Origin of the sequence: Bacillus sp. B1-WWTP-T-0.5-Post-4 (assembly GCF_009183795.1) — a bacterium.
GTDB classification, from domain to species: Bacteria; Bacillota; Bacilli; order Bacillales; family Bacillaceae_G; genus Bacillus_A; species Bacillus_A cereus.
Window position 1 is genome coordinate 1 of record NZ_WEIJ01000006.1, and the last position, 115,343, is coordinate 115,343.

Below are 115,343 nucleotides of genomic sequence, written 5' to 3' on the forward strand. Positions count from 1 at the left end.
TAATTGGATAGGAGAGAATGTTATGGCAAATGTACTCGTAATAAATTTTCCTGGGGAAGGTCATATTAATCCGACTTTAGCTGTTGTAAGTGAGTTAATTCAGCGAGGGGAAAAAGTTGTTTCTTATTGTATTGAAGATTATAGAAAGAAGGTTGAAGCAACAGGTGCGGAATTCCGAGTGTTTGAGAATTTTCTCTCTCAAATTAATATTATGGAACGAGTAAATGAAGGTGGGAGCCCTTTGACGATGCTATCTCATATGATTGAAGCATCAGAGCGTATTGTTACTCAAATTGTAGAAGAAACAAAAGAGGAAAAATATGATTATTTAATATATGATAATCATTTTCCAGTAGGACGTATTATAGCGAATATTTTACAATTACCAAGCGTTTCATCCTGTACAACGTTTGCTGTTAATCAGTACATTAATTTTCATGATGGGCAAGAATCGAGACAAGTAGATGAAATGGATCCATTATATCAATCTTGTTTAGCGGGAATGGAAAGATGGAATAAGCAGTATGGAATGAAATGTAATAGTATGTATGATATTATGAACCATCCTGGTGATATTACGATTGTATATACTTCAAAAAAATATCAGCCACGTTCAGAGGTATTTGATGAATCGTATAAATTTGTAGGTCCATCAATTGCTACTCGAAAAGAAGTGGGGAGTTTTCCTACCGAAGATTTAAAAAATGAAAAAGTGATTTTCATTTCTATGGGAACAGTTTTTAATGAACAACCTGCTTTGTATGAAAAATGTTTTGGAGCGTTTAAAGATGTAGATGCGACAGTCGTATTAGTCGTTGGCAAGAAGATAAATATAAGTCGATTTGAAAATATCCCGAAAAACTTTAAATTGTATAATTATGTCCCGCAATTAGAAGTTTTACAGCATGCTGATGTATTCGTGACACACGGTGGTATGAATAGTTCGAGTGAAGCGTTATATTACGGTGTTCCATTAGTTGTAATTCCGGTAACAGGAGATCAGCCATTCGTTGCAAAACGATTGACTGAAGTAGGGGCAGGAATAAGACTTAATCGCAACGAGTTAACTTCTGAATTATTACGTGAGACTGTAAAGAAAGTAATGGATGATGTGACGTTTAAGGAGAATAGTCGTAAAGTGGGAGAGTCGCTTAGAAATGCCGGTGGATATCAAAGGGCAGTTGAGGAAATATTCAAATTAAAAATGAAGCCGTACGTAAAGATTAAATAGATGTTAAAAACACACTTACTTTTAATTTGTAAGTGTGTTTTTAGTATTACGCGTTACATGTGCTACATAAAAATAGCGATAAAGGAGAAACTTTTGTGTATATAAATCGATACCTTTGAATTAGTAGTAAAATTACGTTAAAATAATACTAAGAAAATATATAAGTTTTGGGGGTAATGAATGAAGAAAGTATTTGAATACGTATTATTAACAATTGGCTCAATTATAGTAGCAGGTTCATTAGAGCTTATTTTAGCACCTAATGGATTAGTAGATGGCGGGGTAACGGCTATTGCTATTATGGCAAATAAAGTTGCAGGATTGCCGCTTTATGGTGTGTTCTTAGGAATTAATATCCCAATTTTATTATTTACTGCAAAAGTAATGGGAAAGAAATTTTTTATCCGTACATCTTATGCGAATGTAGTTACAACACTCGGATTAATTTATTTAAAACCATTTCCAGCAATTACGACTTCTGAGTTATTAATTGTACTTTATGGTGGAGTACTGTTTGGAATTGGTGTTGGGATTGTTGTTAAAATGGGTGGAGCAATTGACGGTTCGGAAATGTTAGCAGTTTGGATGAATAAACACTTTAATGTACCGATTAGTACATTTTTACTTGCAGTAAATGCAGTTATTTTCATCTTTGTTGCCATTTTATTTTCAATCGAACAAGCGATGTTCTCATTAGCAATTTTCTATATTGTTACGAAGATGATTGATTTTATATTAGATGGTATTAATCAAGGTAAGAGCGTTATGATTATTTCTGGTAAGAATAAAGAAATAGGCGATTTACTTATGAAAGAATTGCAACTATCTGTTACGTATCTACATGGAGAAGGTGGTTTTTTAGGGGAGCATAAGAGAATCATTTATTGCATTACAAACCGATTCATTTATCCGAAAATGAAAGATCTCGTTCTCTCTGTAGATCCAGCCGCTATAATCGAAGCTTCCTATTCAACAGAAACGACTGGTGTGAAACGTCCGGGAAGGAAAGCTAGGTCAGGTGAATAACTAGAAGAAGGCTGTCCAAAAAGTTATTTTGGACAGCCTTCTTTTTTATTTTGTTGAATTGTTAACATGTTACAAGTTAAATCCACTGTTAACAAGTTTCCTTGCAACTAGGAAACCAAGCGTCTTTTAATAATGTAGCCAACGTTTCAATTTTATTTTCTGGAATACTACCAAAGCCGAGTAATACGTATGATTCCTTACGTAAATCATTCACGAAATCATATGGAGAAAGTGGGTATAATTTAACGCTTTGTTTTTTAGCGGATTCAATCAGTTCATTTTCATTCATACTGTTATGGACACATAAAACAATATGAAGTCCGGACTGTTCGCCAAGAATTTGAACATTAGCCCCCATTTCTTTCATAATGGATTTTACTAACGCATGATGTTTTCTTTTATATAGTGTACGACTCCGATTAAGGTGACGTTCCCAATTCCCGCTTTGTATAAAGTTAGCAAAAGCAAGTTGTTGTATTGTAGCGACTGTTTGTTTGAAAATTCCATGCAGTTCTTGATATGTTTTTAAAAGATGTGGTGGTAAAACAACATATCCCATTCGTAAAGAAGGTAAAAAAGATTTTGAGAAAGTTCCCATATAAATAACGCGTTCATTTGAATCAAGACTTTGTAAAGAAGGAATCGGCTTACCAGCGTAGCGAAACTCTCCGTCATAGTCATCTTCAATAATGTATCCGCTGCAATCATTAGCCCACTTTAACAATTCTAATCTTCTAGATAAAGGCATAATAATCCCGAGCGGAAATTGGTGTGATGGTGTAACGTATGCGACATTGGAATTTGTATTGTATAAACTAGAAATATCAATCCCTTTTTCATCCAATGGTATGGGATGAATTTGTCTATCACAGCTTTTAATGATTGCGTGTATACGGTGAAATCCAGGGTTTTCAATGCCGTATTCTTTTGTAGGGCCAAGCAGTTGAAGTAGTAGCCAGAGAAGTGGCTGCGTTCCGGCGCCAATCACAATTTGATCAGGTGAAGAATGGACACCGCGAGAATGATATAAATATGTTGATATATGCTCTCGAAGAGCGAATTCACCTTGAGGGTCTTCTTTGGCAAATAGTGCATTTTCGTATGTAAGTATGGATTCTTGTAATGCTCGTTTCCAATTTGTAATCGGAAATGTATTTTGATCAATAAGTCCTTGGCTACAATCATATTCAAATTTTTCGTCTATCAAATTGCTCGTCTTCTTTGCTGCATTTCGCTTTTTATTTGGGATAACGTCAATATCGAAATTTGCTACAAAAATACCACGTTTCGGTTTACTTTCTACATAACCTTCAGCTAATAATTGTTGATAAGCTGATTCAATAGTAATGCGGCTAATATTAAGTTGTGATGCTAAATTTCTGTGTGAGGGTAGACGTGTGCCGACAGAAATAGTCCCTTGTATAATTTCAGCTTTTATATATTCGTAAATTTGCAAGTAAATAGGTGTGTTACTTTGTAATTGCAATGGGATAGTAAAATCCATATAAAACTCTCCTTTAAAACTGGCCTTATAAAAAACACTTAAACTGTCACTTAAGTGAAGGGCAGTTACTTTCTATAATAATGATATAACATTTAGAAAATTAAATAAATAGTTAGAGGAGAGTTAAAAATGAATGTTAAAGAAGTAGTAACAGAAGAGCAATTACATGAAGTATTACCTGTTTTACAGCAATTACGAATGAAACTTTCAATAGAGGAAACAAGCTCTTTATTTCGAAATATGAAAGAAGAAAATTATAAACTATTTTCGCTGCGTAATGAGAATGATGAAGTTGTTAGCCTTGCAGGTGTAGCGATTTGTACGAACTTTTATAATAAGAAACACGTTTTCGTATATGACCTTGTAACAGCAGAAGCACATCGTTCAAAAGGACATGGGAAAGTATTACTTTCGTATATAGAGAACTGGGGAAAGGAAAACGGATGTGAGTCTATCGTCCTCACGTCAGCATTTTCAAGAATTGATGCTCATCGTTTTTATGAAAGAGAAGGGTATGATAAGGTGAGTTATTCTTTTTATAAAGAATTATAAAAAATAAGAAGAAGCTGTCCTGCAAAAGTTGGGAACAGCTTCTTCTTATTTTTTAAGTTATTATTGAACCGTAAATAGGTTGTAAGTTATGGTATATGTATTTGAAAAGGTTATATAGTGTATTTTGTCGAATTGTTTTAATTTAATAAAGAGGATGATTGGAGCGCTTATACTTGAAAAAAATAAAGAAACTATCAATCCCTAATGATGCTAGAGTTATTGTCATATCTGATATTCATGGAGAATTAAATCTTTTAAAAGAAGCACTACATAAAGTTAACTTTAAAGATGAAGATTATTTAATTATTAATGGAGATCTTTGCGAGAAAGGACGAGATAGCGTAGGCGTAGTAAACTACGTTATGAATCTTGTAAAGAACAATTCAAAGGTTCACGTTGTTGAAGGGAATTGTGAAGTTTTAGTTGATGCTCTTCTAAATGAAAATCCTGGTCTTATTAATTATTTATGTACGAGGAAGCATTCAATTTTTAATGAATGGCTAGAGCAATTGGGTTTTTCAGTTCATGAGGGCACTTCAATTCGTGAAGTGAAAGAAGCATTGTTAAGTGAATTTTCACAAGAACTATATTGGCTAACAGAGTTGCCAACGGCGATTGAAACAGAAGATTATATTTTTGTGCATGCCGGTCTAGAAGATAGAGTAGATTGGAAAGAAACTGAGCGCAAAAATGCGATAGCAATGCCGGAGTTTTTCAATCAATCACATAAAGCAAATAAGTATGTAATAGTCGGTCATTGGCCTGTCGTGAACTATTCTGAAGAAGCACCGTCTAATAATCCAGTTATTGATAAGGAGAAAAAAATTATTGCAATTGATGGAGGAAATGCAATTAAAGAAGCAGGGCAATTAAACGTATTTATTATTCAGAGGAAACAAACGGGCGATACGTTTTCTTATACATATGTAGACTATTTTCCAGAGTACGAAGTAATAGCGGATTTTAATGCGAATTCAGAAATGCAGGGCGGAGTGACATATCCGTATTATTACATAGAGCCTATCGAGAAGATGCAAGATTACACCGTATGTAAACAAAAGGAAACGAATAATGTGCTCACTGTAAAAAATGAATATATGAAACAACTTAAGTCAGGGGAATATACAGTGAAAACCGATATTTCTTGTGCGCAAATAAGCGTTAGGAAGGGAGATATCGTTTCTCTCATTGATGATAGCTGTTCAGGATATGATTTAATTAAAAAAGATGGCGTAGAGGGTTGGATAGAGAAAGGGATTTTAGTTGAGATAGAAAAAGTGAAAAATAAAACATTAAGCTGAAATAGGAGGGATATAACCTCCTATTTTTTTAAAGGAGTAGATTGCTTGCTGTCTTTAATAAGTAAATAAATCGTACTTGGCAGAATGATAAGCGTCATTCCTAAAAGAATTGCTAGTATAGCATAACCTCTATAGGGAGCAGAAACGATAAAAGGAAGTATCGCTAAAAAAATACCTGCTATCATCATTGAAATACTACTAATATTTGAAGCTCTTTTTTCAAGGTACTTATCATTCCATTCTAATGAAACGGTTGATTTAGTCGTATCAATTTTGGAACTGAAATAACCTATTAATATAAGTAAAAGCCCTAATGCTAAAAATATGAAATGATCAAGAGGAAGTGAAAAGCCAAGAGCGATGAGGGCGATGACAATATCGACAAAAAATAAGAATAGTAACATTGTGTTGCCGATCCAATGGAGAAATTTCTGGTTACTCGCTGCTTTAGATAAAGCTAAAAATACAAAGAATAAGAAGGAACATATAATTATATTTATGATTACAAAAGTGCTTTTATCCATTGTTGATGTAGGCGTTCCATTAAAGTCCCATTTCGTAACAATACTTAATGGTAAGAAGAAATAGAGAATAATATTTGTCATAATAATAGTAAGAAATAAAGCAATACTAAATCGTTTATTCATTGAATCACCAGCTTTCTAAATCAATAATTGGTACCTTATAACAAAATTATACAATATAATAAATGATATTTGTTTTGATTTTTCAGAAAAAATATTATAATTATATATGAAATAAAGAGGAGTGTAGGAGGAAATTATGAATAGCGTAATAGTAAAAGGGGATAAAGTAACAATTCGTACAATTGAAGAATCAGATATAAAAACATTATGGAATCTCGTGTTTAAAGAAGAAAATCCAGAATGGAAAAAATGGGATGCACCGTATTTTCCGTTTTCAATGCAAGAATACTCATCCTATAAGGAAAAGATGCAAACTCGTTTAAAAGAAGAACCGCTATCCAATTTAATTATAGAAAATAACGGTCAAATCATTGGGACAGTTGGGTTTTATTGGGAATACAAACCGACGCGTTGGTTAGAGATGGGGCTTGTGATTTATGACCCAACATACTGGAATGGTGGATACGGTACAGAAACATTGACATTATATAGAGATTTGCTATTTGAAAAAATGGAGATTGGTAGAGTAGGAATCACGACTTGGTCTGGCAATGAACGAATGATGAAAGTAGCGGAGAAAATAGGAATGAGCTTAGAAGGTAGAATGCGAAAGTGTCGTTATTATAACGGAACATACTATGATTCTATTCGAATGGGCATGATTCGTGAAGAATGGGAAGCGCTATGTGTAACGAAGGGGTGAGAAAGATTGTACGCTATTATTGCTACATTTGATCGTGTGTTTACTAATAAAATTACAGAACTGCAAAATGAATTAACAAATGTAATTGGAACAAATCAACTAGCTGGAGTAGAACCTCATATTACGTTAGCTGATTATAATGAGTTAGATGTTCATTTGTATACTGAGAAACTAGGGGAGTTTGTAGCTATTCAAGAAAATATGGATGCAGTAACTTTTCCTTCTGTTGGAATTTTTCCTACTAATGGAACGGTCTTTCTAGCGCCGACTGTTACCGATGAATTGTTAAAACTTCATCATTCTTATCATGATTATTTTAAAACTTTTCATGACAACCCAAATTCATATTACGTACCGGGAAAATGGGTACCGCATTGTACAATTGCAAATAGATTACATACAAAGCAGTTTTTAAGTGTAATGGAATATATTTATGAGAAATTTGATTTTGTAACAGCTTCAATTGAGAAATTAAAATTAATTAAGGTGAATTATGAAAATGGTTCTGCCATTTCTTCTAGTATATTAGCAGAATATAATTTAAAGAGAATGGAGACATCGAGATGACATATATAATTAGAGAAATGAAGCAAGAAGATATTCATGCTGTACAATCAGTAGCAAAAATAGCTTGGCATGATACATATGAAGGCATTATTCCGAGAGAAATTCAAGATAGTTTTTTAGACGAGGCATATTCTGATGAAAAAATGAAATATCGTCTTAAAAATACACATTTATTCGTTGCGGAAGAAGAGGGTGAAGTAATAGGGTTTGCGAACTTTTCACCTGTTAGACTACAAAACGAAGCGGAATTAGGTGCGATTTATCTGTTACCAAATCAGCAAGGAAAAGGGATCGGAAGTGCTTTATTACAAAAAGGAATTAAAGCATTAAATGGGATACGGAAATTGTACATACATGTAGAGGCAGCAAATGAAAAAGGAAAACGCTTTTATGAAGCGAAAGGTTTTGCTGAATTAGAGCAATTTGAAGAAGACTTTGAAGGACATATGATGCAGACAGTAAGGATGGTTTTATACGTATAAGGAGGACTAGTAATGAAAATTTTTGATTTTAGTGAAAAAGTAGGAAAGCACCTATCAGTATTTCAATCTAATTTCATCATGTCGAAAATATTAAACCATCGAGGGAATATACATATCGGTGCTATGCATTTACACGAGAATGGAATCATCGGTAATCATGAAGCAGTTGTATCTCAACTGCTTCTTATTGTGAAAGGAGCAGGATATGTATGTGGGGTAAATAAAGAAAAGATAAAGATAGAGGCGGGACAAGCTGTGTTTTGGGAAAAGGGAGAGCTCCATGAAACAAGTACAGAACACGGATTAACAGCAATTGTTATGGAAGCGGAGAATCTTGAACAAGCGATAGTAATGCCTATTATTCAAGGGGAGTTGTGAAAAATGATAATTAAGGCGAATCAAGAAGATACCAAAGAAATATTAAAATATTCGGCTCAATCGCTTTTTGAAGGGACGAGAGGGAATTGTCAATTAAGTACCGAGAAAGCAATTGAGATTACAAAGCCGATTGTAGAAAAAGGAGCATACTATTTAATCGTTAAAGAAAAAAATAAAGTAATGGGATGGATATTAATAGGGGAAAATACAGACTATTTTTCTCGTGAAAAACTTGGATTTATATATGAATTGTACGTTTTCCCAGAATATCGCGGGAGAGGATTATCGCGAGAACTGATGGAAGCTGGTATTAAGGAATTAAAGGAGAAGTATTCAGAAATTCGGTTGAATGTATTTGCTGGGAATTTTGCAAAAGAGATGTACGAAGAGTTTGGGTTTGTTGAAAGGCAGGTAATTATGACTTTGAAGTGAGTAGAATAGTCTGAATGAGAGAAGAGAAAATAATGATTTAGTGGCTACTTTATCGCTGGAATTTAAAGCGAATAAGTATAAAATAGATGGTTTGCCTTTATTTTATAGTAGATTTATAGAGTGTGCTTAAAAACAAATAAATTAGTATTATACAATATATCGTTATTATAGTAAAAGAGAAATTTTGGAAAAATATCATTTTTTTGTTTAGAAATTTTTAAATTATTGATATAATCAATTTGTAGAATTGATTATTGGTTAATTTTACTATTTTTTAATTTTAAGGGGGATTTAATAATGGCAGGACAAATTCGTATGTCACCAGAGGAGCTTAAATCGAAAGCGACTCGATATGGACAAGGTGCAAATCAAATTGAGGACATTTTACGTCAACTACAAAACTTACAAAATGAATTAAGAGGAGAATGGGAAGGTCGTGCTTTCGAAGGTTTTGACCAACAGTTCAATCAATTAAAGCCAAAAGTACAAAACTTTGCACAGCTATTACAAGAAATTAATATGCAGCTTAATAAAACTGCAGAAGCTGTTGCTAGACATGACGAAGATCTTTCTCGTAATTTCGGTCTACAATAAGACAGATAAAAAGAAATATATAATTTAGCCATGCAACCATACGTTGTATGGCTAAATTACTTTAAAACTAGAGTAAGATACGAGGTCTTTCATTAGATAGACTCGCAGTCGCAGGAGTGATAAGTAGTGAAAAAGTTCAAATGGAGCATCTTGTTGTTTATTATTTTAGCTCTTGTACTATCAACAGGGGTCTCCTATTTAGCATTAAATCAAAATGTTAAGAAAGCTAATGAGAATACTACACCAAAAATGACAGTTGCGTTGGTAAATGAAGATCAGGGCACTGTATTTGAGGGCAATAAAATAGCGTTTGGAGATCAATTTGTTAAAAATGTAAATAAAAATACGAAACAAGAATGGTACGTAGTTAGCCGCGGGGTAGCAGAAAATGGATTGAAAAATAATAATTACAATATGATGATTGTTATTCCAAATGATTTTTCTAGGAAGGCAGTTGCGATTGATTCAGAGATTCCAGAGAAATTAACGTTAAACTACAAAGTAAATGCAACTGGGAATAAGGATTTGAAAGCTGAGGCAGAAAATACAGCTTCTGTTATTTTAGAAGATTTCAATAAGCAAATAATCGACGTTTATTTTGCGAGTATTATCGGTAAGCTACAAGGTGCACAAGATAATATAGGTAAAATAATTGAAAAAGGAAACGTTCAAACAACTATGTATAAAAAAGATATACATAGTCCGTTAGCAAATTACACAAATCAATTTAAAACAGTACAAGATTATACAGGTGTTTCTGTTAATAGTTTCAAAGGATTTCAGGATGTTTTAAAAGGTTTCGGTCAAGCGTTAGATGAAGGGAATAAATCTAACAGTACGTACTTAGATGGTTTTAATAACTTTCAAAAAATGCAAACTGATAACAATTTGTTAGCGAATAATTTCACAAATCAATTCAATCAATATATGAATGATATGAATACAGGCGATGCTTTAAAGCAATTAAGTGCATTGGAATCCGCTAATAAAATTATTTCAAATCAATTTACGTTTTCAGAGAAAGAACCGAATATTTTAACTGATGCTGCAGCGATTCAAAAATATTTAGTAGATGTAAAAAAACAAGTATCTGAATATGATACAGAACTTGCAGGAAAGTTAGAAAGTGATATTCAAGAGACGGTAATTAAGAAGTTAAAGCAATCTATGTCGAATGATGGAAAGCAAGAAATCTTCATAAATACATTAATGAAACAACCAGATGCTCGAATAAAGAAACAAATCGAGAATTTAATTGCGAAATTACCTAGTTTAAACATGGAAGAAATCGGTCAAAGTGATTTGCCAGATACAACGAAATTACAACTGCAAAATGTAATTCAATTTACAAAAAAATATAATAAAGAAAATAATTTTTATTATGATCCTGTAAATAAAATATCTTTAGGAAACGCTATTAAAGAAGTAAAGGATAGACTTTATACAGAGGGAATTACATTTAGTGATACTGCGAAAGTAATTAAAATGGAATCTGCACAAACTTTGAAGATAAGTATTCCGGAAGAGTTTGAACTATATGGAAGTACAGAAGCTTTGAAGATTGATGATGTGGATTACACAAGTATGTTTCTGGAGAAAAACGGAGAAATCACTATACCTCCTCGTAATGAAGGGGATATAAAAATTAATCTGAATGTGAAGTTAAAAGATCCAAACATCAATATAGATGTTTTCTCTCCTGTAATGTGGCAGTGGGAATTGAGTGGGACTCATACAAAAGAAACTAGTCCTGAAAAAGAAAAACCTAACAAAGAAGATAAAGGAACACAAACGGAAAATAGCAAGGTGGAAAATGTGGTTCATAAATCACAGTATGGCATAATGCCGTTAGTACACAATGCTAAAACGCCTATTATTCAAAAAACAGAACAGAGTAATAATGGTGACAGTGTAAAGCCTGATACAGGAGGAAAACCTGATGCAGGAGGAAAACCTGATGCAGGAGGAAAACCTGATGCAGGAGGAAAACCTGATGCAGGAGGAAATCCAGACACAGGAGGAAAACCTGATACGGGAGGAAAACCTGATACAGGAGGAAAACCTGATACGGGAGGAAATCCAGACACAGGAGGAAAACCTGATACGGGAGGAAATCCAGACACAGGAGGAAAACCTGATACGGGAGGAAAACCTGATACAGGAGGAAATCCAGACACAGGAGGGAAACCTGATACAGGAGGAAATCCAGACACAGGAGGAAAACCTGATACAGGAGGAAATCCAGACACAGGAGGGAAACCTGATACAGGAGGAAATCCAGACACGGGAGGAAAACCTGACACAGGCGAGAAGCCAGACACTGGGACAGATAACGGTAGCAATTCAAAAACTATTGAAAGTACAACGAATCAAGTTGTACATCAAAAAGCAGAAGTATTAACAAAAAATATATCTAGTGTATTAATTAAAGAAGCAGTAGATACAGTCGAAAGTTATCAAGGTTTAATGAGCCTTTACGAAATGTATTATGGGATTGATTTAAGAACGAAAGATGTAGGTCCTAAGTTAGAAGAAGGAAGTTTAGATGCAATTGCGACGGATCAATCTTTGTACTACGTATTAAATAAACAAAGCTTAATTGATTTAATTTCAAATCTTGTTTCATCAAGTATTACTACAGAAATAAAACAAGATATGTCAGGTTTAAAACAAAAAATAAACTCTTATCAACAATCTATTACTAGTGCGGATCAAAATTCTATGCTACTAGCGGAGAAATTAAATGGAACGACGCAACAAGCAACTAGTATGAATGAAAATTTAGGAGAGTATTTAAAAGGTTTAGCGAAATGGCGTGAGAATAGCTTAAAGCTAGTTGAAGAGCAGCAAGTATTAACAACAAATCATGCTGGTGAGCAAACAGCTATTTTATCGTTAGATTCTGGTATTAAATCATTAATGATGCAAAGTCAGTCATTGGTCGAAAGTTCGAAGCATAGTTTAGCAACTTCAGACGATGTATATAAAACATTTGATCAAATTAATGGACAAGCAAAAGAAATTCAAGACAGCGGAACGACAATTGTTTCAAAAGCTGATTTATTATTAAATGACTTTACGAAGAAAATGGAAGATGATAAATCATTCTCCAAAAACTTTACGAAAATTTTAGCGAATAGCCGTATTGGAGATCGTCAAAATGAGATGCTATATGACTTTTTAGCTAGTCCAGTTCAAAAGCAAAATGATGGAGTAATTGTAGCAGGAAATGCTTTTACACCATACTTAATTGTATTAACTTGTTTCATTGTTGCATTATTTACAGCATACGCAATTGCGAATCAAGAAAAGAAACGAATGCAATCAGATCATTTTGAAGAGAAATTCTCATTAATTGATATGAATGCACCAACTACAGTAGTAGCTTTCGGTATATCAATTGTGGAAGGGATTTGTATAGGTATCATTTCTGGGCGTCTTTTAAAGTTTGGTCAGGATCAAAGTTTACTATGGATTGCGTTCATCACATTTATTATGATGGCGTTTGTATTAGTCTCAACCTACTTATTACGACAAATAAAAATGGTAGGAATGTTTATACTATTAGTATTTTTAAGCATGTACCTGTTTTTAACTGAGGCAGTTGGAAGTAAAGTAGATCAAATGTCGTCTGTCGGAAAGATACGTCAATTCTCACCGCTTCAGTATATAGAAAGTTTTCTAAATGATTTTATTAGTGGTAAAGATACTGGGAAAGTTATTTTTGTCGTATTGTTTGTAATTGCCATTATTGGATTGGTTAGTAATCTATTTGTATGGCATAAGAAATGGGAGGAAAAAGAAGTAAATGATCAAACAATGGAGCATAGTGGCTAAGTTATCATTTCTCTCTATCCTTTTACTGTTTGTCGCGCTACCGATAAGGAGCGCGGCTGACAGTTATCTTGGTGATGATGGGAAGATTAAGTTTAAAGTGGATCGACTTGAAGAAAGCGACCAAGAAAAAAATAAAAAGGAACATAAGGAAACAGAATTAGATAAAGCATCGATTGAATTATTTAACAAAGATATAGAAGAAGAAATTGAGAAAAAGAAAAAGAAAGAACAAAAAGATATGGAAGCTTTGCGAGATTCTCTTTTTATAAAACAAAAAGAGAATAATAGTGTTAAAGATACGAAAAATAGTTTGTTTAGCAGTGAATACATTGTCAGAAAAAGTGCAGATGAAGTAGCAAGTAATGAAACAATGAATGAAGAGCCAATTAGTATAACAATAATATTATTATTTGGCGGTGGCATTCTACTTATTTGCATCGGTATTTATACGGTTCTTCGTAAAAGTTGGAGGTAAAGCGATGGCAATACAAACACATATCAATGTGACAGTAGATTTTAGTAAATGGAATGGAAATACATATGATTTGCGTATTCCGAATCATCAATCTATTAAATATTTATTGAAAAACTTATTAGATACGCTAAAGATTGATAATCATGAAGGTTCACATTTTGTAATTAAAGTGAAAAATAAGTCAATTGTTTTAACAGATAATGATCGTTTAATTGATCACCAAATAACAGATGGAGATATTTTGCAAGTTTTATAAAGAATATTTTTTACTTTTAGTTATTTGAAAATAAGTTATTACGGGTTATAAAGAAAAGGAGAAGAGGATAAACATGACGGAAAAAATAATTCAAATTGATGCAATGAACTATCAATTTCAAATAGAAAAAGAAAATTGGAAATTGGAGATGACCAAATCTCAAACACGTATAAAAGACTTCCGTCAATTCGATATAATTACGGGCGAATCATCTGAATTTGTACCATTAACAATAGAAAAAACGGATGATATGTTTACGTTTCTATATCAAGTAGATAAAAAATTATATAAGTGGGACGATCTTAGCCGTTTTGGAAGAAATGAGAAATTAAGACTACTTCGGAATGTTGCGCAGTTTCGTAAATATTTAAATAAACGAATCACGTTCTTTTTACATCCAGACAATATAGTTTTTAATGCTAATTTAATACCAAGTATTATACATAGAGGAATTCGAGATATTGTTCCGCCAACCCCATTATTAGAAGAGCAATTTTTAACACAATATAAGTGTCTAATTATTGCTTTATTCTCCCAAAAACATAACTTTGATGATTTGTATGCTGGGTTACTAAAAGATGCAAAAGAAACAACATTTGAACAGACCGTTGCTCAAATGGAAAGCTTAGATGCATTACTGCAGTTTCTTGATGACAGCTTTGAGAAGGAACAAACAAAAACAGAAAAAAATATGCAGTTAGTACCTAAAAAAAGCTATAAATCATTTAAATACTTAGCTTTTTCCTTCATAGCGGCGACAGTTATTTTAGCTGCTCCTTTAATATATTTCACTTTTATAAAATTTCCTTATCAAAATAAATTGTTAGAAGCAAATGCAAGTTTCATAGCAACTGATTATGACAAAGTCATTACGCAATTGAATGAGGAGGAGTTTGAATCATTACCGATTGCATCTAAATATGAGTTAGCATTTGCATACATTACAGCTGAAAAACTAGGTGAAGCTCAAAAGAAATCGATTATGAAAAACATTAGTTTGAAAAGTGATGAAAAGTATTTGCTGTATTGGATGTATAACGGAAAAGGTAATTTTGATAAATCATTAGATTTAGCTAAGACACTTGATGATCCTCAGCTTATTATGTACGGCCTTGTTAAACAAATTGAATCACTGAAAAATAATCCGGATTTATCAGGGGAAGAACGTGATCAAAAGTTAAAAACATATGAGCAACAATTAGATGAATATAAAAAGAAATATGGCAATTCATCAAGCGATAAAAATTTGTCGGACACAGAGAAAAAAGAGTAAGCACTTGATGAGACAGTTGAAAAGGAGCAGTGAACACGGATGGAGCAACTATTAGTATTGACTTATGGAGACAAAATATATAAGTGCACATTACATCCAAATGAGCAATCAATAGTGTCGATTGGAAAAGAGTGGACAAATGATATTACGAATCCAAGTTTAGAACAAGAAGTAGAGTTAAAGTGGAATAATGAAGTAAATGCTTGGATGGTACAGGATCAATTAATAGAATTTAATAAGGAAACTGAGATTGGGAAAACAAGAGATGTGAGCTTGAAAATCTTTATATCTATTGTTGGCACAACTAGAGTGTTTGATATCGGAACGAAACATTCTCTTACAGTGAGTCAAAACGATTACGATGATATTTCTATTACCGGGACTAGTGTCGATTTAATGCTATCTCGCGAAACGTTGTACGATTCTTTTAAAGTGAACGTGTATGGCGGGGATGTATTTCATAATTATACGAAGTTAAAAGATAGCGTTATATTGGAATCAGGAGACGTATTATATTTTGATGGTATTTTATTGGAGATTGGTAGTGAAGACATTCAAGTACTTTCTTCAGAAGATAAAGTGAAATCTGAGTTACCTATTTTAGTAGAATCAGAAACAAATTATCAAAGTGGTTATCCAGACTATCATCGTTCACCACGTATTATTTACCGTGAACCAGAAGAGAAAATGACAATTGCAAAGCCTTCAAGTATGCCATCAAAACCAACGGAGCATTTAGCAAGAATCATTGCACCTTCACTTGTCATGATTGTCGTAACCGTATTACTTGCTATTTTCATGAAATATGGAATGTTTATTATCGCATCGATTGCGATGACATTAGTAACAATCATTGTTTCTGTCACATCGTATATAAAAAATTTAAAGCAATATAAAGTCGATATTGTTGAACGAGATAAAAGCTATAGAGAGTATATAAAACAAAAAACGAAAGATTTACATGCAGAAAGTGAAAAACAGCGTCACGCATTACATTATCACAATCCAAATGTAGAAGTAATACGTAATATGGCAGTTCAAGTAAATCCTCGAATTTATGAAAAAACAATGTTACATCATGATTTCTTAACATTTAGCGTTGGAACAGGACAAGCTAATACGAGTTTTGAAATTCAATTTAATGAAGAAGAATTTAGTCAAACGAAAGATGAATTAATTGATATAGCACGTGAACTAAGACAGCGTTATCTATCGTTGGAAGATGTACCAGTTGTAACAGATTTAATGAATGGACCAGTCGGTTATATTGGTCAACGCTCTTTAGTGTTAGAGCAATTACAATTATTAGTTGCACAAACGGCTTTATTCCATAGTTATTATGACTTGCAGTTTATTACTATTTTTCCGGAAGAAGAAAAAGAAAAATGGGATTGGATGCGCTGGTTACCTCATGGAAGTGTTCGCGATATAAATGTACGTGGATTTGTATACCATGATCGTAGCCGTGATCAAGTGTTAAATAGTTTGTATCAAATATTGAAAGAACGAAAATTAAAACTAGATGAAAAAAGTTCTACTAATGAAAAAATGTACTTTGCACCGCACTATGTCGTTCTCATTACAGATGAAAAACTAATATTAGACCATGTTGTTATGGAATTCTTTAATGATGATCCGAGTCAATTAGGTGTATCACTTGTATTTGTACAAGATGTTATGCAAAGTTTACCGGAGCATGTGAAAACGGTAATAGATATAAGAGATGCAAAACAAGGGAACATCATCTTAGAGCAAGGAGAACTTGTTAACCGTCAATTTAAACTAAATCATGTGCCAAAAGGATTCAATTTAGAAGATATTTCACGGGCATTAGCACCATTAAATCATTTGCAAAACTTAAAAAATAGTATTCCAGAAAGCGTAACATTTTTAGAAATGTACGGCGTTGAAAAAGTAAAAGAACTGAATATCACAAGTCGTTGGGAGAAAAATGCAGCGCATAAATCTTTAGCTGTACCACTTGGATTACGTGGTAAAGAAGATATCGTAAACTTAAACTTACACGAAAAAGCACACGGACCACACGGATTAATAGCAGGTACAACAGGTTCAGGTAAATCGGAAATTATACAATCGTATATTTTATCTCTAGCAGTCAATTTCCACCCGTACGAAGTAGCCTTTTTACTAATTGACTATAAAGGCGGCGGAATGGCGAATTTATTCAAAAACTTACCGCATTTATTAGGAACAATTACGAACTTAGATGGAGCACAAAGTATGAGAGCGCTCGCATCAATTAAAGCTGAATTACAGAAAAGACAACGATTATTTGGTGAAAATGATGTAAACCATATTAATCAGTATCAAAAACTGTATAAAGAAGGCTTAGTAAGTGAGCCGATGCCGCATCTATTTTTAATTAGTGATGAATTCGCGGAACTGAAGTCAGAACAACCAGAGTTTATGAAAGAGTTAGTTTCAACAGCGCGTATCGGTCGTTCGCTCGGAATCCATTTAATATTAGCTACGCAAAAACCGAGTGGTGTTGTAGATGATCAAATTTGGAGTAACTCGAAATTCAAACTAGCATTAAAAGTTCAAAATACGTCAGATAGTAATGAAATTTTAAAAACACCAGATGCTGCTGAAATTACATTACCAGGACGTGCTTACTTACAAGTTGGGAATAATGAAATTTATGAACTATTCCAATCAGCCTGGAGCGGAGCAGACTATGTAGAAAACAAAGAGGATAAAGAACATTTAGACGCAACAATCTATGCAATAAATGATCTAGGACAATATGAAATATTAAGTGAAGATTTAAGTGGACTTGGTAGCAGTAAAGAAGTAATAAGCGTACCGTCTGAACTGGATGCTGTTATTGACTACATTCACGATTACGCAGAAATAAATGAAATTGAAGCATTAGCAAGACCGTGGTTACCACCACTTCCAGAAAGCGTATATTTACAAGACTTACATGCTATTCAGTTCAAAGAAGCATGGACGAAAGAAAAGAAACCATTACAAGCAACAGTTGGTCTACTAGATCAGCCTGAATTACAATCACAAACACCATTAACATTAGATATTAGTAAAGACGGACACGTAGCGGTCTTCTCAAGCCCAGGCTACGGAAAATCAACATTCTTACAATCAGTCATTATGGATGTAGCTCGTCAGCATAGTCCGGAGCATTTGCATGTGTATTTAGTGGACCTTGGAACAAATGGTCTTCTACCTTTGAAAGGATTACCTCATGTAGCGGATACGATTACGATTGATGAATCTGAAAAATGTTTAAAGTTTGTTGAAAGATTAACTCAAGAAATGAAAAATCGTAAACGATTATTAAGTGAATATGACGTTGCAAATATTGAAATGTATGAAAAGGCAAGCGGGAAAGAAATACCACATATTATTATTGCAATCGACAATTATGATGCAGTAAAAGAAGCGAAGTTCTATGAAAGCTTTGAAATGCTAATTATGCAAATTGTCCGAGATGGTGCAAGTTTAGGAATTCATACCTTAATTAGTGCAGGGCGACAAAATGCACTTAGAATTCAATTGTACAATAATATTAAAATCCAAACTTGCCTATATATGATTGATCAAAGTGAAGTAGCTAGTATTGTAGGGAGATCTGATATAAAAGTGGAAGAAACAGCAGGAAGAGCGTTAATAAAACTAGAATCTCCTACATTATTCCAGGTTGCATTACCTACGAAAGCAGAAGATGAATTACAGCAAATTCAATTATTACAACAAGAAGCAAATGATATGGATCGAGAATGGGATGGAGAACGTCCGAAGGCAATTCCAATGATGCCAGAAGTGATTGATATTGCTACTTATCGTAAAAATAAAGACATTACAAAAGCTCTACAAGCAGCAAGAATTCCAATGGGGCTTGATTTTGCAAACGTAGAAGTTGTAGCTCATGATATTGCAGTGAATGATCATTTAATGATTTATAGTGTAGATGATAGTATGAGAAAACAAATTGTATCTAGCATCCTATCTCAATTGAATAAAGATTATTTTGAAAGTGTGACGTTGGTGGATACAGCAGAGTATAGTTTCGTTCAATATAAAGACGATGTGACGCACTACATTGTAGACGAAAATGAAATCAATATGCATGCGAAGTATTGGATGGAAGTAATTCGTGAACGAGCTTTTGAATTAGCACAAGCAAGACAAGAAGGTAGAGAAATTCCCGCATTCACAAAACAACTCATTATCATGACAAATGTTGAAGAGTTTAGTAAATTTGTTTATTTAGAAATGGAGGATGCAGCGACTTTAATTGATTTATCTCGTACAGTAGGTATTTACTTTGTATTAGCAGGTCACCACGACTACATGGACCGAAATCGTGAAGCTCTACCTATGAAAATGAGAAGTAAACTAACAGCAGCAATTATCGCAATGCCATTAAATGATCAAAGTATCTTCAATATAAAATATATAAGCAACGAAGCACCATTAGGTAAAGATGAAGTGTATTACTATCAAAAAGGGAACATAATGAAACTAAAAATGCCTAGAGTAACTAACGAGGTGACAGTATGAAATTAAAGAAGAAAGCTAAGGTGATGATAGTCGTGTCAATAATGGCAAGTTTATTAAGTGGATGTGGTTTTGGAGAGACAAAGATAGAGTATGAGAGATTAGTAAAGGCGTTGGATGAAGGGGATATGAAGACGGTTATGTCTGCGAGTGATGATGGGTATGCGTATGTGAAAGAAGAGGTTAGGGATAGTACGTTTTGGGCGGAAAATGATAAACGCATTAACGTCGTATATCAAACGACAGGAGCGGTATACAATATCAAAGAAAAAAGGTTCTATGGGACAACTTTACAAGAAATTGCTAGTTCATTAAATAATGAGCAAAAAAAAGAAGAAACTATATATAGAACTAGTATTAAATATGAAGATAATCAATTGAAAAGTCCAGATCAAAGTTTGGATGTTTCGAATGTTCATTTTATATTTGATAGATTGAAGGGAATAGATAGTTTAAAACCCAAAAAAGATAAAAAAAGATTTAGTGAACCATCCAAGGTAACATATTACTTAACTGAATCGGAATTTCAAGAAATAATTAATGATAAGTTAAAGGTGGACTATGATAAATTTGATGAAGCAATATTATTATTGGAATTTAATTCGGCAAAAGATACAAAAGAAAATCCTATGGAATTCACTACGATAAGCATAACGATAGGGTATGAAAAAAAGAATAAAGAAGGTCAATTAATAAGACATGATCAAAAAATAGCAATCTATTTAAATACTAAAGAAGATAATAATGAAAATTCTAAAAACAAATATGAGGAGTATGAAAGACAATATATGAATAATAGGTAATGTATAAAATAGGAGGGAATAAGTGTGGGGAATAGTACAAATGATCTCCAAAGATTTAAAATAAACAGTGATGTAGGAAAATTAAGATTAGCAGCAGCTGATATTTATGCTTTTAATGAAAAAGAAGATGATTATAGTAATCCAGACCCAGGAAAAAATAAGAAAAGACTAGAAGATAACTTTGATGCCGAACTAATAGCAGAGGATGATCAACATCCTCAGACTGGTTTTGGGGCATACGCTCTAAAAGACAACCATACAGGTGAAATTTTTATAGTTTACGTTGGAACGCAACCGAGTCAAATAGGCGATTTAGCAACTGATGGAGCAATTGGACTGCATAATTTAACTAATTCACCTATATTTGGGTCATTAGCGGAGTTTCAGTATAGTCAAGCGGAAAGATTTTATGAAAAAGTCAAAGCGGATAATAAAGGAAAGAAGATAACTTTACTAGGGCACTCTTTAGGTGGCGGAGCAGCGAATACAGTTGCATTAAGACATCAAGAAGATAATATAAACGTATTAGCTTTAAATCCTGCGCCTGTTTTAAATAAAGATGTGGTTAAGTACGGATACGGGACCAATATGAAAAATTGCCGCAGTCTTATAAATGAATATGATCCTTTGTATGGCGCCATTAAAGCCGCAGATTTTGTAATACCTGGACAGGTTTATAAAATGGAAAATGGGGAAGGGCATTCTTTTTTATATGATCCAAAATTTTATTCTGGGAATGGGAATGTAGCAATAGATAAATTGAAAAAGGTTAGCGAAACAGGATTTGATTGGAAATTTGGTTTTTTAGAAATATCAGAATCTGCTGGGGACCTATATAAAGGAATCACTGGAAAAAAAAAATTAAGTACAACAGAAGAAGTTGTAGTGGATTTAGTAGTAAATGGAACCCCAGTCAGTGCAATTCTAGTTGCAATAACAGTAGTAGGAGATACTAGTGCTCTAGCAACAAAAATAGCAAGTATAGGTGTAGAAACAGGAAAAAAAGCTTTGAAATTTAGTAAGGAAGTTATACTAGAAGTTAGAAATCAGGTAAATGCGGCTGTGGATTGGATAGAGAATAAATTAGCAAAATGTAAGGAAAAGGTACTTGAAGTGTTAGAATCAGTATTTAACGCAGCTGTAGATTTTTTAGTAGGATGCATTATTCTTTATTTATCACGTGATGAAATTATAACAATTGCAAAAGAAGTAGCATCTTCCCTTGTTCAAGATATTTTAGATGTATTTAAAGGTGACTTTGAAATTGATACAAATATTGCTTCAATTGCTGGAGATTATGTAAGAAGCCATCGCCAATCATTATTAAACTATTTTATGAATGATGGTAGTAGAGGGGTAAATCGTTCATTATTAGTAGAGATTTCCAGAGATGTGAACGAACTTTCAAATGATTTAAAAGAGTTAAGTCAAGATGTTACAGATGCGGTAATTTCTATGATAGCAAAAGATGAAGAGTTAGCTTCAGTTTCCTATTATTGATAAATGTTAAGGGAGGGGGAATGAAGATGGATTTACATATGATAATGTCGAGGGTTCATAGTACATTTCCGGACAGTGGTGGGCGAGATCAAATTATTAACGTTGTTATGCAACTTGAAAAAGCAGCTGTATCTTTGACAGGAGATATTAGAAGATTAGAAAGTAGTATTGATAATAGTTTGCAAGGTAAAACACGTGATGCTTTTATTGATCGTATCCGCCAATTAGAAAAAAGGCGACAAAAAATAGAAGAGAAAATTATCGTGTTAAAAGGATCGGTGAATTAATATGAAAGATTATATGGAGAAAGTTTTGCCTTTAGGAAGTGTAGTGAGGTTGAGTACTGAGGAAGAAAAAGATGTAGAGTATGTAATTACTACAAGAGGAATACTTCTCGATGAAGACACTTTCTATGATTATGGTGGGGTATTACACCCAGTAGGTTTGACGGCAGAGACATATAAATTATTCAATGACTTTGATATTTTAGAAGTGAAATTTGAAGGGTATAAAAATTCTATTGAAGGAAAATTTTCTCATAATTTTAAAATATGGCGAAATGAATTTGTAAAAACGATAAAGAACAAGGCTGAAAATAATAAGTAACAATTATTAATAAAACAAGGGCTATAATATATTTAGAAATAAATAGACTTTCCTCTTCCTACATGGAAAGAGGAAAGTCTATTTTTGATTGAATAAGAATCTAAATATCTAGTATTACGTGGGAACAACATGAAAAAGAACGTCAAGAATTTATAGCGAATAGAAAAAGAATAAAATAAAAGTTGAAATAACATTTGTAAATAATAGTCATAGACTGTTTTTTATGGTGGAAATCTATTTGTGAAGAAATGAATCATTTTATCCTATATGATAAAAATGGTATATTTTGGTATTTTTATAGTTAGGAAAATGTTATTCTAAAAGGAGTATGTTGGGTGAATCATAGACATAAGAAAAAGAAATCGAAACAAATAAGAAAAGAAGCTGTTCAGATAAAACCGATAGTAGAAGAAAAACCACTAAAGAAGAGTAGCAAAAAGTTAGTTGATATTCTTCTAGGTATTCTTCTTTTCCCAATTTTTATATGGGCTGTCTTGGAAGGTTCTACAACACAAGTAAGCAAAGGGAAGACTTTCCTTATTATCGTTTTCTTTCTCTTAATTGCAATAGGGCTATCTATGATAGGAAACAAATAAGGGGGAGTGCAGATGTTTAAGAAGAAGGAGAAAAAAAACATTTACGTTAGATTGGTAAACACACAAGGGGAAATCATTCGAGAGTTTAATTGTACAGAAAAAGACTTGCGAAAAGTAAAAGAAAATGGTACTGAAATTCGTTTGGTTGGAGATAACTCATATGAGATGGTAGCACCGATGAGCAACTAGAAAAACTAGCAAGAGCTGAAGCAGAAATCGAAGCGGAAATTAAGGCATGGGAAGATGCTTTAAATGAGAGTTTGGATGAACGCGAAGAAAGAGAAGCGAGACAGAAGGAATTGAAAGAAAAGAATAAATGGAGTACAAAGAAGAAAGTAATCGTATTTGGACTGATATTCTTTGTATTTATTGGATTACCTATTATCGAAGGGTATCAAAATAGTAAACTAGTTGAAGAAGGTACATCATTACATGCAGAAATTGTAGGTAGGCATGTAGAGAAGGAATTCATGTTTACACACCCCACATTAGTAGTTGAGATAGACGGTAAAAAGCATAATGTATGGGTAAGTGAAGAGACATATAACGGAGCAGAGTGGTTAGGTAGACTAAAAGTCATCAAAACAAAAGATGGTAAAGTTGAGAAAGACCCTAGATATGAGGGGGAAGACTTAATTACGAGTTATTAAGCAGTATGTTTTTAATATTCGCTGCTCAAATTAAATAACATTATTATTTGCAAAAATCGAATCCATTAAAATAAAAAACAAATTTTAAATAACTGTAATAACCTCCTAGCATATTGTTGATGGGAGGTTATCACCTTTCTGAAGATAAAATTAAAGAGCTATATTATCTCGATACAATTGTGATGACAGTAATGTTTTTACTAAGTGAGTGCAGTTTCGGGGAAACAAAAATAGAGTATGAGGGATATGCTTAAGTGAAAGAGAGAAGAATATTTAGAGCTTTTGAGGAGAAAGAAGGCTATTTGAACTATCAAAAGCATTCTGATTATGTACGGTAATTATACATAAAAGGTTATCTAAATTTAGTTACACAAAGATGAATGTACTTAAAAAGTTAGATTACATATAGTATATGTAGGTTTCTTATTTATAGGAGCAGTGATTGTTCATATTGTGACAACGATTGATACGTTTAATCAGGCAAGTGAAGGTGCATTTAGCATGAATGAAAGATCCGCTTCCTTTTTTAGTAAAACAAAAGGAACTATGATGAAAGTAACTTCAATATACGCATTAATCCTACTTATTTTGATTTATTTTCATAATGATTATGCGATTGATACTTTTATTGGATATGTAATAGGTACTGTTTTACTGTACAAAGTAGCCGTTGGTGCAGCGAAATTCCAGTTATTGGTGTACTGTAGATTCAAATTTAAATCATTTAATATTACGTGGGAAGAGAATGAGAGAATGCATGGGAGAATTCGAAAGCAAAATAAAAAATCCAAATCGAAAAGTAAATAAGAGTGAAATAGAATTGATGTGAATGAAAATTATTTAAACTGTATAGAAGGTGAAAAACTGAATGTGGAATATAAAAGAAAAAGATTTAGATGAATTTAAAATAACATGTAGAAACCGTTTAAGTCCTGAAGCTGCTGTAGGTTTTATGCTAGGCTCAATCATATACACCTCATTAATCATGTTAGGTGTAATTTATGGTTTGGTGAAATTTGGTTGGTCAGTATATCCTAGTTTACTAGAGGAAACAATTATTAAAATAGAGTTATGTTTGTATAGCTTACAAATCATTTTTCTTATTGTATATTTATTTCCCAAAGCCCGTTTTAGATTTCAAAAGTTACAAGCTATTGTTATATTGTTATATTGTTATATGCACTTCAACTTGCGACTATAGGATTTGTAACAGTAGTTGTTTCGAGTATTTTCGGTTATTCAAATGATCGTGTTACATTGACTTATGTAGCTTTATTATTGTTAGGAGCTTTTATTATTCACATTTTTACAACAATTAATACCTTTAAGCAAGCTAGCAAAGGCGCATTTAGTAAGTGGGAAAATTCAGTTTCATTTTTTAGTAAGACAAAAGATTTATTAATGATTGCCTCTATACTATATGTATTAACTCTCTTAATCTTAATTTATATTAATAATGATTATACGATAGAGCAAATAGGTTGGTATGCCGTATTGACCCTTATACTATATTCGGTAGCCATAGGGGCAGCAGAGTTCCAATTATTAGCCTATTGTAGATTTAAATTTCCATCATTTTATATTTCATGGGAGCAACACGAAAGGGAACGTCAGAAAAGACTAAAGCTTTATGAAGAAAAGGAAAAAAAGCAAGCTAAAGAAATAAAATAAGTTTTGCTTTCTGAAAATTCGAACGGAATATATAAACAATTAAGGATTGTATAAAAATCGATGCTATTAAAAATTAAAGTATCTTCAACATAATCTGTATGAGTTAATAAATACCGGTAAGTAAAGGTGAACTATATTACTATCAAAATGGGAATGTAATGAACCTAAAAATGCCTAGAGAAATCAACGGGGTGTCAGTATGAAGTTAAAGAAGAAAGCTAGGATGATGATAGTTCTGTTAATAGTATCAAGTTTATTAAGTGGATGTGGTTTTGGGGAGACGAAGATAGAATATGAGCCATTTGTCAAAGCTTTGGATGAAGGTGACATGAAAAAGGTTATGTCCGCTAGTGATGATGGATATGCGTATGTGAAACAAAGAGGTATATATAGTACATATGAACAAAAGGAAGATGGAGAGCATAGAAAAACAATCTATCAAACTTCGGAAGGGATATATAATACGAAAGATAAAAGTTTATATGGAAGTACAACACAAGCGGTTACTTCAGCAGTAGACAGCAAAGATAATAAAGAAGAAGTTGTTTATCGTACCAATATTATGTATAAAAATGGACAGGTACAAAGTCCGGAATCGAATCTGGATGTTTCATATGTGAACTTAATTGTAGATCGTTTAAAAGGGATAGGGAAACTAAAGATGAAGCCCGGGGATGATATAAAAAAGTTTGATCAGCCTAGTACTGTTGGATACAAACTAACTGAATTAGAGTTTCAGAGTATCATTAATGATAAGTTGAAAATACAATATGATGAATATGATGGTGGATCAATCGCATTGCATATTGATTCTAAAAATGGTTCAAAGCAGATATTGGAAGTAAGTATTGTAATAAATTATAAGAAAAGAAATGATGAAGGCAAGTTAGTAAAATACATATCACAAATACATACATCTTTTGATAGTCACCAAGGTAATAACCAAGATGCGAAACAGGAATATATTGATTTTAAAGCAAAGTATAATAAGACGCAGTAATATTTAGAAGGGCATTTGTACGTAAAGATAATAGCGACATAAGTGTGATAAATGTTTCATAAATATAGTGGAAAGAATTTGAGGATAAACGCCCCAATTGCTGGAGTAGATGCAACAACTGGGGCGTTTATCTGTCTAAATTTAGCTTGAATACATGACATGTTTTAGTTAGGGGCACGGCTTTACAAGTAGTTTCTCCATCTTCATAATAACGGTGTGAGTTATTTTGTAATTTGCTTGTATTACTAAGTTACGACTATTTCCTCTTATAGAGTTACTTCTTATTATCGATACATCGTCCACATTCCAATGTCTTTAAATCCTAGTCGTTTATAAATTCGTCCAGCAACTGGATTGTTATAAAATAAACAAAGTGTTCGGCTTTCTTTCGTAAAGTCTTGAATCATTTTTTGTAATATGAGTGAAGCAAATCCATTTCCACGATAATTCGGGTGTGTACATACACCAACTACCATAGCGGATAATGAATTTTCAGCGGAAGTAGAGGTGGATGCGATGATCACGCCGTCTTTTTCAATATAGTATGTGCGTCCTGTATTCGTTTCGATAGCCTGCCTTAATATTTTCTCTGATTCATTGGTAGTCGGAAATTCAGCAATGTCACTTCGTAATTTCATAATTCGTTCTATATCATCGAGTGACGCAAGTTTAATCGTTTCATGAATAGGCGTGTCAGGTAAGTTGTTGTCATTTAGACATTCACAAAAATACATTTCATTTTTGACGCCTAATTGTAGACTTGGAGCAGTTTCAAACTTTTCTACAATGGTTGACTTACCAGAGAGTTTAAGTGGCTTATATGCGGAAAGAAGTGCCTCATAATCAGTGGTAACAAAGTCTTCTTTACTATATGGTATAAATGAATCGTGGAATCGGAGTAAAATTGATTTTAATGTTCCATTCTCTTTAAATACTCCCCATAGTTCTTGAAAATCTGTGTCATAACCGAAAGCTTCAATATCTCCAATAATAAACAAGTTAAGGGCTGCTTCTTCTTTTAGATAAGCGAATACTTGTTCATGATCTTTCTTTGTTAATTTTCGCATCATAACGAATCGACCTCTTTTTTTATTTTTCTAAATATTACAACTTAAGTTTTTTGAAATCAATATAAAATTTTATGTTTAGTTCACAAACTTTCGGAAAAACTAGGAAAGATATGACAAAGGAGGTTATGAACGGTGGATCATCCAATTCAAGGGTTAATGAAAGCAGCAATGGAAAATTTAAAAGAAATGGTTGATGTAAATACGATTGTTGGAGAGCCTGTTCAAACGGCTGACGGTGGTGTGGTGTTAACGGTTTCTAAAGTAGCGTTCGGTTTTGGAGCAGGAGGTTCTGATTTCAAAACGAATGATGGACAAAGAGCAAACGGTAACGCTGCATTTGGTGGCGGTAGCGCGGGTGGTGTTTCTATTACACCAGTAGCATTTCTTGTGGTGAATAAAGATGGAGTAAATATTCTTCATTTACAAAATGCGACACATTTAGCAGAAAAAATGATTGAATTAGCTCCACAAACAATTGATAAAATTCAATCGATGTTCCAAAAAGAAGAAAAGAAAGAGGGAAATCATCATCCTCAAAACCCTGATGAAATCCTTTAAAAACGCCTGCTTATGAGCAGGCGTTTTTTCTTGTAATCACTATGTAATAAAACACATGAAATTGTAAATAGTTTTTGAAGTTTTTTCTATGTTTCTAAAATTTTTCATGTTAAAATATGCTATAGAATTGAAACATATAAAACGAAGGTGGCTAGGTGCTTTGTCTGGAGGATCTGACCAAGTAAAGAATATGATATATATTAATGGTAATCGTCGAGGTCATTGTTTTATTACATCAGGAATTACGTTTAAAGAGTTTGCGAGTAACATCCCTTCACCGCTTCATCAAGTGTTGCTTTTGAAGCACAACTTTGAATGGACGGATTTTCATTATCATACTTTATTTGAATATGTTGAGGAAGAAAATATACATAAGTTAATTCAAGCAGAGATTGATGAATTTGATGAATTTTGTTGGGTAGATTTTGATGATGCAAGCGATTTAGATGAATTAGAGCCGAAAGAAATTGCAGAATTATTATATTTGGCTCACAAAAAAGAACCACTTGCAAGAACATTCTTTCCGCTGTTGAAAAATAGATTTGTTTATTTTTCACATGATGACGGATGGTACAACAAAGTGTATTATCGTAGAATTGCTGATTTTGTAGGAATGTTAAGTAAAGTCATTCCGTATAAACTCGGTGCTTTCGGTAAGAAACGTTTTTCTTTCTTCCAAAAATCAAAAATTTTCCCAGCGATTTCAAAAGAATTGATTATGGGACTTATTCCACTAATGGAAGATGGTCTTTACATAGATTTAGCAGGGAAGATTGAGTCAAGAAGAGGTCTTGAAATTCCGGTATATGTAGTTGGTTCGTATGAAAGTACGGATGAGGTGTTAGATAATATCGATGAATTGAAAGAGGAAGCAACAGAAACAGGTTGGCTCATTTTTGATAAGAAAGAACAAGAGTGGCAATGGGTTGTTGACTAAGAAAACTTGGCGTATGAAGTCAAGTTTTCTTGTCATTTGAAAGGAGTACAAATGAAGAAATATTATACAATTGTGGGTATTATAAGTATTATTCTCGTGGCAATATTACTTATAACTTGTCCGAAAGAATCAGATTTTAAAGTGTATGTACAGGATAAGTATGCGTTGAATTGTAATGAGAGTAGTTTTGAATGCACGCAAAATGTAGATGGTAAAAAAGAAAAACTACAATTTGAAAGTACAGATGCACGAAATGGTGTATTCTTTATGACTGTAAAGCAAACATTTAAAACAGAAGCTGGTGTTTCAAAAGAATATAGCGGAGTAGGAATGTTTGGTACATTTCTTTTTGTTTCAGAGAAGACTTTCTAGTAATAGAAGGTCTTTTTTTTATGCTTATGTTCATATAGATGAAGTAAGACAAGCATAGGAGGGGTATTGATGAAGAACACATGTATTGTTTGTGGCGGTGAGGAGTTTTTTTCCTCAACGTTATATGCACGTACGAAACAAGATTGGGCATATGCACCAAACATGTATCGATTTGAAAAAGTATTTATTGAGCATCGAGACGAAGAAAATTATCCAGTGTTTCAAGAAATTACAGCGAAACATTGTTGTGGATGCGGCCATATTATGTTGTATCATGAATGAACACACCAAGCATAACTTGGTGTGTTTTTTTAAAACGCTGACAAAGCAAGCGGATAAAATAAAGTGAATAAAACAGAAAAACTACCAAAACCAATTGCTGTATATCCAAGTGTTCTTGCTCCGAAATTGACAGCTAATAGGCCAACTAAAATTGCTAGGGAGCCGAGCGTAACTGGATAAAAAGCAATGGAGAATAACGAAAGAAATAAAGCGACATAGCCTACCATTGCACCGGTATTTGTACCTTCTATCTCATTTGCAATTTCTTTACGCTTATGTCTAATTGGAATGCCAGCTGGTGATATTTCAGCTGCATACTCTTCGTTTTTTTCACCACTTTTAAAATGATGATTTCTCTTTCTTCGCATGTACATCCCTCTCTTTCAATTGGGTGTATCTATAGTATCTTTCAAAATGAGAAGAGCATGAGTATGAGTTAAACCCAAGTAAAGCAAAAAATGGAGAATACGTATTCCATCGTTAACATATCCATCTCCTATTGAAGATAAAGTGAGGGATTTTTTCCATCACGACTGATTATCAGCCAGCAACAATTGGATTTTTATGAGCAGTTCTCTCCCATTAACTGGTCCGCATCCATTGAATTTTGAGGTAGGTGTCTTACTGCAAGCGGGATAAAACAGGAATTTTGGAAAATGATGTAGAATGAAATGAGTGATAAAGCGTGAAGGTAGGGGAATGTATGACGAAATTTAATTGGCATGAATCAGCAGAAAAGAAATGGGATAGTAGCGCAGAGTTTTGGAATCAAAATAGTCAAGAGATGTGGGACAGTGGTAGCAGAAGTACAATTATTCCGTTTTTTGAACAATACGTGAAGAAAGAAGCACAAGTGCTCGATGTTGGTTGTGGTGATGGGTACGGTACATATAAATTAAGTAGCGCAGGCTATAAAGCAGTGGGAGTAGATTTATCGGAAGTGATGATTCAAAAAGGTAAGGAGCGCGGAGAAGGACCGAATTTATCTTTTATAAAAGGAGATCTTTCTGCATTACCATTTGAAAATGAGCGATTTGAATCAATTATGGCAATTAATTCTTTAGAATGGACGGAAGAGCCATTACGAGCGTTAAATGAAATAAAGCGTGTGTTAAAGAAAGATGGATATGCATGTATTGCAATTTTAGGACCGACAGCAAAGCCACGAGAGAACAGTTATCCTCGCTTGTATGGAAAAGACGTTGTTTGTAATACGATGATGCCTTGGGAATTTGAACAGTTAGCGAAAGAACAAGGTTTTAAAGTTATAGATGGCATCGGCGTATATAAGCGCGGAGTAAATGAGAAGATGTTAGGTCAACTACCTACAGAGTTACAACAATCGTTAACATTCTTATGGGTATTTATGTTAAAAAACGTATAAAGAAATGAAAGAATTTTTAGGAGGTAAATAAGTGCAGAAAATACAAAAAACTGATACAATATCATCAGAACCAATTAAAGGGGGACTAGGGTATATGACAACTACTACAACAGTGAAATCCGATATTGAAATCGCACAAGAAGCGAGTATGAAGAAGATTCAAGAAATTGCAGCTGATTTAAATATTTTAGAAGATGAATTAGAGCCATACGGGCATTATAAAGGTAAGTTATCTCTTGATATTTTTAAGCGCTTACAAGATGAGAAAGACGGTAAAGTTGTTTTAGTAACAGCGATTAACCCAACTCCAGCTGGAGAAGGTAAATCAACAGTAACAGTTGGTTTAGGTCAAGCTTTTAACAAAATTGGTAAGAAAACAGTAATTGCACTTCGTGAACCATCTCTTGGACCGACGATGGGATTAAAAGGTGGAGCAGCAGGTGGCGGTTTTTCACAAGTCGTACCAATGGAAGACATTAACCTTCACTTTACTGGAGATATCCATGCGATCACAACTGCCAATAACGCATTAGCAGCGTTTATTGATAATCATATCCAACAAGGAAACACACTTGGAATTGATACGCGTAAAATTGTTTGGAAACGCTGTGTTGACTTAAATGATCGTGCCCTTCGTAACGTAGTAATTGGTCTTGGTGGACCTGTACAAGGTGTACCACGTGAAGACGGTTTTGACATTACAGTCGCATCTGAAATTATGGCCGTATTCTGCCTTGCAACAGATATTCAAGACTTAAAAGCGCGTCTATCTCGCATCGTAGTTGCTTATAACTTTACAAATCAACCTGTAACGGTTAAAGATTTAGGTGTAGAAGGTGCGTTAACACTATTATTAAAAGACGCATTAAAGCCGAACTTAGTACAAACGTTAGAAAATACACCAGCTATCATTCATGGCGGACCATTTGCGAATATCGCTCACGGTTGTAACAGTGTTATCGCTACAACAATGGCAGCAAAATTAGGTGATTATGTTATTACAGAAGCTGGATTCGGTGCTGATTTAGGCGCTGAGAAGTTTTTAGATATTAAAGCTCGTGCAGCTGGCATTAAACCAGAAGCAGTTGTTATTGTTGCGACGATTCGTGCGCTTAAAATGCATGGCGGCGTTGCAAAAGATCAATTAAAAGAAGAAAATGTAGATGCATTAGCAAAAGGTATGGAAAACTTACAGAAGCATGTTGAAACAATTCAAAGCTTCGGTGTGCCTTTCGTAATTGCAATTAATAAATTCATTACAGATACAGATGCAGAAGTTACATACTTACAAGAGTGGTGTAATGAGCGTGGCTATGCAGTATCCTTAACAGAAGTTTGGGAGAAAGGTGGCCAAGGCGGAGTTGACCTTGCTGAAAAAGTACTAAAAGAAATCGAAAAAGGTGAAAACAACTACGCACCACTTTATGAATTAGAATTACCATTAGAAGAAAAAATTCGTACAATTGCTCAAAAAGTATATGGCGCAAAAGATATTGAATTTGCTCCGAAAGCACGTAAGCAATTAGCTCAATATGAAGGAGAAGGTTGGAGTAATCTACCAGTTTGTATGGCGAAAACACAATACTCTCTTTCTGACGATGCAACAAAATTAGGTCGTCCATCTGACTTTATCGTTACAATTCGTGAGTTAAAACCATCTATCGGTGCAGGCTTTATCGTTGCGTTAACAGGTACAATGTTAACAATGCCAGGTCTTCCAAAACAGCCAGCAGCACTTCAAATGGATGTAAATGAAGATGGAAAAGCAGTAGGTTTATTCTAAAAGGTTGTAATTCATCTCGTTTATCTGTAAACTATATATACATCAAGTGGCGCCTTTCCATCGAAAGGCGCCTGTTTTTTGGAGGAAATTATGTTTGATCCAACTGCTTTTGACAATTTAAAAGTAATCGTAGAAGGTGCTGTGTATGATTTTGATCTACATGGAGATATTCTTGTAACAGATCGAAAAGATATGATGGATCTTGCTTCATTAAGTCGTATATATCATATCTCATTTCAATTAACAGAACCGTTTGAACCATTAGTAGAAGCAACATTTTCATTATCTGTGGATGCAAAGAACTTGTCTGGTGAAATACTAGAAGTGCCTCAGTTTACACCAGGTTGTGAAATGAAGCTAGCATTTTCATTCCTGTTAGAACAACCAGAAGTAAAATGCGAAGAAATTGAAACATTAATGCGTTCTATATGGGGAAAAGAAAGAATGATTATGCAGAAAGTTTCATACGAATATAATAAGCAAGCGATTTCATATCATAATAAGGTAGAGGTTCTATTTCAAAAAGCGATTACAGAAGACCATGTTGATGATTTAATAGCTGTTATTTCACACATGATAGAAACGGTGCGAACAATACAGCATTTTCTTCAAAAATAGAGATAAAGGAGAAAAACAAATGATAAAAGATATGCAACCATTTTTACAACAAGCTTGGGAGAAGGCTGGTTTTAAAGAGTTAACTGAAATTCAAAAACAAGCGATTCCAACTATTTTAGAAGGACAAGACGTTATAGCTGAATCTCCAACTGGAACAGGAAAAACATTAGCGTACTTATTACCACTTTTACATAAAATTAATCCTGAAGTAAAACAGCCACAAGTTGTTGTTTTAGCGCCAACACGTGAACTTGTAATGCAAATTCATGAAGAGGTTCAAAAGTTTACAGCAGGAACTGAAATTTCAGGTGCATCTTTAATTGGTGGTGCAGATATTAAGCGCCAAGTTGAAAAATTAAAGAAACACCCAAGAGTAATTGTCGGTTCACCAGGCCGTATTTTAGAATTAATTCGTATGAAAAAGCTAAAAATGCATGAAGTAAAAACAATTGTATTTGATGAGTTTGATCAAATTGTAAAGCAAAAAATGATGGGCGCAGTGCAAGATGTAATTAAATCAACGATGCGCGATCGTCAATTAGTATTCTTCTCGGCGACAATGACAAAAGCGGCAGAAGATGCGGCACGTGATTTAGCAGTGGAACCACAATTAGTACGTGTAACACGTGCAGAATCAAAAAGCTTAGTTGAGCATACGTATATCATTTGTGAGCGACGCGAAAAAAATGATTACGTAAGAAGAATTATGCATATGGGCGATGTAAAAGCAGTTGCGTTCTTAAACGACCCATTCCGTTTAGATGAAATTACTGAGAAATTGAAATTCCGTAAAATGAAAGCAGCAGCTCTTCATGCAGAAGCAAGTAAACAAGAGCGTGAAGCGACAATGCGTGCTTTCCGCGGAGGGAAATTAGAAATTCTACTTGCTACTGATATTGCAGCACGCGGTATCGATATTGACGATTTAACACACGTAATTCATTTAGAGTTACCAGACACAGTAGACCAATATATTCACCGCTCAGGACGTACGGGACGTATGGGTAAAGAAGGAACTGTCGTGTCTCTTGTAACACCACAAGAAGAGCGTAAATTACTGCAATTTGCGAAAAAACTAGGCATCGTATTTACGAAGCAAGAAATGTTCAAAGGATCATTCGTAGAAACGAAACCGAAAGCACCAAAGAAAAAGAAACCAGCATTTACTGGGAAGAAAAAGCCTAGATAAATGATGGAGAAGGCGTAACTATTTGTAGTTACGTCTTTTTTGTTTGTAAACAAGTGATAATGGGAATTGTATTAGTGTTTTTAATGTGCCTATCATATATATGCTTCTACTGGGAGTATCGAAAAAAGGGTAGTTTATTTATTTGGTTTATACGAGGAAATAATATAAAAAAGTCGAATATTAAACTGACACGAAATAATAAAAAGAAGGTACACATATGGATAGGAAATTAGGAATGTTTTTGAATACGAAATATATTGAAGTAAACGAAGGAATAAAAAAGGCGAGAGAATGGGAGTTAGAATATATTCAATTGTATGCTATGAATCCGACTTTCAACTTAGCTAACATCTCAAAGATACAATGGAATACATTAAAAGAAAACTTATCTTTTAATGAGATTCAAGTCCCATCATTAGCAATTAGCTTCGGAGAAAATGGAATAATAGGAACTGAAGCTGAATGTGTAATAGAGAGTTTTAAATATATTACTGATAAAGGGTTAAGGTTAGGAGCTAACATAGTAACAGCTCATATTGGGAAAGTTCCAGATGATGAAAAAAGTGCCTACTATGATAAAATGGTACGGGTTTGTTATGAGATAGGGGAATTAGCGTTCAAATTTGGGGGATTCTTTGCTATTGAGACGGGATCTGAAAAAGCAATAGTATTAAAACGATTTTTAGAAACTGCAAACTCGAAAGGACTAGCTGTTAACTTTGACCCAGCAAATTTAATAAGTGATGTAAATGAAAATCCGGGAGAAGGTTTATTACTATTAAAAGATTATATAGTACAAACTCATATTAAAGATTGTAAAGAAGTGAAAAGTGATCGTTCAACTAAGTATATAGAAGTAGCAGCAGGAAATGGTGAAGTGGATTTCGATATATTCTTCAAAGTATTAGATGAAATCGGATTCGATGGATATAACATGATTGAAAGAAATGATTATTTTGACGAACTGGATGGGATGAGTCAGTCGATAAATTTTGCAAAGAAGTACATACCAACTCAAAAGGAATAACGATAGCATCTATAGAAAGTTACATAGAATATAAAAACAATAGGAGGAATACAAATGATTCATAAGGTCGGACAAATTATGTTATATGTAAATAATCAAGATGAGGCAGTAAATTTTTGGACGGAGAAGGTAGGGTTTCATGTAGTTGCAGAGGAAGATAATAAGCAAGGAATGAGATGGATTGAAATCGCTCCGAAAAGCGGTGCGGAAACGAGCATTATATTACATAATAAAGAAGTTATTTCGAAAATGAGCCCAGAATTGAATTTTGGTACACCGTCCTTAATGTTCTTCTCAGAAAATCTTGATCAATTATATACAGATTTAACAAATAAAAATGTTACTGTTGGAGAAATGGTAACTATGCCTTCTAGTAAAGTATTTAACTTTGCTGATAGCGAAGGGAATTATTTTGCAGTTATGGAGAAGAACCAATAATAATATTGCTATGTGAAAATCCCCCTCAAATATATTTGAGGGGGATTACATTTTTGAAGTGGATTTTTCATTAGAGAGTTGTTTAATAAAAAATACTCCTTTTTCAATAGCTGTCTCAATATAGCCAATGATTTGGTCAAACGTAAATACTTGTAAGTCTTCATGCAAATGTTGCTTTGGATATAACATATCTTCAAAAAGATACTTTCGAAATTCTAAAACGTTTTCTTTAGAAACCTCTTCAATATCCACAATGTGAGCCTCTCGATTGAGAAGAGAGAAAAGCTGTTGTTCTTGATCGTAATGATGAAGCAACTTTGCATTTAACAATTTAAAATCGTTATAGTACAGGGGTGCGATCGTTTCGTCATTCTCTATTCTATTTTTTAGCCAAGGTAGAAAAAATCCACTTAGCCAATTATCATCGGCAATGAGGTGGGTATAATAGCCTAAAATAAATGGGGAATCTATATGTGATTCATATTTATGAAAAAATGAATCATAATCTATTCTTCTCGTATAGTTCTTCGTTGTACCGGCATAAAAATGTGAGGCTCCTTTTTCTTTTTTTGAATGAACAGCATCAGGGGCTACAGCTCCAAGTAAGAAAGAAGTCTTATCGTGAATAGATAGTTTCTCAGCAATACCGTTAGCGATAATAACATGCATAATTCGTGATCCCATGAATGCCACCTCTGTTTCCAGTATTCATTTCAGGAAGAGGACTAAACAGTTAGTATTACTTTCCCTGTACTTTTTCTACTTTCGACCCATTCATGTGCTTTCCCTGCATCTTGAAGTGGAAAAGATTTCGTAGCCTTAATTTGTAAACGTCCGTCACGCAAATAACGGAAAACTTCATTTGCAGTTTCTTGGAGCAGTTCAGGACGCTTTTTTCGTGTGGTTCCAAAGCTAAAACCGAGTATAGAGCGGCAACTTGCATGTAAATCTTTCGTTTGAAAGTTACCAATTTCACCGCTAGCATTACCGAAATGAACGAGGCGACCGTAAAAAGCAAGGCAGTTTAAACTTCTTTCAGAAACAGTTCCAGAAATAGAGTCCAAAATAATATTCACTCCTTCTCCGTTTGTCAGCTCATTGACTTTCTCTACAAAATCTTCAGTTTGATGACAAATAACATAATCAGCTCCAGCATCTAAAGCGATTTTTCTTTTCGTTTCACTTCCGATAGTACCGATAACTGTTCTAGCCCCTAATAGTTTTGCAAATTGAATTGCGGTAGTACCAATCCCGCCAGCAGCTGCATGAATGAGTACAGATTCACCTTTTTGAATCCTTGCAACATTTGCGAGTAAATTATAGCTTGTAAAAGATACGATCGGACAAGCGGCTGCAGTGTGAAAGTCAACTTCATGGGGTAATACGAAAGTAAGATTTTCATTTGCAACAACGTATTCTGCGTAAGATCCATTTTGAGGAAAAGCAATGACACGTTGTCTAGGGTGAATATTTTTCACATGAGAACCGACACGTTCTACAATACCAGTGGCATCTATACCTGGAATAAAAGGTAGTGCTTTATTTCCTTTTTTACCATAACGTGATTTAATATCAGCGAAATTTACACTAGTAGCAACTACGCGAATTAAAACTTGATCTTCTGAAATAGCCGGTATATCAAAATCTGTATATTTCATCACTTCAGGACCACCGAACGACGTTACAACGATAGCTTTCATTATATGTCCTCCTAAATTTGACTATATAAATTATTTTAAATCTTTATCAGAAATTGGAAAATTATATAATAGTTATGTGTGGTTATAAGTGAAGCTTATGAACTCAGTGGATCATTATATTAATTTATATAAAAAACTTTTTCGGAAAAATCGAACGAAATATGAATTACCTGCCAATATATAGTGTAAGACAAAGGAGGGCTGGAATATGAAGGATGAAATAGATTACGCACATTTAATTCAATTAACTTTATCAGGCAATAAAGAAGCGTATAGCGAATTGTATGATGTAACGATTCAAGAAGTATATAAAACAGCACATTTTTTAATTGAAGATAAAACGGATGTAGATGATGTCGTTCAAGAAGTATACATACAGCTATATGAATCGCTTCGTAAATATGATAGCGAGAAGCCATTTCGCCCTTGGCTAATTGGGCTTGCGATTAAACAAATTCATTCTTATAGAAGAAAGAGGTGGATGCGACTACGAATTATAAAAAAAGCAGAAGAGCAAAGAAAGCCAGTGCAAATTGATTTTTCTAACGATGTTGTAAGTAAAATATCAAACCAAAAACTAATCGAACTCATTCATAAATTACCGTATAAATTGAAACAAGTTATTATCTTAAGATACTTACACGATTATTCACAAGAAGAAGTAGCACAAATATTACATATTCCAATCGGTACAGTGAAATCTAGAATTCATGCGGCATTAAAGAAACTACGTCAAAAAGAGCAAGTAGAAGAAATTTTTTTAGGAGAGGTAGGGAATGTGAAATGAGTTTAGATTGTAGAGTTAGGGAATCTATACAAGAAGAAGCAAAGGGTATTGTTGCCCCGCCGGATTTAAAAGAAAAAGTAATCGTGCAAATAAAAATGAAGCACGGCGAGAGTAAGAGGAAGAAACGCCTTATCGCAGGAGTACTTGCAGCAGCTCTTTTAATCCCGACGACAGGTTTTGCGTATCAATCTATTATGGCGGATGGTATATATGGATCTTTTGAGAATTTAAAAAAACATGCCGGAGCAATGACATTAGAAACGTATATGCGTTTTAATGCAAAATTATCAGAAGCGAAAGATGAAATGGGTGCAAAGGAATATGAAGAGTTTACAAAAGAACTGAAAAAATTAACTAATGCAAAGCTTGCGTACGGAGATTCAAACGGTAATATTGATTATGATGAATTATCACCAGGAAAAAGAGCAGAAATGAAAAAGGTAAGTATGAGCCTTCAACCATACTTTGATAAACTAAATGGTCATAAATCTAGTAAAGAGATATTAACAAAAGAAGAGTTTGATCGCTATGTGGAAGCTTTAATGACATATGAAATAGTACAAGTGAAGACAAAATCAACTGGTGGAATGAAAGTAGAAGAAGTACCTGAGGCGTACAAAGAAAGATTTATTAAAGCAGAGCAGTTTATGGAGTATGTAAATGAAAAGGTGCGATAAGTAAAAAGCTCAAAGCTTTAGCTTCGAGCTTTTTTTATTGAAAGAAAATAAAGTATTCAATTATATTTTTTCATCGTTGCATGATCCTTTTGTATAAAACAATCTAAAAGGGAATAACCAGCTATTAAACTAATAATCGTAACAAAAGTTGTATTTATTAGAATAATATTAACTAAATAAGGTAGGTATTCGGCAAGTGGTGAAAAGAGTAGTGCTGGGGAAAAGGAAATGAATAGTGTAGGCACTGTAATAGCAATAAATTTATCCGGTTGAAAGCTCCAGTTTTGTTTACTCGTTTCGCGATTAATAGATTGAAGGAATCGTAATAAAATGCCAACTATAAGAGGGAAGAGTGTAAAGTAGAATAATCTTGGATAAACGTTAAAGTTCACTTGTGCATCTGTATCTAAATAAAATTGAATTTTTACTCCTACAAATAATAATAAGACGATAAATAATGTGAAGCAGAGGTATAGCATCAATTTTTGCATTATATTCCACCATCCTTTACTCAAAATATATTCAAAAAAAGAAGAGATATACAATAACTACTGTTGTATATCTCTTCTTTTACTGTTAGTTAATAGTGGAGTTTGCTTTTTCTTGCTTCGTGAAATAATCAATAATACCCATTGCGCTAATTTCTATATCTAAATGTAAAATATTATAAACGGAATGATCTGATGGAACGTTTAACTTTGTAAGATGAGAAGAGATTTTATCCATTAACAAAGTTTGTAAAGCTTTAGTCGCTTCATCGAAATCATTATACTTTTCAAAGACTTCCTTACCAGTCTGAACGAAAATAGGTAGCCAATGTTCCAGTTGATTATATACTTCTGTAACATTGGATGATGCACCATAATGCCCGAAATAAATAGTATCTACATCCATACTTTGAATGTGATTTTTAGAAGCAATCATCGCATCTGGTTGAAATTGTGAAGGGGACGTTGATGGTAGATACAGTTCTACACCAAGGTCTGCGAGTTCTCTATAATAAATTCCAATTGTATCGCCAGTAAAAATCCCGTTTGTTAATGAATCGTGAATGCTAATATGGTGCTTCGCATGTCCTGGTGTATCATAAAATGTAAGGGTGCGGTCTTTTGCAATTTTTAACGTATCACCATGTTGTACAATATGAACACGTTCTTCTTCAATTGGAAGAATTGGGTCAAAGAGTTTATCGAAATCTTCTTTGTAGACAGCTTTTGCACCTAAAATAAGTTTTGTTGGATCAATCATATGACGAGCACCACGAGAATGCACATATAACGTAGCATTTGGACACTGTTCCATCATTAAACCAGCTGCGCCAGCGTGATCTAAATGCACATGTGTAACGATAATGTTTTTAACATCGTTTAAATCAATATGTAATTGTTGTAAGCCGTCTAAAATATACGGAAGAGAAGGGGCTGCACAAGTTTCAATTAAAGTAATATCGTCACCTAATAAAACATACGTACCTGTTCGTTCATTATGCTGTAAATCGAAATCATCAATAAGATATAGGTGAGAAGATAATTGCTCTACTTTTTTCATATTTACCACTCCTTATATACTGCATGTTTTTATTATACGCTAAAATAGAAAAAAGGCAGAAAACGAAAGCTCGTCTTCTGCCTTTTTGTAATATTATTATTTCGTTTGTTGTTTATTAATAGACATAATGAACAGTCCAACAATCCCGCCTACTAATGGAAGCATAATTTCTCCTGCTAAATTAAAGTAGGAGCTTAAGAATAAACCATTTACATCGATTACCCAGCCAGTAACATACAATAACATCATATATAGTACGAAATAAAACTCGCGATTTGAAATCGTTTCATGTTGTGCAGTTTTCATAATGGACACCATCCTTTTCTTTTATAATGGAATATAAACTGTCACATTTTGTTCACATTTCAATTGTAAAACTTTCCATCATAAAAGTCTAGTGGTATGTGTCGAATTTTGAATGGAAATAAAGCGCTATCATTATATCTTATAAGTACGTAATAAGAGCTGTATATTCACGAATATAGTATAGTATAAACATAGAATGATAATGAAGAGAGGGGCAAAGACAATGACAGTTTATGATTTTTCAGCTAAAACAATTACAGGTGAAGAAAAATCGTTAAAAGATTACGAAGGAAAAGCACTTCTTATTGTCAATGTAGCTAGCAAATGTGGTTTTACACCACAATATAAAGGATTACAAGAGTTGTATGATAAATATAAAGACCAGGGACTCGAAATACTCGGATTCCCTTGTAACCAATTCGGGGGACAAGAACCAGGTACAGAAGCGGATATTACTAGTTTTTGTGAATTAAACTACGGTGTAAACTTCCCAATGTTTGCAAAGGTTGATGTGAAAGGTGATAAGGCTCATCCTTTATATACATACATGACAGAACAAGCACCAGGTTTACTCGGTATGAAAGCAGTAAAATGGAATTTTACGAAGTTTTTAATCGGAAAAGACGGGAAAGTAGTAGGGCGTTTTGCGCCGCAGACGAAGCCGGTAGATTTAGAAGTTGAGATTGAGAAGGTACTTGGAGAATAATTAGGAGTTTCACTTTATTAAAAAACGTCTCAAAGAACAATGTAGTTCTTTGAGACGTTTTCTTTAAACTCACATTTTCAAGATTAAATAACTGTATCAAAGCCATCTGATTTAGGTAGAGAAGCTGCTTTTTTCATAAGCACTTCCCATAAGTGTACAGATTTCTTCCATTCTTCTGCAGCCTGCCCATGTTTATATATAGCGTTCTCATAACTGGCAGTAAGTTGTTGCATATCGGCCGAGTTGTAAAGTGTATCGATATGGAGAGCGTATTCTCGGAATGTTTGACTTTCACTCCGTGGTATGCCAATTCTCGCAAATTGTTTTAAAAGTGCACCGTAAGCTTTTTGATAAACAGCATCATTTTTTCGGTATTTATAGAAATGAATAATAAGAAATGTCATCCATTTCATTCTAGTGGTGAAGAGAATGTATCCTATAATACTAATTAGTATCGTAGAGAGGAATACGTACCACCAAGAAAAACTAGTTTTAGAATTTGTGACCTTTTTAGTAGAAGCTTCTTCTATATTTTCTATTAAACTTTTAAGTTTTGTTTCATTATTTCGTTGTTGTATTTGCTCGTTATTAGAATTATTTGCTTCGCTATTTTGTGAAATAGGAGCAGGCGTATTATTTATAAAATTATAGGGATTGGTAAATCCTTTTGTTGGTTCGAATGGAATCCATCCGTATCCTGGGAAATATACTTCGACCCAAGAGTGTGCGTTATCGTTCGTGATTGTATAAACATCCGCACCTTCTGCAGAGGCAAGCGTATTGTCAAGAGTTCCTTCTGTATAGCCTTTTACCCAGCGAGCAGGAATCCCGGCAGAACGAAGTAGTACAATCATAGACGTCGAAAAATTATTACAGTAGCCGCTTTTTGTATCGAAAAGGAATTGATCTACATAATCTTGGCTTTTGGCAGGGAATAAGACATTCGTTGATTCGTATGTAAAAGAGTTGTCTGTGAAGTAATTTTCAATAGCTAATACTTTATCATATCGGTTGTCTTTATCATTTGTAAGATTGACAGCCAAGTCTTTTACGCGCTGTGGTAATGACTCGGGAAGTTGTGTGTACTTTGTCATAAAATAAGGGTTTGTTTCTTGACCTTCATTTGTTTTTACAGCTTTCAAGTTTTCTATGGAAAACTCAGGGATCTCATATGTTACTTTATACGAATGTAAAGTAGTAGAAGAGTCTCCATTCATTGTATAAATTTTTTCTGAAAACGGGTCAACACTGTATGATACATCAGAAGAAGCCTCAACTGATACTAATCCTGCTGGATAGGTAAGGTGAGGGTAACTTTTTTGCATGGTAATTGTTGCCTCAGTCGTTTCCGTTTTTGTATTTTGTTCGTACCAGCTTACGACGTCGTTTTTATTTTTAAAAGAAATCTTTTTCGGATTTTCAGAAATTTCCCAGCCTTTTCCTGTATAGAAATCTTTTGTTTCTACTCTCCAATATTGTTTGTTTTGCGTTCGTGCTGTGAAAACAATTGTAGGATCCGCCTTAAAAGGACCACCTAATCGCGAGTCATCTAAACCATACCCAATTGTAGAAACTTTTTGTTCTTTACTTGCTTCAGATGTGTTGAATTTTAAAAAATCCATTGGGTTTGGCCATTGAGGGCCAAATTTTGGAGCAAAGTATGCGATGGTTGCTAATAATACAATAAATATTGTAAGTGGTCTAAGTAATTTTGAGATTTCCCTAGCATAATTTTGTAAGTGTTCACGCTCTTTTATTCGTTCTACTTGAAGAAGACTAAGCATAAAAAATCCGATGACAACAGTTCGAATAATAGCGTAGTTTGCATTGTATAAATGTAAGTTATGAAAAGTTGCGATATAAATAATAGTCAATACAAGAAATAGAAACCCACGTTTTTTATGAATAATCCAAAATGAAGTGAAAGAACTCAAAAACCAAAATGAGAGAAAAAATAAAACCGTCGGAAAAACTGGAGAAATATCTAGTAAATTCCCTTGGAAAAATAGGGAGGAATTTCGAGACATATCAGAAAAGAATGTTGTTAGCCAAGATGGATTTATAAAAGCATTTTTATAATATAGGGAATGAATGATAAATAGGACTGTGACAATTTTTATTGGAATCTGCCACCTCGTTTGAAAAAAAGAGAGAGCGAAGCAAATTCCTATAAATGTTACGAAAATATCTAATCTACCTACATTTGTAATACCTATAAGAGGTCTTAGCCATTCTAGTAAAAGAAGAAATACACATGCATGCATAAAGAATCTGTTCGTATCCCACTTGTATTTTGTTTGTAATGTTATCATTTGCTCACCTCAAAAAACACGTTTGTATACCGGTTTTCATAAACCGTGTTTACAAATATTTGTCGTTTTTTTAGAGTTTCTAGTATACTGATTTCTCGGTGTGAAAGTTGATTCGCTTTTTCTTTCACGACAAAAACCATACATTTTCTATTTTTTATAGCAGCACAATCAGCCGCCTTTTGAATATCGGGAGAAAGATTACTGGTCACGAGTATAACCGTGACGGGCTCATAAATTTTTCTTAGTTCCATGTCTACACTCTGGGAGAGCGGGAATACACTGTCTGCTTGCACTTTTGCTAAATGACAAAGGATTTGTTGTAACTGCGTATCTCCATTGTCTAAAGGGAAAATAGTTTGTTCTTTTCCGATAGACACGAATGATGCTGGTGAATTTTGTTTCAAGACAGCCCTTACGATAGAGGCAGTAAATGTGACGACTGATTCGAATAGAGGAGACTCGGTTCTGTCTATGAATATCATGACATTATGGCTGCGCTGTTGTTCAAACTCTTTTGTCATAATATTGTTTGTTCGTGCAGTTGCTTTCCAATCAATCCATGAAAAGCGATCACCAGGTTTATAGTCTCTGACACCGACAGAGATTGTAGAGTCTTTTGCTGAATTTATATTTGCTGAAAGCGCTCCTTGTTCGAAATGATTTTCCAATTGTCGATATGCTATATCTACATACTGGGGATAGACTAAAAATGTATCTGGAACTGAAAAAGTTACTTCTTTCTCTATCATGCCGAATAAATCGCCAGTTTTGACACGAACGCTTGAAAAAGTGTGCTCGCCTCTAGGGATTGTGTCAATAACATATTGAAACGAAATATTTCGTTTCAATCCTGGGAAGAGTACTACCTTATTCATCTTTGTTTGTTTACAACTTATAAATTGTGGTGGCAGTTCATCTTCTATAACTAAATAAAGTAAGGGAAAAGGAAATTTTCTTTTTATTGTAATCGTGCTTACAAATTGTTCTCCTACTACATATCCATTCTGGTTTGTTATTCGCTTTACTTCAGCGTCCCGTAAAGCGTAGAAGGGGAGTAGTAGCGAATAAAGAGCAATGGGAATTATGCTGTAAAACAAAAACCAACTGACAAACCCGCCTTGAAACATAGCGTACATAAATGTTAAGACTAGGCATAAAGGGAGTAGCAATAACTTCATAACGTGATATAGCGCTCGCAGCATTCGTTTCATCAAGGGTTCATCGTCCTTTGAGTAGGCACGGTAGTTCGTGCAACGATTTTTGCGATAACTTGTTCGCCAGTTATTCCTTCAAATTTTGCTTCCATTTTTAGAATGAGTCTATGTGCTAAAACATAAGGAGCTAAAAATTTAACATCGTCTGGAATAACATAATTCCTGCCATGGATAAATGCATAAGCTTGTGAAGCTTTCATTAAAGCAATCGAGCCACGTGGACTTGCACCTAACTGTATAGAACTGTACGTACGAGTCTGATTAACAAGCTTTACAATGTAATGCTTAATTGCTTTGTCCATACTTACTACCTGTACGCTTTGTTGTAAATAAAGTAAATCTTCTATTGTAGTAATGGTTTGTAATTGAGAGAGTGGATTTGTTTTTTCCATCCGGTTTAAAATTTCAAATTCTTCCTCTGGTGTAGGATATCCCATTTTTAGTTTCAATAAGAAACGATCGAGCTGAGCTTCTGGTAGAGAATATGTTCCTTCATATTCGGCTGGATTTTGTGTAGCCATGACAAAGAACGGCTTTGGTAAAGGTCTTGTAATACCATCTATTGTAATATTGCCTTCTTCCATACATTCAAGTAAAGCAGATTGTGTCTTTGGAGATGTACGATTAATTTCATCAGCAAGTACAAAATTCCCCATAATTGGTCCAGGCTTGAACTCAAATTGGAGCTCTTTCGGATTATAAATAGAAACTCCTGTTACATCTGACGGCAATAAATCAGGTGTAAATTGAATTCGCTTATAATCAGCATCAATGGATTTAGAAAGAGCACGTACTAGCATTGTTTTCCCGACACCAGGAACATCTTCTAATAGCACATGACCTTCAGCTAAGAGAGCTGTCAAAGCTAAGATTGTTTCTTTTCGTTTTCCGACCATTATTTTTTCAATATTATTGATTATTTTTTCTACAGTGGGATGTAATGAATCAAGCTGGGGCATCGTAATCCTCCTAATGTTATTATCGTTTTCTAATCAATTTAGTGGACATATTTCTAATTCTATATGTAGATAGTAAAACTTCTACCTTGAATTCTGAGAATATTCAGATTATTTATTTCGATTACATCTAGTATAATTGTTTCCGTAACTAAGGGCAATACAGTAAATAATGATTTGTAGTTTTATGTAAAATAAGACTCGATATAAAATAATAACATTGGGAAAAATATTTTTACATACAATTTATACTCTTTTCCTTATGGCAGTTTTGAAATAATATCAAAACTCTTTTTCTTTTGCAAAATAGTCGATACCTCAAAATACCATTCTCCTAATAATTAAGATTAACCATAATCTTCACAACGGAACACAAGATTTTCTCACAAACTTATTTTCTACTGAATTTTTGACAATCTCTTGAACTGTGCGAAATGTCACATCTGTATTTTACAACCTCTCTTATAGTAAGGGTATGTAAGAGAGACGTATTAAAGGAGTGAACAGTATGAAGAAAAAAACTTCAGCACTAATGAGACGTTTAAAATATTTTTCACCAATAGATCGTTATAACGATAATCATACACAAGAAACATATGAAGATCGCGAATGGGAAAATGTGTACAGAAAGCGTTGGCAGCATGATAAAGTAATTCGTTCTACACACGGCGTGAACTGTACTGGTTCATGTAGCTGGAATATATATGTGAAAGATGGAATTGTAACTTGGGAAGGGCAGGAGCTTAACTATCCGACTACAGGTCCTGATATGCCAGATTTTGAACCGCGAGGATGCCCACGTGGAGCAAGTTTTTCTTGGTACATTTATAGTCCACTTCGTGTGAAATACCCGTATGTACGTGGTGTTCTTTGGAATATGTGGCAAGAAGAATTGCAAAATAACGAGTCACCATTAGAGGCTTGGAAAAGCATTGTGGAAAACCGTGAAAAGGCACGTACGTATAAGCAGGCGCGTGGTAAAGGGGGATTCATTCGTGCGAATTGGGATGAAGTGTTACAACTCGTTTCAGCTTCATTACTGTACACAGTAATGAAATACGGTCCAGACCGAAATGTTGGCTTTTCACCAATTCCAGCTATGTCGATGCTAAGTCATGCTGCTGGTAGTCGCTTTATGCAACTTATGGGTGGACCGATGCTTAGCTTCTATGATTGGTATGCGGATTTACCACCAGCTTCTCCTCAAATTTGGGGTGATCAAACAGATGTACCAGAAAGTAGTGACTGGTATAACTCTGGTTACATTATGACATGGGGTTCAAATGTACCAATGACGAGAACACCAGATGCACACTTTTTAGCAGAGGTTCGATATAAAGGAACGAAAGTTGTTTCTGTCAGTCCTGATTTCGCTGAATCAACAAAGTTTGCGGATGATTGGATTAGTGTGAAACAAGGTACAGACGGTGCACTTGCGATGGCAATGGGGCACGTAATCTTACAAGAATTTTACGTAGATAATCAAGTGGAATATTTCACAAAGTATGCGAAGCAATATACTGATTTTCCTTTCTTTGTCACATTGAAACAAAAAGGAGATCAATTCGTTGCTGATCGGTTCTTAAATGCTTCTGATATTGGACGAGAAACGAAGTTAGGGGAATGGAAACCTGTTCTTTGGAACGAGAATACGAATGATTTTGCAACACCTCACGGCACAATGGGGTCACGTTGGGATAATGAAAAGAAATGGAACTTGCGTTTAGAAGATGAAGAAACAGGTGAAAAGATTGATCCACGTCTTTCTTTACTTGGAATGGAAGAAGCGATTGGAACTGTACAAATTCCGTACTTCTCTGATGATGGAAACAAAGTATTAGAACGTACGATTCCAGTGAAAAAGGTTATGACAGAAGAGGGCGAAATGTTCGTTACAACTGTATACGACTTAACGTTAGCAAATTACGGTGTGAACAGAGGGCTTGGCGGACAAGAACCGAAAGACTTCAATGATGATATACCGTTTACACCTGCATGGCAAGAGAAAATGACAGGAGTAAAACGTGAGCTTATTATTCAAATCGCTCGTGAGTTCGCACAAAATGCTGTTGATACGAATGGTCGCTCAATGATAATTGTTGGAGCAGGTATTAACCATTGGTTTAACTCTGATACGATTTATCGCGCCGTTTTAAATCTTGTTCTTCTCGTTGGAGCACAAGGTGTAAACGGCGGTGGTTGGGCTCATTATGTTGGTCAAGAAAAATTAAGACCAGCAGAAGGATGGCAAACAATCGCGATGGCAAAAGATTGGCAAGGGCCGCCAAAATTACAAAATGGTACATCTTTCTTCTATTTCGTAACAGATCAATGGCGTTATGAAGATACACCTGTTGGACATTTAGCATCTCCAGTTGAAGGCAACTCTCGTTATCAACATCACGGTGATTACAACGTATTAGCTGCACGACTTGGCTGGTTACCTTCTTATCCAACATTCGAGAAAAATGGAATTGAATTATATAAAGAGGCTGTTGCTGCTGGTGCAACAAAGCAAGAAGAAATCGGAAAATATGTTGCACAAAAATTAAAAGAAAAAGAACTGAAATTTGCGATTGAAGATCCAGATAACAAAAACAACTTCCCGCGCAACTTATTCGTATGGCGTGCGAATTTAATTTCGAGTTCTGGTAAAGGACATGAATATTTCTTAAAACATTTATTAGGTACAACAAACGGGTTAATGAATGACGACAGTGATTCATTACGACCAGAAGAAATAAAGTGGCATGAAGAAGCGCCAGAAGGAAAGCTTGATTTACTCATTAATTTAGATTTCCGTATGGCTGGAACAGCACTGTATTCTGATATCGTCTTACCTGCTTCAACTTGGTACGAAAAACACGATTTGAGCAGTACAGATATGCATCCATTTGTACATCCATTTAATCCGGCAATCGGTTCACCGTGGGAAGCGCGCTCTGACTGGGATATTTTCACTTCACTTTCTAAAGCTGTGTCAGATTTAGCGAAGAAAATTGATCTTGAACCAATGAAAGAAGTTGTTGCAACACCACTTCTTCATGATACACCGCAAGAATTAGCGCAACCACTTGGCAAGATTAAAGATTGGAGTAAAGGTGAATGTGAACCAATCCCGGGTAAAACGATGCCACAAATTCACGTTGTTGAAAGGGATTATAAAACGATTTATGACAAAATGACTGCGCTTGGACCGAATGTCGGAAAACAACCGATTGGTACGAAAGGGATCTCTTGGTCTGCGGAAAAAGAATATGAGCAATTAAAGAGCAAATTAGGAGTTGTTCGAACGGATTCTATCGCGAAAGATTGCCCAGACATAAAAGAAGCAATCAATGCTGCTGAAGCGGTATTAACACTATCTTCTACAACAAACGGTCATATGGCAGTAAAAGCATGGGAAGCACTTGAAAAACAAACAGATCTAAAATTACGTGATTTAGCAGAAGAACGTGAAGAGGAATGCTTCACATTCGAACAAATTACAGCACAGCCGAAAACAGTAATTACTTCTCCAGCATTTACAGGTTCAGAAAAAGGTGGACGCCGTTACTCACCGTTTACAACAAATGTGGAACGTCTTATCCCTTGGAGAACGATAACTGGTCGACAATCTTTCTACTTAGACCATGACATGATGAAAGAATTTGGTGAAACGATGGCAACATTTAAACCAATTCTGCAACATAAACCGTTCCGTAAATCACGGCCCGAAGTAGAAGGGAAAGAGATTACACTAAACTATTTAACACCGCATAATAAGTGGTCGATTCATAGTATGTACTTCGATTCATTACCGATGTTAACGCTATTTAGAGGTGGTCCAACTGTTTGGATGAATAAAGAGGACGCTGCTGAAGCGGGTGTTGCAGATAATGATTGGATTGAGTGCTTTAATCGTAACGGTGTTGTTGTAGCGCGTGCTGTTGTAACGCATCGTATACCGAGAGGAATGGCATTTATGCACCATGCGCAAGATCGTCACATTAACGTACCTGGTACGAAATTAACAAGTAACCGCGGGGGAACGCATAATAGTCCAACTCGAATTCACGTAAAACCGACACATATGATTGGTGGATACGGTCAATTAAGTTATGGATTTAACTATTATGGTCCGACTGGGAACCAGCGCGATTTAAACGTTGTAATTCGCAAACTGAAGGAGGTAGATTGGCTTGAAGATTAAAGCACAAGTCGGAATGGTAATGAACCTAGATAAATGCATCGGCTGCCATACTTGTAGCGTAACGTGCAAAAACACCTGGACAAATCGTCCAGGTGCTGAATATATGTATTTCAATAACGTAGAAACAAAACCTGGAATTGGTTATCCGAAACAATGGGAAGATCAGGATAAATATAAAGGCGGCTGGGAATTGAAAAATGGTGAAATTCAGCTGAAATCTGGTTCGAAAATGAAGCGTCTTATGAACATTTTCCACAATCCAGATCAACCAACAATTGATGATTACTTTGAACCTTGGAATTATGATTATGAAACATTAACAAATAGCCCACAGCGTAAGCATCAACCAGTTGCTCGTCCGAAATCAGCAATTACAGGCGAATTTATCGACAAAATTGAATGGGGTCCAAACTGGGAGGACGATTTAGCAGGCGGACATATAACAGGATTGCAAGATCCGAACGTAAAGAAAATGGAAGAAGAAATTAAAACTGATTTTGAAAACGTCTTTATGATGTATTTACCACGCATATGCGAACATTGTATGAATCCATCGTGCGTATCATCTTGTCCATCTGGTGCAATGTATAAACGTGAAGAAGACGGGATTGTACTTGTGGATCAAAATGCATGTCGTGCTTGGAGATTCTGCGTATCATCTTGCCCATATAAAAAAGTGTATTTTAACTGGCAAACGAATAAAGCTGAAAAATGTACAATGTGCTTCCCACGTATTGAAGCTGGTATGCCAACAATTTGTTCAGAAACATGTGTAGGACGTATCAGGTATATTGGGGTAATGCTATATGACGCTGATAAAGTAAAAGAAGCAGCTTCTGTTGAAGACGAAAAAGATTTATATGAATCTCAGCTTACTGTTTTCCTAGATCCAAATGATCCAGAAATAGCAGCTGAGGCGAAAAAACAAGGCATTCCTGAAGAATGGATTAAAGCGGCACAACAGTCACCAATCTATAAAATGATTATCGATTGGAAAATTGCTCTGCCTCTTCATCCAGAGTATCGTACAATGCCGATGGTTTGGTATATTCCGCCGCTTAGCCCAATTATGAATATGGTGGAAGGGAAAGGCAGTAACTGGCAAGCAGAAGAGATTTTCCCTGCTATCGATAATATGCGTATTCCAATTCAATATTTAGCGAATTTACTCACTGCAGGAGATGAATCACACATTCGTCTTACATTGAAGAAAATGGCTGTTATGCGAACGCATATGAGAGCGCTGCAAATTAATAAAGAGCCAAATGAAGCTGTATTAAAAGAACTTGGTTTAACAAAACAGGATGTAGAAGATATGTATCGTCTTCTTGCTATTGCGAAATATAAAGATCGTTTTGTTATCCCGACGTCTCACCGAGAACAAGTTGCAGATTTATATAGTGAACAAGGAAGCTGTGGTTTATCATTCGCAGGTGGCCCAGGCTCTTGTATGACAATTTCTTAAATAAAGGGGGCAGCAAATTATGAAACAAAGTTTACGAACTGCTTTTTCTTGTTCTTCATTCCTTCTCTCCTACCCGGAACTCGGGTGGAGGGAAGCTTTAACTGAATTACTAGAAGAGATGGAAGCGATTGAACAGGACGATGTTAAAGCTTCACTTACAACATTTATAAAACAAGCGCTACATAAAACGAACGATCAACTTATTGATGGTTACGTATATACATTTGATTTTGGTAAAAAGACGAATATGTATTTAACGTATATGAACACTGGTGAACAAAGAGAAAGAGGGATTGAATTACTAGAGTTAAAGCAACATTATAAAAAATCGGGTTTTGAAGTAACAGATAAAGAACTACCTGATTATTTACCGCTATTACTCGAGTTTTTTGCAAATGCAAATGAGCAAGACAGTGAACCAATTATGAGTAAATACAAGGAGAATATACAAGCATTACACGTTCAGTTAAAAGAAGCAGGTAGTATGTATGAACCAATTCTTGCGGCTGTTCTACTCGCTATCGAAGCATGGGATGTACAGACAAATTAGAAAGGAGAGTTGTTAAAATGATGAATCAATTTCTATGGGTATTGTTTCCATATATCATTTTTGCAATCTTTATCGGTGGACATATTTTTAGATACAACTATGATCAATTTGGCTGGACATCAAAATCTAGTGAACTATTAGAAAAGAAAATGCTCCGAATCGGAAGTCTATTATTCCACTTTGGGATTATGTTCGTAATTGGCGGTCATGTTATGGGGATATTAATTCCAGAAGCTGTATACCGTTCGATAGGTATTTCTGAGCATACGTATCACATAATGGCAATTAGTTTCGGGCTCCCGGCAGGTGTTGCTTCTATCATCGGTTTAATTATATTAACGTACCGCCGCGTAACTGTAAAACGTATCATTGCAACGAGCACAAAGGGAGATTATATTGCGCTTATTTTATTACTTATCGTAATGTTAGCAGGACTTTCTTCAACATTTTTAAATATCGATTCAAAAGGATTTGATTATCGTACAACAATTGGCCCTTGGTTCCGAAGTCTCTTTATTTTCCAACCGAAAGTTGAATATATGACGGAAGTACCAGTATGGTTTAAAATTCATATTCTTGCAGGGATGGGTTTATTCGCAGTGTGGCCATTTACAAGACTAGTACATGTATTTAGTGCCCCAATTAAATATGTAAGCCGTAGTTATGTAATTTACAGAAGACGTATTCCTAATGAGTTGAAAAAATAATACTGCTGTAAACGGATAGGAGTTAGCAGCTAAAACGAAACGAGGTCTCATATGGCAGGCCTCGTTTTTGTTTACATAGGAAATAATCGTTAATAAGTAGTTTAAATTGAAAAAAGATTAGCATCTAAATAAGATGCTAATCAATGCTACAAACAGAAGCAGAGCAATCTTCACAAGCAATTTCACATTTTAAAAATTGTAAATCGTGGATTGTAATCTTTCCTTTATGAATCGAAATTGTACCTTGCTTTTTTAATTCATTTAACATTCGATTTACACTTTCACGTGAAGTTGCACAGAAATTAGCAAGTTCTTGATTTGTTAATGGTAAATCGATGAGAATCCCATTTTCTTTTAATACACCGTAACTATTTGTCATTCGTATAAGAGTAGAGTACAGGGCACCTTTTTTGCCGTGTAATACTAAATCTCGGAACTTCGTTTGCATTCTTCTTAAATGTTCACTAATCCATTTCATAAATTCAAATACAAGTGCTGGTTTTTGGAGTAATGCTTTTTCTAACGCTTCACGCTTTATAACTCCTACTTCAACATCTTCAAGGCATTTTGAATTTAATAAGTATTTCGCATTGTCCGTGAATAATGTTAGTTCTCCAATAATGTCATATTCCGAACAAATTCGAAGTGTCAATTCTTGTCCGTCAGCACTTAATTTACTAATTTGTACTTTTCCTGAGTGGATGATATAGAGCTCTGTTGCCTCCATACCTTCTTGAAAAATAAAACTACCTTTTTTAATTTGCATTTTATATTCAACAGATGCAAGTAATTCTTTTAAATCTTGAGATAATGTCATACTGTTTGCCACAGTGATCACCTTTCTTCTTATAAGCAATACATTTCCTATTTTGAGTGTAAGTATGATGAAAATGCAAGAGCTATTTTAAAAATAAATTGAAATTTCAATGACCGTAAGGGGAAGAAATCTTCAGTTTTTAGTTTGAAAAATTCAATAGACAAAGTGGATGAGATTAAAGATGTGAACAAAATTCGAACGGATTTGTGAAGAATTTTTGAATGGGGAAAGTAATGTGAGAAAAGTCACATTGAATATGTAGCTTCTTTTTTATAATGAAGGCAAATAAAAAAATTGAAAGCTTACTAAGGATTGCAGCAGAAAAGAAGGGATATAGATGCATGAGAACATGAAAGATTCTTTAGAACGGCCACTTCAAGATTTACGTATTTCAGTTATTGATCGTTGTAATTTTAGGTGTACATACTGTATGCCTGCTGAAGTGTTCGGACCTGATTACGCTTTTTTAAAGGAAGAGCTTTTATTAACGTTCGATGAAATAGAAAGATTAGCGAGATTATTTATAAGTATGGGAATCAATAAAATTAGGCTTACTGGCGGTGAACCTTTATTGCGTAAAGACTTACCGACGTTAATTGCAAGACTTGCAAAGCTAGAAGGCTTAAAAGATATTGGGCTCACAACAAACGGAATTCATTTAGCAAAACAAGCTAAGGCGCTAAAAGACGCAGGATTAAAGCGAGTAAATATTAGTTTAGATGCAATAGAGGATCATGTCTTCCAAAAAATTAATGGAAGAAATATAAGTACGAAACCTGTATTGAAAGGAGTTCAAGCAGCGAAGGCAGCTGGATTAGAAGTAAAGGTAAATATGGTCGTAAAAAAAGGGATGAATGATAGTCAAATTCTTCCTATGGCTCAGTATTTTAAAGAACAAGAAATACAGTTACGTTTCATTGAGTTTATGGATGTAGGCAGTACGAACGGATGGAACTTTGAACAAGTCGTTACGAAGGAACAATTAATAGAAAAAATTAATCGTGTATATCCAATTGAACTTGTTAAACCTCGTTACTTTGGAGAAGTTGCGAAATTGTATCGATATGTAGGAAGCGATGCCGAAGTTGGATTTATTACTTCAGTCTCTGATTCATTCTGTTCTTTTTGTACGAGAGCCCGTATTTCGGCAGACGGCAAGTTTTATACATGCTTATTTGGAGAAAAAGGAACGGATTTGCGAACGCTTCTTAGAGAAAATATTTCGGATGCCTCACTACTAAAAATTCTCCAACATACATGGCGATATAGAACAGATCGATATTCAGATGAAAGAACGGTGGAAAGTACAAATAAACGTCAAAAAGTTGAAATGTCGTATATTGGCGGGTAGTGAAAGGAGGATTCCTTATGCAAGAGCGATATTCAAGGCAAGTGTTGTTTTCTAGAATTGGTGAAATGGGACAAAGAAAAATAAGAAAGAAACATGTGCTCCTAATCGGTGCGGGTGCACTAGGAGCTGCGAATGCGGAAGCACTCGTTAGGATGGGAATTGGGAAATTGACAATTGCCGATCGTGACTATGTCGAATGGAGTAATTTACAGCGGCAACAGTTATATACAGAAGAAGATGCAAAACAATGCAAACCAAAAGCAATTGCAGCGGCAGAACATGTAAGAAAGATTAATTCTGAGGTGGAAATTGTACCAGTTGTAACGGATGTCACAATGAAAGAAATGGAAGAGTTAACGAAAGAAGTGGATCTCATATTAGATGCGACTGACAATTTTGATACGCGTCTACTTATAAATGATATTTCACAAAAAGAAAATATACCTTGGGTATACGGTGGATGCATTGGAAGTTACGGTGTAACGTACACAATTCTTCCAGGAAAAACACCATGTTTTCGATGCTTAATGGATCAACCTATGGGCGGTGCAACATGTGATACAGCGGGAGTTATTCAGCCAGCTGTACAGGTGGTTGTTGCTCACCAAGTGACAGAAGCAATGAAAATATTGGTGGATGATTTCGAGGCGCTAAGAGGAACAATGTTATCATTTGATATTTGGAACAATCAATTTCTCTCATTAAAAGTAAATAAACAGAAAAAAAGTACATGTCCATCTTGCGGAAATACACGTACGTATCCAAGTTTAACATTTGAAGCGCAGATGAAAACGGAAGTATTATGCGGACGGAATACAGTCCAAATCCGTCCAGGAATAAAGAGAGTTCTAAATTTAAACGAAATCAAAAAAAGATTACAAAAAATTGTACATGTCCAAAAAACGCCGTACTTACTAGCATTTCTAATTGATGAATATCGTTTCGTTTTATTTACAGACGGTAGGGCATTTATTCATGGGACAAATGATGTGAAAATAGCAAAACGATTGTACGCAAAATATATAGGCTGAATAGAAAGTGAGTTTCACTTTCCAAAAACGAGGTGAAAAAGAATGGTATTAAAACGTAATCCAATTCCAGTGGCAGAAGCAGTTGCACGAGTAATGGAATATGCTTATCAGGGTGAAATAGAAGAGGTTTCTCTTATAGAAAGCTACGGTAGAACGCTTGGAAAAGATGTTATTGCAGATCATGATGTCCCGCATTTTGATCGCTCTCCGTACGACGGGTTTGCGATTCGAGCAGAAGATACGAAAGAAGCAAGTAGTAGTAACCCTATTCAGTTTGAAGTGATTGGTGAAATTGGAGCAGGGGTTGTTTTTACAGAAGAAGTGAAAGCATTTCAAGCTGTCCGTATTATGACAGGAGCCGCAATTCCGAGAGGGTGTAATGCGGTTGTTATGTTAGAACTAACGGAAGGATTTGAAGAAAACGAAAAGATTTATATGGTATTAAAACGCTCTTTCTCTTCTGGCGATAACATTTCTTTTAAAGGAGAAGATGTAAACCAAAATAGCATTCTTGTGAAAAAAGGGACTGTTATTAATCCTGGAGTAGCAGCGCTTCTTGCTACGTTTGGTTATAGTTCCGTACATGTTATAAAACAGCCGGTTATTGGAATTGTAACGACAGGAAGCGAACTGCTTGAAGTACATGAACAATTAAAGCCAGGGAAGATTCGAAATAGTAACTCTTATATGATTGCTGCTCAAATTGAACGAGCCGGCGGAGTTGTACAGTATTATGGGCAATTCGCTGACGATTTAGAGACGTGTTATAACACTGTAAAAAAAGCGATGAAAGAAGTCGATATTTTAATTACAACTGGTGGCGTTTCAGTAGGGGACTATGATTATTTACCGGCTATTTATGAGAAATTACAAGCAAATGTACTTTTCAACAAAATAGCGATGCGACCAGGAAGTGTGACAACTGTAGCTGAGGTAGAAGGAAAACTACTATTTGGTTTATCTGGTAATCCTTCAGCTTGTTATGTCGGGTGTGAATTATATGTTCGACCAGTCATTGGAACATACTTGCATAGGAAAGATCCACACGTATATCGTACAGAGGCAATTTTACAGAAAGACTTCCCGAAAGCAAATCCGTTTACTCGATTTGTAAGAGGGCGAGTAGAAATTATAGATGGTCAATTACAAGTTACACCAGTTGGCTTAGATAAATCTAGCGCAATTTCTTCACTTGCAGAAGCGAATGCATTTATCGTTTTACCAGGGGGAACGAGAGGATTTGAAGCTGGAATTACTGTTTCGGTACTGTTATTAGAATCAAACAACGGAAGTGAGTGGCCGTGGGAAGAACCACTTCGATCATACAAATAATAGAAAAATAGATTACTAACTTATACAAAGATAAGAGGTGCAAAATGATACAAACGTATTATGAAGTAATTGATACACCTATTTCAATTGAGGAAGTTACAAACAAAGTAATTCGTCGTGAGTGTGGTGCAGTTACTACTTTTATTGGTACTGTTAGAGAATTTACGAAAGGGCGTCGTACGCTACATTTAGAGTATGTAGCTTATAAGACAATGGCGGAGAAACAGCTTGAGAGAATTAGCATTGAAGTAGGAGAGAAGTGGCCGGGGACATATGTCGCTATTACACATCGCATTGGTACATTACAAATTTCTGATCTTGCTGTCGTTGTCGCTGTGTCTACACCACATCGGAAAGCGGCCTATGAGGCGAATGAATATATTATGGAGCGTATAAAACAAATTGTTCCTATTTGGAAAAAAGAGTTTTGGGAAGATGGAGAGTCGTGGATAGGTGATCAGTTAGAGAAAACAGCATATGGTAATGGCGAGCCTGGAAAGGAGATGAGAATATGATTGAAGTACTATTATTTGCACATTTGCAAGAAGGAGCAAGTAAGCCGGCTTTGTATATAGACTATGAAAATATTATGGTTGCGGAATTAAAGGAAGTCCTCACTAAGAAATACAACATAGCAATTTCAAACGAGATTATGGTCGCGATAAATGAAGAATACGCAAATGAGGATGACATCATCCAAATTGGTGATGTCGTAGCAATGATTCCGCCAGTAAGTGGTGGTTGATTCTTTTCAGCCTAATGATGTTAGGACGTGATTGGGCTGGAGAGAATGAATTTAACTATGCATACATAGGAGGGAACAGGATGAAAAGTCCTAATTTTCAATTAAGTTTACAAACTTCTAATCTAATTATCGGTTTTATGGTATGGGTCATTTTATCATCATTAATGCCTTATATTAAAGCGGATATTCCATTAACTGCGGGACAAATTTCTATGGTCACAGCAGTACCTGTTATTTTAGGCTCTGTTCTTCGCATTCCAATTGGTTATTGGACAAATCGTTTCGGAGCAAGAAAATTATTCTATATTAGTTTTATTCTATTATTATTTCCTGTCTTTTATATTAGTGTTGCTAATTCTATGATGGATTTAATTATTGGTGGATTATTTGTAGGAATTGGTGGAGCTGTATTCTCTGTAGGAGTAACCTCTTTACCAAAATACTTTCCGAAAGAGAGTCACGGTTTTGTAAATGGTATTTACGGTGTCGGTAACGCCGGAACAGCAATTACTTCGTTTTTAGCACCTGTCATTGCAACTTCAGTTGGCTGGAGAACGACAGTACAATGTTATTTAGTTTTACTTGCAGCGTTTGCACTTATGAACTTTTTATTAGGTGATCGTAAAGAGAAAAAAGTGAGTACACCACTAATGGAACAAATAAAAGGTGTATATAAAAATGAGAAACTTTGGTTTTTATGTATCTTTTACTTTTTAACTTTCGGATCATTTGTCGCATTTACCGTATACTTACCAAACTTTTTAGTATCTCATTTCGGATTAGAGAAAGTAGATGCTGGTATGCGGACAGCCGGATTCATCGTACTCGCAACAATTATGCGTCCGATTGGTGGGTGGCTCGGTGATAAGTTTAATCCATTTAAAATATTAATCTTCGTATTTATCGGTTTAACACTATCAGGTATTATTTTATCATTTATGCCTAGTATGAACGTGTATACATTTGGTTGCTTACTAGTCGCATTTTGTGCAGGGATTGGTAATGGTACAATCTTCAAACTCGTTCCAATGTATTTCTCAGAACAAGCTGGTATTGTAAATGGTCTCGTATCAGCTTTAGGTGGACTAGGAGGATTCTTCCCACCGCTAATTTTAACATTACTATTCCAATTAACAGGTCATTATGCAATTGGATTTATGGCGCTATCAGAAGTCGCACTTGCTTGTTTAATCATTACAGTATGGATGTATAGCCAAGAGAAATTGTTAGTGATGTTAAAGAATCATTAATAAGGAAAAAGAACCATCCCAAAGTATATTGGGATGGTTCTTTTAGTAATAGGCTTCAACATGTTTTTATTGCTATCTCAACAAACGCTCGTTTTCTAAAAGAATGTGCTTTTAAAATGAAAAACAGAAGGTTTATGGAATTTCATTTTAAAATATAGAAGTCAAAAGTTATTCAATTAAAGGGTAGATTAGTGAAGGAAATCTTAAATATATTCTAAAGATCGAACTCATTTTTAGAATGCAAATATTTAATTGAATCGGGATGTTTAGATGAAAAAAATATAAGTCCACTCAAGATAAACAAGTATCAGGTGTGTTAGGTGGTTTAAGCGACAAGTATGGGATTGATGTAAGTATTGTTCGCATAGTAACTGCAGTATCAGATTTTTTTAGGGCCAAATTTTTTGGTAAGGCTAACGGATATTGTGAAAAAAGTACTACACTAAAGAATACAGTTTAGTTCGATAAGATAAAATTATGAATTTGTATAAATAATCCATAATTTTCTTTATGAGTTATATTTGATATGTTAAAGAAAAGAGAGGGAAATGAAATAAGAATTTTTGATGAGCATTTTCATATTATCGATTTCAGTTTTCTGATTATTGAGAACTAAGGGTGTTTTCCGATGAATGAAATGTGTCCACATTTAGTAAAGCGTTTAATCCAACTAAAATATATTTAGAATGAGGTTTTAAATGTTTGTATTTATTATATTAGACGTAATATTACCGATATTAATATTGATGCTAATTGGTGCAATTTTACAAAGAAAGTTCCAATTTAACTTAAAGCAGCTTTCTACACTTATTACTTATTGCTTAATGCCAGCGGCGGTATTTGTGAATATATATGATATTCGTATAGAAACAGGTTTGTTACTCCAGATAATATACTATTTAATGCTTTATAGTCTCAGTCTGATCATAGTAAGTCATTTCATTTCAAAAACATTAAAGTTAGAAAAAGGAGAAAGTGCAGCTCTAAAAAATAGCATTTCGTTAATGAATTCTGGTAATTATGGGTTACCAGTAAGTCAATTGATTTTCAGTCACAATCCAGTGGGGGTTTCCATTCAAATTTTTATTGTGATTTTCCAGAATCTTTTAACTTATTCATATGGGATATATAACTTACTATCAGCAACAAAAACAATCGGAGGTATTATTCAATCATTTCTAAGACTGCCTGTATTTCATGCGCTCGTATTAGGGGTTCTCTTTCAATCTTTTAAAATTCAAATACCTAATTCTATCTTGCTACCTCTTAATCAGCTTGCGAATGGTTTTGTTGCAATAGCACTCATATTGCTAGGGGCACAATTATCTAACATTAAACTTAATTTTTTCCATCGAGTCATAACATGGGCTTTAATTGGAAGGTTACTGATGGGACCATTATTAGCACTTGTCGTAATATACATACTAAACATCGATGGTATTGTTGCACAATCATTATTTATTGCAAGTTCTTTTCCTACTTCAAGAAATACATCAACCATTGCTATGGAATATCAAATAGAGCCTGAATTACATGCACAAATCGTTTTATTTTCAACACTTTTCAGCATTATTACAGTAACTGTCGTTATTTATTTGTCATATATTTTGTTTTGAATATACGTGTTAAAACGAATAGATTTGAGGCGGTAAATGATGGCGGAAATCCCATAGATATGAGAAGAAAACAGTCTATGATATATTGGGTATCGTTTACAATTGTACCATGTCTGATAATCAAGTAGCTTAATTCAAAAAAAGGAAACTCGTTGCGGGTGATTTCGTATGAAAATCTTTAAAGCATCTACATATAGACTTGCGAAAAAAGATACAATTTCGCTTATAATTGACGTTACATGAGCTTAGTTTGATAGCGGTGGGGTGGGAGTGTCAAGTAAGAATTTTTTCTTTATTGATTTTATGCGGTTTTTTCGCAAAATTGTAACTAAGGGGGATTCCAAGTTGAGTAAACAGAATATCAGCACAACAGTTTCAGGAGATATAATTGTTACCCATCTAGTTGGCAATATAAAAACAGATGATGTGTATGAATGGTTTAATGGTTTTGAGCAGGTTTGTCAGCAATTCATTTCTGAAGGGCGGAAATACAAATTGTTGGTGGATAGAAAAGGATACACGCCAAATCATTTTTCTGTTCAAAAAGTATGGAAAGAGAAGTTCTTCAATGAAATCATTTTGAATCACAGTAAGGCAATTGCATTTCTCCTTGAAGAGGGGGAGATAATGGATTATTTACAACAATCTAATACGAAAGAATCTGTGAGATTTTTTGATGATTATGAACAAGCGCTAATTTGGTTGAATGAATATCCAATATAAAACCTGTATTGAAGCAGTTGCTCTCAAGCAACTGCTTTTTTGTCCGTAATTGTTGCCGTTATTTTTCTTCACAGATTCTTGTCCAATTGTTTGTCTGATCCTAAAAAACGAAACTAAAGCAAAAAGAACAAACGTCCCCTAAAAAACGTTTGTCCAAAGGTAATTACTATTTTAACTAAGAAATAGATTACAATTTATGTGTACGAGAAATCTTTTTTATAAGTTTAGGCAATATAGATGTTAGTTCTTGCTTCAAACGCTTCGTAAATGATGGATCTTTACCAGAAGTTGAAATAGTGACAACATATTCATTATTTCTTATAACGCCAGGTGTGTGAAAAGATGATTCTGTACCATCACTTACAACGTTAACCCACTGGAAATCATGAGCGGCCTGTTTGACCATCATATTTACAGCGTGTTGATTTGTAGCTGCATAAATAAGGTGAGCATCTTTAATATCATCATTACTAAAAGCTTTTTGCTTCCAAGTAATATAAGAAAGTTCCTTCATTTCCTCGCAAATTTCTGGGCTGACAACAGTGACGAAAGCGCCTGTATCTTTTAATCCAGACGCTTTTCGATATGAAATTTTACCTCCACCAATGATAACAACGACTTTATTTTGTAGATTAAACATAAGAGGGTACATGTTATACATATATGCATTCCTCCATTCGTTCTAACAATGTTAGTTTCATATATGTATCAAACTGAAGACAGTTACAAGTCGTAACATGGTTATATTTTTTTGTATGCAATTCAATTTTTTGAAGTAATAATCCGGTAAAGAGAAGGTACGGCATGACATATACATGGGACGCAGTCGATGTTATATCCTTGAGCTCAACAGCGAAAGAGGGAGTTCCTTTCGTTAAAAAGGAACAGGATACTGGCATACCAAGTTTTCGTTCGACAGCTGCTCCGATTTGTTGTAATTCATGTATCGGTTGTGGATCACTACTGCCTCGCCCTACGAGTAAAATACTACTATTTTGCATTGGCATAGTTTCACGTATTCTTTTCACTACAAGTTCCACCATATGTGGATGTGTACTAAAAGGAGGTACAACTGAAAATGTTATTTGTGGATATTTCTTTTGTAGTTGTTCTATTTCAAAAGGAATATCACGTTTATAGTGAGCTGCTGCAAATAATAAAACAGGTACAATCATTATTTCAGTTACTCCCTCTATTATCGTTTCTGTAACTGCATCCGAAATAGTAGGTGTCGTTAGTTCTAGAAAAGCTATTTTTTGAATTCTTTCGTTTCGCTCTTTCATAACAGATTGAATAAATTGAATGAATTGTTCATTACCTTCTTGTAGCCGGCTCCCATGTCCAACATATACAATTCCTTTCATTGTCTCACCATGTCTTTCTTCATAAGAGTTTCTTGTAATTGATGATCTACGTTATGAAACCCAACTTTATTTGCATAGTGTAAAGTTGGAACGTCGGTATACGAGAATGGGAGAGTAAGAATATTGATAAAGCCAAGGCGTTTTATTTCTGCTAGAAACGTATCAATAGAAGCACGACCTTCAAATACAATGCTATCCCATGAGAATTCAGAAAGAATACGTGAATGAATTTCATCGAAGCGATGATCAATTGTGTACTCATGAGTCATCATATAGGAACCAGCACCAATTTTTTCTTGAATAACAGCAATTCGGTTAATGTTTCGTCCTAAATAAATCGTTGAATTCGAAGAAAATTGCGCAGGTTTACTGAACAATCCATATTGCATGAGCTTTTCTTGAATAGAAAGGTTCATATACTGAAGTTCTGCCTGTAAGGAACGAATATCTTTATGATATTTACTGCATGATTGCATTAAGATGTCTACACTGTCAGCGGAACAAAATACAAGACGATCAACGTTAAAAATCTTATTGATTTGTTCAGAGGTTAATGTGTATTCTTTCTTTTTGAAAGTTGGAATTTGATATATTTCTGCACCGGACTCTTGTAACTTTTGCTTTATTGCGCTTTTTTTATTTGTTGCAGCTGCAAATAAAACTTTCTTGCCGTGCAATGGTTTACGTTCTTTCCAAGAGATTTGATTCCGCAAAGTAACAACATCACCAACAATTGTCATAGAAGGATTAGAAATATTTTCGTTTTTGACAATAGAAACAATGGTAGACAGTGTCCCTGTGACAACGCGCTGTTTACCAGTTGTACCCCATTCAATGACTGCTACTGGCGTATCTTCTTTTTTTCCTGCTTGTAGTAAGTTTTTACAAATTATAGGTAAGTTTTTTATACCCATGTAGTAGGCAATCGTGTCGCTATTGTGAGATGAATTATATTTTCCATGATCGGTTAAGGGACCTTTTGCATGTCCGGTTAATAAAGTGACACTATTACTGTAGTCACGGTGAGTGAGGGGAATACCTGCATAGCTACTAGCGGCGATGCTAGATGTAATGCCTGGTACAATTTCATATGGAATATTTGCTGCTGCTAAAGTTTCTGCTTCTTCACCAACACGGCCAAAAATAGATGGATCTCCGCCTTTTAATCGGACAACAATTTTGCCCTCTTTCGCAAATTGAAGAAGGTGTGCGTTAATTATTTCTTGACGCATAATATGATTCTTTGGCATTTTTCCGCAATACATAAGTTCACATGTTTGTTTTGTATAGCTAAGAAAGAAAGGGTTTAGTAAACGGTCATATAAAACAATATCTGCACGTTTTAAACACTCTATCGCTTTTTTTGTAATAAGCCCTTCATCACCTGGTCCTGCACCAACTAAATATACATATCCGTTCATAATTGCACCTCATCAATTTTTATTTAAAAGGAAGCCAGAGGAGGCTTCCTTTCGAAAATTACATGTATAAATAAATGTCACCGTCAATAACTTCTACTTCGTATGTTTGAATACAGCCGTCATCAGGTTTTTGAACTTCACCTGTTAGTAGTGAGATTTTCCAATCATGCAGTGGACAAAAGACGAATTCTCCAGACACAATCCCTTCTGCTAACGGTCCGTTTTTATGAGGACAACGATTTTCTACAGCTCGAATATCGCCATTTGAAAGGCGGAATAGGGCGATAGACATACCTTTCATTTGCACTTCTTTACCGATTTGAATAGCAAGATCTTCCGCACGCATAACTTTTATTTTTTCTTTCGTTTGTATCATTTAGATCACAGCTCCTTATTTCACAGTTTCTACTTCATACATCGCTTTTAATGATTTCGTTTCTAGTGCTTGTCCCCATGCTTCCGTATATGTTCTACGAGCTGTTTGGAAACGTTCATTTAACGTAGTAACCATACTTGCATCTTGTAGTATTTCTTTTATATGATCGAAGCCTAAACGTTCTGTCCAGTAGGCGGTACGCTCTCCGTAAATACCAGTTTCACGATAATATTGCATGTAAGCTGCAGCGATGCGAAGGACATCATCTTCAGTAGGGACAATCATTACAAAATCAGCTTCACGTACTTCTGTACCACCATTTCCGCCAATATAAAGTTGATATCCATTTTCGACACAAACAACGCCAAAATCTTTCGTCAGTACTTCCGCACAGTTACGCGGACAACCGGTTACACCCATTTTCATTTTATGAGGTGTATCTACCATTTCTAATGATTGTTCAAGCAACATACCAAGTCCTAATGAATCTTTCGTACCGAAACGGCAAAAACGAGAGCCAACACATGATTTTACATTACGAAGAGACTTTGAATACGCATATCCAGAAGTCATATTTAAGTCAGCCCATACGTTAGGTAAATCTTGTTTCTTGACACCGTATAAGCCAATTCGGCTTGCACCGGTAATTTTCACAAGTGGAACATCATACTTTTTCGCAACTTCAGCAATTTTCATTAAATCATCAGCTGTTGTAACGCCTCCGTACATACGTGGAATAACAGAGAATGTACCATCGTGCTGGATGTTACCATTCATTCTTTCATTAACGAAACGGGACGATTTATCATCTTCATATTCTTCTGGAATCGCCATACGTAAATAGTAGTTTAAAGCAGGGCGGCATTTCGAACAGCCGTCTTCATGTGCAAAACCAAGAACATTTCGTACTTCTTTTGGAGATTTTAAGCCTTTCTCGTGAATGGCCGCTACGACTTCATCACGGGATAAAGGTGTACATCCACACATACCGGCAGATTGCGCTGAGGCATCAAAAGCATCTCCAAGTGTATGAGATAAAACTTGTTCCACAAGTGGACGACATTTACCACAAGAACCTGCGGCTTTCGTACAGCCTTTAACTTCTTCAAAAGTCGTTAACTCTTGTTCTAAAATGGCGTGAACGATTGTTCCTTTCGTAACACCATTACATCCGCAAATTGTGTCATTCGCACTCATAGTAGCAACGTCAAGTTCACATTCTTCACCAGCTTTGTGAAGAAGAGAAGCGGCTGTATATTCTTGTATATCTTCTTCTTTCTTTAACATGCTAAAGAGGCGTGTACCGTCAGCTGTATCACCGTATAAAACGATACCGACGACTTTATTATCACGAATTAATACTTTTTTATAGAAACGTTTACATTCATTAAAGATGGATATTGCTTTCGTTTGATCATCTTCATAAATTTGGCCAGCAGAGAATAAATCACAACCAGCAACTTTTAATTGTGTACCGACGATACTGCCCGAATATCCATCAGTTTGTAAATTTGTTATATGTTTTGCTAATATCGCACCTTGTTCATAAAGAGGAGCAACAAGTCCATATGCGATACCGTCATGCTCTGCACATTCTCCAACTGCATAAATGGACTCATCATTTGTTAGCATATAGTCATTGACTACAATACCGCGATTTACAATTAGACCAGCATCTTTTGCTATTTGCGTATTTGGGCGTATTCCGACAGCCATTACGATTAAATCACAATCTACAACTTCACCGTCTTCAAATTGAATGCCCTCAACATGGTCTGTACCAAGAATTTTTACAGTTTTCTTTTCCATTAAAAACTTCATGCCTTGTGCTTCTAAATCTTCACGCAGAAGAGCAGCTGCTTTCGTATCTAGTTGTTGCTCCATTAAGCTAGGCATTAAATGAACAACATGTACGTCCATTCCTAAATCAATTAGACCTCGTGCTGCTTCTAAACCGAGTAAACCGCCACCAATAACAACGGCCTTTTTCTTTTCTTTAGCGGTATCTATCATAAATTGTGTATCTTCAATAGTTCGAAATCCTGTTACACCAGAAAGTGCGGAACCTTCAACAGGTAAAATAAAAGCACTAGAACCTGTTGCGATAATGAGCTTGTCGTATGTAAGAGTACGCTTCTTTTCTGTAATAATAATTTTTTCTTCTCGGTTAATACTTTGAACTCTTTCATTCGTATACAAAGTTATTTCGTTTTCTTCATACCAACTGTATTCATTCATAATGATATCTTGCATATTTGTTTTGCCTTGTAAAACATGAGAGAGCATAATACGGTTGTAGTTTGGATGCGGTTCATCTCCAAAAATAGTAATCTCATATGAATCACTATCATGTTTTAAGATTTCTTCCATACAGCGAATGCCAGCCATACCATTTCCGATCATAACTAAACGTTTTTTCATTTTCGTTTCCCCTTTTTATGTGAAATGTTGAACAAAGGATTATATTTTTATTATAGAAAATCAAATAAGGGGGAGATGTGATATTTATCACATTTTTATAATGATTCACAAATTGTTAAAATTCGGATTTATTCGAGAGGGATGTGTATAGTCTTTACCAAATGAAAGAGCAGGACATAAGTATGTATACTCATGTCCTGCTCTTTATTTATGCTCTCGTAATGGCACGTGGAAATAAAATATTATTTTCTAAATGAATGTGCTCAAATAAATCAGACTCTAGCGCTTCAAGACGTTGGTAAACAAGTCGATAAGTACCGCAAGCACCTTCTGGAGGAGTAAAGTCATTTGTCACTTTACGAAGTTCTTTTATAATATTTCCAGCATGATTGTGCTCATTTTCTAGTTCATTTACTACTTTACGTAACTTAGCATAGTTTTCATTAGTTGGATTTTGTTCAAATTCTAAAATTAATGGAAAATCTTCCATTTCTTCTTTAATTAAATGCTGTTCTAATTCCATTTTAAGTTCATGAAATAGCTTATGAATTTGAGCTAAATGAGGCTGACTTGCCCCATGAACACGTAATACTTTTGTCACATATGGACTTAACTGTGGTAATTCTTCATTTAAATAGCGGTGATGCTTATTTATAACATAATCAATCAATTCACGATAAGAAGCATTTTTCCAATCAATTTCCGATTCATTTAATCGTTTCGTATTATGATAAAGCGTATTTAACTCTGTAAGCACTTCAGTAGCTGATAAATTTCTTTCATGAATTGCATCAATAAGTGGCTTATTACCGCCACAACAAAAATCTATTCTATATGATTTAAAAAGATCACTAGCTTTCGGAAATTGTGTAACAATCTCACCAACAATTGAAGTTTCAGTAAATGTATGTTCCATATGAATGCCTCCATAAAGTTTTAATGTAATATCTGAATTAAAAATAGCGATAAATGAAAAACAATGTGGTGATTGAAATCACTTATAATGTGTCAATTTTGAGGATAATAAGATGAGTTTTATAAAAGGAAGAGGGGGAGGGGGAATTCGTCATAATAGTTTCTGATAATAAAAAAGAAGCTTACTAGAAGCTTCTTTTTTACTACTATTTTTCACATGCAACTCCATCGCCATCACGATCAAGATGTGAGTCATAACCTGGTTGTCCTTTATATAGAGGAGCTTTCCCGGCAGCTCTAACTGCGGCACAATTTTTGTAATATGCACTACTAGTATTTCCTGAAGCAGGTTGTGTTTGAGCTTGCTGTGCTTTTTGCTCTTCTTGTTGTTTACGAGCTTGTTCATCAGCCTGACGTTTTTGCTCTTCTTGTTGTTTACGAGCTTGTTCATCAGCCTGACGTTTTTGCTCTTCTTGTTGTTTACGAGCTTGTTCATCAGCCTGACGTTTTTGCTCTTCTTGTTGTTTACGAGCTTGTTCATCAGCCTGACGTTTTTCATCCTCTTGCTTACGAGCTTGTTCATCAGCCTGACGTTTTTCATCCTCTTGCTTACGAGCTTGTTCATCAGCCTGACGTTTTTCATCCTCTTGCTTACGAGCTTGTTCTTCGGCTAGACGCTTCTCATCTTCTTGCTTTTGAGTTTTTTCGTCCGCCTCTTTCTTTTCTAGCTCTTTTTTCTGTTCGCTATCTTTTGGCTCTTCATTATTAGAGGCAACTTTTGTACTAGTTGCTGTCGTTTTTTCAGAAGAAGGATCTGAAATACCTGATAGCGCAACAAAAATGACAAATAATACGGCTGTAATAATAAATTGTTTTTTCGCTACACCTGTTTTCTTAATAACAGATAAGATTGCTAGAACAAGGAAGAATATAAATAGAATGAAACTTAAAGTAGAAAAAAACTCGACGACGGGGTGTTCCGATTTTGTTGTACCGGCCGTTATTAATATAATAGAAATCATAAAAAGAATAACGGTAGGACGTCCATATTGTTTTGCTTTTCCATTTTTCTTAAAGAATGAAATGATACATAAGATTAAAAGAATAAAAGCAATAAAAAATAAAGCTGCACCAATATTACTTAAAATCGACATTTTCATACCTCTATTTGTAAGATTCTTCTTATTGATTATATAGTAATTTATTGGATATTACACGTTTTGTATAAATTTAGAAAATTAATATTTTTAATGGACTTATAAACATTTATTTTATATATAAGGAAAAATGGATGTATTTCCTATTACTTTTTGAAAGAGATTTCATAAATTATAGTATATCGATTGAAAGGAGGAGATTTGAATGGAATTTCAATTGTTGGTAACTTGTATATTACAAGAAGGTAATGCTTACTTTTTAGTAACGAAGGTAGATGATGTTATTACGTTAAAAGTACCGATTACTGCGGGAGTAGCAGGTTTATTTTTAGCTTTAGGTGTACCAAGATGTTCTTAATTTAAATCTCTATAGTAGAAGGGGAAGGGACATGCCTTCCTTTTCTACTATTACATAATATAATTATGTAAACTCAAATATCATATTTGTGATAGCACGTTTGAAATGGACATGCATATACTATAATGTTTCATTGGATGTTAGCGGTGAAAGGTAGTTTTAATAAGTGCATCCAGTGATGTTGTTAAGCTATGAAAATAAAAGAGGTGCTATTATATATGAAAAGAAAAACATTGGATATTCCAGTTACATTGCGAAGAGAGTGGTTTTTAATAGAGTTAGCTCATTTAACGAAAAAATATGGAATTGAAATTGCAACTAGCAAAATGGATGCTGCACCGTTTTTAAGAGATCAAGTTACGGAGTCAAAGATAGGGGAAGGGCTACAATATGATAAATATGATGATGAATATATAATTGAAAATTAAAGGGTAACAACAAAATTAAATTAATTTATAACAAAGTATAAAATAAAGCAGATTCTAAATATAGAATCTGCTTTATTATGAAATACTTGTAGTCAACTAACCTCTTTCTAGTGTTTTTCCTACATATTTCTCTTGCGTTATTCCAAAAGATTCACGAAGAATGCGAGCATAATCTTTAGATTCTATTGGTCGTTTATTTTTAGTGCCTTTAAAGGTTTCTGTATAATTTTTATTTGTTAATGATATGTGACCATAAGTAGTTAATTTACAAGTGATAGCCCCTTTATTAAAAGGAGATTCTTTATGCTCTACAATCACTTTTTGAATGTTATTCACTTTTTTCTCATCTATTGGATCTACAGTGAAAGCATAGCCTATTTTCCATTCGTTTGAAGGTTCAGATTGTAAGAAACTTGTAGATTCCCCGTTAGCTCCTTTTCTCATTTCTAAAATATGCGTACCTTTTCGAGTATTTCGCTTACGAATCCGATATTCTCCTGTTTGAGAGGAGATGACTTCTCCGTTAAAAGGGACTGGATGTAAAGGGAGATGAGATGCAAAACCTGCATCCACAACATAATTTTTATCCTCATGACTTAATATGATAATGACATGACCATCATCGGGTTTCCATTTATTATCGTACAGATCATAAACAGTACCGGCTACTTTGTATACTTGAAACCCACAATCAATTAAAAAATAATACAATAAGGAGTTTAATTCATAACAAAGTCCACCTCGTTTTTGAATAAGTAACTTTTCTATTAAGTTATCTTTTGAGATATTTTTAATAGTACCAGCCATAATATCAAGATTTTCATAGGGGAGAATCATTCCCATTTTTAAGAGAATTTCATCTAAATCATCAAATGTTATTTCTTTTGCAGGAATTTTTAAGCGTTTAAAAAACTCCTTTTGTAAATTGGTCATCATAAAGTATTCTCCTTTCTTTTTACAGAATTTTCTTCTGCTCACCGATAGGTTAGTACTTCTAAAAAGTTAATTCAAGTGCGCGGAAATTATCATAATATATGTTTCTGGAAATGTGATTTTCTATTCTGAAATTTCAGTTTAATTTTTAATCGTAGGAAAGTCTTATAATATAAGCTCCTTTAAAATTAGTTTGTATTTAATGAAAAGAAAGTACATATCTTTATTATATTTTTAAATAACTAACTAGTAATAAAATGTTTTTTCACTAAAATTTTTTCAAGATTTGTATGCTTTATATAAACAATATTGATTTAAAAAATATCTGGATGTAGCTAAGTAAACAATTATTGAGAAACTTTTTTGTCGTATTCTATCAAAAGGAAGAGGTAGAAACAAAGAGAATAACGAGAGTTAAGAAAGAGGGTATACAACTAGTAACCTTCTAAAAATAGGGCTAACATCTTTTTAAAATAAAAGATTAGCTATTATTAAGGAAGGGAAAATATAAAATATTATAAAGAACACCTTCTTTCAAAAAAATAGGGGGAGTAATATGCGACTGATGAGAAGATGTGTGGCCTTACTAATTGTATTTTTTATCATGGCTCCAACGATTAGCACAAATGTACAGGCAGAAGTTGTAAAAGAGCTTGGAAAGGGGTTTCCTGATACAGAAGTATTCACACCTGGAGAATGGTTTTTAGGCCAAAAACCTGCTAATTATGATGAGAATAAACCGCCAATTCTCTTTGTACAAGGAAGAAATGGTAATGCTGATAGTTGGTATGGAAAGACAGTATATCATGATATAAATGATATGTATGATTATGCTTTAAAAGCAGGCTATCAAACAGTGTTTATACAATTGTATGATGCAGCGGGGAAAGGTTCGGCTAGTCAGTGGGATAACGGAAAATTGTTGGCACAAAAACTTGAAGAAATATATAATCATTTCGGTAAGAAAGTTAATATTGTAGCGCATAGTAAAGGTGGAATTGATACACAAGCTGCATTAGTTGAATATGGTGCGAATCGATTTGTTGGAAATGTTATTACACTTGCTACACCGCATCATGGCTCAAATTTAGCAGATTTGTCATATAGTTGGTGGGCAGGGTGGCTTGCTTCTATATTAGGTCAAAAAGATGATGGTACGTATTCGTTACAAATAGGTGAAATGGCAAAGTTTCGTTCAATAATAGATAACAACCCAGCAGCTAAATTAAACCGTTACTATACGGCTACTGGGACTAGCTGGGGACCAACATTTTCTGCATTATCTATGGGCGGGTTATATTTATCATCGTACGGTTCAAATGATGGACTAGTAAATGAATGGAGTGCGAAGCTATCGTACGGTACACATTTATTTACAGATTCCAGATTTGATCATGACAATATAAGAAAAGGATCAGCTGTTTTTGCACGAATTGAACCATATTTACGTACGACAAATGTGGGGTTACCAGCTTTAGTAGCATCCAGCACTAGTTCAAATGAAAATCTAGAACAATTAAATACAACTTCAAATCAAAATATTTTAGGAGGCGAATTACCACAAAATCAGTGGATAGAGCAAAGTATTTCTGTTGATAAAAAGGCTGAAGGAATAGTTTCTGTACTAACTGCTTCTTCTGATGTAGAAGTACAAATGGTATCTCCAAAAGGAGAAATCTATGCAAACAAAGATAGCGCTATAACTACTGGTGAAGGCGAATCTTTCTTTAATGGGGCGACAATTAGAACATTTAAGTTTGATAAATTGGAAGTAGGCGAATGGAAAATCAAAATGATGGCGAAGCAGTCGAAAGATGCATATTTAGTTGTAAGCGATTACAATAATAGCGCGCCATTTGTTCTTCAAATGCCTACAAAAGTTAAAGTAAATAAACCTGAGTATAAACTGAAAAAATCACCAGTGGCACCTGAAATGAAAGGGGATCTTTCCATAACAGTAAGAGTCGTTAATAAAGAAGGTAAGTTAGTCTCTGAATTTAATGAATTACAAAATGTTAATACGAATACATTTACAGGTGCTTTGAAAGATATAAAACAACCGGGAGTATATAACGTTACGATGGATATAAAAGGGATGAATAAAGAAGGAAAACCATATAATCGTACGATTGTTAAGTCGGTTTATGTAGAGAAATAAGGAAGAATAAATAAGCATAATATAAAAGTGCAGAAATCTTGTGTTAGAAAGAATTCTGCACTTTTTTTGCGTGATGAAAGATAATAAAAGTCGAAGAAAACTGTTATTCAATAAAAAAAGATGCTGAAATAGCATCTGAATGTAAAGAAATAATATTAACTTAGTTTTGTAACTGTTAATTCAACTGAATTTATACCATTGTCACAAGTTACAATACTTTGACGATTAAAGCCACTATTATTTCTAAGTTGAAGAGTTGAATTAGCTGGCACTGTAACAATCGTTTCGCCAATGAGTTGAAGACATTCGTTATTTGATGAAGTATTCATTTGAATAGCGAAGTCACCTTGACTATTAGCAAGTGGATTGTTATTTAAAAATATAGTTATGACTGGGATATGTGGAAATACAGGATTTAAAGTAGTATTAATACTGGAAATGAACGAAACTCTATAATCACCAGCTTGTCTAAATTGTATAGTAGTAGGGTTTAGTAAGGAAACGCCTCCTGCTAAAGGTCCAACGTGATTAAATGGAAAAGGGTTGCCAAAAGGAACAGTTATAAATTCAGTTTGCCAAAAAGTTCCGTATGCAGGACAGCTTCGTTTATGTGAATGGTCACATGAACATTTTTTATTTGAACTGGAAGAAGATTTACATGAGCATTTTTTATACGAGTTTGAAGAATGATAGTATGAACCCAATATATTACCTCCTATTCTTAATAAATGTAAAACACATAATAGTTTATGAAAATGAATCAAAATTGGCGTGTATGCTTGTACTATAAAAGGAGATAGATGTGGAATATAAAGTGCTCAAATGATGAAATATAGTATTGGGGTATTACCTGTAACACTTTTTGAAGATGATAAGGTTCATGATTTGATAGAAAAATGAATGGGATTTCTAAATGGATTAAAGTAACGAGGAAACGTTTATCCCGCTATTTTCCGAGCAGTAAGACCCCACCTCAAAATTCAGTGAAAGCAAAGAAGTTAGTTGGGGGATGAACAAAACCCCCACTGAGTAAAGTTTCACTTTACTATATTAATTTCGTCTGACAAACAGCAATATTATCTTTTGCTGTATGGATGTTATTATTTGGTGAAGTTATGATATTTAATCGTATATATATTAGATTATTTAGTTTATTTTTTTATTTGTGTAGCTGGGCAGGAAGAAGTCAGAAAATATAGAATAAATGTACATATGAAGCATCGTTTGTTTTTGGTGTGAATAGTAATTAAAGATACGCTAAAATATTTAAAATTGTAACGAAAGAGAGATTAAATAATAGAAGGAGCAACTTACATGGAAAATATATTAAAGGTATCTTCAAAATCAAGCCCAAATTCAGTCGCGGGTGCAATAGCAGGAGTGCTAAGAACAAGTGGTAATGTGGAAATTCAAGCGATTGGGGCTGGAGCTATAAATCAAGCGATTAAAGCAATTGCGATTGCAAGAGGGTTCGTCGCTCCAAGTGGTATTGACTTAGCCTTCGTACCAGCATTTCAAGAGATTTCTATCAATAATGAAGAAAGAACAGCGATTAAATTAATTGTAGGTCCTAGAAAGAAAAGGTCTTAGTAGAAGAGAGTGTTACTATAAGGGGAAAAGACCAATAGACTTCCCATGTTAGATACGTTATTTTATGTAACCGATCCTTGGGTGTGGACATGGCATTATGCCGGACGCATGTCTGTTAATTTCTCCTTAAATTTAGCGTGTGTTCTAGATACTTAAAAATGCCAAATCCTTTGTGATATAAGGGATTTGGTATTTTTGATGTTTTTAAAAATAAACAACCCTAAAACTGCTCATTTAGAAGATTTAGTTTTAGTAGCGGCCATTGAACGTTTTTATGATAGTTTACCTGATAAATAGAAGAGTTTACCAATGAAAAGTAACTGGGGGATTCAAAAAATGAATCAAACTATTTTAGAGAAAGTCCTAAAATTTCGGGATGATAGGAACTGGAAGCAGTTCCACAATCCTAAAGATTTAGCTATTTCTCTTTCTTTAGAGGCGAGTGAGTTGTTGGAGAATTTTCAGTGGAAAAGCAGTGAGGAAGCTGTAGAAACAAAAAAAGAAGACATGAAAGATGAGTTGGCAGATCAATTGGATATTGACTTAGAAGAGATTATTATAAACAAAATAGAAAAAATAATAAAAAATATCCAGTAGAGAAATCTCGAGACTCTAAAAAGAAATATAATGAAATTTAAAAAAGGTGGAATTAAATATGTTATATCTTTTTACTGCAAGTAATGATAGTGCTATAAAAAATTTGGAAGCTACTATTGAAAAAACATATCCTATTTCTACATGTTTAGCAGATTTAGATGCCGATACAGTAACTAAACTTAAAGATAATGAATTACATGAGAATGTATGTATGTGGGGAGCAACTCCTGGTTCTTCAAATGTTGATAGATGGGAAAAGTTAAAAGAGGGTGACGGGATTTTAGCATATTCTAAAGGGGAATTTAAGTTTTTCGGGACAATTTTTGCTAAGACTCATAACCCAGATGTGGCTAGAAAAATTTAGAAAACAAACGATAATGATGAAACTTGGGAATACATCTATTTTATTAAGGACCTAAAACCTGTAAACATTAAAGCAATCGAATTTGCAGCTTTCTTTGGCTACAAATTGAACCATACACCACAAGGATTTACTAATATTGATTCGGATTTTAGTAAAGTAAAGATTGCAGAAGAAGAGAAATCGGAAAATCGAAAAAAAACTAAAATGGAATCTGGTAGGGAAGTATGGCCTCGTGATCCGAAAAAAGCTAAACAAGCTATTAAACAGGCAGAATTTAAATGTGAAATAGATGACACACATGAAACATTTGTATCGGAAGCCAGCCGAAAAAATTATATGGAGGCCCATCATCTAATACCGTTAAGAATGCAACATGATTTTGAAAATAGTTTAGATGTTGTTGGAAATATAGTTAGTATATGTCCGAACTGTCATAGGTTGATTCATTATGGAAGAGACAAAGATAAGAAAAAAGTTTTAGAACTTCTCTTTGAACAAAGAAAAGATTCTTTGAAGAAGTTCGGTATTGAGGTATCTCTCAAAGAGCTATTTGGATACTATGGAATTCTAAAATAAGAATATTCATAGCTATAGTGAAGGTAGAATGTTTCATACTTAAACATAGCTATTATTGTGATGGAAATTTAAATTTCGTCTTTTGAAAGTATCAATAATTTGTATTATTTTCATAGGGTTATATATTTTTCTTTTGCTCTGCTGTATAGCAGAGCTCTTTTTTTTGTCGTACAAAAGCCACCTATATATGTGAAGTGCACCCCAATTGTTAGGCTGTGTCTAACAATTGGGGTGCACTTCAGTCCTGTCGGGCGGCTTCTTTTAATTTATATTCACCAATTCATCAAACTTAAACTTAGTATTCAAACCAAAGGCATCTGTACAATATATAGTTTTCGTCATCGGTTCAATATGTAATACATTTATGTACATGTCTTGCACCATTCCATCACGATAGTATGAGATATGTATTTCTTCTTCCTCGTGAAAAGATTGCATTAACGCTCTTTCTATTCGTTCCATAGTATCTTGTGTTAAAAAAGGTTTAGGTACTTTATATTGTTCCTCAAACATTCTATGTATTTCCTCGTATTGCTCCGGTATTGAAGCAAACGGATTCCATTTCACCATACCTCTTCCACGTACTACAGGAAAGCTGTTATATCCCATGATGTAATACCTCACTTTTGTTTTTTTAACTCCACTACAAACAAACGTGTGTTCTTTTTTAAGGTTTGAAAAGGGACCATTTTGTTAACATGAATATTCAAAAATAATTTTTTCAAGTTAGAATATTCAAAAACTTATTTATGCAAACAAGCATGTCATGATAACATTTAACAAAAGGGGGTAGAAGTAGATGAGTGTTGACATTATTTCTAAAGAAGAAATCACAAAATTATTAAACGAATGGTATCAAGCTATGATTTCACAACGTGTATTACAGTCTCAGAAAATAAAAGAAGATATTGCAAATAAAATCAATAATATTAAGGAAGACCAAACAATATTAGTCTACTACGCTTTATTGAATGCACGGTATAAACTGCTAATTCGGGATATGGATAGTACAAAAGATATTCTGGACAAAATCGAGCCTTTACCAGAGTCTACAGAAACATTTTTAGAGTACTATCATCATTTATTTAAAGCAATTTACGCTATTAATAAAGCAAACCATAGTGAAGCAAGAATGCAATTTGAAAAAGCTGAAACGTTTTTAGAATACATGCATGATGAAATTGAAAAAGCAGAATTTAATTATTGGCTTGCAGTCCATTACTATCACGTATTAAAACCGATCCTAGCAGTTCAATTTGCTACAAAGGCGAATGAAGTATTTTCAATTAGTCCAGGGTATGAATTAAAAACTGCAGCATGCTTAAATACTTTAGGAATGGCACACATTCGACTAAATGAATTCGAAAGTGCAGAGGAATATTTACTTTCAGCACTAGGTACCTTCCAAAAATCTAATGATGAACTTCTTATTAAACGAGTTAAGCATAATTTAGGACTTTTATACGCAAGTCAAAACATGCCAGAGTTAGCAATTAAACACTTAGAGGATTCATTAGAAAATAACGCTAAAACTATGTTTCTTTTAGCAAGAGAACATTTTAAGTTAGGTTATAGTGATATCGCTAATGAATATATTGAGAATGGCTATAAGATTAGCGACTTATGTTATCGTCATCATTTCCGAATTTTAAAAGCAGTACATAACTATGTACCGCAAGAAGAATTAGAAAATGTGGTTATAGAAGGTATTTCGTATTTTGAAAAAGAAGAATTATATGATTGGGTAAAAGAATATGCTTCTCTTTTAGGTGAAATATTCTATGGTTCAGAAAATCATAGAAAAGCAAGCAAGTATTTGCACATCGCTTTAGATGCAGACAAAAAGAGCATAGAAAGAAGGGCGCTAAAATGAAAAAAGCAATCTTATTAATGATGATGTTATCCGCTGTTTTTACTTTTGGTCTTACTAATGCAAAAGACATACCACAAAACGAAGCAATTGAAGTGTTTATGGATCATGGAGAACATATTTAAAACCTAAGGAAGAGGGCGCTTATAGTGTCCTCTTTTTAATATCTATTATTTATATGATGAGGTTGCAGGTACGTCTTTTGGTTATTGTTTGATAAACGTAAGATGTTTCTAAAAATGTGTATACAAAGGTGTATTTTTGTACTGTATATGTTCACGTACTATATAAAAAAGTATGAAAATCTATAAAAATAATTATTTCAATAAAATTTGTTTTAGATATTAAAAAGTGCCAAAACCCTTGTGGTATAAGGGGTTTGGCACTTTTGTGTTTTTTATATTTTATCAAATAAACAACCCTAAAACTGCTCATTCTTCTCCCAAGATTCAACGATATAATGTGCAATCGTCGGATTGAAGCCTTTACCAACTAAAAACATAATCGCAGCAACTTCTGTTAATGCGTGTTCGTGTGATGTATGTTTTGCTTCATTTAAACCGTAATCTACCCATGGTTTTACGAAATCTAGTACAGGTTTCTTGAAAGGTAAAAATTGTGTACCGACAACTTGTTGAATTTGTTGTTGTGTTGGTTCAGTAATTGGTCCAGGTGGTAAGATTTGTGGTTGTGTAATGTCTAGTGTTGGTCCGGGCGGTAAAATTTGTGGTTGAGTTGGATCTATTGTTGGTGGTTTAGGTGGTGAGACACGTGCGTCGTAGTTTGGTTGATACATTTGTTGTTGATATTGCGGTTGTTGTGGCTGAGTTGTGTATGGGTTTTGTGGTGCTACATATGGATTTTGTGGTGCTACATATGGATTTTGTGGTGCTACATATGGATTTTGTGGATATTGTTGTTCTTGGTTTTGTGGTGCTACATATGGATTTTGTGGATATTGTTGTTCTTGGTTTTGTGGTGCTACATATGGATTTTGTGGATATTGTTGTTCTTGGTTTTGTGGTATTACATATGGATTTTGAGGATATCGCTGTTCTTGATTTTGTGGTGCTGCATATGGATTTTGAGGATATTCATAATTTGGACGTGTGTCATATGGATTTTGTTGAAATTCAGTTTCTTGGTTTTGCGTTGTTGCATATGGGGTTTCGTCATGTTGTTGCTCTTGCTGTTGTAACTCTTGTTCTTCGTATTGTTCTGTGTATCTCTGTTCTTGTTGTTGAGGATACAATGGTTGCCTTGGATAAGGCGGTTGATTATTATAGAACATGTTTATTCCTCCTTCATGATGATGCCTACCACCTAGTGTATGGGCGGACAAGAAAATATGTGATGAAAAAATGCGGGCGTGTTACAATAAGTAACTGGGTGAAGATAAAATGACAAAACAAGAAAAAATTCAAAAAACAATTACTTTTGTAAAACATATTTTAGAAAAAGATGCGAGTGGGCATGATTGGTATCATATTGAACGTGTACATAAAATGGCGATTTCTTTATCTGAGCAAGAAGGTGGAAATCGTTTTATAATTGAAATGGCAGCATTACTTCACGATGTGGCAGATGAAAAGCTAAATGAAAGTGAAGAAGCAGGAATGAAAAAAGTTTCTGATTGGTTAGAAGAGCTACGTGTTGAAGAAGAGGAAAGTAAACATATTCTTCATATCATCGCCAATATGTCTTATAAAGGTGGCCATGGCGGCACAGTAGAGTCACTTGAAGGGAAAATTGTTCAAGATGCGGATCGTTTAGATGCTCTTGGTGCAATAGGAATTGCTCGTACATTTGCATATGGCGGGGCGAAAGGGAGATTAATGTATGACCCAACTATTCCGCCGCGTGAAGAAATGACGAAAGAAGAGTATAGAAAAAATAATGATCCATCTTTAAATCATTTTTATGAAAAACTTTTGAAATTAAAAGATTTAATGAATACGAATGCAGCAAAACAAGAGGCTGAAATTCGTCATCTTTATATGGAACAGTTTATTGAACAATTTATGAAAGAGTGGAATGCACAAATATGAAAATGTTAACTGTGGAGAACTTATCAAAATCATATGGAGAAAAGCCGTTATTTGATGGATTATCATGTAGTATTACAGAAGGACAACGTGTCGGAATTATTGGTGTAAACGGAACTGGTAAATCGACATTATTAAAAATTATTGCGGGATTAGAAACTCCTGATACAGGTGATATGACGCATTCACGTGGGTATACAATTAGTTATTTATCACAGCAACCAGAGTTTGATGAAAAACTGACAGTATTAGAGCAAGTGTTCCATGGCGATACACCTTTAATTCGTCTTCTTCGTGATTATGAAAAAGCACTATTAAATATTGAAAAAGATCCAAGTAATGAAAAAGTACAGGAACAATTATTTGCAGTGCAGCAACGTATGGATGCAATGAGTGCATGGGAAGCAAATGCAAATGCGAAATCTCTTTTAACGAAATTAGGAATTACGGACTTCACTGCAATTGTTGGGAATTTATCTGGTGGACAGAAAAAACGTATCGCAATGGCACAATGTTTTATTGAAACACCGGATTTATTAATTTTAGACGAGCCTACGAACCATCTTGACCACGAGACAGTTGAATGGTTAGAAGAATATTTAGCGAGATATACAGGTTCGGTATTACTTGTAACCCATGATCGTTATTTCTTAGATCGTGTGACGAATCGTATTTTTGAATTAGATAATGGTAAACTATATAGCTACGAAGGAAACTATAGTACATTTTTAGAAGCGAAAGCACTTCGTGAAGAGCAAGAATTGGCACAAGAATCGAAACGCCAAAATTTATATCGTCGTGAACTTGCTTGGATTCGTCGTGGTGCAAAAGCCCGTTCTACGAAACAAAAGGCGCGTATTCAGCGTTTTGATGAGCTAAAGGCACAAGAAGGACCAGCTGCAAAACAGTCAGTTGATATTGCACTAAGCGGAAGTCGTCTAGGAAAGAAAGTACTTGAGTTAAAAGATGTAACGAAAAAATTTGGCGATAAGACGGTATTACATAATTTTAATCATATTGTGAAACCGGGTGATCGTATCGGAATTATTGGGGCGAATGGAAGCGGGAAATCTTCCCTATTAAATATGCTTGCAGGTAAGTTATCTCCTGATAGTGGTGAAGTGGAAGTAGGACAAACTGTAAAAGTTGCTTATTATACGCAAGAAAATGAAGAGATGAATTTAAATCAGCGTATGATTGAATACATTAAAGAGATTGCAGAAGTTATTCATACGACAGATGGAAAAGTAATTGGTGCATCTCAAATGTTAGAACGTTTCTTATTCCCAACTCATTCACATGGTACACCGCTTGGTAAACTATCTGGTGGTGAAAGAAGACGTTTATATTTATTACGTATTTTAATGGGAGAACCAAACGTACTTTTACTTGATGAACCTACGAATGATCTAGATACACAAACATTAACAGTACTAGAAGATTATTTAGAAGATTTCCCAGGTGTCGTTTTAACTGTATCGCATGACCGTTACTTCTTAGATAAAGTAGTAGATGAACTGTTCATCTTTACTGGCGGAGGCGAAGTGCGTGAGTTTCTAGGTAGTTATACAGATTATTTAGAAATGGAAAAAACGAGAGAACTTATGGAGAAAGCGGAAGTTCAAAAAGAGAAAAAAGTTGTAGAAGAAGCGCCAAAACAACAACGTAAACGTAAACTTTCATACAATGAACAGCGTGAATGGGAAACGATTGAAGATACAATTGCCGAACTTGAAGAGAAAATTGAGTCAATTGGAGAAGAACTTGCGAAAGTTGGATCTGACTTCACAAAGGCACAAGAATTATCTGAAGCACAGCAGAAAACAGAAGAAGAGCTAGAAAAAAAGATGGAAAGATGGAGTGAACTATCAGACATCGTTGAAGGATTAAAATAAAAACAAGCTGCATATATTGAAAAGTAAAGAGAAAAACTTTACACTATTGGTAGAACCTATTTTAGGAGGGAAAAAATGAGAACATCTAATCCAATGTTGAAAAAAGAGGCATTCCGTAAAGAGGGAGCAAGTGCTTCTGCGATGACGATTGGCGGAACAGTAGGCAAAACGTTCATTATGCTTATCTTGCTACTTGCAACGTCTGTCTATTCATACATACAGATGATGCAGGGGACGATGAAGATGCCAGTATTAATTGGTGCTTTAATCGTTGCGGCAATCATCGCATTTGCGTCTATGTTCTTCCCACGTATTTCACCTTTTGGTGCACCAATCTATGCAGCGGTAGAAGGGGTTGTGTTAGGAAGTATTTCAGCAGTTTATACAATGAAATTTGGCGATTCTATCGTTTTAAATGCTGTATTACTAACAATCTCAATTCTATTTGCAATGTTAGTGTTATATGCAACACGCGTAGTAAAAGTAACGGATAAATTCCGTACAGGCGTGATGGCAGCAACACTTGGAATTATGGTTATGTATTTAGTCGTATTCCTACTAAATATGTTTGGTGTAACTGTTCCATACATTCACCAAGGTGGTACAATCGGTATTATTATTAGTGCAGTTGTTATTGTAGTTGCTGCATTAAACTTATTACTAGATTTCGATTTAATCGAAAATGGTGTACGTAGTCAAGCTCCGAAATATATGGAGTGGTATACTGCGATGGGACTAATGCTTACATTAGTATGGTTATACTTAGAAATTCTTCGTTTCGTTTCTTACTTTACGAAAAATGACTAATAAAAAAATCCTGCATGAAAAATGCAGGATTTTTTTATTTTCAAAGATATATTGAATGTATGGTATAATATGGATGATAGCAACTTGAAGTGAAGGAGATGGAATATGATGAAAGAGAAGAAGGGGATTATGAAAAAACTATTTTCTAAAAGTTTTTTCATAGAACTAGATGAAGCTTTAACGTATCCATCATCAAAAGTTATTACTTCAGCGATTGAAGGATATGCAGCTGAATGCAATGAAAGACTAAAATTTGAGAGTAAAGTTAAACCGATTACTTTCTACTTAGAAAATGCAATGTACCGTGCTGAAATAAAGATGGCTCGCGGAGGATATTACATATCTTGTACTGAAGTGTAATAAATTTTGAAACCATACATGTTTGAACTATGTATGGTTTCTTTTTTTGTTTTGTAAGGTCTAAAATAATACTTTTTATTTACGGATATATCATTTTGTGCTTTTTACCATTCAAACATTTCTCCTTACAATGAAGAAAAACATGTGAGGTGGTATAACTTATGATGAATCGAGTTGTATTAATCGGTAGATTGACAAAGGAGCCAGAATTATACTACACAAAACAAGGCGTCGCTTATGCACGAATATGTGTTGCGGTGAATAGAGGATTTCGAAATAGTTTAGGTGAACAACAAGTCGATTTTATTAATTGTGTCGTTTGGCGCAAATCGGCTGAGAATGTAACTGAATATTGTAAAAAGGGATCACTCGTTGGGATTACAGGGCGTATTCAGACTAGTAATTACGATAATGAACAAGGCAAGAGAATATATAGAACTGAAGTTGTGATTGAGAGTATTACCTTTTTGGAGAGAAGGCGGGAGGGGGCATCGTAATAAAAGGTGATTTGAAGTAATAGCTTCGGAAAAAATTGTGGAAAGTATTTTAATAAACTTAAAGAGGGGATACCGCCAGCTTTTTTGAAAAAACAAGTAAAGAGTATACAAAATTTTATAACGTTTTTTGGCTAATCCAGTAACAAACGAGAACCGTAAAACCCATCACAGGATAGGAATGTATAAAAAGATGAATCGAGTGATAGAAAATAAAAAAGGGATTCCTTCTGAGAGTAAGGAATCCTCCTTTTTGTTGCTACCGATAACGAAAATTATGTAAATAAGCTATCCATATGGATAGCTTAATATATTTTTTTGCTTAGCGTTTTTTTTTTTATACTGGTGGTACCTCAAGAAATGGATAAAAAATAAAAATCATCGGAAACGAAAGCTTTTAAAATCCCGTTCCTAATTTAAAATGTAAAAAGAATGAAATAGTATGGTAGCGGGAAGAAAGTAGTAAAATTAAGCATCCCAGTAGGAGTATAGAGTGATAACATGTTACAATACAGCTAAGAACACGCAATAAAGGAGAGTTTTTTACGTGAAGATTAAAGCAATTGAACCGACGCCAAGTCCAAATACAATGAAAGTTATTTTGAATGAAGTATTACCATCAGGAGCACGTAATAATTATACAAATGAAAATAAAGAACAAGCACCAATGCAAGTGCAAGAAATTTTGAAAATTGAAGGCATTAAAGGTGTATATCATGTAGCCGACTTTTTAGCAGTGGAGCGAAATGCGAAGTATGACTGGAAAGTTTTATTACAACAAGTTCGTGCGGTTTTCGGCGAAGAAGTATTGGAAGAAAGTGAAGAACAACAACTGTCTCATTTTGGAGAAGTGAAAGTGTTTGTTCAAATGTTCTTTACAATTCCAATGCAAGTAAAGTTAACAGATGGAACATCGGAAGAACGTGTTGGCTTACCAGATCGTTTTAAAGAATCAATTATGAAAGTGCAAATGTCTGCACCAAACGTTGTAAAAGAGCGTAAATGGGTAGAACAAAGTACACGTTACGGTAATTTTGAAGAAATTGGGAAAGAAGTAGTGGAAGAGATTGTTGCTGCTTATTCAGAAGAACGTGTAAATGAAACGGTTAAAGAATTATTAAATCAAGCAGGTGCTGTTGAAGTAACGATTCAAAAGCGTGAGCCATATAAAGTAACAGAAGAGATGATGAAAGATTCTGACTGGAAAAATCGTTTTGCAGCATTAGAACAAATGGATCCTACTGAAGAAGATATTCCAGTGTTGAAGATGGCGTTAGATGATGAAAAAGTTTCAATACGCCGTTTAGCAACAGCTTATTTAGGTATGGTAAAAGGTGATGAAGTATTACCGTTATTATATAAAGCTTTGTTAGATCGCTCTGTAAGTGTTCGCCGTACTGCAGGAGATTGTTTATCAGATGTAGGTGATCCGGCAGCGATGTTCGTTATGATTAAATCTCTGAAAGATCCAAGTAAATTAGTACGCTGGCGTGCAGCGATGTTCTTATTTGAACTTGGAGATGAAAGTGTGATTCCAGCATTAAAAGCAGCGCAAGATGATCCAGAGTTTGAAGTAGCCATGCAAGCACGTCTAGCATTAGAGCGTATTGAAGGCGGAGAAGAAGCAAAAGGTTCTGTATGGAAACAAATGACGGAGTCTCGTAAAGGGGAATAATGTATGATTGTTTTCTATGATAGTTGGTGTCCGATGTGTACGGCCGTTGCAGAACGTACGAAAAAATTAGATAAAAAGGGTAAGATGAAATTTGTTTCATTTCGAAATGAAGATGTAGTTGAGAAGTATGAGCTTTCTCAAGAACTACAAAGTAAGATGGAACAAAGACTGTATATTTTTAAAAATAATAAGTGGTATGACGGTATTCAGAGCATAGATGTATTAGCAAAGGCCGTTCCATCTTATTGGTTTGCAGTTCCTTTTATAAAGCTATCTATCGTACTTGGTTTTGGAAGTAAAGTATACGATTATATCGCTAATAATAGAAAACTTGTTCCAGTGGGACATTGCCGCGATGGGGTTTGTGAAATCCCTACAAAAAAATGAAATCATCGTTATCTTTCTTTTGCACCCATTAATAGAGCGTGATATGATGAATTTGGAATGAAAGTTGAAGGAGAGATTACAAGATGTCAAATGCTTATGAAGAATACATGCGCCAAATGGTAATCCCAATGCGCCAAGAGTTAGTGCGTTCTGGGTTTGAAGAGTTAACTACAGAAGAAGCTGTAACAGAATTTATGGAAAATACATCAGGTACAACTTTAGTAGTTGTAAACTCTGTTTGTGGTTGTGCAGCTGGTTTAGCACGTCCATCAGCAGGTCAAGCGGTTGTTCGTGCTGAAAAACAACCTGATCATCTTGTAACTGTATTCGCAGGTCAAGATAAAGATGCTACTGCAAAAATGCGTGAATACTTCGGAGAAATTCCTCCATCTTCACCATCTATGGCATTATTAAAAGGAAAAGAAGTTGTTCACTTCATTCACCGTCATGAAATTGAAGGTGCAACTATGGACGAAATTATTACGAACTTAGAACAAGCTTTCGAAAAGAATTGCTAAAGAAGGGGGAGAGTAAATCTCCCTCTTTTCTTTATATAGAGGTGAAACAATGATCGTAACAACAGCAGGAAGAACGAACAAAGAAATGACAGATTATGCAAACGAGGTAGCAGCAGAATTAAATGCTTCTTTCGTTAAACGTAATGACATACCGGTACATAAGCTACATGAGCAGTATGAACAAGATGTGCTTGTCGTAGGGAAGAACCGATTAGCTATTTATCCAAAAGGTACGGAAGAATCGTTTTTCTTTCATCCGAACTCAGCGATGTTTCGTGTGAAAAGGTTAATGCGTGGAGAACACGATCCGTTTGTACAAGCCACGCAATTAGAGAGAGGAATGACAGTGTTAGATTGTACGCTCGGGATGGCATCAGATAGTATTGTAGCTAGTTATGTTGTTGGGGAAAGCGGAAAAGTAACAGGACTTGAAGGCAATGAGTATATGGCTTATATTATGGAAAATGGTTTGAAAACATGGTCTTCATCTGTTTCTGAAATTGATGAAGCAATGCAAAGAATCCAAGTAAAGCAAACGGAGCATTTTTCATTTTTAGCGCAATGTGAAGACAGTAGTTACGATGTCGTTTACCTTGATCCGATGTTTGAAGAAACTGTCATAGAATCCGATGGAATTAAAGGATTAAAACACTTCGCTTTGTATCATGATATTACTGACGAAACAATTGCGGAGGCAAAACGAGTGGCGAGAAAACGTGTCGTTTTAAAAGATCATTTTCGTAGTTCTAGATTTGAAAAACACAATTTTTATGTATACAAAAGAAAAAGTGCTAAGTTTCACTTTGGTGTAATTGACCCTTGCTAATTGTTTGAAAAGATGTATAATAAGCAATAATTAATTAAATATACTGTCTGTGATGAAGAGAGTAGTCTTTTTTAGAAGGAAAGCGAGCTAGGGATGGTGTGAGCCTAGTACGGAAGAAAAAGATGAAGCGCACTTCGGAGATGCTTCTTGAACGAATAGTAGAGAAAGCCGAGGCCCCCTGTCCTCGTTATAAACGGGAAAGTGGTTCGTAACGAACAACAAGGGTGGTACCACGGGTTAAAACTCGTCTCTTTTTTAGAGACGAGTTTTTTGTGTTTTAAAAAATAAGGAGGTTGTATCATGGATTATAAAATGCAGTTTGCGGAAAGTTTATCTAATATTTTCACGAATGAATTAACGCAAAAACAAATTTTAGATTTAATTGAAACACCGAAACAAGATGAATTTGGAGATGCAGCGTTCCCATGCTTTTCATTAGCGAAGCAATATAAAAAAGCACCAGCTCTTATCGCAAAGGAAGTTGCTGAGAAATTCAATGATCCGTTTTTTACGAAAGTAGAAGCCGTTGGTCCTTATGTAAATGTATTTTTCAATCGTGAAACTGTAAGTGATGCAGTATTAAAAACAGTTTTAGCGGAGAAAGAAGAGTTCGGTCAAAACCACTTTGGCTGTGAAAAAACAGTAGTAATTGATTATTCCTCTCCTAATATCGCGAAACCTTTTTCGATGGGGCATTTACGTTCTACAATGATAGGAAATTCGCTGAAACATATCGCTGAAAAATGTGGCTATGAAGTTGTAGGGATTAATTATATAGGAGATTGGGGAACACAGTTTGGAAAGTTAATTACGGCTTATAAAAAATGGGGAAATGAAGCAGTAGTTAAAGAAGATCCAATACGTGAGCTATTTAAGTTATATGTCCAATTCCATGAAGAGGTAAAAGACGACGAAGAACTAGAAGAAGAAGGACGTGCTTGGTTTAAGAAACTAGAAGAAGGTGATGAAGAAGCGGTAGAACTTTGGAATTGGTTTCGTCATGAGTCCCTTAAAGAATTTTCTCGCATTTATGAACTTCTCGGCGTAGAATTTACTAATTTTCAGGGAGAAGCATTTTATAATAATTTAATGGAAGATTTTATTGGGATTTTAGAAGAACATGAGTTGCTTGAACAATCAGAAGGTGCATTAGTCGTTAATTTAGAAGAAGAAGGAATGCCGCCTTGTTTAATTAGAAAATCAGATGGTGCGACGATTTATGCAACGCGTGACTTAACGGCAGCTTTATATCGTCAAAACACTTATGGGTTTGATAAAGCGCTATATGTTGTTGGTCCAGAACAAAGCTTACATTTCAATCAATTTTTCACCGTATTAAAAAAACTTGGCTATACTTGGGTTGATGGTATGGAACACGTACCGTTTGGCTTCATTTTAAAAGATGGTAAGAAAATGTCGACACGTAAAGGAAGAGTTATTTTACTTGAAGAAGTACTCGAAGAAGCAATCGAACTTGCAAAACAAAATATTGAAGAGAAAAATCCAAACTTAAAACAGAAAGAAGAAGTAGCAAAGCAAGTCGGTGTTGGTGCAGTCATCTTCCACGATTTAAAAAATGAGCGTATGCATAATATCGAATTCTCATTAGAAAATATGCTGAAATTTGAAGGAGAAACAGGACCTTACGTACAGTACACACATGCACGTGCTTGTTCTATTTTAAGAAAAGAAAGTGTAGAATTTGAAACATGTACATTTGCTTTAAAAGACGATCATAGCTGGAGTGTCGTAAAATTACTAAATAAATTCCCGCAAATAATTGAAGCAGCTTTCAATAAAAATGAGCCATCGATTATTTCGAAATATATATTAGATGTAGCACAATCATTCAATAAATATTACGGTAATGTTCGTATATTAGAAGAGAGCAAAGAAAAAGACAGCAGACTCGCATTGGTTTATGCTGTGACGGTTGTATTAAAAGAAGGATTACGTTTACTTGGGGTGGAGGCACCTGAGGAAATGTAACATAGTAGTAAACTGACAAACTGGGTGTGCAGTGACAATTATTAACGTTACTGTAGTAATGAATTACAAATAATACGTTACTGAAGACGAAAAATACAAAATAAAACGTACTATATTGACAGCATGACAAATCAGGCGTACCATGAACCTGATTTGTCGTTTTTTTATTTTTGTGAATATTCATAAAAAAACATTCGTTTTTTGTTTCTTTAATAAATTTATTGTTTGGAAGGAGGGAATGGATATGTTATCTTTTTTTCCTACATTTTATGAAGATGAACTTATATATAGTGCTATTGCGAGATATCATGTTAGAAGTGGTAATAATATTCCTAAACAGACAGTTTTAGATTTGTTTGATGGGGAAGTGACTAGGGTTTATCCAGGGATTCCAATGAGTTTAAAGATTCTTCATGAAAAGGTAAACTCTTTTTTTGGTAGTGATAGCTTAGAAGAATGGATAAATAATCATACAATGTATAATTACATTTCAAATTTTGGTAGGGAAAAGATGAAAGATAACTTGTTGGAAGTAATGCAGGGGAATCTAAAAATGAATGTAGGAAGAGAAACTCATTTTCATTCGAATCTAAAGTTCAGATATTGCCCTAAATGTGTAGTAGATGATTATGAAAAGTATGGAGAAACCTATTGGAGAAGGAATCATCAATTGACCGGTGTATTTATTTGTCTCACACATCAGGAATTATTAAGATCTAGTGATGTTTTATGGAGCCCATTTTATAAAGGTAACATATATAAAGTTGAGACTGCAAATCTAATAAATTGCCCTTTGCAACGGAAATCAATATACAATGTTAGTGAGGAAAACATGAAATGGTTAATAAAACTTACAAAACAATGTATCAAGGTAGCAACTAGAGAAATACCAATTAAGTTTGATGAAATTACGGACACATATCGTGCTTTACTATACAAAAAAAGGTATAAACGTGGAAAACTGGTAGAATTAAAACAGCTTTACAGAGACTTTAGGGATTTTTATGGGGATGAGATATTAAGCTTTTTAAATGTAAATTTTGATGAGGGAAAGAGAAGTAATTGGCTTGCTACTATAGCTAAGAAAAATAAACAAACTTTTCATCCATTAAAACATATTCTTTTTATTACATTCTTAGGTGAAGATATGGACACTTTCTATCGATTTAATAATGTAGAGCTTCATTCTTTTGGAGCACCACCTTATATATGTTTAAATCCATTCTCTTCACATTATTTACAACCAGTCATTAAGGAAGCTACTTTATATACTCAAGAGGGAAGAGAACTCTGCTATTTCGCATGTAATTGTGGATTTGAATTTACTAGAGAGGTAGGGGATACTAAAATACGTGTATGTCAAATTAAAAATATAGGGTCTTGGGAAAGTGATTTTGAGTATTTATATGAGAATTTTAGAAGTAGCACCAATAGTAGAAAACCCAAACAGCATTACAATTTGTATAAAAAATATGTTTATTATAAAAATGGACAAAATCTCAAAGGTATCAAGAAAAATCCAGAAGAATATAAAAAAAAGTGGTTAGCTGCCATGAAGCAATTCCCAGAGTATTCAACAGAGTGTTTAAAACATGTATATAGAAGGGAGTATACTTTTTTATATAGGCACTGTCGGAATTGGCTTAAGGAAAATAGTCCTAGTATCAAAAACCGTGGCATACGCTCAGTGGATTGGACAGAAAAAGACTGGCAATTATTAAATGAAATAAAGATAGCGGTGCAACGGTTGCTACATTCTGAAAAACCTCAACGCATTACAAGAAATAGATTAAAAAGAGAAATAGTAGATAGCACAGCACTTCATTTAAAATTTTCGAAGAATTTACCAGAAACAGAAAGCTACTTGAATTCGGTAGTTGAGTCTATTGAACAGTTCCAAATAAGAAGAGTAGAGTATGCACTAGAGAAGCTAACTAAAAATGGAAGAAGTTTAACCTATAGTACCATTTGTAGAGCTGCTAACATTAGTGAAAAAAGCATTAAATTAGGTACACGTCAAAAAGTTTTAGAAATAGTGGATAATGGCAGTTTTGATAACTGATTAGGTAGTAAAAAATTTTTTTGTTTTTTATTCGGAAAATTAAATTATTTTAAGTGTATAGCTTGGAAGAGAATGGAGGGGAATTAGTGGGAGGTAAGAGCTACAAGTGGACAGAAGCACGTTTCAATCGTTATGTAAAGGAAGGAAGGGGATCTGGAGAATTAGAAAGCTATAAACCCTGGTTAACAGTGGATGATGTACCTTCTGAAGGGAGACAGCATAAAAGAAAGGGCTGGAAAACTAATAGAGAGCATCATTTTATGTCTGATTTAGAGCTGAATTTTTTTTATTTGCTTGAATGGACAGACCATATTGTTGATATTTACGAACAGTATCCATTAAATCTAGATTTAACAGAGAAAATTAGTAAACAAAAAAACATTAAGCATCCGGTAGATAATCAAACAAGTATGCTAATACCTTTTACAACAGATTTTCTTGTAAAAGTTTATAGCGATGGAGAATTTAAATATTTAGCACGCACTATTAAACCAAGTAACAAATTAGAAGATAGGCGTATTCTAGAAAAGCTTGAAATCGAGAGAGAATACTATGCTCATAAGGAGATAGACTGGGGCATTGTGACGGAAAAAGAACTTACTTCTAATATAATCAAGAATATTGATTATTTCCATTCCCATTACTGGTTAGAAGAAGAATTAGAGCGGTATAAAGAGTTATTTATAGGTTGTTTTTTAGAAGCAGAAGATGTATGGGGAATTATAAATATAACTGACAGTTTTGACAGGATGTATAGTTTACAAGTAGGATCTGCTATAACAATTTTTAAACATTTAATGGCAAGAAAGGAGATTCTGTTAAAAGATATGTTTTTACCTTTTAAATTTAGCCTATGTAAAAAAGAGTTTAAAACAAGTTTTGAGGTGAGAGCGTGACACATCTTACTATAAATCAAATATTAAGAGATATAAGTAATAATAGGTATTATCGTATTCTTTGGATAGATGAGGGATATCAATTATTATATTTTATTGCTGTGCTAGATAAGGGAGCATTACCTATTCCTCATTCTGTTAGTAAATTACACAAATTTATAGAAGGGGGAAGTTGGGAGAAAGTAGAGAAGGATTCATTTGTTAGTTATAGAGAACCTAAAAATGAAAAGGAAAAGCAGTTGAGAGATGAAGCATGGGAACTTATAGGCTCTTTAGTAACTATAGAGCCTGATATTTATAAAAGTGGTACTAGGGGAAAGTTATTAAAGGATGTTATTCAGAAATTAAAAGTCACAAAGCCTAGAGTTTATAGGTTACTTAGGAAGTATTGGCAAAACGGAATGCACCCAAACGCTTTACTCCCGAGTCAAAGAGGGAGAAAGAGAAATATGCAAGTAGCAGAATATAAAAGTAAAGTAGGGAGACCACGCAAAGATGGTAATACGGGATTAATTATTAATAATGAAGTATTAAAGGTTATTGAAAGGTATGGAAGGAAGCATTATATAAATAATAGAAAAGCAACTATTCGACATGCATATGAAATGATGATTAAAGAATATTTTAGTGACTACGAATACTATGAAAATGGGGTCTTAAAGAGAGTTATTCAAGACCCAAATCGAATTCCAACATTACGTCAATTTAGGTATCATTTAAGAAAATTATTTTCGCAAGAAGTTACTATAAAAAAACGTAGTGGTAGTAAAAAGTTTGATAGGGAGTATAGGGGGAAAACAGGATCAGTTTTAAGTGAAGTTATGGGACCAGGGGCGAGATTTGAAATAGACGCTACAGTAGGTAATGTTTACTTAGTTTCTAGATTTAATAGAGGATGGGGAATAGGGCGACCTATTGTCTACTTTGTAATAGATGTGTATTCTCGCTTAATAGTAGGAGTGTACGTAGGTCTTGATCATCCTTCTTGGAACGGTGTTACAATGGCCATCATGAATACCGCACAAAATAAAGTTGATTTTTGTAAGGATTATGGTATTGAGATTACAGAGGAAAAATGGCCTTCTGCTCACATGCCAGAACGCTTTTTAACTGATAGAGGGGAAGCTTTATATAAAGGTGCGACATCATTTATTGAAGGAATGAATATCGCAATCGATCATACTGCTAGTTATCGTGCTGACATGAAAGGAACAATAGAACGTTCATTTGCTAGTTTAGATGCAACACTAAAACCATTTCTACCAGGTTATATAGATTCAGATTTTAGAGAGCGGGGAGCGGAAGACTATAGGAAACAAGCGACATTAACAGTTGAACAATATACACAGATTATTATTTATTTTATCCTACATCATAATAATAGATATATGAGGGAATATAAACGTAACAAAGAAATGATTGAACAAGATGTAGCTCCAAATCCAGTAGGGTTATGGAATTGGGGAATAAAAAATCAGTCAGGGAAGCTGCGTTCTTTTTCGCAAGAGTATATTCACTTTTGTCTATTACCGCGTGCACAGGCGACAGTAACGCAATACGGGATTAAATTCAAGAAAATGCATTATACATGTAATACAGCAATTTCTGAACAGTGGTTTACTAGAGCTGCTATGGACGGTAACTGGAAAGTTAAAATCGCATATAATCCGAGAAATTTAAATAATATTTATCTTATCTTAGATGAAGAAGGTTACTTCGAAAAGTGTGAATTATTAGAAAAGGATGTTGTGTACAGGGATAGATGGTTAGAGGAATTAGAGGACCTATGGGGGCAAGAAAATGAACAAAAAAGACAAAAGGAGCATGAACAGTTACAAGCGAAAATTGATTTCATTGCAGAAATTGAATCTGTGATACAAGAAGCCAAAAAAGAAGAAAAAAAGCAATCTCAATATAATGATAAAACCAGAAATATTCGAATGAATCGAGCTTTAGAAAATGCAGCAGATAACAGTAGAGATTTAAGTACTGCTTCAGAAAATAAACTATACTCTTCAATTAATACCACAAATGCCACTTCAAATCTTTATACTGAGGCTAGAAAAAGAAACCTAGAGAAGCTATTTAAAAGGAGGAAAAAGGAGTAGTCATGGTTGATGAAAGTGCAATTATCAGATACGAAAGTATACTATTAGAGAATGGGCGAGAGGTTCAAAAAGCATATTATCATAAACAAAACCTTTTGAAATACCAAAGTAATCCGTTAATTGAGGCATTACCTCCAATATTAGAGGACGAAGAAGCTTTTGATTTAATGACACACGAACCACCTATGGATGAAAATATTCAGCAATTAACCAAGGCTGAAAGATTTCATGCTATAACAACAGCTTTTCAATTCTTTCAACCTGTTGTACGTCATTTAGAACTTCAAAGCCGGTTTTCACGCTTTATTCGAGATGGTTATATTTCTAGAAATCCGAATAATCCCCAAAATGTCCGCTTAATAAATGAGTGTTATAACAATCTAATTAATAATAAAGGATTTGCCAATATAAAGGATTCACGCTCGACATCTTCAAGTTTTGCAATTATAGGTTTTCCAGGTGTAGGAAAGTCTAGTGGTATTCAACGTGTATTAGATTTATATCCACGTTTAATTTTACACAGGAGTCCTATAAACGCTATACAAATAGTATGGGTGAAAGTTGACTGCCCCAATGATGGTTCTTTAAAAACATTGTGTTTAGACTTTTTCATGAAGATTGATGAGTTAATAGGAACGAATTATGCTACGAAGTTTGGGAAACGAGGAAACACAAGTACAATGGTACTTCAAGTTGCTATGATAGCACGTACTCATCATATTGGAGCACTCATTATAGATGAGATACAGCATATTTTAGCAAAGCGTGGGGGAGCACAAGATATGTTGAATTTCTTTGTAACTCTCTCTAATGAAATAGGTATACCAGTTATAATGATTGGTACAATGAGAGCAAGGAAAATTTTTCAGAACGATTTTCGACAGGCGCGACGAGCAGGTGGGCATGGAGATATGATTTGGACACCAGTGGAGTATGGTACAGAGTGGGAAATGTTGATGGAGCAGATGTGGAGATATCAGTGGGTAGGACATAAGACCCCTTGTTCAGAGGAAATGAGAGAGGTGCTTTATGATACGAGTCAAGGAATAGTGGATATTGCAGTAAAGCTCTTTGTTTTAGCACAAGCAAGAGCCATCTATGATGGAACAGAAATAATTACTCCAGAGCTTATTTATCAAGCTGCTGATGAAGATTTGAAACTAGTTAAGCCAATGTTAAAGGCTTTACGTGACAAATCAGAAAGAGATTTAGCAAAATATGAAGATATTACTCCGATGGACATCAATGCATATTTAGAAAAGTACAGACCAAAGTTTGATTTGAAGCAAAAATTTAAAAGACTTTCAGAAAAAAAACGTGTTAAAGAAGTAAAAGGTATAGGAGATTTGGAAAAAGTAGTATCTACCTTAGTACATCTCGGCTTTGATGAAGAAAAAGCAATAAGCGAGGTTGAAAAATTAATGAAGCTGAATTCTGATTTTGAACCTATACAAATTGTACAGGAAGCACTAAAGTCATTACAGTCAACTGGAAGGGAAATGCCTAAACGGAGGAAGCGGAAGAAAACTGAGGCAATATTGCTTGATATTATAAATGAGGGACGTGAGAATAAACAATCTGCTTATGAGTCTTTAAATCTCTCAGGATGGATTAAAGATCCACTGGTGGAATGGCCCTTGTAAATTAGATTATCAGTGTCAGTGGATGTAATCGTTGGATAAAGTTAACCGTTCTTTCTACATCTTGAAAAAATAAAGTATGCTATTAAATATTAATCTCCAATAAGGGTATACGTTTTACTAGGGGAGGTAGTAGTCAGTTTTAGCTTACGCTATGCGCCACGTAAATTTGGTCTTATAGCCTATTATTATTAGCATAGTATTCTTCATTTCTCTTAAAACTCAGTATTGTATTAGTTAATAAATAAATAAATAAATAAATAAATGCTGAAGGGAGAAGGTATGTTCACATATTTTCCTAGTATGTATGAAGGAGAAGCATTGTATAGTGTATTTGCTAGATATCATGTACGCTCAGGGAATTTAAGTACAAGTAGTACAGCAGAAAGTTTATTTGGTCCTAAGGGTGTTCATAAAAATATTAGTATAGAACTACCGACATCTCTCCTTTCAGTTTATCAAAAAGCAGCTTATTTTGAGGAGAAGCCTATCAAGGAATGGATTTATAATCATACGTCCTACCCATACTATATAGTATTTACTAATAAAGGAATTCAACAGCGAGCGTACCAAATGATGATAAAAGGTACAAAAAGTAGCGTTTCAGTTAAGTCTACAACCGGAAGTGGTTCATCCTATGTAAAACCGCCTAACTACTTACGCTTTTGTCCGAAATGTTTAAAAGAGGACATGAAAACCTATGGTGAGTCATATTGGAGGATAGTCCATCAACTCTCAAGTGTACTTATATGTCCGAAACATGAAATACCATTACATAGTAGCAAGATTGCCTATAAAGGGGTACCAAGGGTGAAATACGTAACTGCATCAATGGATGTCTGTAATAGTAATCCGGTAATGTTTGGGTTAAATGATAAACTGTATGAGAATTTATTAGTTTTGGCAAAACAGAGTGCTGAAATATTGAAATCTAGGGTGTTTTACGATCGAAATGATTTGCAGGAGCGATATAAAATTCTTCTAGAGCGAAAGGGATATGTAACTACAGAAGGAGTGTATCGCCAACAATTACTAAAAAAGGACATAATAAACTTTTACGGGCAACAAGGATTATCATTGCTGCAAAGTCCCTTATCTAATCAGTCAGATACATGGCTAAAAGGAATACTCACCAAAAAGAATTACACATCTCACCCAGTCAGACACTTATTATTATTGCAGTTTCTTGGGAAAGAAATCTATGATATAGAAAGGGAATTAGAACCAGAAGTTGCATTTGGATCAGGGCCATTCCCTTGTTTGAATAGAGCTGCAACACATTACGGTAGTAATATAATCTCAAATGTTGAGTTAGAATATTGCAATAGAAGGAACTGTAAAATAGGTATATTTCGTTGTGAATGTGGGTTTGTCTATACTCGTGTATCTAAGGGGAATGATAAGAGAAATCTATATAAGTATAACAACGTAAGGGAGTATGGGGATATATGGAGAAAAAAAGTATTAGAAGAAAGAGCTAACTTTAAAACATTAGGGGAAATAGCGAGTGAATTAGGAGTACATCGTGTGACTATAAGTGCACATTTGAAGTCTTATAACCTTGAGGAAATAAAGAAACAGAATCAAAAAAATTTGCTACAGGAACGAATGAAGGCCTTTATATGCCTTATGAAACAGCATCCTAATGATAGCATGACTCAACTAAGAAGACGGAATGCGGCTCTTTATGATTGGTTAAAAGTCCATCAAAAGGAATGGTTATATACTCATCGACCAGCACGACAAGAAGCTAAGCGAATTAAAAAAAAGAATGTTTTGTGGGACGAGAGGGATAAAGAAATTTTAGAGATGCTTCGAAAAGAAGTAGAGTTATTAATGTCCCAAGAGAAGCCTATTCGCATTACTCGAACTAGACTAGGAAAGATTCTAGGATACCACTATTGTATTCAAAATCACTTAGATAAACTTCCATACTCAAAGCTGTATTTAGAAAATGTTGTTGAAACGGTTGAAGAGTTTCAAGTCCGTCGTATTAATTGGGCAGCTAGTCAGATTTATAAAGAGGGGAAAGTAATGTCAGCATATCAAATTAGGGTAAAGGCAGGATTCCTTAATCCTAAAAGGATGTCTGAACGTATATGGCAGGAGATATATAAGCAAGTTGATTCCTCACCCTTAGAATGAGGTTATATTCTAATTTATCAAAAAACGTCATGGCAATAAAAGAGAGCACAACTGTAGGAAGGATTCTTTTTTATTGCTATGATGCAACATTAAGAAACATCGTATTTCTAATATTTGACGATTTTGTTTATATTTACGTATTATAATAATAAACCCATTGATAAATTAAGTTTCTAACATTCATTGGAAAGTAGATGTTATGAGAGGAATTACTTGAAAACGTATACAAAATAAATGAGTGTTATAGATTTTGTAATATATGGTACGATATTAAATATATTACAAATAAATTATGTGAAAAGATAGAAGAAATGGATGGGAATATTTCTTCAAGACAAAATTATGACGATATAGACCGAATAGTTGTATCGTATATATTAACATTTCCTTAGTAAATCGATTGTATAGCAAAGATACCATTGAATAAATATAGCATTTAGATTTAATAATATTTGGAGGTATTTGTTTTGTGGTAAAAAACAGGAGTGTGTTTAAAATGAAATGCGAAGAGTGCCAAAAAGATTTACCTATATTTTTCAAAAATAGTTACTGTGAAGAGTGCATCGCAGAACTTTTAAAATATTCCCTATTTAAAAGTATTGGATCATGGGGGGAATCTTTATCTAAAGATGATTTTTTATTTTTTAATAGTGAAATTTTCTTAAGAGAAAAATTTAGCGGTAGAAAATACTCAATTGATAATATTGGCAATTTAATTGAAGATATTAAAGGTATTATTAAAATACATTTATCATTTTATACAAAAGAAGATTTAGTAGCAGTTATGCTTATGCATAGGCAGTATTTTAGAGCAGCGAGTGATTCAGGGGATAAAGATTATTGGGTTTGGATGAATGAATTTTGTATTACAAATTTGCTGATAGATTTAATTTATGAAATTGATAATAATGATTTTTCTGGTGCCTCTATAGGAGAATTAGAAAATGGATATTGTAATTTGATTACCGCAATTTCTTTATCTAGAATATTACTTAATTTATCTAATATATTAGATGTAATTTTCAAAGATAGAGAAGAAGAGCTTGTAATTTTAGAAATATTAGAACGTCAAAAACAAGATGAGATATTGGATGAATATTTCGAAAAATCCAAGGCGGATCCTAGTATTGAAAAACCAGAACATTATAGGATTAAGAATGAAAACCTAATGCTTAAATTAAAGGAAAAAAATCTAGATTTTATGACACTTGAGGGAAAGGTAGAAGAGTTTTTAAAAATAAAGTATCAGATTACATCTAAGGAAATGCGTTCAGTAATTGCATTGCCGTTTAGATTAGAAAGTATCTTTGAACCGTATACATTTAAAGTCCGACCTTTTAAATTAATTTTAATTAATAGAGAGAGATTTTATGAAATTGTTAAAAATGAATTGGGATTAGAACGTTCTAAATTCGAAAAAATAATAAATTTATTTTCTTTACCAGATTTAAATCAATTAAGAAATATGGATGGGAAGTTTGTTTATGAATTGAAATCTATTCTGGTTTTAAATGATTTGATTGTTTTCGGCCCTTATGATTTAATGCAGAACTCTGGGGTTTTTGAATCCTTACATCATTCAAGTCATTTTCCATATTTATTTATTGAAGATTATAAAAAAGATAGGAATTTAATGAACAAAGAGATGGATGAAATAACTAAGCTTATGACAAGTTATTTTGTTGCTAGTGTAGTAGATGTTTTAATTGAAGGAGGATATTGTGTTCCTTTTGAAAAGAAAAGATATAATGGGGAAATTGCCTATGTCCCTAGATTTGAAATAGAAAAAATTTTTAGTAATGGTACCAATATCTTATCTAACAAAGGAGATATTGATGTTTTAGCTTTGGATGAACAAAACAAAATTATTTTTAATATAGAAGTAAAATATTATCAACCTGCGATCACTTTAAAAGAAATGATGTTTAAAGATGAAAAAAAACTTAATAATGATAATAAAAAAACTATAAAAAAAATAAAAAATAGACAAGAAGCGCTGGATTTAAATAAAAATGCAGTATTAAGTTTATTTAATATACAAGATGAAAGTGAACAATATAGGGTAAGATCTTTAATTGTTACTGCGAGAGAAAATTTCTATTTAACCGCAAATAATTTTTCTTATTATAACTGGATAGAATTTAATAAAGCGGTTAAAGTTAATGAACTTTAATATTAATCAAATTTTTTATAAAAACTAAATTACTATCAAACTGTAATCCGCGTATTATGATCAATCTCTTTCAAAATGCGTGGGTTTCTTCTATGGAAATATACAACAAACGGATAGCTTGGTAACAGTAAATGCTATATGTACTAACTATAATTCTGATTTCAAAGATATTAGGGAACAATGCATGTTCTTAATAGACTAATTGATAATCATGGAACATGGAATATAGAGCAGAAAAAGTAAGTCTTTTATAAAGAAAAATCAAATAATCAAATTGGGATTTTTAAATTATTTCTTAGGAGTGATAAAATGTCGACACCTGGTATCGGAGATCCATATTGGTATGAGTGGTATGTGGGCCTACAACAAGTTATTAAAATGATTAATTCGGATTACAATATATCTTATGTGATATTTCAATCAGATGTACATAATACTATTGATGATGTAGTAGTAGGATACGATGATAAAAAAGAAATATGCTATCAAGTTAAACATGAAGTTGGAGATGCTGGGAAAGGAAATCTGACATTTTCAAAATTAATAGAAACAACAAAAAGAGAAAATGGAAGCAAAAAAATAAGTTTAATTAGAGCGTTAGCTTTGGGTTGGGATAAATCTAGAAAAAAAGAAGGGAAAGTGATAACACCCATTTTATATACTAATAGGAATTTGGGGAAGAACAATTCAATAAGAACATTTGAAAATGAAAAATACAAAGCTTTATCATTAGAACAATTTATAAGAAAAATAAAACCTTTTGTTGAAAAATCAAATTCAATTAGAGATATTGAAAAATTAATAGAAGATAATGATTTAAAGTATCAATGGAGAGAATTACAAGCGTCCATTGGTGATGATTCAATAGTTATTGATTTTCTAAAAGCTATTCAAATCAGAGCTAATGAAGGTTCATTAGAAGACCTAGAAAATTCTATGATTCACTCTTTACAAAATACTTTTAAGTGTAATCAGATTATAGCAAAAGGTCTATTTGATAAACTATGTTCAAACTTGAGAATTTGGACAACAACAAGAAGAGAGAATAAAGTTGAGATTACAATTGAAGATGTATTTGATGCTCTATCATTAAATAATGATTTAGAGCACGGGGAACATGAATTACCTTATCCAATGCCTTTTTTTGAGAGTCGTCAAGAGTTTGCTAATGAATTAATAAAGAATATTAGAGAGACTAATAAAAAAGTTATATGGATTTCTGGTGAACCTGGAAGTGGGAAAACTAGTCTCATAAGTTATCTACAATTGAAACATAAATTTTTTACAGCTAGATATCATACTTTTAAACCTATATCTCCTGAACAAAAATTTTATAATCCTGATACAGGTTTATGTAAACAAGAATCGTTGTGGAACGATTTGTTAATCCAATTACGGTCGAATTTTAAGGGGGAGCTAAATAAATATGAAATTCCTGTTACGAATGCACTTTGTACAGTTGAACAAATGCGTAATGAAGTAATTCGTTTAGCAAAGATTTTATATAAAAAAACAGGAGAGAAAACAATTGTTTGTATAGATGGTATTGATCATGCTGCAAGAGCTCAAAATGAGATTACATTTTTAGATAGCTTATTTAATCCTGAAGAAATTCCAAAAGGTGTCGTATTTGTAATTGTCGGTCAGCCCGCACAGTTTTATGACCGGTATCCATTATGGATAAAAAATAAAACTGAATATGTGGAACATTTTCAGATACCAACTCTTGTACAAGGTGATATTAAAGAGTTACTGAATCAAAAAGAGAAAAGTATAAACATAGATGTAAATATACTAGCAGAATTTATTTATGAAAAAACAAAAGGAAATAATTTATCAGTAGTATTTGCGATTGAAGAGGCTAAATGTTGTGATAGTATTGAAGACTTCAGAAAAATTTTAGATATAAAACATGTGAATGCGGATATTACAAATTATTATAGTCATATTTGGAGGTATGTGTCGGACTATTTAAATAAAAAAAATTTAGGAATTGCTTTTCCTGATAAAGTTGTTGCAAGTGTAATTATATTATTAAATGGAAGATTAAACTCGGAAGTATTAAGTGAAGCAGTTAAAGGAAATTTAATTAAAGAAGATTGGGATGAATTATTGGAGTTACTCTATCCATTAGTTCAGAAAACTAATAATAAAAATGAATATGCTTTATTCCACAATGATTTTAGAGTCTTTTTAATGGCTAATAACAGCAATAGTGCTAAATATAGAAGTATAGCACTTCAATTAGCTGAATATTATATGGAAAATCACTATAGTCTAGGAAGTTTAATGAATCTCATTCCTTTATTAATAAGTGCTGATAAGAAAGAATTAATATCAAAAGTTTTTAATGTAGAATATGTAATAAATTCATTAGCTTATGGGATGTCAAGAAGAAATTTGCAAGAATATGCAACCTTAGCTTATCAATCAGCTATAGAATTAAGAGATTGGAAAACATATCACAGCGTGTATCTTGCTTTAAATACATTGTATCAACATTACCGTTATTTTGAATATTATCAAAGAGATTACAAACTTCAAGATAAATCGTATGTTAAAATGCTAAATTCTTTCGAATTAAGAGTTGATGAATTAAATAAAGAGAATCTAGAAAATTATAGAAATATGTTGGTTTTTTGCGAAGATTTATTATCTTTTAAGGATCCTATTTCGAATTTTAGAGCGTGTTCTACTTTCAATTTGTGGACTAAAGATTTATCTCCATCTTCTTTCATTAATATATTAAATTCTGACACAAGTAGTTCAATTTTTGATCAAAGTTTGATAGATGAAATAATGAAGAAATGGGCTAGTTTAGCAGTGAAATTTGGAAATGAATACACTAAAATAGACGATTCTATACATTCTAAAGAGGAAATACAAGCAATTTTAATCTTTAATGGTGCTTATTTTGAATATTTATTAGAAATGAATAAAACAGATAAAGCCCTTGAAGTGGTCTATAACGGTGGCGTTTCATATAGTTGTATAGAGAAAAATTTACTAGTGATCTTATTTAATAATCAAATAGATACGTATAACAATATATTAAATAAAATAGCCAAAGGTAGAGAACTTACAAATGATACATTACTAGCCTTTGTTTGTTTAATCTATAATAAACAAAATATACCTGATTTTGATATTAGTAAAATTAATAAAATCACATATATTACAAACGAGACTAGTTTGAAAGCGATACTTTTATCAATTATTGTAGGATACCAACAAACTAATAAAGATATTTCAATAGGAATGAGTTTAATAAATAACTTTATTAATGAAATTGAAAGGAAAAATGAGGATTATCAATATTTAAGCAATTTAATTCGTCATGGTTTTTTAATTGGCAGAACTATAGGGGAATCCAATAAAGGGGGAATGGATAGTTATAGTTCAAGTCTATTGTTAAAAAGTTATGAAGTATTTTTAAGTTATAAAAACACAAGAGTAAGAAACTTTGATTTTAAAGAGGGATTTAAAATTTTACTGTTTTTATCTTTAAATCAAAGTGACCTTTTTAAACGCACTGATAATGAAATTTTATATGGTTTGTTGGAATCTCATTTGTTTGAGGTTAATTTGCTAGGTATGTATTATAAAACTATCATATTAGATTTCCTAGTAAAGAACAGAAAAAATGATATTGTAAAGAAATACTTGCTAGAATTATATGGAGAAAATGGTGAGAAACTTTTTTTAGAAAGTAATTACGAAGAAACTCATTTATGCTTTAAAAAATATGGTGAAGTAGTAATGCCTGAGCTTATGAGTGAAGTTAATGAAAAGTTAAAATGGGATGTTGTTAGTTACGTAGATCATAAGGAGAATGCTTTATGGCCATTACAAAAATATTTTAAAAAGATAATTAAACAAGATTCACAAGAATGGAAAACTAGAGGTCTAGAACTGTATAAATTATCTTGTATAGCAGATATAAAAGGCAGTAATAGAGCTTCATATGAAATACAAAAAGAAATTGCCAATGCTGCGGTTAAAAGTGGAATTCATGATATCTGGAAGGTTAGAGAACTAGATGAAGAGTTCCGTTTCTCTTTAGATATATTATATGATCAGTTATTTGTTTTGGTAGAAATTGCAGCTGATGTTGAAGAATTAATTTCTATTTGGATATTAAGCTGTGGAATACTATCTTGGTATCACAAAGACGATCAGGTAGGATTAAAACATATTTATTTAAAATGTATAAATAAGGGCAAAGAAATAGGCGCTGAAAAAATAGAACAGCTATTAGAGGACTTATCACCAGAGCATGTAAAGATTGCTCTTTATCAAGAAAGTAGGAAATATGTAAAAAAACAAAATCAAATTGATTATAAAAGAAGTGAATTAGAAGAAAAAGACTTAAGAGTGAATCTAAGTGAAATGAAATTAGAAGAAATAATAGAGTTTTTGAAGTTTGAAAAGAATTTATTAATGAAGTGGGAATCAGTTAATATTGCTTGGGACATTATTGAAAGTCGCGGTGAGAGCTCTAAGGACATCGCAGAAGAATTTACTAAAATTATTTTAAGTAGGTTAGAGAGCTATTCTTGGAGAAATTCAGGGTGTACAAGTATTGTGGAAAAACTTTTAGAAATATTAAGAGAAGATTTTTTATGGAATTTAGCGAAATATAATATAGAAAATCTAGATGATGATGATAATTATCATACTTGTAGTTCTAATATGGAATTTTTACTGCAATATGCAGGCGATTTATTGTCTATTGATTTTGTGAAATATATGTTTGATGAAGAACTAAAATGTCATTATATGTGGATAACTGGATGTGAACATATAAAGTTTAATTTTGAAATTATATCTTCGAACAGCTATTTACCAGAACCTAAAGACTCTAAAGAACTTGTTTGTAATATTCTAATGGAGCAAATTTTAACTAGAAACATTCATAGGATTGAAATCTGTTTACAAGGATTACATTTACTTATTGAAAAGTATTCAGATTTATTTAAGTTTCTCTCAAATTCATGGGAATCATATACTGACGAGCAAAAGGAATATCTAATAATACTATCAGAAAGATGGTCTCGAGAAAACATTAAAGGTTTTAATGTTATATATCCTTGTATAGTAAAAGAGTATGAAGACACAAATGAGTTAGATAAAAAAATTCAATTATATTCAATTATAAAAACATACGCTTCAATTTTAGAGTGTAATAAAGAAATGGAGATTAAGTACGAAGCTAAAGAAATTCAATATAAGGTAGATAGTGATTATCCATCAATATTTGATAAATCAAAAATCAGTAGCACGGCAAAAACTTTTTTACGAGTAATGGAAGAATTAACTTGGGAGTCTAATGATGATATAAGATATTTTTTACAGAATGAGAAGGAAATAATACGAGATAAGACTTTAAGTAAAACATCTAGAGCAGGCGATTCCATGCTGTATCCAAAATCCTATACAGATTTAGATATGAAAGTTTTATATGGTGAAGAGAAAAAGAATAGATGGTGGGATATTTCTTTATCTTTAAAAGCTCAAGCCTTATTGAATACAGATGATGCCTGGATAATTTCGGAGATACCAAAGGTTACCTATGAAATTGAATGGTATATAGAAAAAGAATTAAAATCTTATATTGAAGAAGGATCTTTATCGAAATGTAAACCATATTTAAAAAGAATTATAAATAAAGATATACCTGAAGAAATGGACGTTATAGGTGGAGTATTTTGGTATCCAGTTGGCAGCAAAGGTGGAGTTATTTATACGGAAACTGCTAAGCTAATTCAAAGTAATATTTTGATTAAAGATTTATCTATTACTAAAGCATTGAATCCAAGAGAAATAGTATCAAATTTATTAGAAGAAGACGAAGGTTTATTTACAATAGAAGAAGAGTATCCTGATAGTAATGGAGTTTGTTTAACGAATGAAATTGTTGGCGCGGGCGTATTTGTATATGGAAATACGATGCTGTATCCATCCCCTTTAATGACGGAGGTATTAGATATATATCCTTCTACAGATAATCCACTAGTATGGCAAGATAACAAGGGGAATAAAGTTATGTATTTTGAACGGTATGTAAATCCAATTAGGGAAGCTATTCAAGAACATTATTTTAGGCAGCCATTAATGGGTAGATGGTTATGTGAAAAAACATTGATAGATAGGTTAGTTAAAGAAGAAGGGCTAACTTATTATAAAGTTGATAAAATAGAAATGATGCCAATATTATAATGGCTAGTTGTTTGGGTTTGAATCAGACTTATTTCAAACGTGTTTTAATTAGACTTTAGGGGTTACGAGGTACGTTTAATCAAATTTCATTTAAACAAAAAGTCATCAAAAGAGGGGAAATACATATTAGTCATGTATTTTCCCTTTTTTATCACAACCGTACTCGTTTGTTGAATGATGTTTCTAAAAAATACTATTTCAATTATAAAAAGCTCCAATATGGTTTCAATATTCAAAAATTCTAAATGAAAAGCTATTTATCAGAATGTAGTTCACTCATCTCATCAACCAGTAACAGTCTGCTTCGGTATTTCAAGTCATTGGGAATATTCTTATTTATAACGCATGTATTTTCTAAGCAATCCAGGTACAATGCTAATTGAACCAACGCGTAATGCTCAAAGTCTCCTTTAGCCCTCTGAAAAGATACGTAATTTTCTAGAAATGGAAGTGCCTCTTTTAATTTTTGATATGCCCAATCTCTATCACCATCACTTTCAATCTCATCAGAATTTAAATAACTAACTTTTTCTAAATTATAGCTGTATTTTCTTTGTTTTTCACTTCTGCTATAAGGAGAATATAATTCGAAATATAAGGTTGTCTCTGTATTTTTGGGAGCAGATAGCAATCCGTTATTTTCAAATCCTTCATAACTCATATTTTGCAAACGATTATGCTCGAATCCTATAGCGTATTTTAATGCGCTTTGATACAAACTCATCTTATTTTGGTTTTCAGGATTTGATATCTTTAGTTCAAATAAATTAATAATGTAATTGAAAGGGTGGTATGCTTCTGAACCGTAACGATTTTTCAATTCTAAATCTAGATTTTTTAGATACTCAATATAATTATCAAACTCGTTTTCTTTTTTTATGGGGCTTTTTTTAAAGTTAGAAATAACATTTTTTTGATATTGATCAATTGCATGTATTATTTCTTTAACAAATTCCAAACTACTCTCAATATATTCAAATATTTTATGGATATATATGTTGATTCTTTTATTAAATGCACCATCTTCACTAGTATAAACAATTGCAGTAAGCTCAGAATCATTGTTGAAACCGATACCTCTGTTACTCCACATTACGTATGGGCTACATTCAAATGCACTATCTTGATATCTTTTGTGTCTATCTGTTCCTACTGGATGAACCGAACACAAAGAGCGTAAGTATTCAAAATATCTCTTATCGGTTCCTAGGCCATCTTTACCAGGTTGATTAAATATCATTGTAGAGTTCGTTATTTTTTCATCAGGTACTTGAAAAATCTTTGCTAAATCTAGTATGCAATCTACAACTACTGATGCATTATTAATAAATTCAAAGAAATCAAACGCACTTCTCTGGTACTTACCAGTATTTAACTTAAGTTCATTTAAGTAACCAACAGTATCATCAAGTCTATCCATTATAGCGCAAATTTTATCCCAGGCACGGTGTTTACCATATATTTTATTAATAGTAATATGTTGTTGTTCATTTACTTTATCTCTTAATGCTACGAGAATATCAGTATCAAGATTTATTTGATATACATCTTTAATCATTTAAAAACCCTTCCTTTTCTATATTAGTATATGTATAAACATATCATAATTTTTTCTAAAATATACAAATTTAACTTTTTGTAATAAATTAAGGTAGGCTTTCATGTGGATTTATAATAGAGTCATGATGTTTAATCAAATTAAGTTTTAAAGCTACACTATTGCTATGCATTGGTAAAATTTACGTGATATAATTCTATTAACACAACATATAGTGGAAGTTCCATCGAAAAAATGTACATCTGCTAAGTTGCCCTATTAAATTAACAAAGGAGTGATGAAATGGGGACATATCTCAAGAAAAGAAGCACTATTACTAACGAAATAAAGTATATGTCATATGAATGGATTGAAGAAACATTAAATACTGATGAAAAAAATAGATTATTATCCAGTTTAAAAAGACAATTATTAGCTAAAGAAATTGAATTATTTTGTACTTGTTCAAATAAAAACATAATTCAAATGAGCATTAGAAAAGGTCAGAAAAATTATTCTTTAATGACATTCCGCGATCAAAAAGAGTTACACGAGGCTCATTGTAATCAATTTAATGATAATTATACTCGCCATAATAATTACATACAGAATTGGCGTGAGCAAAAAAATGGCACTATAATTGTGAACTTAAATATACCCTCTACTAACACAAGTAATATTAATGAAGAAACTAATAATAAAGAAGATACTTCACAAAAAAAAGAAAAACAGCTTAAAAAAAATGGAGCCTCAACTAATCCACTAACAGTTTATGAATTAACACGCAAACTCTTAATTCAGGCTTGGGATCTTTATATTTGGGATCTTTACACAGGTAAAAAACAAAGTATTTATCCAGGTCTCGCAGAAGTTTGGCATAATCTTATATTCACACGAACAAGAAAAATAATATTAAACAAACATAACCTTACTTTACATGATTTAACCTCGACAACCGGACAGGAAAGATCAATTTATGTTATTCAAAAAAAACATAACTTCAACCTTCCAGCGTATTTTATTCTAGAATTTGTTGCAGCTGAAGAGATAGATGCAGGTACTTATCATATAAGTGCACGCAATCCTAAAACCAAGGAAATATTCATATATGAAATAGAAACGCGATTATTAAATACCATAATGAATTCAACTAACGTAAAGGAAGGACCATATATTATTGCTGGATATGCTAAAGCAAATTCTTACGGGAAAAAGCCTATTATCCTGGATATAGCAATTGTACCCATTAATACATATGGAGTTGTTGTAGAGAGCTCATACGAACGATCTCTGTACAATATTTTATGTAGCGAGGGAAGGTTAGTACAGCGTATCCATGATTATAAGTACCATCCACAATGGGAATGTATGTTACCGGATGGATTACTACTTGATACAGATAAGCCGACAATCTTAGAAGTATTCGGAATGTCTAAAAATATGACTTCCTATCATGCGAGAAAAGAAGCAAAAATTAGTCATTTTAATAGTTTGGAAGAATATAATTTTTGGTTCTGGAATGCATTTGAAAAACCTAATAATATGCCTAATATTCCTGTGAAAAGTGGGATATTATTAGGTGACTAAAATTATAATGAAAGAAATATAATATTTTCTAGTCATTTTTAATATAACGGTAGTTCGAAAAATAAGGAAATTGAACATATACCAATGCATTCTAAAATCAAAAGCGGATAAAACAACTGCAATATTTAATGGTGTAAAATACAGAATTCTAATGAATGGGTGAAATTTATCACAAACTTAGGATATAATTTCACCTTTTTTATGTATAATAACAATATAGGAGTTTATATAAAATATTAAATGTTTATATGTTTTTTTTATGACTAATAAAAAAGATATATAACAATTTGAATGGATGTGTAAATGTATGAGCTGGTTTCAAATTGTACTTTCAATTTGGTTTTCACTTTATTTCTACATATTAGTAATGGGGATATTAATTCAAAAAAAGAAGGTAGATATTGAGAATTCTATTGTAGGTAGGTTAATTTTGGGATCACTTAAATTTCTCACCTATTTTATATTAATATTACCATTAACATTATTAAGTAGCATAGGGGTATACAGTACTCTTATAGGGCTTGTCATTATTTATGCAGCCGTAATACTAGCTTTATCCTATATTGATTCAAATTGCATTACATATATTATGTGGTTAGGGTTTTCTATTGTATTAGCTTACTATGCAGAACGATCTTACAATTCCATATTTAAAGCGTATAATATAATAATTAATACCGGTCATGTAAAAGAATTGTCCACTAAATTGAAAAATAGATTGGACAAAATTAATTTCAGAATTATTACCTACACAATTTTACTGTTAATATACTTTACAAAAAATTGCTTAATTTTCACATATGAAAAATTAGAATATGTTCCCAAAGATATATTCTTTGGACATTATTTACCTATAGAAAATCTATTTATGACATCGTCTGAAGCATTACTTACATTTGTTATAATCGACACTATTATTATGAATTCTCCAAAGCTTAAAAATCATTTTAAATTAAACTAATATATTCTCTCAATATCTAACGATTTAAATTAATATAAATAGAAGAAAATAAAAAACGGTCTTTTAAAAATAGACCGTTTTTTCTATGATTTACTTATTTTCCAACCCTCGTCCGTGTTTTCTAATTCAATCACGATTACTTTTTTAGGCTTGTCTTTATACACAGCATCAACAGTTACTATAGCGATTTCATTGAATGATATTATTGAAATTACTAGAAATTTCTAATTTAGCTGGCCAAAATGTTGAGATAATGCGTGTGAGATTACCGTATAGTGGTACAAAAAAATTTAATTAGAACAAAAAATAGAGAATATATAGTATTTACTACTAAGAGGAAAAAGATTTTAAATAATAAATACACCACTAATTCTTAATAATTAAAGATAAAGTGTAATATAAATAATTATTGAGGTGAATTATCAAGTTAGTAGTTTAGGTTCAGTGTTAAAGGAATATGAACATAGATGTATGTAGTATACATTTAAATTTAAGATAGAATTGTAAATTGTATCTTAGTAACGGTGATTGATGTAATTGTTAGAAAACTAATATTTAGAAAGCTGAGGTTATAGTAACGATAATAATTGTTGCAAAACGAAGAAGTAAGTATATTATTTTGAGGTTTCCAAGCTTTTATAGTAACGATAATAATTGTCACAGCACACTGGGTCTAGTATAAACCTGGTTTGTTTTTTTATTGGATATATATTTTTTTTGCAAAATCAATTAAAATCTTTTTAGAGAGGGTGATTCATATTGATTCGAACTTTTATTTTACAAATTCCTTGTCATAGAAGATTAGATAGGAGTTTTTTTAAACTACAAAAGTACATACCTTTATGTGCGCGTTGTACAGGCATGCTTATTGGTATTTTAATGTTTCCAATTTATTTTTATATGACACCTTCATTTCTTTTGGCAATCATACTATCATTTTTCGCTCAAATTCCGTTACTTATCGATGGGTTCACCCAAAAGTGGAAATGGAGAAGTAGCTCAAATTTGCTAAGAATAACTACTGGTGTATTAAGCGGTAATGGTATGGGATTATTCATTTCCTCTAGTGTTATATGGATATTATCTTAAGATATATAGTAATGGAGGTATTTACATAGATGTTCTGGATTTACTTAATTCTAATTTTTATTTCAGGCGGAAGTGGAATTGGTTTTATGATTCAAAATAAGTATACAGAAGCAATAATAGCTTTTGTTATTTGTATACTATTGTTTGGGCTACTGTATTATTATCTTAAAAGAAACAAAAGAAAGAGAAAAGCAGATTGTGACGATTTAGACTGTACGGATTGTTTTGATTGTGATTGTACTTGTTAAATTTTTCTTCCAAATAAAAAGCTAGTGTATTATTAAAAATACACTAGCTTTTTTGCTTTGAAATTTTAAGAAAAGTGTAGGAATACGGCTATTATATAGAGAACTTTAGTTTTGTATATAAAAGGAGGCGTTAGATGTTGGAAACGTATAATTGGAACAATAAACTAACATATTTAAAAAACACGAGAGATTTATATTACAACGACGATTATGTAAGCTTTTTAGTAAATACAGTTTGGAAGATTACTAAGCCTGTACATATCGTTGATTACGGTTGTGGATATGGTTATTTAGGATTAGTATTAATGCCATTACTCCCAGAAGGTTCAAAGTATACAGGTATTGATAGTGGAGAAACATTATTAGCTGAAGCCAGAGAGTTGTTTCGTTTACTTCCGTATGATTCAGAATTTCTTGAAGGAGATGCTACAGAAATTGAACTGAACGATAAATACGATATAGCAATCTGTCATGCTTTCTTATTACATATGACTACTCCAGAAACAATGCTAGAAAAAATGATACATTCAGTTAAAAAGGGTGGAAAAATAATCTGTTTTGAACCACATTGGATTTCTAATATGGCTTCTTATTTACTAGATGGGGAGAAACAATCGGAATTTATTCAGCTAGGTGTTTTGCAGAAATTATTTGAAAGTGATACGCAAAGAAATGGTAAAGATGGCAATATAGGCATGAAAATACCGATATATTTAAGTGAATTAGGTGTGAAAAATATTGAATGTAGAGTAAGCGATAAAGTGAACTTTTTAGATTCAAATATGCATCACAATGATAAAAACGATTTGTATCAATCATTAAAAGAAGAGGGGATTGCAGGTGATCCGGGTGATAAGCAACAATTTGTAGAACGTTTAATAGCCAGAGGATTAACATATGATAATGCGCTAGCTCAATATGAAGCTGAACTACGATTTTTTAACATATTTCATGTGTATTCTTCTTTTGTATACGCTCCCAATATGAAAATTACATTTGGTGACATAGTTTGTTAAAAGGTATGATGTATAAGGGTTGTCGTTTAATGTCGATAAGTCGATATTCGACATATAATCGCTGATAAATGTTAAGAATCGGTCGATATAATTTGAAAATCGCCGATAAAATGAAAGAATCGCTGATATATTTGAATTATGGCCGATATAATTTTATGTACTAATTTCAGCTTCTACAAGATAAAAACCGCATGTTACGTTATTCCATATAATTAAACAAAATACGGAGAAAAACAATCGTTTTTACTATATTTTGTTATAAATTTGAATAATATTAATTAATACCATCCATTTTAAGAGATTTTAGTTGAATACATACTATATGGTGTGTAAAATCTAAGCAAGTAGCAGTTTAAATATAAATTCGAGGTGAATGCATGCTAGATTTTAAGCAATTAGAAACTTGTTTAAAAGACAAGAGATTTGTAGATGGATTACAGGAAATAAATAATGAAATTGCATATATAAAAGAAACGAATACTTTATCCTATGTGAAGAATTGGCTTGCCAATATTCCTTCGCATAAGGAGTTCGATATATTAATTCGCCTTACTGATGAAGGGCTTATGCACCAATACAGTTCATTCCTCATTCGTTACGCTTATAAAAAATTCCCAAATATGAGAACGCTCTCTTTATATTGTGATGAGTTAATTGATGAGCGGAAAATTCTTGAAGCAGAGCAGTTGTTAAAATCTTCTTTAGAAGAGTTAAGTAAAGAAGAAATAGATGCAGATTTTTTAGCGAAAACATATTTTACGTTAGTACGATGTCTTTTAGAAACGAAACGAAACGAAGAAGCGTTAATGTATATGCAAAAAGCAGAGGAGTACAGTGCGCGCGCAGTGTTTGATAAATGGGGCTACGTTTATATGCATACAGGTGAATGGGAGAAAGCGGAAGAACAATTTATTGCTGGCATGCAGCATGAAGATTGTGAAGAGTTATCTACCTATTTATTATCACAATTGTATGCGAATAAAGGAGAACAAAAACGCGCGATACAGTTAATCGATGATGCGATTGTAAAATTCCCACAAGTACCATATTTTCATTTTGAGAAGATAAAGTATTTATTAGATTTAGAGCAATATGAAGAGATGTTAGCGGTAATAGATAACATAAATACTCAGCTGCCATATCATGCCTATAATACTTACTTTGTACATTTACGTGCAGAAGCACTGTACAAAATGAATAAATTTGCAGATTTACAAAAACTATTAAAAGAAGAAAAGAGTTTAAAAGAATCTTTATATCATAATTTAGAAAAAAATCCGGATGGAAAAAAGGTTCACTTGCCGATAGTTCCAATTGTACAAAAGGATAATTATTGTGTTCCGACAAGTTTAGAGATGATGTTGCGTATATGGGGAGAGAAACGTACACAAGATGAAATAGCAGAGTTTATTTTTGATATGACAGGATCGAAGTTTTCAGATACTGTTTCTTATTTAGAAGAATTAGGTTATGAATATCGTTATTTTAAAGGGAACGAAGAGAATTATAAGAGACTGATTGACGAAGGAATTCCTGTTTTATTAAGTATAGATATTGAGCATGCTTCACACGTACAAGTTCTATCTGGATATGATGATACATTGCAAGCTTTCTATGTTCAAGATCCAAACTTTATAGAACCAGTTCTTGTGGAATATAGTAAATTACAAGAAAAATATCGTTATACAGGCTGTTTAGCAATCACGTTTGTTCCGAAAGAAAAGAAGGAGCAACTAGCGTTTCTAAGTGAGGAAGAAAATCGTTACTTTAAATCTATTTTTTCTCTTACGGATCATTTAGATGAACATGACAAAGAGGGAATTAGTAACTTAGTACAATTTTTAAAAGAAACGAGTGATAATCCAAATA

At 33.5% G+C, this 115,343-nt stretch carries 102 protein-coding genes, 7 pseudogenes and 1 other annotated feature (1 of these 110 running past the window's edge); of the genes and pseudogenes, 83 read left to right on the top strand and 26 right to left on the bottom strand.

Features of this window, described 5'->3' with window-relative positions; translation table 11 throughout:
• Nucleotides 1-22 precede the first annotated feature (22 nt).
• The gene (locus GBN91_RS18560) at nt 23-1,231 is read left to right on the top strand and encodes a macrolide family glycosyltransferase (RefSeq protein ID WP_086412794.1); all 1,209 of its coding nucleotides are present in this window, start codon (nt 23-25) and stop codon (nt 1,229-1,231) included.
• A 180-nt stretch (nt 1,232-1,411) separates the two neighbouring features.
• The gene (locus GBN91_RS18565) at nt 1,412-2,257 is read left to right on the top strand and encodes a YitT family protein (RefSeq protein ID WP_000755125.1); all 846 of its coding nucleotides are present in this window, start codon (nt 1,412-1,414) and stop codon (nt 2,255-2,257) included.
• Between the two features lie 88 nt (nt 2,258-2,345).
• Here the strand turns inward: GBN91_RS18565 and pdxR are convergent, their stop codons facing one another.
• The gene (pdxR, locus tag GBN91_RS18570) at nt 2,346-3,761 is read right to left on the bottom strand and encodes a MocR-like pyridoxine biosynthesis transcription factor PdxR (protein WP_071740424.1); all 1,416 of its coding nucleotides are present in this window, start codon (nt 3,759-3,761) and stop codon (nt 2,346-2,348) included.
• Nucleotides 3,762-3,890: 129 nt separating this feature from the next.
• Here pdxR and GBN91_RS18575 point away from each other — a divergent pair, with 129 nt between their 5' ends.
• Both GBN91_RS18575 and GBN91_RS18580 read left to right on the top strand, forming a co-directional pair.
• A complete protein-coding gene (locus GBN91_RS18575; protein WP_152121968.1) occupies nt 3,891-4,313 on the top strand; it encodes a GNAT family N-acetyltransferase in 423 nt (140 codons plus the stop codon).
• Nucleotides 4,314-4,486: 173 nt separating this feature from the next.
• Nucleotides 4,487-5,614, top strand: coding sequence for a metallophosphoesterase (locus GBN91_RS18580; RefSeq protein ID WP_000721385.1), 1,128 nt, complete (start codon nt 4,487-4,489; stop codon nt 5,612-5,614).
• Between the two features lie 20 nt (nt 5,615-5,634).
• On the opposite strand, the gene GBN91_RS18585 is transcribed toward GBN91_RS18580, so the two are convergent.
• Nucleotides 5,635-6,261 carry a DUF1648 domain-containing protein gene (locus GBN91_RS18585; RefSeq protein ID WP_152121970.1) on the bottom strand — a complete coding sequence of 209 codons (627 nt, stop codon included), beginning with the start codon at nt 6,259-6,261 and terminating at the stop codon, nt 5,635-5,637.
• 136 nt (nt 6,262-6,397) lie between these two features.
• Here GBN91_RS18585 and GBN91_RS18590 point away from each other — a divergent pair, with 136 nt between their 5' ends.
• From GBN91_RS18590 to GBN91_RS18685, 21 genes and pseudogenes are all read left to right on the top strand, one after another.
• Nucleotides 6,398-6,964 carry a GNAT family N-acetyltransferase gene (locus tag GBN91_RS18590; RefSeq protein WP_001089593.1) on the top strand — a complete coding sequence of 189 codons (567 nt, stop codon included), beginning with the start codon at nt 6,398-6,400 and terminating at the stop codon, nt 6,962-6,964.
• 6 nt (nt 6,965-6,970) lie between these two features.
• Nucleotides 6,971-7,531 (top strand): 2'-5' RNA ligase family protein, encoded by a 561-nt coding sequence (locus GBN91_RS18595; RefSeq protein WP_152121972.1) that lies wholly within the window; start codon nt 6,971-6,973, stop codon nt 7,529-7,531.
• Nucleotides 7,528-8,013, top strand: coding sequence for a GNAT family N-acetyltransferase (locus tag GBN91_RS18600; protein WP_086392197.1), 486 nt, complete (start codon nt 7,528-7,530; stop codon nt 8,011-8,013). The genes GBN91_RS18595 and GBN91_RS18600 overlap by 4 nt, the downstream gene beginning before the upstream one ends.
• 12 nt (nt 8,014-8,025) lie before the next feature.
• Entirely contained in the window at nt 8,026-8,391 is a 366-nt protein-coding gene (locus tag GBN91_RS18605; RefSeq protein ID WP_000688078.1) for a hypothetical protein, read from the top strand.
• Between the two features lie 3 nt (nt 8,392-8,394).
• Nucleotides 8,395-8,823 (top strand): GNAT family N-acetyltransferase, encoded by a 429-nt coding sequence (locus tag GBN91_RS18610; protein WP_069604493.1) that lies wholly within the window; start codon nt 8,395-8,397, stop codon nt 8,821-8,823.
• 297 nt (nt 8,824-9,120) lie between these two features.
• Nucleotides 9,121-9,417, top strand: coding sequence for a WXG100 family type VII secretion target (locus GBN91_RS18615; protein ID WP_000918601.1), 297 nt, complete (start codon nt 9,121-9,123; stop codon nt 9,415-9,417).
• A gap of 126 nt (nt 9,418-9,543) precedes the next feature.
• Nucleotides 9,544-13,254 carry a type VII secretion protein EsaA gene (gene esaA, locus GBN91_RS18620; protein WP_226800170.1) on the top strand — a complete coding sequence of 1,237 codons (3,711 nt, stop codon included), beginning with the start codon at nt 9,544-9,546 and terminating at the stop codon, nt 13,252-13,254.
• Nucleotides 13,226-13,729: a type VII secretion protein EssA gene (essA, locus tag GBN91_RS18625; RefSeq protein WP_000595653.1), complete on the top strand. Its 504-nt coding sequence runs from the start codon at nt 13,226-13,228 to the stop codon at nt 13,727-13,729. The genes esaA and essA overlap by 29 nt, the downstream gene beginning before the upstream one ends.
• 4 nt (nt 13,730-13,733) lie before the next feature.
• Nucleotides 13,734-13,985, top strand: a complete 252-nt coding sequence (locus GBN91_RS18630) for an EsaB/YukD family protein (RefSeq protein WP_001007571.1) — start codon at nt 13,734-13,736, stop codon at nt 13,983-13,985.
• A 73-nt stretch (nt 13,986-14,058) separates the two neighbouring features.
• Nucleotides 14,059-15,258 (top strand): type VII secretion protein EssB, encoded by a 1,200-nt coding sequence (essB, locus tag GBN91_RS18635; protein WP_152121974.1) that lies wholly within the window; start codon nt 14,059-14,061, stop codon nt 15,256-15,258.
• Nucleotides 15,259-15,297: 39 nt separating this feature from the next.
• A pseudogene (locus GBN91_RS29725) lies at nt 15,298-15,579 on the top strand (FtsK/SpoIIIE N-terminal domain-containing protein); the annotation flags it as partial.
• Nucleotides 15,574-19,803: pseudogene (gene essC / locus GBN91_RS18640) on the top strand (type VII secretion protein EssC); the annotation flags it as partial. The pseudogenes GBN91_RS29725 and essC, both read left to right, overlap by 6 nt.
• Entirely contained in the window at nt 19,800-20,603 is an 804-nt protein-coding gene (locus GBN91_RS18645; protein WP_152121979.1) for a DUF3952 domain-containing protein, read from the top strand. The pseudogene essC and the gene GBN91_RS18645, both read left to right, overlap by 4 nt.
• 24 nt (nt 20,604-20,627) lie before the next feature.
• A complete protein-coding gene (locus GBN91_RS18650; RefSeq protein ID WP_152121981.1) occupies nt 20,628-22,103 on the top strand; it encodes an alpha/beta hydrolase family protein in 1,476 nt (491 codons plus the stop codon).
• A gap of 26 nt (nt 22,104-22,129) precedes the next feature.
• Nucleotides 22,130-22,390, top strand: a complete 261-nt coding sequence (locus tag GBN91_RS18655; RefSeq protein WP_000363091.1) for a hypothetical protein — start codon at nt 22,130-22,132, stop codon at nt 22,388-22,390.
• Between the two features lies 1 nt (nt 22,391).
• Nucleotides 22,392-22,709, top strand: coding sequence for a DUF4176 domain-containing protein (locus tag GBN91_RS18660; RefSeq protein ID WP_016122375.1), 318 nt, complete (start codon nt 22,392-22,394; stop codon nt 22,707-22,709).
• Between the two features lie 335 nt (nt 22,710-23,044).
• Nucleotides 23,045-23,305 (top strand): hypothetical protein, encoded by a 261-nt coding sequence (locus tag GBN91_RS18665; RefSeq protein ID WP_016122376.1) that lies wholly within the window; start codon nt 23,045-23,047, stop codon nt 23,303-23,305.
• 12 nt (nt 23,306-23,317) lie between these two features.
• Nucleotides 23,318-23,955, top strand: a pseudogene (locus GBN91_RS18670) (hypothetical protein).
• Between the two features lie 405 nt (nt 23,956-24,360).
• Nucleotides 24,361-24,762, top strand: a pseudogene (locus GBN91_RS18675) (hypothetical protein); the annotation flags it as partial.
• 61 nt (nt 24,763-24,823) lie between these two features.
• Nucleotides 24,824-25,626, top strand: a pseudogene (locus tag GBN91_RS18680) (hypothetical protein).
• 199 nt (nt 25,627-25,825) lie between these two features.
• Entirely contained in the window at nt 25,826-26,626 is an 801-nt protein-coding gene (locus GBN91_RS18685) for a DUF3952 domain-containing protein (RefSeq protein WP_152121985.1), read from the top strand.
• 284 nt (nt 26,627-26,910) lie between these two features.
• On the opposite strand, the gene GBN91_RS18690 is transcribed toward GBN91_RS18685, so the two are convergent.
• Entirely contained in the window at nt 26,911-27,696 is a 786-nt protein-coding gene (locus GBN91_RS18690; protein ID WP_016122380.1) for a GNAT family N-acetyltransferase, read from the bottom strand.
• 132 nt (nt 27,697-27,828) lie between these two features.
• Here GBN91_RS18690 and ytfJ point away from each other — a divergent pair, with 132 nt between their 5' ends.
• The 4 genes from ytfJ (at nt 27,829) to GBN91_RS18710 (ending at nt 29,845) form a co-directional block, all read left to right on the top strand.
• Nucleotides 27,829-28,254, top strand: a complete 426-nt coding sequence (gene ytfJ / locus GBN91_RS18695; RefSeq protein ID WP_048558214.1) for a GerW family sporulation protein — start codon at nt 27,829-27,831, stop codon at nt 28,252-28,254.
• 160 nt (nt 28,255-28,414) lie between these two features.
• Nucleotides 28,415-29,191 carry an oxalate:formate antiporter gene (locus tag GBN91_RS18700; RefSeq protein ID WP_000014087.1) on the top strand — a complete coding sequence of 259 codons (777 nt, stop codon included), beginning with the start codon at nt 28,415-28,417 and terminating at the stop codon, nt 29,189-29,191.
• A 51-nt stretch (nt 29,192-29,242) separates the two neighbouring features.
• Nucleotides 29,243-29,563 carry a hypothetical protein gene (locus tag GBN91_RS18705; protein ID WP_000761174.1) on the top strand — a complete coding sequence of 107 codons (321 nt, stop codon included), beginning with the start codon at nt 29,243-29,245 and terminating at the stop codon, nt 29,561-29,563.
• A 69-nt stretch (nt 29,564-29,632) separates the two neighbouring features.
• Complete coding sequence (locus tag GBN91_RS18710) at nt 29,633-29,845, top strand: hypothetical protein (protein WP_000798747.1); 213 nt, start codon at nt 29,633-29,635, stop codon at nt 29,843-29,845.
• Between the two features lie 29 nt (nt 29,846-29,874).
• On the opposite strand, the gene GBN91_RS18715 is transcribed toward GBN91_RS18710, so the two are convergent.
• Nucleotides 29,875-30,213, bottom strand: a complete 339-nt coding sequence (locus tag GBN91_RS18715) for a hypothetical protein (protein ID WP_001253200.1) — start codon at nt 30,211-30,213, stop codon at nt 29,875-29,877.
• A 335-nt stretch (nt 30,214-30,548) separates the two neighbouring features.
• Between GBN91_RS18715 and GBN91_RS18720 the strand changes: the two genes are divergently transcribed.
• The 6 genes from GBN91_RS18720 to GBN91_RS18745 all read left to right on the top strand — a co-directional run bounded on the left by GBN91_RS18720 (nt 30,549) and on the right by GBN91_RS18745 (nt 36,284).
• Entirely contained in the window at nt 30,549-31,229 is a 681-nt protein-coding gene (locus tag GBN91_RS18720) for a class I SAM-dependent methyltransferase (protein WP_016122383.1), read from the top strand.
• Between the two features lie 94 nt (nt 31,230-31,323).
• Complete coding sequence (locus GBN91_RS18725; RefSeq protein ID WP_044307460.1) at nt 31,324-33,012, top strand: formate--tetrahydrofolate ligase; 1,689 nt, start codon at nt 31,324-31,326, stop codon at nt 33,010-33,012.
• A gap of 90 nt (nt 33,013-33,102) precedes the next feature.
• A complete protein-coding gene (locus GBN91_RS18730) occupies nt 33,103-33,630 on the top strand; it encodes a hypothetical protein (RefSeq protein ID WP_140421570.1) in 528 nt (175 codons plus the stop codon).
• 19 nt (nt 33,631-33,649) lie between these two features.
• Entirely contained in the window at nt 33,650-34,819 is a 1,170-nt protein-coding gene (locus GBN91_RS18735; protein WP_000588613.1) for a DEAD/DEAH box helicase, read from the top strand.
• Nucleotides 34,820-35,036: 217 nt separating this feature from the next.
• Nucleotides 35,037-35,846, top strand: a complete 810-nt coding sequence (locus GBN91_RS18740; RefSeq protein ID WP_088362692.1) for a sugar phosphate isomerase/epimerase family protein — start codon at nt 35,037-35,039, stop codon at nt 35,844-35,846.
• Nucleotides 35,847-35,900: 54 nt separating this feature from the next.
• Entirely contained in the window at nt 35,901-36,284 is a 384-nt protein-coding gene (locus GBN91_RS18745; protein WP_152121987.1) for a VOC family protein, read from the top strand.
• A 45-nt stretch (nt 36,285-36,329) separates the two neighbouring features.
• On the opposite strand, the gene GBN91_RS18750 is transcribed toward GBN91_RS18745, so the two are convergent.
• Both GBN91_RS18750 and GBN91_RS18755 read right to left on the bottom strand, forming a co-directional pair.
• A complete protein-coding gene (locus GBN91_RS18750; protein WP_152121988.1) occupies nt 36,330-36,968 on the bottom strand; it encodes a zinc dependent phospholipase C family protein in 639 nt (212 codons plus the stop codon).
• A gap of 41 nt (nt 36,969-37,009) precedes the next feature.
• Entirely contained in the window at nt 37,010-37,984 is a 975-nt protein-coding gene (locus GBN91_RS18755) for a quinone oxidoreductase family protein (RefSeq protein WP_152121990.1), read from the bottom strand.
• 208 nt (nt 37,985-38,192) lie between these two features.
• Between GBN91_RS18755 and GBN91_RS18760 the strand changes: the two genes are divergently transcribed.
• Together GBN91_RS18760 and GBN91_RS18765 are read left to right on the top strand one after the other, a co-directional pair.
• Nucleotides 38,193-38,771 carry a sigma-70 family RNA polymerase sigma factor gene (locus GBN91_RS18760; protein ID WP_000650920.1) on the top strand — a complete coding sequence of 193 codons (579 nt, stop codon included), beginning with the start codon at nt 38,193-38,195 and terminating at the stop codon, nt 38,769-38,771.
• Nucleotides 38,768-39,448, top strand: coding sequence for a DUF3600 domain-containing protein (locus GBN91_RS18765; protein WP_000050669.1), 681 nt, complete (start codon nt 38,768-38,770; stop codon nt 39,446-39,448). Before GBN91_RS18760 ends, GBN91_RS18765 begins: the two co-directional genes overlap by 4 nt.
• Nucleotides 39,449-39,504: 56 nt before the next feature.
• On the opposite strand, the gene GBN91_RS18770 is transcribed toward GBN91_RS18765, so the two are convergent.
• From GBN91_RS18770 to GBN91_RS18780, 3 genes are all read right to left on the bottom strand, one after another.
• Nucleotides 39,505-39,939, bottom strand: coding sequence for a hypothetical protein (locus GBN91_RS18770; protein WP_001170913.1), 435 nt, complete (start codon nt 39,937-39,939; stop codon nt 39,505-39,507).
• An 85-nt stretch (nt 39,940-40,024) separates the two neighbouring features.
• Nucleotides 40,025-40,996, bottom strand: coding sequence for an MBL fold metallo-hydrolase (locus tag GBN91_RS18775; RefSeq protein WP_000754974.1), 972 nt, complete (start codon nt 40,994-40,996; stop codon nt 40,025-40,027).
• 96 nt (nt 40,997-41,092) lie between these two features.
• Nucleotides 41,093-41,302: a DUF3925 domain-containing protein gene (locus tag GBN91_RS18780; RefSeq protein ID WP_000844984.1), complete on the bottom strand. Its 210-nt coding sequence runs from the start codon at nt 41,300-41,302 to the stop codon at nt 41,093-41,095.
• Nucleotides 41,303-41,525: 223 nt separating this feature from the next.
• Between GBN91_RS18780 and bsaA the strand changes: the two genes are divergently transcribed.
• On the top strand, nt 41,526-42,008 hold the full coding sequence (gene bsaA, locus GBN91_RS18785) for a glutathione peroxidase (RefSeq protein ID WP_152121992.1): 483 nt from the start codon (nt 41,526-41,528) through the stop codon (nt 42,006-42,008).
• Nucleotides 42,009-42,091: 83 nt separating this feature from the next.
• On the opposite strand, the gene GBN91_RS18790 is transcribed toward bsaA, so the two are convergent.
• The 3 genes from GBN91_RS18790 to GBN91_RS18800 are packed head-to-tail and all read right to left on the bottom strand — an operon-like array spanning nt 42,092 to nt 46,493.
• Nucleotides 42,092-44,320: a transglutaminase TgpA family protein gene (locus GBN91_RS18790; protein WP_152121994.1), complete on the bottom strand. Its 2,229-nt coding sequence runs from the start codon at nt 44,318-44,320 to the stop codon at nt 42,092-42,094.
• Nucleotides 44,317-45,531, bottom strand: coding sequence for a DUF58 domain-containing protein (locus tag GBN91_RS18795; RefSeq protein WP_086411521.1), 1,215 nt, complete (start codon nt 45,529-45,531; stop codon nt 44,317-44,319). Before GBN91_RS18795 ends, GBN91_RS18790 begins: the two co-directional genes overlap by 4 nt.
• Nucleotides 45,531-46,493 (bottom strand): AAA family ATPase, encoded by a 963-nt coding sequence (locus GBN91_RS18800; RefSeq protein WP_152121996.1) that lies wholly within the window; start codon nt 46,491-46,493, stop codon nt 45,531-45,533. Before GBN91_RS18800 ends, GBN91_RS18795 begins: the two co-directional genes overlap by 1 nt.
• A 505-nt stretch (nt 46,494-46,998) precedes the next feature.
• Here GBN91_RS18800 and GBN91_RS18805 point away from each other — a divergent pair.
• From GBN91_RS18805 to narI, 4 genes are read left to right on the top strand one after another with little or no spacing between them, the layout of a single operon-like run.
• Nucleotides 46,999-50,682, top strand: coding sequence for a nitrate reductase subunit alpha (locus GBN91_RS18805; RefSeq protein WP_086411520.1), 3,684 nt, complete (start codon nt 46,999-47,001; stop codon nt 50,680-50,682).
• Nucleotides 50,672-52,147, top strand: coding sequence for a nitrate reductase subunit beta (gene narH / locus GBN91_RS18810; RefSeq protein WP_152121998.1), 1,476 nt, complete (start codon nt 50,672-50,674; stop codon nt 52,145-52,147). The genes GBN91_RS18805 and narH overlap by 11 nt, the downstream gene beginning before the upstream one ends.
• Before the next feature lie 19 nt (nt 52,148-52,166).
• Complete coding sequence (gene narJ / locus GBN91_RS18815) at nt 52,167-52,697, top strand: nitrate reductase molybdenum cofactor assembly chaperone (RefSeq protein ID WP_049107457.1); 531 nt, start codon at nt 52,167-52,169, stop codon at nt 52,695-52,697.
• Nucleotides 52,698-52,714: 17 nt separating this feature from the next.
• The gene (gene narI, locus GBN91_RS18820; RefSeq protein ID WP_000981851.1) at nt 52,715-53,404 is read left to right on the top strand and encodes a respiratory nitrate reductase subunit gamma; all 690 of its coding nucleotides are present in this window, start codon (nt 52,715-52,717) and stop codon (nt 53,402-53,404) included.
• 136 nt (nt 53,405-53,540) lie between these two features.
• Here the strand turns inward: narI and GBN91_RS18825 are convergent, their stop codons facing one another.
• Entirely contained in the window at nt 53,541-54,233 is a 693-nt protein-coding gene (locus tag GBN91_RS18825) for a Crp/Fnr family transcriptional regulator (protein ID WP_000013866.1), read from the bottom strand.
• A 325-nt stretch (nt 54,234-54,558) separates the two neighbouring features.
• Between GBN91_RS18825 and moaA the strand changes: the two genes are divergently transcribed.
• The 9 genes and pseudogenes from moaA to GBN91_RS18870 all read left to right on the top strand — a co-directional run bounded on the left by moaA (nt 54,559) and on the right by GBN91_RS18870 (nt 62,269).
• A complete protein-coding gene (moaA, locus tag GBN91_RS18830; protein WP_152122000.1) occupies nt 54,559-55,572 on the top strand; it encodes a GTP 3',8-cyclase MoaA in 1,014 nt (337 codons plus the stop codon).
• Between the two features lie 17 nt (nt 55,573-55,589).
• Nucleotides 55,590-56,603: a molybdopterin-synthase adenylyltransferase MoeB gene (locus tag GBN91_RS18835; RefSeq protein ID WP_016122392.1), complete on the top strand. Its 1,014-nt coding sequence runs from the start codon at nt 55,590-55,592 to the stop codon at nt 56,601-56,603.
• Nucleotides 56,604-56,645: 42 nt separating this feature from the next.
• Nucleotides 56,646-57,935: a molybdopterin molybdotransferase MoeA gene (locus GBN91_RS18840; protein ID WP_086411518.1), complete on the top strand. Its 1,290-nt coding sequence runs from the start codon at nt 56,646-56,648 to the stop codon at nt 57,933-57,935.
• A gap of 44 nt (nt 57,936-57,979) precedes the next feature.
• Nucleotides 57,980-58,450 (top strand): molybdenum cofactor biosynthesis protein MoaE, encoded by a 471-nt coding sequence (locus GBN91_RS18845; RefSeq protein WP_006922455.1) that lies wholly within the window; start codon nt 57,980-57,982, stop codon nt 58,448-58,450.
• A complete protein-coding gene (moaD, locus tag GBN91_RS18850) occupies nt 58,447-58,680 on the top strand; it encodes a molybdopterin converting factor subunit 1 (RefSeq protein WP_006922454.1) in 234 nt (77 codons plus the stop codon). Before GBN91_RS18845 ends, moaD begins: the two co-directional genes overlap by 4 nt.
• Nucleotides 58,681-58,760: 80 nt before the next feature.
• Nucleotides 58,761-59,930: a nitrate transporter NarK gene (narK, locus tag GBN91_RS18855; RefSeq protein ID WP_006922453.1), complete on the top strand. Its 1,170-nt coding sequence runs from the start codon at nt 58,761-58,763 to the stop codon at nt 59,928-59,930.
• A gap of 274 nt (nt 59,931-60,204) precedes the next feature.
• Nucleotides 60,205-60,333: pseudogene (locus GBN91_RS29285) on the top strand (PspC domain-containing protein); the annotation flags it as partial.
• Nucleotides 60,334-60,628: 295 nt separating this feature from the next.
• A complete protein-coding gene (locus tag GBN91_RS18865; protein ID WP_016122394.1) occupies nt 60,629-61,546 on the top strand; it encodes an AEC family transporter in 918 nt (305 codons plus the stop codon).
• Between the two features lie 303 nt (nt 61,547-61,849).
• Nucleotides 61,850-62,269, top strand: coding sequence for an STAS/SEC14 domain-containing protein (locus tag GBN91_RS18870; RefSeq protein ID WP_080120259.1), 420 nt, complete (start codon nt 61,850-61,852; stop codon nt 62,267-62,269).
• A 187-nt stretch (nt 62,270-62,456) separates the two neighbouring features.
• Here GBN91_RS18870 and GBN91_RS18875 read toward each other — a convergent pair whose 3' ends face one another.
• The 7 genes from GBN91_RS18875 to tolA all read right to left on the bottom strand — a co-directional run bounded on the left by GBN91_RS18875 (nt 62,457) and on the right by tolA (nt 69,920).
• Nucleotides 62,457-62,930: a precorrin-2 dehydrogenase gene (locus GBN91_RS18875; RefSeq protein ID WP_086411516.1), complete on the bottom strand. Its 474-nt coding sequence runs from the start codon at nt 62,928-62,930 to the stop codon at nt 62,457-62,459.
• Nucleotides 62,923-63,633: a sirohydrochlorin chelatase gene (locus tag GBN91_RS18880; RefSeq protein ID WP_152122002.1), complete on the bottom strand. Its 711-nt coding sequence runs from the start codon at nt 63,631-63,633 to the stop codon at nt 62,923-62,925. Before GBN91_RS18880 ends, GBN91_RS18875 begins: the two co-directional genes overlap by 8 nt.
• Entirely contained in the window at nt 63,630-65,054 is a 1,425-nt protein-coding gene (locus GBN91_RS18885) for a uroporphyrin-III C-methyltransferase (RefSeq protein ID WP_001014943.1), read from the bottom strand. The genes GBN91_RS18880 and GBN91_RS18885 overlap by 4 nt, the downstream gene beginning before the upstream one ends.
• A gap of 58 nt (nt 65,055-65,112) precedes the next feature.
• Nucleotides 65,113-65,430, bottom strand: coding sequence for a nitrite reductase small subunit NirD (gene nirD, locus GBN91_RS18890; RefSeq protein WP_000616677.1), 318 nt, complete (start codon nt 65,428-65,430; stop codon nt 65,113-65,115).
• Nucleotides 65,431-65,445: 15 nt separating this feature from the next.
• A complete protein-coding gene (gene nirB, locus GBN91_RS18895; protein ID WP_152122004.1) occupies nt 65,446-67,851 on the bottom strand; it encodes an NADPH-nitrite reductase large subunit in 2,406 nt (801 codons plus the stop codon).
• A gap of 208 nt (nt 67,852-68,059) precedes the next feature.
• Entirely contained in the window at nt 68,060-68,767 is a 708-nt protein-coding gene (ric, locus tag GBN91_RS18900; RefSeq protein WP_152122007.1) for an iron-sulfur cluster repair di-iron protein, read from the bottom strand.
• Nucleotides 68,768-68,972: 205 nt separating this feature from the next.
• Entirely contained in the window at nt 68,973-69,920 is a 948-nt protein-coding gene (gene tolA, locus GBN91_RS18905; protein ID WP_152122010.1) for a cell envelope integrity protein TolA, read from the bottom strand.
• Between the two features lie 208 nt (nt 69,921-70,128).
• Between tolA and exsG the strand changes: the two genes are divergently transcribed.
• Together exsG and GBN91_RS18915 are read left to right on the top strand one after the other, a co-directional pair.
• Nucleotides 70,129-70,281: an exosporium protein ExsG gene (gene exsG / locus GBN91_RS18910; RefSeq protein WP_000395679.1), complete on the top strand. Its 153-nt coding sequence runs from the start codon at nt 70,129-70,131 to the stop codon at nt 70,279-70,281.
• Nucleotides 70,282-70,499: 218 nt separating this feature from the next.
• Nucleotides 70,500-70,709, top strand: coding sequence for a hypothetical protein (locus GBN91_RS18915; RefSeq protein WP_000824206.1), 210 nt, complete (start codon nt 70,500-70,502; stop codon nt 70,707-70,709).
• A gap of 96 nt (nt 70,710-70,805) precedes the next feature.
• On the opposite strand, the gene GBN91_RS18920 is transcribed toward GBN91_RS18915, so the two are convergent.
• Nucleotides 70,806-71,645, bottom strand: coding sequence for an arylamine N-acetyltransferase family protein (locus GBN91_RS18920; RefSeq protein ID WP_152122012.1), 840 nt, complete (start codon nt 71,643-71,645; stop codon nt 70,806-70,808).
• A gap of 553 nt (nt 71,646-72,198) precedes the next feature.
• Here GBN91_RS18920 and GBN91_RS18925 point away from each other — a divergent pair.
• Nucleotides 72,199-73,800 carry an esterase/lipase family protein gene (locus GBN91_RS18925; protein WP_048567931.1) on the top strand — a complete coding sequence of 534 codons (1,602 nt, stop codon included), beginning with the start codon at nt 72,199-72,201 and terminating at the stop codon, nt 73,798-73,800.
• Between the two features lie 155 nt (nt 73,801-73,955).
• On the opposite strand, the gene GBN91_RS18930 is transcribed toward GBN91_RS18925, so the two are convergent.
• Nucleotides 73,956-74,504, bottom strand: coding sequence for a hypothetical protein (locus tag GBN91_RS18930; RefSeq protein ID WP_006929626.1), 549 nt, complete (start codon nt 74,502-74,504; stop codon nt 73,956-73,958).
• 610 nt (nt 74,505-75,114) lie between these two features.
• On the opposite strand from GBN91_RS18930, the gene GBN91_RS18935 reads away from it, so the two are divergent.
• The 4 genes from GBN91_RS18935 (at nt 75,115) to GBN91_RS18950 (ending at nt 76,927) form a co-directional block, all read left to right on the top strand.
• Nucleotides 75,115-75,390 (top strand): stage V sporulation protein S, encoded by a 276-nt coding sequence (locus GBN91_RS18935; protein WP_000427801.1) that lies wholly within the window; start codon nt 75,115-75,117, stop codon nt 75,388-75,390.
• 309 nt (nt 75,391-75,699) lie between these two features.
• Nucleotides 75,700-75,987, top strand: a complete 288-nt coding sequence (locus GBN91_RS18940; protein WP_002025705.1) for a nucleoside triphosphate pyrophosphohydrolase family protein — start codon at nt 75,700-75,702, stop codon at nt 75,985-75,987.
• 58 nt (nt 75,988-76,045) lie between these two features.
• Nucleotides 76,046-76,351 (top strand): hypothetical protein, encoded by a 306-nt coding sequence (locus tag GBN91_RS18945; RefSeq protein WP_000966113.1) that lies wholly within the window; start codon nt 76,046-76,048, stop codon nt 76,349-76,351.
• Nucleotides 76,352-76,456: 105 nt separating this feature from the next.
• Nucleotides 76,457-76,927, top strand: coding sequence for an HNH endonuclease (locus GBN91_RS18950; protein ID WP_006929631.1), 471 nt, complete (start codon nt 76,457-76,459; stop codon nt 76,925-76,927).
• A gap of 261 nt (nt 76,928-77,188) precedes the next feature.
• Here the strand turns inward: GBN91_RS18950 and GBN91_RS18955 are convergent, their stop codons facing one another.
• Nucleotides 77,189-77,536, bottom strand: a complete 348-nt coding sequence (locus tag GBN91_RS18955; protein WP_000541073.1) for a YolD-like family protein — start codon at nt 77,534-77,536, stop codon at nt 77,189-77,191.
• A 190-nt stretch (nt 77,537-77,726) separates the two neighbouring features.
• Here GBN91_RS18955 and GBN91_RS18960 point away from each other — a divergent pair, with 190 nt between their 5' ends.
• Both GBN91_RS18960 and GBN91_RS18965 read left to right on the top strand, forming a co-directional pair.
• The gene (locus tag GBN91_RS18960; protein WP_049107464.1) at nt 77,727-78,800 is read left to right on the top strand and encodes a response regulator aspartate phosphatase; all 1,074 of its coding nucleotides are present in this window, start codon (nt 77,727-77,729) and stop codon (nt 78,798-78,800) included.
• Nucleotides 78,797-78,922, top strand: a complete 126-nt coding sequence (locus GBN91_RS18965; RefSeq protein ID WP_000709201.1) for an aspartate phosphatase — start codon at nt 78,797-78,799, stop codon at nt 78,920-78,922. The genes GBN91_RS18960 and GBN91_RS18965 overlap by 4 nt, the downstream gene beginning before the upstream one ends.
• Nucleotides 78,923-79,218: 296 nt before the next feature.
• Here the strand turns inward: GBN91_RS18965 and GBN91_RS18970 are convergent, their stop codons facing one another.
• The gene (locus GBN91_RS18970) at nt 79,219-80,088 is read right to left on the bottom strand and encodes a polyadenylate binding domain-containing protein (protein ID WP_152122014.1); all 870 of its coding nucleotides are present in this window, start codon (nt 80,086-80,088) and stop codon (nt 79,219-79,221) included.
• Nucleotides 80,089-80,197: 109 nt separating this feature from the next.
• Between GBN91_RS18970 and GBN91_RS18975 the strand changes: the two genes are divergently transcribed.
• The 17 genes from GBN91_RS18975 (at nt 80,198) to GBN91_RS19055 (ending at nt 107,036) form a co-directional block, all read left to right on the top strand.
• Nucleotides 80,198-80,845, top strand: coding sequence for an HD domain-containing protein (locus GBN91_RS18975; RefSeq protein WP_000165965.1), 648 nt, complete (start codon nt 80,198-80,200; stop codon nt 80,843-80,845).
• Entirely contained in the window at nt 80,842-82,737 is a 1,896-nt protein-coding gene (locus GBN91_RS18980) for an ABC-F family ATP-binding cassette domain-containing protein (RefSeq protein ID WP_000783169.1), read from the top strand. The genes GBN91_RS18975 and GBN91_RS18980 overlap by 4 nt, the downstream gene beginning before the upstream one ends.
• Before the next feature lie 75 nt (nt 82,738-82,812).
• Nucleotides 82,813-83,544, top strand: coding sequence for a Bax inhibitor-1/YccA family protein (locus GBN91_RS18985; protein ID WP_001260655.1), 732 nt, complete (start codon nt 82,813-82,815; stop codon nt 83,542-83,544).
• Nucleotides 83,545-83,649: 105 nt separating this feature from the next.
• The gene (locus GBN91_RS18990; protein ID WP_000975137.1) at nt 83,650-83,904 is read left to right on the top strand and encodes a DUF4318 domain-containing protein; all 255 of its coding nucleotides are present in this window, start codon (nt 83,650-83,652) and stop codon (nt 83,902-83,904) included.
• 161 nt (nt 83,905-84,065) lie between these two features.
• The gene (locus GBN91_RS18995) at nt 84,066-84,401 is read left to right on the top strand and encodes a single-stranded DNA-binding protein (protein ID WP_000982019.1); all 336 of its coding nucleotides are present in this window, start codon (nt 84,066-84,068) and stop codon (nt 84,399-84,401) included.
• A 544-nt stretch (nt 84,402-84,945) separates the two neighbouring features.
• Complete coding sequence (locus GBN91_RS19000) at nt 84,946-86,073, top strand: conserved virulence factor C family protein (RefSeq protein ID WP_152122016.1); 1,128 nt, start codon at nt 84,946-84,948, stop codon at nt 86,071-86,073.
• A 3-nt stretch (nt 86,074-86,076) separates the two neighbouring features.
• Entirely contained in the window at nt 86,077-86,460 is a 384-nt protein-coding gene (locus tag GBN91_RS19005) for a thiol-disulfide oxidoreductase DCC family protein (protein ID WP_016122407.1), read from the top strand.
• Between the two features lie 83 nt (nt 86,461-86,543).
• Nucleotides 86,544-86,978, top strand: a complete 435-nt coding sequence (locus GBN91_RS19010; RefSeq protein WP_000063706.1) for a BrxA/BrxB family bacilliredoxin — start codon at nt 86,544-86,546, stop codon at nt 86,976-86,978.
• 49 nt (nt 86,979-87,027) lie between these two features.
• The gene (locus tag GBN91_RS19015; RefSeq protein WP_152122018.1) at nt 87,028-87,804 is read left to right on the top strand and encodes a class I SAM-dependent methyltransferase; all 777 of its coding nucleotides are present in this window, start codon (nt 87,028-87,030) and stop codon (nt 87,802-87,804) included.
• A gap of 40 nt (nt 87,805-87,844) precedes the next feature.
• Nucleotides 87,845-88,059: a binding site (T-box leader), on the top strand.
• Nucleotides 88,060-88,104: 45 nt separating this feature from the next.
• Nucleotides 88,105-89,793 carry an arginine--tRNA ligase gene (gene argS / locus GBN91_RS19020; RefSeq protein ID WP_000384910.1) on the top strand — a complete coding sequence of 563 codons (1,689 nt, stop codon included), beginning with the start codon at nt 88,105-88,107 and terminating at the stop codon, nt 89,791-89,793.
• Nucleotides 89,794-90,037: 244 nt separating this feature from the next.
• Nucleotides 90,038-91,855, top strand: a complete 1,818-nt coding sequence (locus tag GBN91_RS19025) for a TnsD family Tn7-like transposition protein (protein WP_193222120.1) — start codon at nt 90,038-90,040, stop codon at nt 91,853-91,855.
• A gap of 86 nt (nt 91,856-91,941) precedes the next feature.
• Nucleotides 91,942-92,751 carry a heteromeric transposase endonuclease subunit TnsA gene (locus tag GBN91_RS19030; RefSeq protein ID WP_000509167.1) on the top strand — a complete coding sequence of 270 codons (810 nt, stop codon included), beginning with the start codon at nt 91,942-91,944 and terminating at the stop codon, nt 92,749-92,751.
• Complete coding sequence (locus GBN91_RS19035) at nt 92,748-94,859, top strand: Mu transposase C-terminal domain-containing protein (protein WP_152122022.1); 2,112 nt, start codon at nt 92,748-92,750, stop codon at nt 94,857-94,859. Before GBN91_RS19030 ends, GBN91_RS19035 begins: the two co-directional genes overlap by 4 nt.
• Before the next feature lie 2 nt (nt 94,860-94,861).
• Entirely contained in the window at nt 94,862-96,502 is a 1,641-nt protein-coding gene (locus GBN91_RS19040; protein WP_152122024.1) for an ATP-binding protein, read from the top strand.
• A gap of 300 nt (nt 96,503-96,802) precedes the next feature.
• Entirely contained in the window at nt 96,803-98,644 is a 1,842-nt protein-coding gene (locus GBN91_RS19045; protein WP_226800172.1) for a TnsD family Tn7-like transposition protein, read from the top strand.
• A gap of 496 nt (nt 98,645-99,140) precedes the next feature.
• Entirely contained in the window at nt 99,141-100,817 is a 1,677-nt protein-coding gene (locus tag GBN91_RS19050; RefSeq protein WP_152122028.1) for a hypothetical protein, read from the top strand.
• A 309-nt stretch (nt 100,818-101,126) separates the two neighbouring features.
• On the top strand, nt 101,127-107,036 hold the full coding sequence (locus tag GBN91_RS19055; protein ID WP_152122030.1) for an ATP-binding protein: 5,910 nt from the start codon (nt 101,127-101,129) through the stop codon (nt 107,034-107,036).
• A gap of 253 nt (nt 107,037-107,289) precedes the next feature.
• Here GBN91_RS19055 and GBN91_RS19060 read toward each other — a convergent pair whose 3' ends face one another.
• A complete protein-coding gene (locus tag GBN91_RS19060; RefSeq protein ID WP_152122032.1) occupies nt 107,290-108,594 on the bottom strand; it encodes a hypothetical protein in 1,305 nt (434 codons plus the stop codon).
• Between the two features lie 282 nt (nt 108,595-108,876).
• Between GBN91_RS19060 and GBN91_RS19065 the strand changes: the two genes are divergently transcribed.
• Both GBN91_RS19065 and GBN91_RS19070 read left to right on the top strand, forming a co-directional pair.
• Complete coding sequence (locus GBN91_RS19065; protein ID WP_152122034.1) at nt 108,877-110,160, top strand: hypothetical protein; 1,284 nt, start codon at nt 108,877-108,879, stop codon at nt 110,158-110,160.
• A gap of 307 nt (nt 110,161-110,467) precedes the next feature.
• Entirely contained in the window at nt 110,468-111,121 is a 654-nt protein-coding gene (locus GBN91_RS19070; RefSeq protein WP_152122036.1) for a hypothetical protein, read from the top strand.
• A gap of 83 nt (nt 111,122-111,204) precedes the next feature.
• Here the strand turns inward: GBN91_RS19070 and GBN91_RS19075 are convergent.
• Nucleotides 111,205-111,315, bottom strand: a pseudogene (locus GBN91_RS19075) (DUF4878 domain-containing protein); the annotation flags it as partial.
• Nucleotides 111,316-111,880: 565 nt separating this feature from the next.
• Here GBN91_RS19075 and GBN91_RS19080 point away from each other — a divergent pair.
• The 4 genes from GBN91_RS19080 to GBN91_RS19095 all read left to right on the top strand — a co-directional run.
• Nucleotides 111,881-112,210 (top strand): DUF2085 domain-containing protein, encoded by a 330-nt coding sequence (locus tag GBN91_RS19080; RefSeq protein ID WP_000621475.1) that lies wholly within the window; start codon nt 111,881-111,883, stop codon nt 112,208-112,210.
• A 29-nt stretch (nt 112,211-112,239) separates the two neighbouring features.
• Nucleotides 112,240-112,458 carry a hypothetical protein gene (locus GBN91_RS19085; protein WP_000498601.1) on the top strand — a complete coding sequence of 73 codons (219 nt, stop codon included), beginning with the start codon at nt 112,240-112,242 and terminating at the stop codon, nt 112,456-112,458.
• Between the two features lie 137 nt (nt 112,459-112,595).
• Nucleotides 112,596-113,474, top strand: coding sequence for a class I SAM-dependent methyltransferase (locus GBN91_RS19090; RefSeq protein ID WP_142384855.1), 879 nt, complete (start codon nt 112,596-112,598; stop codon nt 113,472-113,474).
• Nucleotides 113,475-113,851: 377 nt separating this feature from the next.
• A protein-coding gene (locus GBN91_RS19095) for a bacteriocin-processing peptidase family protein (protein ID WP_152122038.1) crosses the window boundary here: on the top strand, nt 113,852-115,343 show its beginning. It continues 2,711 nt past the right edge of the window; 1,492 of the gene's 4,203 nt are visible here — the first part of the coding sequence; its start codon is at nt 113,852-113,854; its stop codon lies off the right edge, out of view.

Excerpts from the sequence above, each read along its gene's own strand:
- GBN91_RS18560 (WP_086412794.1), top strand. The coding sequence starts at position 23 with ATGGCAAATGTACTCGTAATAAATTTTCCTGGGGAAGGTCATATTAAT.
- GBN91_RS18565 (WP_000755125.1), top strand. The coding sequence starts at position 1,412 with ATGAAGAAAGTATTTGAATACGTATTATTAACAATTGGCTCAATTATA.
- pdxR (WP_071740424.1), bottom strand. The coding sequence starts at position 3,761 with ATGGATTTTACTATCCCATTGCAATTACAAAGTAACACACCTATTTAC.
- GBN91_RS18575 (WP_152121968.1), top strand. The coding sequence starts at position 3,891 with ATGAATGTTAAAGAAGTAGTAACAGAAGAGCAATTACATGAAGTATTA.
- GBN91_RS18585 (WP_152121970.1), bottom strand. The coding sequence starts at position 6,261 with ATGAATAAACGATTTAGTATTGCTTTATTTCTTACTATTATTATGACA.
- GBN91_RS18590 (WP_001089593.1), top strand. The coding sequence starts at position 6,398 with ATGAATAGCGTAATAGTAAAAGGGGATAAAGTAACAATTCGTACAATT.
- GBN91_RS18600 (WP_086392197.1), top strand. The coding sequence starts at position 7,528 with ATGACATATATAATTAGAGAAATGAAGCAAGAAGATATTCATGCTGTA.
- GBN91_RS18605 (WP_000688078.1), top strand. The coding sequence starts at position 8,026 with ATGAAAATTTTTGATTTTAGTGAAAAAGTAGGAAAGCACCTATCAGTA.
- GBN91_RS18610 (WP_069604493.1), top strand. The coding sequence starts at position 8,395 with ATGATAATTAAGGCGAATCAAGAAGATACCAAAGAAATATTAAAATAT.
- GBN91_RS18615 (WP_000918601.1), top strand. The coding sequence starts at position 9,121 with ATGGCAGGACAAATTCGTATGTCACCAGAGGAGCTTAAATCGAAAGCG.
- essA (WP_000595653.1), top strand. The coding sequence starts at position 13,226 with ATGATCAAACAATGGAGCATAGTGGCTAAGTTATCATTTCTCTCTATC.
- GBN91_RS18630 (WP_001007571.1), top strand. The coding sequence starts at position 13,734 with ATGGCAATACAAACACATATCAATGTGACAGTAGATTTTAGTAAATGG.
- essB (WP_152121974.1), top strand. The coding sequence starts at position 14,059 with ATGACGGAAAAAATAATTCAAATTGATGCAATGAACTATCAATTTCAA.
- GBN91_RS18645 (WP_152121979.1), top strand. The coding sequence starts at position 19,800 with ATGAAATTAAAGAAGAAAGCTAAGGTGATGATAGTCGTGTCAATAATG.
- GBN91_RS18655 (WP_000363091.1), top strand. The coding sequence starts at position 22,130 with ATGGATTTACATATGATAATGTCGAGGGTTCATAGTACATTTCCGGAC.
- GBN91_RS18660 (WP_016122375.1), top strand. The coding sequence starts at position 22,392 with ATGAAAGATTATATGGAGAAAGTTTTGCCTTTAGGAAGTGTAGTGAGG.
- GBN91_RS18685 (WP_152121985.1), top strand. The coding sequence starts at position 25,826 with ATGAAGTTAAAGAAGAAAGCTAGGATGATGATAGTTCTGTTAATAGTA.
- GBN91_RS18690 (WP_016122380.1), bottom strand. The coding sequence starts at position 27,696 with ATGATGCGAAAATTAACAAAGAAAGATCATGAACAAGTATTCGCTTAT.
- GBN91_RS18705 (WP_000761174.1), top strand. The coding sequence starts at position 29,243 with ATGAAGAAATATTATACAATTGTGGGTATTATAAGTATTATTCTCGTG.
- GBN91_RS18710 (WP_000798747.1), top strand. The coding sequence starts at position 29,633 with ATGAAGAACACATGTATTGTTTGTGGCGGTGAGGAGTTTTTTTCCTCA.
- GBN91_RS18715 (WP_001253200.1), bottom strand. The coding sequence starts at position 30,213 with ATGCGAAGAAAGAGAAATCATCATTTTAAAAGTGGTGAAAAAAACGAA.
- GBN91_RS18720 (WP_016122383.1), top strand. The coding sequence starts at position 30,549 with ATGACGAAATTTAATTGGCATGAATCAGCAGAAAAGAAATGGGATAGT.
- GBN91_RS18725 (WP_044307460.1), top strand. The coding sequence starts at position 31,324 with ATGACAACTACTACAACAGTGAAATCCGATATTGAAATCGCACAAGAA.
- GBN91_RS18730 (WP_140421570.1), top strand. The coding sequence starts at position 33,103 with ATGTTTGATCCAACTGCTTTTGACAATTTAAAAGTAATCGTAGAAGGT.
- GBN91_RS18735 (WP_000588613.1), top strand. The coding sequence starts at position 33,650 with ATGATAAAAGATATGCAACCATTTTTACAACAAGCTTGGGAGAAGGCT.
- GBN91_RS18740 (WP_088362692.1), top strand. The coding sequence starts at position 35,037 with ATGGATAGGAAATTAGGAATGTTTTTGAATACGAAATATATTGAAGTA.
- GBN91_RS18745 (WP_152121987.1), top strand. The coding sequence starts at position 35,901 with ATGATTCATAAGGTCGGACAAATTATGTTATATGTAAATAATCAAGAT.
- GBN91_RS18750 (WP_152121988.1), bottom strand. The coding sequence starts at position 36,968 with ATGGGATCACGAATTATGCATGTTATTATCGCTAACGGTATTGCTGAG.
- GBN91_RS18755 (WP_152121990.1), bottom strand. The coding sequence starts at position 37,984 with ATGAAAGCTATCGTTGTAACGTCGTTCGGTGGTCCTGAAGTGATGAAA.
- GBN91_RS18760 (WP_000650920.1), top strand. The coding sequence starts at position 38,193 with ATGAAGGATGAAATAGATTACGCACATTTAATTCAATTAACTTTATCA.
- GBN91_RS18765 (WP_000050669.1), top strand. The coding sequence starts at position 38,768 with ATGAGTTTAGATTGTAGAGTTAGGGAATCTATACAAGAAGAAGCAAAG.
- GBN91_RS18770 (WP_001170913.1), bottom strand. The coding sequence starts at position 39,939 with ATGCAAAAATTGATGCTATACCTCTGCTTCACATTATTTATCGTCTTA.
- GBN91_RS18775 (WP_000754974.1), bottom strand. The coding sequence starts at position 40,996 with ATGAAAAAAGTAGAGCAATTATCTTCTCACCTATATCTTATTGATGAT.
- GBN91_RS18780 (WP_000844984.1), bottom strand. The coding sequence starts at position 41,302 with ATGAAAACTGCACAACATGAAACGATTTCAAATCGCGAGTTTTATTTC.
- bsaA (WP_152121992.1), top strand. The coding sequence starts at position 41,526 with ATGACAGTTTATGATTTTTCAGCTAAAACAATTACAGGTGAAGAAAAA.
- GBN91_RS18790 (WP_152121994.1), bottom strand. The coding sequence starts at position 44,320 with ATGATAACATTACAAACAAAATACAAGTGGGATACGAACAGATTCTTT.
- GBN91_RS18795 (WP_086411521.1), bottom strand. The coding sequence starts at position 45,531 with ATGAAACGAATGCTGCGAGCGCTATATCACGTTATGAAGTTATTGCTA.
- GBN91_RS18800 (WP_152121996.1), bottom strand. The coding sequence starts at position 46,493 with ATGCCCCAGCTTGATTCATTACATCCCACTGTAGAAAAAATAATCAAT.
- GBN91_RS18805 (WP_086411520.1), top strand. The coding sequence starts at position 46,999 with ATGAAGAAAAAAACTTCAGCACTAATGAGACGTTTAAAATATTTTTCA.
- narJ (WP_049107457.1), top strand. The coding sequence starts at position 52,167 with ATGAAACAAAGTTTACGAACTGCTTTTTCTTGTTCTTCATTCCTTCTC.
- narI (WP_000981851.1), top strand. The coding sequence starts at position 52,715 with ATGATGAATCAATTTCTATGGGTATTGTTTCCATATATCATTTTTGCA.
- moaA (WP_152122000.1), top strand. The coding sequence starts at position 54,559 with ATGCATGAGAACATGAAAGATTCTTTAGAACGGCCACTTCAAGATTTA.
- GBN91_RS18835 (WP_016122392.1), top strand. The coding sequence starts at position 55,590 with ATGCAAGAGCGATATTCAAGGCAAGTGTTGTTTTCTAGAATTGGTGAA.
- GBN91_RS18840 (WP_086411518.1), top strand. The coding sequence starts at position 56,646 with ATGGTATTAAAACGTAATCCAATTCCAGTGGCAGAAGCAGTTGCACGA.
- GBN91_RS18845 (WP_006922455.1), top strand. The coding sequence starts at position 57,980 with ATGATACAAACGTATTATGAAGTAATTGATACACCTATTTCAATTGAG.
- moaD (WP_006922454.1), top strand. The coding sequence starts at position 58,447 with ATGATTGAAGTACTATTATTTGCACATTTGCAAGAAGGAGCAAGTAAG.
- narK (WP_006922453.1), top strand. The coding sequence starts at position 58,761 with ATGAAAAGTCCTAATTTTCAATTAAGTTTACAAACTTCTAATCTAATT.
- GBN91_RS18865 (WP_016122394.1), top strand. The coding sequence starts at position 60,629 with ATGTTTGTATTTATTATATTAGACGTAATATTACCGATATTAATATTG.
- GBN91_RS18870 (WP_080120259.1), top strand. The coding sequence starts at position 61,850 with ATGCGGTTTTTTCGCAAAATTGTAACTAAGGGGGATTCCAAGTTGAGT.
- GBN91_RS18875 (WP_086411516.1), bottom strand. The coding sequence starts at position 62,930 with ATGTATAACATGTACCCTCTTATGTTTAATCTACAAAATAAAGTCGTT.
- GBN91_RS18880 (WP_152122002.1), bottom strand. The coding sequence starts at position 63,633 with ATGAAAGGAATTGTATATGTTGGACATGGGAGCCGGCTACAAGAAGGT.
- GBN91_RS18885 (WP_001014943.1), bottom strand. The coding sequence starts at position 65,054 with ATGAACGGATATGTATATTTAGTTGGTGCAGGACCAGGTGATGAAGGG.
- nirD (WP_000616677.1), bottom strand. The coding sequence starts at position 65,430 with ATGATACAAACGAAAGAAAAAATAAAAGTTATGCGTGCGGAAGATCTT.
- nirB (WP_152122004.1), bottom strand. The coding sequence starts at position 67,851 with ATGAAAAAACGTTTAGTTATGATCGGAAATGGTATGGCTGGCATTCGC.
- ric (WP_152122007.1), bottom strand. The coding sequence starts at position 68,767 with ATGGAACATACATTTACTGAAACTTCAATTGTTGGTGAGATTGTTACA.
- tolA (WP_152122010.1), bottom strand. The coding sequence starts at position 69,920 with ATGTCGATTTTAAGTAATATTGGTGCAGCTTTATTTTTTATTGCTTTT.
- exsG (WP_000395679.1), top strand. The coding sequence starts at position 70,129 with ATGGAATTTCAATTGTTGGTAACTTGTATATTACAAGAAGGTAATGCT.
- GBN91_RS18915 (WP_000824206.1), top strand. The coding sequence starts at position 70,500 with ATGAAAAGAAAAACATTGGATATTCCAGTTACATTGCGAAGAGAGTGG.
- GBN91_RS18920 (WP_152122012.1), bottom strand. The coding sequence starts at position 71,645 with ATGATGACCAATTTACAAAAGGAGTTTTTTAAACGCTTAAAAATTCCT.
- GBN91_RS18925 (WP_048567931.1), top strand. The coding sequence starts at position 72,199 with ATGCGACTGATGAGAAGATGTGTGGCCTTACTAATTGTATTTTTTATC.
- GBN91_RS18935 (WP_000427801.1), top strand. The coding sequence starts at position 75,115 with ATGGAAAATATATTAAAGGTATCTTCAAAATCAAGCCCAAATTCAGTC.
- GBN91_RS18940 (WP_002025705.1), top strand. The coding sequence starts at position 75,700 with ATGAAAAGTAACTGGGGGATTCAAAAAATGAATCAAACTATTTTAGAG.
- GBN91_RS18945 (WP_000966113.1), top strand. The coding sequence starts at position 76,046 with ATGTTATATCTTTTTACTGCAAGTAATGATAGTGCTATAAAAAATTTG.
- GBN91_RS18955 (WP_000541073.1), bottom strand. The coding sequence starts at position 77,536 with ATGGGATATAACAGCTTTCCTGTAGTACGTGGAAGAGGTATGGTGAAA.
- GBN91_RS18960 (WP_049107464.1), top strand. The coding sequence starts at position 77,727 with ATGAGTGTTGACATTATTTCTAAAGAAGAAATCACAAAATTATTAAAC.
- GBN91_RS18965 (WP_000709201.1), top strand. The coding sequence starts at position 78,797 with ATGAAAAAAGCAATCTTATTAATGATGATGTTATCCGCTGTTTTTACT.
- GBN91_RS18970 (WP_152122014.1), bottom strand. The coding sequence starts at position 80,088 with ATGTTCTATAATAATCAACCGCCTTATCCAAGGCAACCATTGTATCCT.
- GBN91_RS18975 (WP_000165965.1), top strand. The coding sequence starts at position 80,198 with ATGACAAAACAAGAAAAAATTCAAAAAACAATTACTTTTGTAAAACAT.
- GBN91_RS18980 (WP_000783169.1), top strand. The coding sequence starts at position 80,842 with ATGAAAATGTTAACTGTGGAGAACTTATCAAAATCATATGGAGAAAAG.
- GBN91_RS18985 (WP_001260655.1), top strand. The coding sequence starts at position 82,813 with ATGAGAACATCTAATCCAATGTTGAAAAAAGAGGCATTCCGTAAAGAG.
- GBN91_RS18990 (WP_000975137.1), top strand. The coding sequence starts at position 83,650 with ATGATGAAAGAGAAGAAGGGGATTATGAAAAAACTATTTTCTAAAAGT.
- GBN91_RS18995 (WP_000982019.1), top strand. The coding sequence starts at position 84,066 with ATGATGAATCGAGTTGTATTAATCGGTAGATTGACAAAGGAGCCAGAA.
- GBN91_RS19005 (WP_016122407.1), top strand. The coding sequence starts at position 86,077 with ATGATTGTTTTCTATGATAGTTGGTGTCCGATGTGTACGGCCGTTGCA.
- GBN91_RS19010 (WP_000063706.1), top strand. The coding sequence starts at position 86,544 with ATGTCAAATGCTTATGAAGAATACATGCGCCAAATGGTAATCCCAATG.
- GBN91_RS19015 (WP_152122018.1), top strand. The coding sequence starts at position 87,028 with ATGATCGTAACAACAGCAGGAAGAACGAACAAAGAAATGACAGATTAT.
- argS (WP_000384910.1), top strand. The coding sequence starts at position 88,105 with ATGGATTATAAAATGCAGTTTGCGGAAAGTTTATCTAATATTTTCACG.
- GBN91_RS19025 (WP_193222120.1), top strand. The coding sequence starts at position 90,038 with ATGTTATCTTTTTTTCCTACATTTTATGAAGATGAACTTATATATAGT.
- GBN91_RS19040 (WP_152122024.1), top strand. The coding sequence starts at position 94,862 with ATGGTTGATGAAAGTGCAATTATCAGATACGAAAGTATACTATTAGAG.
- GBN91_RS19045 (WP_226800172.1), top strand. The coding sequence starts at position 96,803 with ATGTATGAAGGAGAAGCATTGTATAGTGTATTTGCTAGATATCATGTA.
- GBN91_RS19050 (WP_152122028.1), top strand. The coding sequence starts at position 99,141 with ATGAAATGCGAAGAGTGCCAAAAAGATTTACCTATATTTTTCAAAAAT.
- GBN91_RS19055 (WP_152122030.1), top strand. The coding sequence starts at position 101,127 with ATGTCGACACCTGGTATCGGAGATCCATATTGGTATGAGTGGTATGTG.
- GBN91_RS19060 (WP_152122032.1), bottom strand. The coding sequence starts at position 108,594 with ATGATTAAAGATGTATATCAAATAAATCTTGATACTGATATTCTCGTA.
- GBN91_RS19065 (WP_152122034.1), top strand. The coding sequence starts at position 108,877 with ATGGGGACATATCTCAAGAAAAGAAGCACTATTACTAACGAAATAAAG.
- GBN91_RS19070 (WP_152122036.1), top strand. The coding sequence starts at position 110,468 with ATGAGCTGGTTTCAAATTGTACTTTCAATTTGGTTTTCACTTTATTTC.
- GBN91_RS19085 (WP_000498601.1), top strand. The coding sequence starts at position 112,240 with ATGTTCTGGATTTACTTAATTCTAATTTTTATTTCAGGCGGAAGTGGA.